This is a genomic window from Celeribacter sp., from assembly GCF_048259695.1.
Lineage (GTDB): Bacteria > Pseudomonadota > Alphaproteobacteria > Rhodobacterales > Rhodobacteraceae > Celeribacter.
Genome location: NZ_JBLXHL010000006.1, coordinates 57356 through 172132 on the forward strand (window position 1 = coordinate 57356; position 114777 = coordinate 172132).

General features: G+C 60.0%; 104 protein-coding genes (2 of these 104 only partly in view). 64 read left to right on the forward strand and 40 right to left on the reverse strand.

Going from position 1 to position 114777, the window contains the following annotated elements; translation table 11 throughout:
* Positions 1–172: the start of a glycosyltransferase family 61 protein gene (locus ACN0Q0_RS12240; protein WP_417243682.1), read on the reverse strand. It extends 842 nt beyond the left edge of the window; 172 of the gene's 1014 nt are visible here — the first part of the coding sequence; its start codon is at positions 170–172; its stop codon lies off the left edge, out of view.
* A 278-nt stretch (positions 173–450) separates the two neighbouring features.
* On the opposite strand from ACN0Q0_RS12240, the gene ACN0Q0_RS12245 reads away from it, so the two are divergent.
* From ACN0Q0_RS12245 to ACN0Q0_RS12260, 4 genes are all read left to right on the forward strand, one after another.
* A complete protein-coding gene (locus tag ACN0Q0_RS12245; protein ID WP_417243683.1) occupies positions 451–1974 on the forward strand; it encodes an aldehyde dehydrogenase (NADP(+)) in 1524 nt (507 codons plus the stop codon).
* 321 nt (positions 1975–2295) lie between these two features.
* A complete protein-coding gene (locus ACN0Q0_RS12250; protein ID WP_417243684.1) occupies positions 2296–5424 on the forward strand; it encodes a methyl-accepting chemotaxis protein in 3129 nt (1042 codons plus the stop codon).
* A 21-nt stretch (positions 5425–5445) separates the two neighbouring features.
* The gene (gene cheB / locus ACN0Q0_RS12255) at positions 5446–6531 is read left to right on the forward strand and encodes a chemotaxis-specific protein-glutamate methyltransferase CheB (protein WP_417243685.1); all 1086 of its coding nucleotides are present in this window, start codon (positions 5446–5448) and stop codon (positions 6529–6531) included.
* Positions 6532–6683: 152 nt separating this feature from the next.
* The gene (locus ACN0Q0_RS12260) at positions 6684–7061 is read left to right on the forward strand and encodes a chemotaxis protein CheD (protein ID WP_417243686.1); all 378 of its coding nucleotides are present in this window, start codon (positions 6684–6686) and stop codon (positions 7059–7061) included.
* 331 nt (positions 7062–7392) lie between these two features.
* On the opposite strand, the gene ACN0Q0_RS12265 is transcribed toward ACN0Q0_RS12260, so the two are convergent.
* The 10 genes from ACN0Q0_RS12265 to ACN0Q0_RS12310 form a co-directional block, all read right to left on the reverse strand.
* Positions 7393–7788 carry a hypothetical protein gene (locus tag ACN0Q0_RS12265; RefSeq protein ID WP_417243687.1) on the reverse strand — a complete coding sequence of 132 codons (396 nt, stop codon included), beginning with the start codon at positions 7786–7788 and terminating at the stop codon, positions 7393–7395.
* Positions 7788–8174 (reverse strand): response regulator, encoded by a 387-nt coding sequence (locus tag ACN0Q0_RS12270; protein ID WP_417243688.1) that lies wholly within the window; start codon positions 8172–8174, stop codon positions 7788–7790. The genes ACN0Q0_RS12265 and ACN0Q0_RS12270 overlap by 1 nt, the downstream gene beginning before the upstream one ends.
* Before the next feature lie 34 nt (positions 8175–8208).
* Complete coding sequence (locus ACN0Q0_RS12275; RefSeq protein WP_417243689.1) at positions 8209–9081, reverse strand: CheR family methyltransferase; 873 nt, start codon at positions 9079–9081, stop codon at positions 8209–8211.
* Positions 9078–9545 carry a chemotaxis protein CheW gene (locus tag ACN0Q0_RS12280; protein WP_417243690.1) on the reverse strand — a complete coding sequence of 156 codons (468 nt, stop codon included), beginning with the start codon at positions 9543–9545 and terminating at the stop codon, positions 9078–9080. Before ACN0Q0_RS12280 ends, ACN0Q0_RS12275 begins: the two co-directional genes overlap by 4 nt.
* A gap of 4 nt (positions 9546–9549) precedes the next feature.
* Positions 9550–11958 carry a chemotaxis protein CheA gene (locus ACN0Q0_RS12285; RefSeq protein ID WP_417243691.1) on the reverse strand — a complete coding sequence of 803 codons (2409 nt, stop codon included), beginning with the start codon at positions 11956–11958 and terminating at the stop codon, positions 9550–9552.
* 11 nt (positions 11959–11969) lie between these two features.
* Complete coding sequence (locus ACN0Q0_RS12290) at positions 11970–12335, reverse strand: response regulator (protein ID WP_417243692.1); 366 nt, start codon at positions 12333–12335, stop codon at positions 11970–11972.
* Positions 12332–12613, reverse strand: coding sequence for an STAS domain-containing protein (locus ACN0Q0_RS12295; RefSeq protein WP_417243693.1), 282 nt, complete (start codon positions 12611–12613; stop codon positions 12332–12334). The genes ACN0Q0_RS12290 and ACN0Q0_RS12295 overlap by 4 nt, the downstream gene beginning before the upstream one ends.
* Before the next feature lie 180 nt (positions 12614–12793).
* Positions 12794–13771: a glucokinase gene (locus ACN0Q0_RS12300; RefSeq protein WP_417243694.1), complete on the reverse strand. Its 978-nt coding sequence runs from the start codon at positions 13769–13771 to the stop codon at positions 12794–12796.
* Between the two features lie 5 nt (positions 13772–13776).
* On the reverse strand, positions 13777–15123 hold the full coding sequence (locus ACN0Q0_RS12305) for a GH1 family beta-glucosidase (RefSeq protein ID WP_417243695.1): 1347 nt from the start codon (positions 15121–15123) through the stop codon (positions 13777–13779).
* Between the two features lie 171 nt (positions 15124–15294).
* Entirely contained in the window at positions 15295–16326 is a 1032-nt protein-coding gene (locus ACN0Q0_RS12310; protein ID WP_417243696.1) for a substrate-binding domain-containing protein, read from the reverse strand.
* A gap of 325 nt (positions 16327–16651) precedes the next feature.
* Here ACN0Q0_RS12310 and ACN0Q0_RS12315 point away from each other — a divergent pair, with 325 nt between their 5' ends.
* From ACN0Q0_RS12315 to ACN0Q0_RS12380, 14 genes are all read left to right on the forward strand, one after another.
* Complete coding sequence (locus ACN0Q0_RS12315) at positions 16652–17935, forward strand: ABC transporter substrate-binding protein (protein ID WP_417243697.1); 1284 nt, start codon at positions 16652–16654, stop codon at positions 17933–17935.
* A 203-nt stretch (positions 17936–18138) separates the two neighbouring features.
* Complete coding sequence (locus tag ACN0Q0_RS12320) at positions 18139–19140, forward strand: carbohydrate ABC transporter permease (RefSeq protein WP_417243698.1); 1002 nt, start codon at positions 18139–18141, stop codon at positions 19138–19140.
* A gap of 18 nt (positions 19141–19158) precedes the next feature.
* The gene (locus ACN0Q0_RS12325; protein ID WP_417243699.1) at positions 19159–20301 is read left to right on the forward strand and encodes a carbohydrate ABC transporter permease; all 1143 of its coding nucleotides are present in this window, start codon (positions 19159–19161) and stop codon (positions 20299–20301) included.
* Positions 20302–20316: 15 nt separating this feature from the next.
* Positions 20317–21981, forward strand: coding sequence for an alpha-amylase family glycosyl hydrolase (locus ACN0Q0_RS12330; RefSeq protein WP_417243700.1), 1665 nt, complete (start codon positions 20317–20319; stop codon positions 21979–21981).
* Between the two features lie 18 nt (positions 21982–21999).
* On the forward strand, positions 22000–23097 hold the full coding sequence (locus ACN0Q0_RS12335) for an ABC transporter ATP-binding protein (protein WP_417243701.1): 1098 nt from the start codon (positions 22000–22002) through the stop codon (positions 23095–23097).
* Positions 23098–23260: 163 nt separating this feature from the next.
* Entirely contained in the window at positions 23261–24274 is a 1014-nt protein-coding gene (locus tag ACN0Q0_RS12340; RefSeq protein WP_417243702.1) for a tellurium resistance protein, read from the forward strand.
* A 163-nt stretch (positions 24275–24437) separates the two neighbouring features.
* Positions 24438–25889: an IMP dehydrogenase gene (guaB, locus tag ACN0Q0_RS12345; RefSeq protein WP_417243703.1), complete on the forward strand. Its 1452-nt coding sequence runs from the start codon at positions 24438–24440 to the stop codon at positions 25887–25889.
* A gap of 95 nt (positions 25890–25984) precedes the next feature.
* Positions 25985–27163, forward strand: a complete 1179-nt coding sequence (locus ACN0Q0_RS12350) for an RsmB/NOP family class I SAM-dependent RNA methyltransferase (protein WP_417243704.1) — start codon at positions 25985–25987, stop codon at positions 27161–27163.
* A gap of 220 nt (positions 27164–27383) precedes the next feature.
* A complete protein-coding gene (locus ACN0Q0_RS12355; protein ID WP_417243705.1) occupies positions 27384–29696 on the forward strand; it encodes an ATP-binding protein in 2313 nt (770 codons plus the stop codon).
* A 323-nt stretch (positions 29697–30019) separates the two neighbouring features.
* Positions 30020–31114 carry a recombinase RecA gene (gene recA / locus ACN0Q0_RS12360; RefSeq protein ID WP_417243706.1) on the forward strand — a complete coding sequence of 365 codons (1095 nt, stop codon included), beginning with the start codon at positions 30020–30022 and terminating at the stop codon, positions 31112–31114.
* Positions 31115–31263: 149 nt separating this feature from the next.
* A complete protein-coding gene (gene alaS, locus ACN0Q0_RS12365; protein ID WP_417243707.1) occupies positions 31264–33918 on the forward strand; it encodes an alanine--tRNA ligase in 2655 nt (884 codons plus the stop codon).
* A gap of 7 nt (positions 33919–33925) precedes the next feature.
* A complete protein-coding gene (locus tag ACN0Q0_RS12370; RefSeq protein WP_417243708.1) occupies positions 33926–34237 on the forward strand; it encodes a DUF1330 domain-containing protein in 312 nt (103 codons plus the stop codon).
* 71 nt (positions 34238–34308) lie between these two features.
* Complete coding sequence (locus tag ACN0Q0_RS12375; protein WP_417243709.1) at positions 34309–34596, forward strand: DUF1330 domain-containing protein; 288 nt, start codon at positions 34309–34311, stop codon at positions 34594–34596.
* A 64-nt stretch (positions 34597–34660) separates the two neighbouring features.
* Positions 34661–35752, forward strand: coding sequence for a mandelate racemase/muconate lactonizing enzyme family protein (locus ACN0Q0_RS12380; RefSeq protein WP_417243710.1), 1092 nt, complete (start codon positions 34661–34663; stop codon positions 35750–35752).
* 94 nt (positions 35753–35846) lie between these two features.
* On the opposite strand, the gene typA is transcribed toward ACN0Q0_RS12380, so the two are convergent.
* The 6 genes from typA to ACN0Q0_RS12410 form a co-directional block, all read right to left on the reverse strand.
* Positions 35847–37664, reverse strand: coding sequence for a translational GTPase TypA (gene typA, locus ACN0Q0_RS12385; protein WP_417243711.1), 1818 nt, complete (start codon positions 37662–37664; stop codon positions 35847–35849).
* A gap of 194 nt (positions 37665–37858) precedes the next feature.
* Positions 37859–38473 (reverse strand): YitT family protein, encoded by a 615-nt coding sequence (locus ACN0Q0_RS12390; protein ID WP_417243712.1) that lies wholly within the window; start codon positions 38471–38473, stop codon positions 37859–37861.
* Between the two features lie 71 nt (positions 38474–38544).
* Positions 38545–39168, reverse strand: coding sequence for a YitT family protein (locus ACN0Q0_RS12395; protein WP_417243713.1), 624 nt, complete (start codon positions 39166–39168; stop codon positions 38545–38547).
* A 101-nt stretch (positions 39169–39269) separates the two neighbouring features.
* Positions 39270–39845: a HupE/UreJ family protein gene (locus ACN0Q0_RS12400; protein WP_417243714.1), complete on the reverse strand. Its 576-nt coding sequence runs from the start codon at positions 39843–39845 to the stop codon at positions 39270–39272.
* Between the two features lie 176 nt (positions 39846–40021).
* The gene (locus ACN0Q0_RS12405; RefSeq protein ID WP_417243715.1) at positions 40022–41236 is read right to left on the reverse strand and encodes an NADP-dependent isocitrate dehydrogenase; all 1215 of its coding nucleotides are present in this window, start codon (positions 41234–41236) and stop codon (positions 40022–40024) included.
* 126 nt (positions 41237–41362) lie between these two features.
* Positions 41363–42049: a VIT1/CCC1 transporter family protein gene (locus tag ACN0Q0_RS12410; protein WP_417243716.1), complete on the reverse strand. Its 687-nt coding sequence runs from the start codon at positions 42047–42049 to the stop codon at positions 41363–41365.
* Between the two features lie 227 nt (positions 42050–42276).
* Between ACN0Q0_RS12410 and rplM the strand changes: the two genes are divergently transcribed.
* The 11 genes from rplM to ACN0Q0_RS12465 all read left to right on the forward strand — a co-directional run bounded on the left by rplM (position 42277) and on the right by ACN0Q0_RS12465 (position 53536).
* Positions 42277–42741 carry a 50S ribosomal protein L13 gene (rplM, locus tag ACN0Q0_RS12415; protein ID WP_417243717.1) on the forward strand — a complete coding sequence of 155 codons (465 nt, stop codon included), beginning with the start codon at positions 42277–42279 and terminating at the stop codon, positions 42739–42741.
* A 2-nt stretch (positions 42742–42743) separates the two neighbouring features.
* On the forward strand, positions 42744–43229 hold the full coding sequence (gene rpsI / locus ACN0Q0_RS12420) for a 30S ribosomal protein S9 (protein WP_417243718.1): 486 nt from the start codon (positions 42744–42746) through the stop codon (positions 43227–43229).
* A 214-nt stretch (positions 43230–43443) separates the two neighbouring features.
* A complete protein-coding gene (locus ACN0Q0_RS12425; RefSeq protein ID WP_417243719.1) occupies positions 43444–43620 on the forward strand; it encodes a hypothetical protein in 177 nt (58 codons plus the stop codon).
* A 176-nt stretch (positions 43621–43796) separates the two neighbouring features.
* Entirely contained in the window at positions 43797–44549 is a 753-nt protein-coding gene (locus ACN0Q0_RS12430; RefSeq protein WP_417243720.1) for a FadR/GntR family transcriptional regulator, read from the forward strand.
* Positions 44546–45697, forward strand: a complete 1152-nt coding sequence (locus ACN0Q0_RS12435) for an aminotransferase class I/II-fold pyridoxal phosphate-dependent enzyme (protein WP_417243721.1) — start codon at positions 44546–44548, stop codon at positions 45695–45697. The genes ACN0Q0_RS12430 and ACN0Q0_RS12435 overlap by 4 nt, the downstream gene beginning before the upstream one ends.
* A gap of 46 nt (positions 45698–45743) precedes the next feature.
* Positions 45744–47003: an ABC transporter substrate-binding protein gene (locus tag ACN0Q0_RS12440; protein ID WP_417243722.1), complete on the forward strand. Its 1260-nt coding sequence runs from the start codon at positions 45744–45746 to the stop codon at positions 47001–47003.
* The gene (locus ACN0Q0_RS12445) at positions 46985–47935 is read left to right on the forward strand and encodes a carbohydrate ABC transporter permease (protein WP_417243723.1); all 951 of its coding nucleotides are present in this window, start codon (positions 46985–46987) and stop codon (positions 47933–47935) included. The genes ACN0Q0_RS12440 and ACN0Q0_RS12445 overlap by 19 nt, the downstream gene beginning before the upstream one ends.
* 9 nt (positions 47936–47944) lie before the next feature.
* Complete coding sequence (locus ACN0Q0_RS12450) at positions 47945–48784, forward strand: carbohydrate ABC transporter permease (protein WP_417243724.1); 840 nt, start codon at positions 47945–47947, stop codon at positions 48782–48784.
* 9 nt (positions 48785–48793) lie between these two features.
* The gene (locus ACN0Q0_RS12455; RefSeq protein WP_417243725.1) at positions 48794–49873 is read left to right on the forward strand and encodes an ABC transporter ATP-binding protein; all 1080 of its coding nucleotides are present in this window, start codon (positions 48794–48796) and stop codon (positions 49871–49873) included.
* 1 nt (position 49874) lies between these two features.
* The gene (locus tag ACN0Q0_RS12460; RefSeq protein ID WP_417243726.1) at positions 49875–52262 is read left to right on the forward strand and encodes a transketolase-like TK C-terminal-containing protein; all 2388 of its coding nucleotides are present in this window, start codon (positions 49875–49877) and stop codon (positions 52260–52262) included.
* 17 nt (positions 52263–52279) lie between these two features.
* Positions 52280–53536, forward strand: coding sequence for an AGE family epimerase/isomerase (locus tag ACN0Q0_RS12465; protein WP_417243727.1), 1257 nt, complete (start codon positions 52280–52282; stop codon positions 53534–53536).
* Positions 53537–53596: 60 nt separating this feature from the next.
* Here the strand turns inward: ACN0Q0_RS12465 and ACN0Q0_RS12470 are convergent, their stop codons facing one another.
* The 11 genes from ACN0Q0_RS12470 to ACN0Q0_RS12520 form a co-directional block, all read right to left on the reverse strand.
* Positions 53597–54217, reverse strand: coding sequence for a TetR/AcrR family transcriptional regulator (locus ACN0Q0_RS12470; protein WP_417243728.1), 621 nt, complete (start codon positions 54215–54217; stop codon positions 53597–53599).
* An 8-nt stretch (positions 54218–54225) separates the two neighbouring features.
* Positions 54226–55128, reverse strand: coding sequence for a polyphosphate kinase 2 (gene ppk2 / locus ACN0Q0_RS12475; protein WP_417243729.1), 903 nt, complete (start codon positions 55126–55128; stop codon positions 54226–54228).
* An 86-nt stretch (positions 55129–55214) separates the two neighbouring features.
* Positions 55215–56144: an alpha/beta fold hydrolase gene (locus tag ACN0Q0_RS12480; protein WP_417243730.1), complete on the reverse strand. Its 930-nt coding sequence runs from the start codon at positions 56142–56144 to the stop codon at positions 55215–55217.
* Positions 56134–57057 (reverse strand): homoserine O-succinyltransferase, encoded by a 924-nt coding sequence (locus ACN0Q0_RS12485; protein WP_417243731.1) that lies wholly within the window; start codon positions 57055–57057, stop codon positions 56134–56136. The genes ACN0Q0_RS12480 and ACN0Q0_RS12485 overlap by 11 nt, the downstream gene beginning before the upstream one ends.
* 31 nt (positions 57058–57088) lie before the next feature.
* Positions 57089–57961, reverse strand: a complete 873-nt coding sequence (locus ACN0Q0_RS12490) for an ATPase (RefSeq protein ID WP_417243732.1) — start codon at positions 57959–57961, stop codon at positions 57089–57091.
* Between the two features lie 61 nt (positions 57962–58022).
* Positions 58023–58952 carry a DMT family transporter gene (locus tag ACN0Q0_RS12495; RefSeq protein ID WP_417243733.1) on the reverse strand — a complete coding sequence of 310 codons (930 nt, stop codon included), beginning with the start codon at positions 58950–58952 and terminating at the stop codon, positions 58023–58025.
* Positions 58953–59107: 155 nt separating this feature from the next.
* Positions 59108–60181 carry an OmpP1/FadL family transporter gene (locus tag ACN0Q0_RS12500; RefSeq protein WP_417243734.1) on the reverse strand — a complete coding sequence of 358 codons (1074 nt, stop codon included), beginning with the start codon at positions 60179–60181 and terminating at the stop codon, positions 59108–59110.
* 193 nt (positions 60182–60374) lie between these two features.
* Complete coding sequence (locus tag ACN0Q0_RS12505; protein ID WP_417243735.1) at positions 60375–61274, reverse strand: DMT family transporter; 900 nt, start codon at positions 61272–61274, stop codon at positions 60375–60377.
* Positions 61271–61549, reverse strand: a complete 279-nt coding sequence (locus tag ACN0Q0_RS12510; RefSeq protein ID WP_417243736.1) for a putative quinol monooxygenase — start codon at positions 61547–61549, stop codon at positions 61271–61273. The genes ACN0Q0_RS12505 and ACN0Q0_RS12510 overlap by 4 nt, the downstream gene beginning before the upstream one ends.
* A gap of 120 nt (positions 61550–61669) precedes the next feature.
* Positions 61670–63241, reverse strand: a complete 1572-nt coding sequence (guaA, locus tag ACN0Q0_RS12515; RefSeq protein ID WP_417243737.1) for a glutamine-hydrolyzing GMP synthase — start codon at positions 63239–63241, stop codon at positions 61670–61672.
* Positions 63242–63595: 354 nt separating this feature from the next.
* Positions 63596–63889: a DUF6477 family protein gene (locus tag ACN0Q0_RS12520; protein ID WP_417243738.1), complete on the reverse strand. Its 294-nt coding sequence runs from the start codon at positions 63887–63889 to the stop codon at positions 63596–63598.
* Between the two features lie 301 nt (positions 63890–64190).
* Here ACN0Q0_RS12520 and ACN0Q0_RS12525 point away from each other — a divergent pair, with 301 nt between their 5' ends.
* Positions 64191–65375: a DUF6456 domain-containing protein gene (locus ACN0Q0_RS12525; protein WP_417243739.1), complete on the forward strand. Its 1185-nt coding sequence runs from the start codon at positions 64191–64193 to the stop codon at positions 65373–65375.
* Positions 65376–65624: 249 nt separating this feature from the next.
* On the opposite strand, the gene ACN0Q0_RS12530 is transcribed toward ACN0Q0_RS12525, so the two are convergent.
* A complete protein-coding gene (locus ACN0Q0_RS12530; protein ID WP_417243740.1) occupies positions 65625–67079 on the reverse strand; it encodes a catalase in 1455 nt (484 codons plus the stop codon).
* 96 nt (positions 67080–67175) lie between these two features.
* On the opposite strand from ACN0Q0_RS12530, the gene ACN0Q0_RS12535 reads away from it, so the two are divergent.
* Positions 67176–68105 (forward strand): LysR substrate-binding domain-containing protein, encoded by a 930-nt coding sequence (locus ACN0Q0_RS12535; protein ID WP_417243741.1) that lies wholly within the window; start codon positions 67176–67178, stop codon positions 68103–68105.
* Positions 68106–68188: 83 nt separating this feature from the next.
* Here the strand turns inward: ACN0Q0_RS12535 and ACN0Q0_RS12540 are convergent, their stop codons facing one another.
* Positions 68189–68740: a peroxiredoxin gene (locus ACN0Q0_RS12540; protein WP_417243742.1), complete on the reverse strand. Its 552-nt coding sequence runs from the start codon at positions 68738–68740 to the stop codon at positions 68189–68191.
* 359 nt (positions 68741–69099) lie between these two features.
* Here ACN0Q0_RS12540 and lipA point away from each other — a divergent pair, with 359 nt between their 5' ends.
* The 3 genes from lipA to ACN0Q0_RS12555 all read left to right on the forward strand — a co-directional run bounded on the left by lipA (position 69100) and on the right by ACN0Q0_RS12555 (position 72179).
* A complete protein-coding gene (gene lipA / locus ACN0Q0_RS12545) occupies positions 69100–70059 on the forward strand; it encodes a lipoyl synthase (protein WP_417243743.1) in 960 nt (319 codons plus the stop codon).
* Positions 70060–70063: 4 nt separating this feature from the next.
* Positions 70064–71185: a THUMP domain-containing class I SAM-dependent RNA methyltransferase gene (locus tag ACN0Q0_RS12550; RefSeq protein ID WP_417243744.1), complete on the forward strand. Its 1122-nt coding sequence runs from the start codon at positions 70064–70066 to the stop codon at positions 71183–71185.
* 112 nt (positions 71186–71297) lie between these two features.
* A complete protein-coding gene (locus ACN0Q0_RS12555; protein ID WP_417243745.1) occupies positions 71298–72179 on the forward strand; it encodes a LysR family transcriptional regulator in 882 nt (293 codons plus the stop codon).
* 19 nt (positions 72180–72198) lie between these two features.
* Here ACN0Q0_RS12555 and ACN0Q0_RS12560 read toward each other — a convergent pair whose 3' ends face one another.
* Positions 72199–72384, reverse strand: a complete 186-nt coding sequence (locus ACN0Q0_RS12560) for a hypothetical protein (protein ID WP_417243746.1) — start codon at positions 72382–72384, stop codon at positions 72199–72201.
* Entirely contained in the window at positions 72381–72941 is a 561-nt protein-coding gene (hpt, locus tag ACN0Q0_RS12565; protein WP_417243747.1) for a hypoxanthine phosphoribosyltransferase, read from the reverse strand. Before hpt ends, ACN0Q0_RS12560 begins: the two co-directional genes overlap by 4 nt.
* 118 nt (positions 72942–73059) lie before the next feature.
* Here hpt and ACN0Q0_RS12570 point away from each other — a divergent pair, with 118 nt between their 5' ends.
* Positions 73060–73515: a type II toxin-antitoxin system RatA family toxin gene (locus tag ACN0Q0_RS12570; protein WP_417243748.1), complete on the forward strand. Its 456-nt coding sequence runs from the start codon at positions 73060–73062 to the stop codon at positions 73513–73515.
* Positions 73516–73624: 109 nt separating this feature from the next.
* Here ACN0Q0_RS12570 and ACN0Q0_RS12575 read toward each other — a convergent pair whose 3' ends face one another.
* The 4 genes from ACN0Q0_RS12575 to ACN0Q0_RS12590 form a co-directional block, all read right to left on the reverse strand.
* On the reverse strand, positions 73625–74803 hold the full coding sequence (locus ACN0Q0_RS12575) for an ammonium transporter (protein WP_417243749.1): 1179 nt from the start codon (positions 74801–74803) through the stop codon (positions 73625–73627).
* A gap of 233 nt (positions 74804–75036) precedes the next feature.
* Positions 75037–75570 carry a CinA family protein gene (locus ACN0Q0_RS12580; protein WP_417243824.1) on the reverse strand — a complete coding sequence of 178 codons (534 nt, stop codon included), beginning with the start codon at positions 75568–75570 and terminating at the stop codon, positions 75037–75039.
* Positions 75570–76067 (reverse strand): phosphatidylglycerophosphatase A, encoded by a 498-nt coding sequence (locus ACN0Q0_RS12585; RefSeq protein WP_417243750.1) that lies wholly within the window; start codon positions 76065–76067, stop codon positions 75570–75572. Before ACN0Q0_RS12585 ends, ACN0Q0_RS12580 begins: the two co-directional genes overlap by 1 nt.
* Positions 76068–76091: 24 nt before the next feature.
* Positions 76092–77249, reverse strand: coding sequence for a bifunctional 2-C-methyl-D-erythritol 4-phosphate cytidylyltransferase/2-C-methyl-D-erythritol 2,4-cyclodiphosphate synthase (locus ACN0Q0_RS12590; RefSeq protein ID WP_417243751.1), 1158 nt, complete (start codon positions 77247–77249; stop codon positions 76092–76094).
* 224 nt (positions 77250–77473) lie between these two features.
* On the opposite strand from ACN0Q0_RS12590, the gene dusB reads away from it, so the two are divergent.
* From dusB to ACN0Q0_RS12640, 10 genes are all read left to right on the forward strand, one after another.
* Positions 77474–78400, forward strand: coding sequence for a tRNA dihydrouridine synthase DusB (dusB, locus tag ACN0Q0_RS12595; RefSeq protein WP_417243825.1), 927 nt, complete (start codon positions 77474–77476; stop codon positions 78398–78400).
* Positions 78397–79467 (forward strand): two-component system sensor histidine kinase NtrB, encoded by a 1071-nt coding sequence (locus ACN0Q0_RS12600; RefSeq protein WP_417243752.1) that lies wholly within the window; start codon positions 78397–78399, stop codon positions 79465–79467. The genes dusB and ACN0Q0_RS12600 overlap by 4 nt, the downstream gene beginning before the upstream one ends.
* Before the next feature lie 66 nt (positions 79468–79533).
* A complete protein-coding gene (locus ACN0Q0_RS12605; RefSeq protein WP_417243753.1) occupies positions 79534–80910 on the forward strand; it encodes a response regulator in 1377 nt (458 codons plus the stop codon).
* Between the two features lie 118 nt (positions 80911–81028).
* Positions 81029–83341 (forward strand): ATP-binding protein, encoded by a 2313-nt coding sequence (locus ACN0Q0_RS12610; protein WP_417243826.1) that lies wholly within the window; start codon positions 81029–81031, stop codon positions 83339–83341.
* 21 nt (positions 83342–83362) lie between these two features.
* Positions 83363–84766 (forward strand): sigma-54-dependent transcriptional regulator, encoded by a 1404-nt coding sequence (locus ACN0Q0_RS12615; protein WP_417243754.1) that lies wholly within the window; start codon positions 83363–83365, stop codon positions 84764–84766.
* 92 nt (positions 84767–84858) lie between these two features.
* Complete coding sequence (gene trkA, locus ACN0Q0_RS12620; RefSeq protein WP_417243755.1) at positions 84859–86235, forward strand: Trk system potassium transporter TrkA; 1377 nt, start codon at positions 84859–84861, stop codon at positions 86233–86235.
* Positions 86235–87782: a TrkH family potassium uptake protein gene (locus tag ACN0Q0_RS12625; RefSeq protein ID WP_417243756.1), complete on the forward strand. Its 1548-nt coding sequence runs from the start codon at positions 86235–86237 to the stop codon at positions 87780–87782. Before trkA ends, ACN0Q0_RS12625 begins: the two co-directional genes overlap by 1 nt.
* Positions 87783–87948: 166 nt before the next feature.
* Positions 87949–88188, forward strand: a complete 240-nt coding sequence (gene hfq, locus ACN0Q0_RS12630) for an RNA chaperone Hfq (protein WP_062215548.1) — start codon at positions 87949–87951, stop codon at positions 88186–88188.
* A gap of 153 nt (positions 88189–88341) precedes the next feature.
* Entirely contained in the window at positions 88342–89637 is a 1296-nt protein-coding gene (gene hflX, locus ACN0Q0_RS12635; RefSeq protein ID WP_417243757.1) for a GTPase HflX, read from the forward strand.
* Positions 89638–89640: 3 nt separating this feature from the next.
* A complete protein-coding gene (locus tag ACN0Q0_RS12640) occupies positions 89641–90006 on the forward strand; it encodes a hypothetical protein (protein ID WP_417243758.1) in 366 nt (121 codons plus the stop codon).
* A gap of 41 nt (positions 90007–90047) precedes the next feature.
* On the opposite strand, the gene ACN0Q0_RS12645 is transcribed toward ACN0Q0_RS12640, so the two are convergent.
* Genes ACN0Q0_RS12645 through ACN0Q0_RS12655 form a run of 3 tightly spaced genes read right to left on the reverse strand, consistent with a single transcriptional unit; the run spans position 90048 to position 93300 of the window.
* Entirely contained in the window at positions 90048–90476 is a 429-nt protein-coding gene (locus ACN0Q0_RS12645; protein WP_417243759.1) for an RbsD/FucU family protein, read from the reverse strand.
* Between the two features lie 38 nt (positions 90477–90514).
* Positions 90515–90808 (reverse strand): hypothetical protein, encoded by a 294-nt coding sequence (locus ACN0Q0_RS12650; protein ID WP_417243760.1) that lies wholly within the window; start codon positions 90806–90808, stop codon positions 90515–90517.
* A gap of 29 nt (positions 90809–90837) precedes the next feature.
* The gene (locus ACN0Q0_RS12655; RefSeq protein WP_417243761.1) at positions 90838–93300 is read right to left on the reverse strand and encodes a penicillin acylase family protein; all 2463 of its coding nucleotides are present in this window, start codon (positions 93298–93300) and stop codon (positions 90838–90840) included.
* A gap of 124 nt (positions 93301–93424) precedes the next feature.
* Here ACN0Q0_RS12655 and ACN0Q0_RS12660 point away from each other — a divergent pair, with 124 nt between their 5' ends.
* The 5 genes from ACN0Q0_RS12660 to ACN0Q0_RS12680 all read left to right on the forward strand — a co-directional run bounded on the left by ACN0Q0_RS12660 (position 93425) and on the right by ACN0Q0_RS12680 (position 98000).
* Positions 93425–94297, forward strand: coding sequence for an NAD(P)-dependent oxidoreductase (locus tag ACN0Q0_RS12660; RefSeq protein WP_417243762.1), 873 nt, complete (start codon positions 93425–93427; stop codon positions 94295–94297).
* 109 nt (positions 94298–94406) lie between these two features.
* Positions 94407–95192: an RlmE family RNA methyltransferase gene (locus ACN0Q0_RS12665; RefSeq protein ID WP_417243763.1), complete on the forward strand. Its 786-nt coding sequence runs from the start codon at positions 94407–94409 to the stop codon at positions 95190–95192.
* Positions 95189–96256, forward strand: coding sequence for a hypothetical protein (locus tag ACN0Q0_RS12670; RefSeq protein WP_417243764.1), 1068 nt, complete (start codon positions 95189–95191; stop codon positions 96254–96256). Before ACN0Q0_RS12665 ends, ACN0Q0_RS12670 begins: the two co-directional genes overlap by 4 nt.
* A 107-nt stretch (positions 96257–96363) precedes the next feature.
* Positions 96364–96852, forward strand: coding sequence for an RrF2 family transcriptional regulator (locus ACN0Q0_RS12675; protein WP_417243827.1), 489 nt, complete (start codon positions 96364–96366; stop codon positions 96850–96852).
* A gap of 158 nt (positions 96853–97010) precedes the next feature.
* The gene (locus tag ACN0Q0_RS12680) at positions 97011–98000 is read left to right on the forward strand and encodes a phosphatase PAP2 family protein (protein WP_417243765.1); all 990 of its coding nucleotides are present in this window, start codon (positions 97011–97013) and stop codon (positions 97998–98000) included.
* Positions 98001–98217: 217 nt separating this feature from the next.
* Here ACN0Q0_RS12680 and ACN0Q0_RS12685 read toward each other — a convergent pair whose 3' ends face one another.
* Positions 98218–98616 carry a hypothetical protein gene (locus ACN0Q0_RS12685; protein WP_417243766.1) on the reverse strand — a complete coding sequence of 133 codons (399 nt, stop codon included), beginning with the start codon at positions 98614–98616 and terminating at the stop codon, positions 98218–98220.
* A 165-nt stretch (positions 98617–98781) separates the two neighbouring features.
* On the opposite strand from ACN0Q0_RS12685, the gene ACN0Q0_RS12690 reads away from it, so the two are divergent.
* From ACN0Q0_RS12690 to nirD, 14 genes are all read left to right on the forward strand, one after another.
* The gene (locus tag ACN0Q0_RS12690) at positions 98782–100011 is read left to right on the forward strand and encodes a glutathionylspermidine synthase family protein (protein WP_417243767.1); all 1230 of its coding nucleotides are present in this window, start codon (positions 98782–98784) and stop codon (positions 100009–100011) included.
* Between the two features lie 36 nt (positions 100012–100047).
* On the forward strand, positions 100048–100626 hold the full coding sequence (locus ACN0Q0_RS12695) for a DUF1190 domain-containing protein (protein WP_417243768.1): 579 nt from the start codon (positions 100048–100050) through the stop codon (positions 100624–100626).
* Positions 100627–100849: 223 nt separating this feature from the next.
* On the forward strand, positions 100850–101752 hold the full coding sequence (locus ACN0Q0_RS12700; protein ID WP_417243769.1) for a LysR family transcriptional regulator: 903 nt from the start codon (positions 100850–100852) through the stop codon (positions 101750–101752).
* A 104-nt stretch (positions 101753–101856) separates the two neighbouring features.
* Positions 101857–102759, forward strand: a complete 903-nt coding sequence (locus ACN0Q0_RS12705) for an NAD(P)-dependent oxidoreductase (RefSeq protein WP_417243770.1) — start codon at positions 101857–101859, stop codon at positions 102757–102759.
* 1 nt (position 102760) lies between these two features.
* A complete protein-coding gene (locus ACN0Q0_RS12710) occupies positions 102761–104269 on the forward strand; it encodes an aldehyde dehydrogenase family protein (protein WP_417243771.1) in 1509 nt (502 codons plus the stop codon).
* Between the two features lie 10 nt (positions 104270–104279).
* Positions 104280–105011: a serine O-acetyltransferase gene (locus ACN0Q0_RS12715; RefSeq protein ID WP_417243772.1), complete on the forward strand. Its 732-nt coding sequence runs from the start codon at positions 104280–104282 to the stop codon at positions 105009–105011.
* Positions 105008–105913 carry a VOC family protein gene (locus ACN0Q0_RS12720; RefSeq protein WP_417243773.1) on the forward strand — a complete coding sequence of 302 codons (906 nt, stop codon included), beginning with the start codon at positions 105008–105010 and terminating at the stop codon, positions 105911–105913. Before ACN0Q0_RS12715 ends, ACN0Q0_RS12720 begins: the two co-directional genes overlap by 4 nt.
* Positions 105914–106049: 136 nt before the next feature.
* The gene (locus ACN0Q0_RS12725) at positions 106050–106634 is read left to right on the forward strand and encodes an ANTAR domain-containing response regulator (protein ID WP_417243774.1); all 585 of its coding nucleotides are present in this window, start codon (positions 106050–106052) and stop codon (positions 106632–106634) included.
* On the forward strand, positions 106631–107818 hold the full coding sequence (locus tag ACN0Q0_RS12730; RefSeq protein WP_417243775.1) for a CmpA/NrtA family ABC transporter substrate-binding protein: 1188 nt from the start codon (positions 106631–106633) through the stop codon (positions 107816–107818). The genes ACN0Q0_RS12725 and ACN0Q0_RS12730 overlap by 4 nt, the downstream gene beginning before the upstream one ends.
* Positions 107819–108037: 219 nt before the next feature.
* Entirely contained in the window at positions 108038–109405 is a 1368-nt protein-coding gene (locus tag ACN0Q0_RS12735) for a CmpA/NrtA family ABC transporter substrate-binding protein (RefSeq protein WP_417243776.1), read from the forward strand.
* A gap of 88 nt (positions 109406–109493) precedes the next feature.
* Positions 109494–110567 (forward strand): ABC transporter permease, encoded by a 1074-nt coding sequence (locus tag ACN0Q0_RS12740; RefSeq protein WP_417243777.1) that lies wholly within the window; start codon positions 109494–109496, stop codon positions 110565–110567.
* A gap of 6 nt (positions 110568–110573) precedes the next feature.
* Complete coding sequence (locus ACN0Q0_RS12745) at positions 110574–112250, forward strand: ABC transporter ATP-binding protein (RefSeq protein ID WP_417243778.1); 1677 nt, start codon at positions 110574–110576, stop codon at positions 112248–112250.
* 3 nt (positions 112251–112253) lie between these two features.
* On the forward strand, positions 112254–114680 hold the full coding sequence (nirB, locus tag ACN0Q0_RS12750) for a nitrite reductase large subunit NirB (protein WP_417243779.1): 2427 nt from the start codon (positions 112254–112256) through the stop codon (positions 114678–114680).
* Positions 114677–114777, forward strand: the start of a protein-coding gene (gene nirD / locus ACN0Q0_RS12755) for a nitrite reductase small subunit NirD (RefSeq protein WP_417243780.1). It continues 235 nt past the right edge of the window; 101 of the gene's 336 nt are visible here — the first part of the coding sequence; it begins with the start codon at positions 114677–114679; its stop codon lies beyond the right edge, outside the window. The genes nirB and nirD overlap by 4 nt, the downstream gene beginning before the upstream one ends.

The window sequence follows — 114777 nt, forward strand, 5'->3', positions numbered from 1 at the left end:
GGGCGGGCGCGGGCAGGGGGCCGCGGGTGATCGTCAGCGTCCCGCCCTGTATCTGTTTGGCGGGCAGGCGGATATGTTCGCACTCCGGCACAAACCGATCCACGAAATGCGACGCGGGCGTGATGAGCCAGTGTTCGGGGACCGTAAACGGGGCAATCGTGAGGGCGGGCATCCGGTGTTCTTTCTGTCTGACGCCCCGCACCGGTTATGGGCGCATCGGGCGGGGTGTGGCGTGAGACCGTGGCGGGGCCATGATGGGGCTATGACGGGGACTATGCCCGCTGTTCCATTTTCCGCAAGGGGGGTGCGCTATATCAGATGTTATCGCGGGGCGAATTGGGATAACAATTCGGCCATAACCCCATACAGCCTTCGCGCGTTGACGGGGCGCGGCAAACATGTCTTTTCTTGCGCCAAGCTGACTTAGCGTAAAAATACTGGAGATTTCAGATGAGCAACGACACCTTCACCCCCCACGGCAAGCATTTGGTCGCAGGCCAATGGATCGGCACCGAGGCGACGTTTATGTCTGAGCCTGCAAGCGGATCGGCGCATCCGTTTTCCGTTGGCACGCCTGCGCTTGTCGATCAGGCGGCACAGGCCGCCGAAGAGGCGTTTTGGTCCTATGGCTATTCCACCCGCGAAGAGCGCGCCGCATTCCTGAATGCGATTGCCGACGAGATCGAGGCCCGCGCGGACGCCATCACCCAGATCGGCAGTCAGGAAACCGGCCTGCCCGAAGCGCGGCTTCAGGGCGAGCGCGGTCGCACCACGGGCCAGTTGCGCCTGTTCGCGAGCCATATCCTTGCGGGTGAGTACCTTGACCGTCGCTATGACGCCGCGCTGCCCGACCGTGCGCCGCTCCCGCGTCCCGACATTCGCATGATGCAGCGCCCCATCGGTCCCGTGGCCGTGTTCGGCGCATCGAATTTTCCACTCGCGTTTTCCACCGCAGGCGGCGACACAGCGGCGGCTCTGGCGGCGGGCTGTCCGGTGGTGGTCAAAGGCCACTCCGCGCACCCCGGTACGGGCGAAATCATCGCCGAAGCCATTGATGCCGCAATCAAATCCTGTGGCATTCATGCCGGTGTCTTCTCCCTGATCCAAGGCGGCAAACGCGATGTCGGTACCGCACTTGTACAGCATCCTCTGATCAAGGCGGTCGGGTTCACCGGCTCTTTGGCGGGCGGTCGTGCGCTGTTTGATCTGTGCGCACAGCGCCCTGAGCCGATCCCGTTCTTTGGCGAACTCGGTTCGGTCAACCCGATGTTCTTCCTGCCCGAGGCGCTCAAAAACCGCGGCACAGAAATCGCGGCCGGTTGGGCCGGATCGCTCACCATGGGCGCGGGCCAGTTCTGCACCAATCCCGGGATTTCGGTGGTGATCGACGGCCCCGATGCCGATGCCTTTACCGCCGCCGCAACCGAGGCCCTCGCGCCGATGGGCGCACAGGTCATGTTGACCGACGGGATTGCCGAGGCCTACCGCTCGGGGCGTGACAAGATCGCCGGCACGGCGGGGGTTCAGGAGCTGCTGACCTCGACCTGTGACCTGCGCAACGCGACACCGTATCTGTTCGCGACAACGGGCAAAGAGTGGCTTGAGAACGAGATCTTGGGCGAGGAGGTCTTTGGTCCGCTCGGTCTGATCGTACGTGTGAGCGACATGGATGAAATGCGTCAACTCGCCAAGGCGTTACAGGGTCAGCTGACCTGTACGATCCACCTTGACGATGGCGATGCAGACGCCGCCAGAACGCTCTTGCCGATCCTGGAACGCAAAGCGGGCCGCATCCTTGCCAACGGCTTCCCGACGGGCGTCGAGGTCTGTGACACGATGGTACATGGCGGGCCGTATCCGGCGTCCACCAACTTTGGCGCGACATCCGTGGGGACCCTGGCCATTCGCCGGTTCCTGCGCCCTGTGAGCTACCAGAATATCCCCGCAACGGTGTTGCCAACCGACCTCGCATAAACCGGTCATTGGCGCCGCGTGTCGCGCGTCACATCCTCACGAAGCCGCCCTCGCACAGGACCGTGTCGGGGCGGCTTTTTGCTGTCTGAATGGGATGGCACAGCATGATATTGGTTAATCAATCCTTTATATTTCCATGTCTTTTCACTTTTTTGGGCTGTTTTTCCAAAAGCGGCGGCGTGACGGGGCCCACTTAAACGAATCTTCACTCCTTGCCGTCATGTCTCGGATCAGTTGGGCTGTATCAGCTCATTCGCCGATTGCTTTAGGTGCCACTCCACGCCGATTTGTTCGCTCTGGAGTGCCGCGAGGAGACGAGACATGAAATTTATCAATAATATCAAGCTGGCCGTAAAGCTGCCGGTGGTCATGATCACCCTTGCGGTGTTGACCATCGTTCTTGCAACTTACGTGTCTTACAAACGCGCCTCTGCGTCGCTGTTGGTCGAGGCCCAAGAGATGCTTCAAACCGTGTCCGAGGCGCGATCCCTGGAAATGGAAAGCTGGCTCGACGGGATCGATATCGATCTGCGCTCACAGGCGTCCAACCCCACCGTTCTGTCGGCCATTCGTGGATTTGACGAGGCATGGCGGTCGATCGAGGGGGATGCGACAGAGCATCTGCAAAAATGGTATATTGATGAAAACCCGAATGCGTTGGGTGAAAAACACGCGCTTGATCTGGCGGAGGACGGCAGTTCCTACAGTCAGGTGCATAAACTCTACCATCCGTTTTTCCGCAAGCTTGTGGAGGAAAAGGGATATTATGATGTCTTCGTGTTCGACACCACTGGGGACATGATTTACTCGGTCTTCAAAGAACGCGATTTCGCCACCAACTTTGCCGAGGGGCCGTATGCCGGTAGCGGGCTTGGCCAAGTGGTCTCTCAGGCTCTCAAGGCCGAAACGCCCGATGTTTTCTTCGCCGATTTCCAAACCTATGCGCCCTCCGGTGACGCACCGGCCTCCTTTATCTCCGCGCCCGTTATGGACCGTCGCGGCGAAGTGCGCGGTGTCATCGCGTTTCAAATGCCCGTGGACCGGATCAACAGTGTGATGCAGCGCTCGACCGGCCTTGGTGAAACGGGGGATGCCTATATCGTCGGCGAGGACCTGTTCTTGCGGTCTGATCCGCGCCTTGGCGATGGTGGTGACGTTCTGGTCAGCTCCATGGACAACATGTCCGCCGAAAATGCGGTGGCGGGTCAAACCGGTTTGCTGCGTGAAAGCGAAGTCAACGAGGCCACAGGTCACGTGCATGAGCACCTCGCCGCCTACATGCCTGTTGAATTTCATGGCGTAAAATGGGGTCTTGTGGTCGAGCAATCCATCGAGGAGATTTTGACCCCCGCCCAAGAACTTGGCCGGACCATGCTCATTCAGGGTGCGATTATGATCGCCGTCGTCGGGGGCATCTCGCTGTTGATTTCGCGGGCCGTGTCCCGCCCGTTGACCAACGTCGAAAGCGCCATGCGCAGCGTGTCCGACGGCAACTATGGTGTCGATGTTCCGGGGACGGATCGTGGCGACGAAATCGGTGGCATTGCCTCGGCTCTTGATGATTTCCGCAATGCACTGGGGCGGGCCGAACAGGCCACCCGAGACGGGTTGTTCAAAGGATCGGCCTTTGAGGGATCGTCGGCCGCGTTGATGATGATCGATCAGGATTTCAACATCACCTATATGAACGCAGCCGTTCACAAGCTGATGGCCGAGCATTCCGACACCTTCAAAGCGCGGTTCAAAGACTTTGATGCCGATGTATTGGTTGGTAAAAGCATCGACATTTTCCATGAAAAGCCGGAGCACATTCGCAAAATTCTCTCCGACCCGAGCAAAATGCCGTTCTCCACAGATATGAAAGTGGGCGAAGTGTATTTCGCACTGGATGTGAATTCCGTGATCGACATGGACGGCACGCAAATCGGTTGTGTTATGGAGTGGAAAGATGTCACCGATATTCGCACCAGCGAAGCGGTCATAAAAGCGCTCAACGAAACACAGGCCAAGGCCGAGTTCGCGCTCGATGGCCGGATCCGGTCCACGAACGAAATCTTCGCGACCATGTTGGGCCACACGCAACAGGAACTCGTCGGGTGCAACCAGAGTGAATTCTTCACTTGGGATCCAAAACTCGCCGAGGAACGCGGTCCCGTTTGGCAGCGCCTGATTGACGGTCAAAGCATCTTCGGGCGCTTCAAACTCGAAAGCCCTGATGGCCGTATGTCCATCCTCGAGGGGACGTTTAGCCCCGTCAAAGACGGGTCCGGGAATGTGTTCCGCGTGATCCTGCTCGGCTCCGACATCACCGAAAGCCAACTGTTGCTGACAGAGGCCGAGGCCCGTCAGACAGAGATGAAAAAGGCACAGGATCAGGTTGTCGACGGTCTGCGGATCGGTTTGAAAAAACTTGCCGAGGGCGATCTGACGTCCCGTCTGGATGTCGCGTTTGGCGAAGAGTACGAAACCCTGCGTGCCGACTATAACACGGCTGTGGACAATCTGCTCGAAGCAATGGTCAGTGTCGTTGAAAATGCGGGTATGATCCGTGGAGAAGCGGCCGAAATTTCCAATGCTGCGGATGATCTGTCGCGCCGGACCGAAAAACAGGCGGCAACGCTTGAGGAAACCGCAACAGCACTCGATCAATTGACCTCCTCGGTGCGCTCCGCGTCCGAAGGGGCAAATCAGGCCAGCGAAATGGTTGAAACGGCCAAATCCAACGCCGAAGCTTCGGGTGTCGTGGTGCAGGAAGCCGTGGATGCGATGAGCGAAATCGAAAGCTCCTCCAACCAGATCTCGAAAATCATCTCCGTGATCGACGATATCGCGTTCCAGACCAATCTTCTCGCTCTGAACGCCGGTGTCGAAGCCGCACGGGCAGGCGAAGCAGGACGCGGGTTCGCGGTTGTGGCCTCCGAAGTGCGTGCTTTGGCACAGCGGTCCTCGGAAGCGGCCCGCGAGATCAACGATCTGATTTCGAAATCCGGCGCCCATGTGAAACGGGGTGTGAGTCTGGTCGGCGACACAGGCGAGGCTCTGCGCGGTATCGTGTTGTCGGTTACGGAAATCGCACACAACGTGAGCGAGATCGCCGTGTCGTCCCGTGAGCAATCCTCGGGCCTGGCCGAGATCAACGCGGCCGTGAACCAACTCGATCAGGTGACACAACAAAACGCCGCCATGTTCGAAGAAACCACAGCTGCATCGCACTCGTTGACCCGCGAGGCGGAAAATCTCAACGCAACCACATCGCGGTTCTCGATCGGAACGGCAGGTCAGAACCGGACGGCGGCGACCATCGTCAATATGCCCGCCGCCGCTGCGGCGCCTGTGAAAGCACCCGCACCCCGTGTGGCCCCTCCGCAAGAGGAGAAGATTGCAGTCAATCAATCGGCTCCCGCACCTGCGCCAACGGCGTCTTCAAGTGACGGTTGGGAAGATTTTTAAGAGTTGAAAGGTAAAGTGCCTGTGAGTTCTTTTCATACCACATACGATACGCCGGGGCAGGCAAAGGCAGCCGCCCCGGTCCGGACCCTGATCGTGGATGACTCGCGCACCATGCGCGGATTGATCCGGTCGGTTCTGGAACGCGATCCACGCATTGTGATCGTGGCCGAGGCCGGAAATGCAAGCGAGGCCCGGGATGCGGTCAATGCACATCAGCCCGATGTGATGACGTTGGATATCGAAATGCCATCGATGTCGGGTCTTGAATTTCTTGACCGGTTGATGCGTCACCGCCCGATGCCGGTGGTTATGGTCTCGACCTTGACCAAAGCAGGCAGTGTGACCGCGATTGATGCCCTGTCGAAAGGGGCTGTGGAATGCGTTCAAAAACCCACTATCGGTCAAGGCGGGTCGCCCTTTGCGGGGCTTGCCGACATCCTTGTGGCGGCGGCAAGTGCGCGAATTAAAGTGCCGACATCGGCCAGTCCGGCGCGACCGGCCAGCACAAGCGGGCGGAAATTTCACCGCATCTGTCTGTTGGGGGGATCGACGGGGGCCGTTGATGCCATTGAACAGATTTTGCTGCGCTTTCCGGCTGATTGCCCGCCGACGTTAATCACACAGCACATGCCTGAACCGTTTCTGGCCAGTTTCGCGGCACGTCTCAACCCGTTGGTTGCCCCGACAGTCCGGTTGGCACGAGATGGGGACGAGTTGCGCAACGGCGAGGTTCTGATTGCCCCGGGTGGTGATTTCCATTTGAATTTACTTCCCGGCCTGTCGCGCCGCGTGTCCCTTTTTGCCGGTCCCAATGTGTCGGGGCATCGCCCGTCGGTGGACTCGATGTTCCATTCTGCATCCCATTTGAGCGATCAGATCGTCGCGGGGATTTTGACCGGTATGGGGCGCGATGGTGCCGAAGGACTCGCAAATTTAAGGGCCAAAGGCGCCATCACGCTCGCTCAATCGCGCGAAAGTTGTGTCGTGTTCGGCATGCCACGTGTTGCTGGCGAAATGGACGGCGTCGATAATTGGGTCCATCTGGATACCCTTGGCGATGCGCTATTGAAGGCCGCAGAAACACCAGTTGGAGCAAAGCCGAGATGACGAATACAGCGAGTGCAGCAAAACGTCCCAAAAGCACGTATATTACACAGGGTGAATACGCCGTGTCGTCTGAACAGGATGCGGTGATTGCCACCATTTTGGGGTCTTGTGTTGCAACCTGTCTTTGGGATCCGGGATCCCGTGTTGGGGGCATGAACCATTTTCTCCTACCCGAGGGGGCGGGCGGCCATGGCGGTACGGACTCCTTTGGGGCCAACGCGATGGAGCTGCTTATCAACGGGTTGATCCAAAAGGGCGCGCGGCGTGACCACCTTAAAGCCAAAGTGTTTGGTGGCGCGGCCTTGCGTCAGGGGTTAACTTCTGTGGGGCGCGATAACGGCCAGTTTGTTCTGGATTACCTTTCGAAGGAGGGCATTCCGTGTGTCGGTCAAAGTTTGGGCGGGAGCAGTGCGCGCCGCATTGAATTCGAGCCGGTCACGGGAAACGCGCGACAAAAGATGGTCACCGACCAGAACCTGCACGAGGTGGCACCCCCACCACCGCCGGCCAGTGATCTCGAATTGTTTTAAGTCGGATACCGACCCCGCTCTGTTCGCGAGCGGGGTCTTTTGTATGTGCCGGTTGGTCTCGGGATCTGGTGCAAGGGTGGGGCAGGTTGCCCGCGTTGCATCGTAACCGCTGTGGAGTGTCGCGCTGCCGGACCGTGAGGGTTTGTGGCCATCACACAGGGCGGGGCGGGGTCATGGTTGACCAGAGTATTTCAAGCGGTGATGTGGGGGCCGGTTCACACGTAGGAACGTCAAAATGCCTGCGCGATCAGAAGACCGGCAGGCATGTTCTCTTGTGTTGCCCGCCCGTGTGTGGCGTGACACACGGGCGGGCGGTGGTGGACCGTCAGGTTTAGAACCAGGCAACCGTTCCGGAATCTTCTTCGCACAATGTGAACGGCGCATCGATGTCATCAAACAGTTTATGGGCAAGATGGCGTAAGCGAATGCTGTCCTTGAGCGGAGAAATGTCGATCGTTGATCCGGTGTTCTGTTTGGCGAGCTGCGCCATGACACCCTGAAGATCTTCAAGTGTTTGTTGAAGCCGGTCAACGGCTTGCATGCTGCGCTGCACGGACGGCGATAGATTTTGTACGTTTTTCAAAGTGGCCCCGAGTGCGATCTGAACTTCAGCGGCCAACATCGTCAACGCCAACATCTCGTCTTGGAGACGCGCATGTAGCGTCGACAATGCCATGGCGGTATCGTTTTGTCCGGTGCGGTTCATATCCGTTGCCTGAAAAGTCATTACAGCTTCCCTACGATCGCTTCGATTGCGTTCTTGAGTGTCAGGGGGTCAAACGGTTTTTTGACGAAGTTATTCATCCCGAGCTTTTTCCCCATCTCAATGATTTCCCGGTCCGCACGGCCTGTGATGAGCAAAAAGCCGATCCCTTTTGTGCGCGGGTTGGTGCGCAAGGCGTGTAGCATTTGTAGCCCGTCCATACCCGGCATGTTGTAGTCGGACACCACCAGATGCACCGGCGATACCTGCATTTTGGCAAGAGCCGATGGCCCATCCGAGGCGCTTGCAACATTGCGAATTCCGAACCCGTCGAGGGCATTCGTAATGAGGCCGCGACTGGTCGACATGTCATCCACGACCATGACGCGGAGTTGGTCCCTAAGTGCCATCTTTTAAACCTTTTATTCTTGGCGCGATGCGACGTTAGTGTTTTTGTGCGCGCTTGTATGTTGTGACGCCGACACTGGAAAGCAGTGGGGTTGTGTCATCGGGAAGGCGCTCGGAATGGCCGATCATCAGCCACCCCTCTTGATCGAGTTTGTCGGAAAACCGCGACAGCAGACGTGATTGGGTCGGCTCGTCGAAATAAATCATTACGTTTCTGCAAATGATCAGGTCGAATGCCCCTTGCATCGGCCATGTTTCATTCAGGTTAAGTTGACGGAACCGGACCATTGATTTTACGTCGTCGTTGACGCAATAGGACAGCCCGTCCGCCTTTTGTGATACGGTGAACGCCTTTTTGAGAAAGGCGTCCGGAATGCCACCAATCAATGAATCCCCGTAGACCCCAGCACTGGCTGTGGCCAAAACCAACGGATCGATGTCGGTTGCGAGGATCAAAAAGTCCTTTGATCCGATTGTGGGGTCACAGTCCAGAAATGTCATCGCAATGGAATAGGGTTCTTGACCGTTTGAACAACCCGCCGACCAGATCCGGACCTTTTCGCCGCGTGCAAGTTTTGCTTTGATGTGCGGGTAGATGGTGGATTTCATGTAGTCGAAGTGGTGGTTCTCACGAAAGAACTGCGTCACATTTGTGGTCAGTGCCGAGATGAATGCACTCATTTCCTCGGGGTTGTCAGCCCCCTCCAGAAAATCGAGATAGCTGTCAAATGTTGCAATGCCCAAAGTGCGCAGTCGCCGCGTCAGGCGGGATTTGACCATTGGCACCTTGGACGGTGACAAGACAATTCCAGCCTGTGATTTCGAAAGGGCCACAATCCGCGCGTATGCCGCATCAGAGATGTCACTTTCGATCGCAACTTTGCGTGGTGCCGGCGCGAGTTGATTCATGCGGCTTCCTCATCGGGTGGTGGCATCACAGCGTCCAGATCGAGAACGCGGATCATGCGGTTGTCGACCACGGTCAGGGCGGAGACAAAGTTGCGCGAGTCATCAATCGACACCTCGGGCGGTGTTTGCAGCTCTTCGTTGGGGATCGCGAGAATGTCGGAGACGGCATCCACCATCAGGCCTGCCGTGCGGCCACCAAGGTCGACGACGATGATGACGTTGCGGTCATTGTCGCCCTCGTTTACCAAACCCAGACGGGCGGCGAGATCGACGATGGGCAAGACCGTTCCGCGCAGGTTGATGACGCCTTTTACAAAGGCGGGTGCATGCGGCAACGAGGTGGCTTTGGCGGAGCCGCGGATTTCGCGCACGGACATAATATCTACCGAATAGTCCTGACCGCCGACGCGGAAGGAGAGCAGCTCGATAGACGCAGAGGCGGATTGTTTGATGTCTTCAGTCATGAGCTTAACCTACGAGAGCTGGGGTTGGGGTTGACGTTTTGGTGCGGCCTGTGGCCTGTGCCACCAGATCGCCAGGGTCGAGAATGAGGGCGATTTGTCCGTCGCCCAGAATGGTTGCGGCGGCGATGCCGGGGATGCGGCCATAGCTACCTTCCAGGCCTTTGATAACGACCTGACGCTGATCTTCGATGGCGTCGACGGCGAGGGCGGCACGGTTGCCATCCTCCTGTCCGATCAACAACACGACACGACCAACGTAGCTGGGTTCGGGGGCGCGGTATCCCAATTCGGCGCCCAGATCGAGCAGCGGGACAAAGCCGCCTCGAATTTGGACGACATGGCTTTGCGGCCCGAGGGATTCCAGATCGCCATCGGTCAGGGTCAGCGTTTCCAAAATCGCGTTGAGAGGCACGACGATGGTTTCGTTTTCCACCCGCACGACCATACCGTCCAGAACCGCGAGGGTCAGCGGTAGCGAGATCGAGAAGGTGGTGCCTTTGCCCTCTACGGAGGCGATGGAAATCCGCCCACCGAGACCCTGAATCGCGCTTTTGACAACATCCATGCCGACGCCGCGACCGGAGAGGTTTGAAATCTCGCTTGCGGTTGAAAATCCGGGCATAAAGAGCAGGTTGTCAATGTCGCTGTCGCTCAGTTGGGCATCCGGCAGGATCAACCCGTTTTCGATCGCTTTCTCTTTGACCCGTTCGCGGTTTATCCCTGCGCCGTCATCGGAAATTTCGATCACGATACGGCCGGAGCGGTGTTGCGCAGACAGGGTGACGTGACCAATGGCCGATTTGCCTTTTGCGGTGCGATCTTCGGGCTTTTCCAACCCGTGATCGACAGCGTTCCGGATCATGTGGGTGAGCGGATCGGCGAGGCGTTCGATGACGGTTTTGTCGACTTCGGTATTTTCGCCAACGGTGGTCAGGCGCACGTCCTTCCCGACGGAGGCGGATGACTCGCGGACGATCCGGCCCATGCGTTGGAACAGGGATTTGATCGGCTGTGCGCGGATCATCATCACCGATTCCTGAATGTCACGGGTGAGTTGCAAGAACTCCTCGAGGCCGGAACTCACGGGCGAGTTTGGCGGAATATTGGCTTCGGCCACCGACTGGCTGAGCATGGCCTGGTTGATCACCAACTCGCCAACGAGGTTGACCAGACGGTCGATCCGTTCCAGATCCACGCGCACTGTGGCCCGTGGTTGGGTCGGTGCGGAGAGTGTTTTGCGGTCCCCGTCGATTTCGTCGGCCTGAGGTTGGGCGGTGGTGTCGGCATCTGTGGCCGCTGACGGGGTGAGATCTGTCGTTGGCATGGTCATCTCCACAGTCATCTCCGGTGTCGTTTCCGGTTCTGGCGCCGGCATGGGGGGCGGCGCGGACGGTGTTACGGACACCGCAGGTTCCGGTGTCGCGAGCGGCACGTCGATCTCAGGCATCGAGGCCGGAACAGCGGTGTTCCCAACGCTATTTTCGGGTGCGAAGGCGGCATCAAGGGCGGGTGTTTCCACCTGCGGGGGGGCGATGCGGGTGCCATCTTCGCCGATTTGTGACAGCGGCGTGATGCTCAACTGGCACAGGCCGTCCACAAATTCGAACACCTCGACAACGGATGTTTCGGGTTCATCGGTATGAACGTCGATGGTCCATGACAGGTAGCCGACTTCGGGGTCGATGATGTCCAGAGCAGGAAGGTCTGCGGTGTGGCAATGAATTGAAATATCGCCCAAATCGCGCAGCGCACGGAACAGATAGAGCGGCTCGTTGCCTGATGCGTAGAGTGCATCCTCGGGTTTGAGGAAAACGCGAAATCCCTTGGCCGCGGGCGGGGCGGTGTCGGTTGCGACAGGTGTCGCGTCGTCGTCAAGAGCGTCAAGCGGAGGCAGATCGGAGAGATCCGGCAGGCCGCCCATTCCGTCCCCCAGATCCCCGCCCAGATCCATGTCGCCACCAAGGTCGAGATCGAACGAAAGGGTCGCGGGGGTGAAATCCACCTCCTCCTCTTCGTCGTCTTCCGAAATGCCGACCAGTTTGGAGAGGGTTTCAAGTGCGGGACCGGTGATGTCGCCGGAAATCTCTTCGCCATCACGGGCGGCGCGCACGAGATCCCCGAGGATGTCGGTACAGGCGTAAAACAGGCGGATGGCGTCGGGGCCGGGGGTAAACCGGCCCGCGCGCACTTCGTCCATTGCCGTTTCAAACTGATGGGCAAAACGGACGAGATCGTCGAGGCCGAATGCTCCGGCCCCGCCTTTGATCGAGTGAACGGCGCGGAACACGACGTTGATTGTCTCTGAGTCCGTCGCGCCGTCGTCCATTCTCTGAAGGCCGTCATTGAGGCTTTCTAGAAGTTCTTCGCATTCGACAAAGAAGGACGCGCGGATTTCTGCCATCGGGTCGGACATGGGGATTCCTCTCAGCCAGCGACCATTTGAAGTGCTTTAACGAGCTTGGCGGGGTCAAAGGGTTTGACGATCCACCCGGTCGCACCGGCGGCGCGTGCTTTCGCTTTCAGCTCATCGGCACTTTCCGTGGTCAGTACGAGGATCGGGATGCGGCGCCATTTCTCTTCGGAGCGGACGGCATCAATGAAACCGAACCCGTCGAGACGCGGCATGTTGATATCGGTGATAATGACATCGGGTTCGATGTCTTCGAGCACTTCAAGCCCGTGAACGCCGTCTTCGGCAAGGTGTGCGGTGAAACCCGCTGATGATAGTGCAAGATTGAGCATATCACGCATGGTTCTGCTGTCATCGACAGCGAGGACTTCAAGGCTCATGTCCATGCCTCCGGTTGGGAAAGTGTTTCAGGTGTAAAGCCAAACAGGCTCAGCATATCGACGCAGGCGTCGTTGGCATTGACGACACTTGTCGTTTTGCCCGTTTCGGCCCGTGTTTTGATCGCGGACAAAATGGTTTGTAGTGGCAAGGTCCCCAAATGGCGCAACTCTTGTGCATCGAGAACAAGGCTGTCGTCGGCCACCGATTTCAGTTCATCAAGCAAAGCGGGCAAGGATTGATAATCGAGGCGTTGGGGCAAAGCGAGTGTCGAGCTCATGCCTGACCTTCCCTTTCTGGATGCGCAGTAACCATGTCAAAAACTCCATAAAAGTCCGTCTTGATCCTTGGTGTACGGTGAAGGGAGTTAAGACGAAGTTACGTCAGGCTGAATTGACACAAAAAAACCGCGCCAGGGGATATCCCGGCGCGGTCTGCTGTCTGTAAATACTGTGTCGTGTTAGCGCATGATGTGGACCAGATGCGAGGCACATCCTGTGAGGGCGGCATAGTCGTCCTCGATCACCGAGACCGAGAAATTCTTCATGAATCCTGCAAAACGGCCCTTGTCGCGGAAGGCATCGGCAAACCCGAAACGGTCGAGATAGGGCGTGATGGCGCGGGCGACGCCACCCACCAGATAGACCCCGCCAAAGGGCAGTTGGATCAGCGACAGGTTGCCTGCCACAGTGCCGAGGATTTTCACGAAAAGCTGTGCGGTGGCGTCGGCGCGCGGGTCATCTCCCGCCTCGACGGCGGCCATAATGTCGGCGGCGGATTTTTCGCGCGGGTCACCCTCTTGTTGGCCCAGAAACAGGTAGACCCGTTCCAGCCCCCGACCCGACAGCACATCCTCGACGGCGGGAAACCCGTGCGCGGTCTCCACGAATTGACACAGCGCCAATTCGTCCTCGGTGCGGATTGGCAGGTTGGCGTGACCGCATTCGGAGGGGGCCACGAACCGCCCCATTCCGGTTTCGAACACAGGGGCGGCGTTAAAGCCGGTGCCAACCCCGATCACCATGCGCACGGCATTGGGCGAGGGCTCGGGCGCATCGTCGATCACGGTGCGGATGTTTTCGGGGGCGACGAAGCCAAGCGCATGGCCCTGTGCCTGTAGGTCGTTGAGAATGGCGACGTGTTCGGCGTGGGCGGCGCGGCGTAGCGTGTCTTTGTCGATGGCCCAGTCAAGGTTGGTCATGGTGCCAACCCCGTCGCGCACGGGACCGGCCAGAGCGACACAGGCGCCCTTGCAATCCACGTTGTCCTCTTCGGCGATATACTGTTTGAGAATGCTCTCGAGACCCGGAAACTTGCGGTTGGAATAGCGCCGCACGGTTTCGGGCAACAGCGATGTGCCATCGGCGAGAGCCACGCGGGTATTGGTGCCACCGATGTCGGCCACAAGCGATAGGGTGTTGGCGGGGTGCTTACTCATCTGGGTCAGCCTTTGGTCAGAATATCTTTGAGCATGTGATAGGAGGCTTTTGGCGTGCGCTGCAAGGTGTCGAAATCAACATGCACGATGCCAAAGCGTTTTTCATAGCCTTCGGCCCATTCGTAGTTGTCCATCAGCGACCAGTAAAAGAAGCCCTTGAGGTTGGCGCCGTCGGCGATGGATTGCTTCATCGCGGCCAGATGGCCCTGAATGAAATCACAGCGTTCGGGATCGTTGATCGCGCCGTTGATCTTGCGGTCGTCCCACGCCATGCCGTTCTCGGTGACGTAGATCGGCAGATCGCCCACGTAGTCCTTGGCCATGCGGGTGATGAAGTGGCGCAGCCCCTCCGGGAAAATTTCCCAACCCATTTGCGTGGTCGCAAGGTGGCCCTTGACGCCTTTGGCATAGGGCCATGCGGTCGCTGCGGGATCGTGGGCGTGATGGTTGCGGGTGTAATAGTTGACGCCAAGCCAGTCGAGCGGCTGATGGATGCGGGTTTTGAGGTCGTCCTCCCACCCGTGGGGCATATGCGCCCCGAAGCCCTCAAGCGCCTCGGCGGGGTAGGTGCCTTTGGTGATCGCCTCGATGAACCAACGGTTGAACACCGCATCGGCGGTGGCGGCGGCGCGGGCGTCCTCGTCGCTCTCGGTGGCCGGCACGGCGTAGTCGAAGTTGAGCACGATACCCAAGTTGTCGCGGCCTTTGGCGCGCAGGCGGGTCATCGCCTCGCCGTGGGCCTTCAGGATGTGGTGCATTGCCCGCGACGCGGCGCGGATATCGCGGGTGCCGGGGGCGTGAATGCCGAGGAAATGCGACAGGTAGGCCACGCACCATGGCTCGTTGATGGTGGCAATCGCCGCCATGCGGTCGCCAATGCGGTTGTCGATGATCTCGACGTAATCGCCAAACCAGTTGTGGACATCGGGGTTGGTCCATCCGCCCAGATCGGACAGGGCGGCGGGCATTTCCCAGTGGTAAAGCGTTTGATAGGGTTTCAGACCACGCTCAAGAAGCGCATCGGTGAGGCGGTCGTAGTAATCCAAGCCCTCCTGATTCACCTGTCCGCGGCCCTCGGGCAATACCCGCGCCCATGACGTCGAAAAGCGGTAGGCATCGAAATTGCCGTCTTTCAACAGGTCGAAATCCTCGGCGTAGCGGTGATAGTGGTCACAGGCGCGTGCGCCATCCTCGGCGCGGATCACGTTGCCGGGGGTGGCCGCAAAGGTGTCCCAATGGGTCGGACCCGCGCCGCCAAAGCCGTGGCCCTCGATCTGATAGGCGGCGGTGGCCGCGCCAAAGGTGAAACCGTCGGGAAAATCCGCGCGGGTCAATTTGGGGGATTGGGTCATGGCTGTGCTCCCTTCGGGCCTCGGATCGCGCTTTGGGGCGGCGGACCGGTGGCGGTGTGATCTTTGGCTAAAAATTGCCGTTAGCGCTATCTATAACGATTACATATGTGAATTGACAATATCAAAGCGCTTTGACGTTTTGCGTGCGCCCCTGTGCGCCTCGCCTTGGTGTTAGCGTGCCGGAGCGGGGCCGTGGGTGTGGCCGATAATGAGTTCGGCGTCGAGCAACCGGTGCTCGGGCGGCGCATCCGGGTTGGCGATCTTGGTCATCAGCATTTCGGCGCAAATCCGGCCCGCAAGGCGCACAGAGGACCGCGTGGCGGTGTAAATCGGCTCGCTCGTGCCGTTGCGCAAATAGGACAGATCATCGTCGTGGATCACCAATGAAACATCGCGCCCGAGTTTCAGGTTGGCCTCTTCACAGGCGCGGCGCACACCGATGCCGATGATGATCGACGAAGCCAGAAAGGCCGTGGGGGGATTGTCCGCATTCAACAGGGCGCGCGCCGAATTGAACCCGAACTCTTCTGTCATTTCAGAGGAGTAGCACAGGGCAGGGTCCTCGGCTATGCCGCGTGCGGTGAGGGCCGCCTTGTACCCGTGGCGGCGCCGCGAGGCAAAATCCATGGTCTCCAAACCGTTGAGCAACCCGATCCGGCGGTGGCCGAGGTCCAACAGGAATTCGGTGGCGCGTTCAAAGGCACGGGCGTTGTTCATATCGACCCACGAGTAGTCATCCTCGCCTTTGCCGCCAGAACGCCCGTGGACCACAAACGGCATGCCGATGCCGCGCAGCAACTCGATCCGTTTGTCGTTGTCCTTTGGTCCGTGGACGATCACCGCGTCCACCGACCCCTTGAGGGCGATGTCGCGATAGGTTTGTTCCTCAAGCGCATCAGGCACGATTTTGAGGTGCATATCGTAGTTTTCGCGCGAATAGATTTCCGAGGCGCCTGCGATAAAGTCGGTGAAGACGGGGTTGACCACCTCGTGTTCGGTCGAGACGGGAATCACGTGACCAACGGCGTGTGTGCGCCCTGTGGCCAGTGATCTTGCGCGGTTGTTTGGGGCGTAATTGTATTTTTCGGCGGCTTTGCGCACGCGGTCACGGGTGGCTTCCGACACTTCGGGATAGCCATTGAGGGCGCGGCTCACGGTCGTCTGGGATAAGCCAACAATGTCTGAGAGTTTCTTGAGATTCATGGGGGATGACAACCCTGGGTAAGCATAAAATATGCAACAAGCGTAGAACGGTTCTTGTTTGATGGCAAAGGTTTAGTCGGATGTTTACGCGAGGAACACCCGCAAGAGGCACGCCGCGGTGCGGCATAATCGATTACGGTGCTCCGGGTGTTTTGCCTGTGCGTTTGTGTCCACGCTAACATCATTGACAGAGCGGCGTGTTTGAACCACCCTAAGGCATCCAAAGCGCTTTGAGTGGCGTTCTGATTCCGGCGTGTGTTCGGGTCGGGGCGTGACCGGAGCGCAAGGACGATACCATTGTCTAGGTCGAAACTGGGAGGTTTACATGAAGACATATCTTTTGACGGGTGCCGCTGTGGCCGCACTCACCATCGGGGCCGCATCCGCACAGGACTTGTCCGGCCAAGTGATTACGGTTGCGGGTCCATGGCTCAGCCCTGAATCCGAAACCATCGCAAAAATCTTTGATATCTTCGAAGAGAAGACCGGCGCAGAAGTCAAATACGTTGGTTCCGACAGCTTCGAGCAGCAAATCGTGATCGACGCCGAAGCCGGCTCCGCGCCAAACGTCGCTGTGTTCCCGCAGCCCGGTCTGGCCGCTGACATGGCATCGCGCGGCTTTTTGACGCCGCTCAAGCCCGAAGTGGGCGCGTGGATCAAAGAGAACTACGCCGCAGGTCAGTCGTGGGTTGATCTGGCGACCTTCGCCGACAAAGAGGGCGCAAGCCACCACTACGGCATGTTCTTTCGTGCCGACCTGAAATCGCTCGTTTGGTACTCGCCTGAGACCTTCGAGGATGGTGGCTACGAAGTTCCAACAACGATGGAAGAGCTCAAAGCCCTGACCGAAGAAATTGCTGCAAACGGCGAGACACCATGGTGTATCGGTCTGGGTTCCGGTGCCGCAACAGGTTGGCCTGCAACCGACTGGGTCGAAGATCTGATGCTGCGCACGCAATCCCCTGCGGATTACGACGCATGGGTTGCCAACGATCTGAAGTTTAACGATCCTAAAGTTGTCGCAGCCATCGAAGATTTCGGTTGGTTCGCACGTAACGACGCTTATGTCGCAGGCGGCGCAGGCGCGGTTGCAACCACCGACTTCCGTGACAGCCCCAAAGGCCTGTTTGACAGCCCGCCCCAGTGCTACATGCACCGTCAGGCGTCCTTTATCCCTGCGTTCTTCCCTGAAGGCACGGAAATGGGTGTGGATGCGGACTTCTTCTACTTCCCTGCTTACGCGGACAAAGATCTCGGCAAACCTGTTCTCGGTGCTGGTACGCTCTTTGCGATCACCAACGAATCCGAGGGCGCACATGCTCTGATCGAGTTCCTCGAAGATCCAGCAGCACACGAGCTTTGGATGGCCGAAGGTGGCTTCCTCACCCCACACAAAGGTGTGGATACGTCGAAGTTCTCCTCCGACACAGCACGCGCAATGAACGACATCTTGCTCAATGCGACGACCTTCCGCTTTGACGGCTCCGACCTGATGCCCGGTGGCGTTGGCGCGGGATCGTTCTGGACCGGCATGGTTGACTACACAGGCGGCAAAGATGCCCAGGCTGTCGCCGACGAGATCCAGTCCTCTTGGGACGCTCTGAAATAAGAGCCTCTCGACCTTTCGGGCAATCCGGACGCGTTCCGGGTTGCCCTTTTTTGCACCACGCCGCCATACTCACATCAGGTTGCTATCCGCAGAGAGCGGTTGACCGGCTCTCTTCGCGTAACTGCCAAAACAATAAACGCGCCGCTTTCAGACCAATCAACGCGGCGCGATGACCAAGCGATCCTTTCGGGAGGGGAATGGACATGCATCCAGCACTTCAAGGACTGATGACCATCGTGGTCGGGGTCGGGGCCTGCGTAAGCTACTTTTACGCCTCCAACCTGTTGATAGATAAGGTCCTGTTCCCGCCGCGCGGGCCGAACGCGGGGCGCAATATCAACCGCGCCAATCTCATCCGTCCGTGGCTGTTCCTGTTTCCCGCGATGTTCGTGCTGTCGGTCTACCTCGCGTATCCCGTGTTCGAGACGCTGCGCCTGTCGCTGACCGACCGGGCACAGGACGGGGCGTTTGTGGGGCTTGATAACTACCGCCAACTGGTGTCCGAGGCCAAGTTTTGGGAGGCCATCCGCAACAACATGCTCTGGCTCATCGTTGTGCCGGCCATGTCGACGATTTTCGGCCTGATCGTGGCGCAACTGACCGACCGGATCAAATGGGGCAATATCGCCAAGTCGATCATCTTTATGCCGATGGCGATTTCCTTTGTCGGCGCTTCGGTGATCTGGAAACTGGTCTATGATGCCCGTCCGCCCGAAACCGAGCAAATCGGGGTGCTCAACGCGGTCTATATGTATGTGACGGGCAATGACCCGCAGCAATGGCTGACCATTCCGCTGTGGAACAACTTCTTTTTGATGGCCGTTCTGATCTGGATCCAGACGGGTTTTGCCATGGTGATCCTGTCGGCGGCACTGCGTGGTATTCCTGAGGAAACCATCGAGGCCGCGATCATCGACGGGGCAGGGCCGTTCCAGATCTTTTTCAAGATCAAGATCCCGCAGATGATGGGGACGATCATGGTCGTGTGGACCACCATCACCATTACCGTGCTCAAGGTGTTCGACATCGTCTACGCCATGACCAATGGCCAATGGGAGACACAGGTTCTGGCCAACTACATGTACGACAAGCTGTTTCGCGCCAGTGACTGGGGCGTCGGGTCGGCGGCCGCAATGGTCATTATGCTGCTCGTGACACCCATTCTGGTGTGGAATGTCGTCAACGCACGTCGGGAAATGCGCTGATCGCGCGGGGGAGAGATTATGGATAATATTGCAGGATCTAAGTCGTCGCTCACCTGGGCTGTTCACATCTCGGTCGCGGTTTTGGTGCTATTGTGGGTTTTCCCCACGCTTGGCCTGTTGGTCTCGTCGTTCCGCACCGCAGACCAGATTTATTCGTCGGGGTGGTGGGCGTCGCTGTTTACCCAGGAAAGCCAGAACCCCGCGATCCGTCTCGAGGGCGAGGCGGTTCTGGACGGTCCGTTCTATGTGATCGAGGGCGACCTGTTCCCGAGCACCGATGCGACCATTTCCGCGTGGGGGACATCCTCGCGCGCGCCGGAGGCCTTTGCGCCCGGGGATGTGGCCGAGTTGAAAGACGGGTGGACCGTCACCGTGGATGTCGCGGGCGATTTTCGCCTGACATCGCCCACGAGTTTGGAGGGCGAGCGCTTGCCGCGCGTGTTCACCACCGCCGAGACCCCGCCCGAGTTTACCCTGGACAATTACGACGAGATGCTGTTCTCGCCGTCCACCTCGCAAAACATGGCAAAGGCGTTTTTCAACACGCTGACCGTGACCATTCCCGCGACGATTATCCCGATCCTGATCGCGGCCTTTGCGGCCTATGCGCTTGCGTGGATGGACTTTCCGGGGCGGGCGCTGCTTGTCGCCTTTGTGGTCGCCTTGCTTGTGGTGCCGCTGCAACTGGCGCTGATCCCGTTGCTCAAACTGCACCTCGGTCTTGGCATCGGCAAAGGCTATCTGGGGGTATGGTTGGCGCATACGGGGTTCGGGATGCCGCTCGCCATCTATTTGCTGCGCAATTACATGGTCGGGCTGCCCCGTGACATCATCGAAAACGCCCGCGTCGACGGGGCGACAGAGTTCCAGATTTTCACCAAAATCATCCTGCCGCTGTCCTTTCCCGCCCTCGCGAGTTTCGCCATTTTCCAGTTCCTGTGGACGTGGAACGACCTTTTGGTCGGTCTGGTGTTCCTCATCGACAGCACGGGTGACACCACCATCATGACGCGCCAGATCATCGAGCTTTTGGGGACGCGGGGCGGCAATTGGGAAATCCTTGCCACCGCCGCCTTTGTCTCCATCGCCGTGCCTTTGGGCGTCTTCTTTGCCATGCAAAAATACCTTGTTCGCGGCTTGCTCGCGGGCTCCGTCAAATAAGAGAACATATCCGAAATGAACGTACAGACTGCACAGGATCCCATGTCCAAAACCTTTACCCGAGACCCCGACTGGTGGCGTGGCGCCGTGATCTACCAGATCTATCCGCGCTCGTATCAAGACAGCAATGGCGATGGCATTGGCGACCTTTTGGGGATCGTTCAACGTCTGCCCTACATCGCGTCTTTGGGCGTCGATGCGATCTGGATTTCGCCGTTCTTTACCTCGCCGATGAAGGATTTCGGCTATGACGTGTCGGATTACTGCGATGTCGACCCGATGTTCGGCTCGCTGGCCGATTTCGACGCGGTGATCGAGACGGCGCATCAATACGGCGTCAAGGTGATGATCGATCTGGTGCTGTCGCACACCTCGGACCAACATCCGTGGTTCAAGGAAAGCCGGGCCTCCCATGACAACGCCAAATCCAACTGGTACGTCTGGGCCGATGCCAAACCCGATGGCACGCCACCCAACAACTGGCTGTCGATCTTTGGCGGATCGGCGTGGCAATGGGATGCGGGGCGGATGCAGTATTTCCTGCATAACTTCCTGACCTCTCAGCCCGACCTGAACTTTCACGAACCACAGGTTCAGGAGGCGCTTCTGGACGTCAGCCGTTTCTGGCTGGAGCGGGGGGTGGACGGGTTCCGCCTTGATACCATCAACTTTTACACCCATGACGCCGAATTGCGCGACAACCCCGGATTGCCCGCCGAAGCGCGGTCGTCCAAAACCGCGCCGGCCGTCAATCCCTACAACTGGCAAGAGCACCTCTATGACAAATCGCGCCCCGAGAACCTCGGGTTCCTGCGCAAATTGCGTGCGGTGATGGAGCCGTATAATGCGGCGGCTGTGGGCGAGGTGGGCGACGAGCAACTGGGGTTGGAGATCATGGGGCAATACACCGCCGGTGATGACCTCATGCACATGTGCTACGCGTTCGAGTTGCTGTCGGGCGAGACCCCCGATGCGGCGTATATCAAGGACGTGATGGACAAGGTCGCCGCGGTGGCCGCAGACGGATGGGCCTGTTGGGCCTATTCCAACCACGATGTGCAACGCCATATCTCGCGGTGGGATCTCGGACCTGCGGCGGCGCGGGCCTTTACCACGTTGATGATGTGTCTGCGCGGATCGGCCTGTATCTATCAGGGGGAGGAGTTGGGCCTGCCCGAGGCGGATATCGCCTTTGACGACCTGCAAGACCCTTACGGTATCGAATTCTGGCCCGAGTTCAAAGGCCGCGATGGCTGTCGCACGCCGATGGTATGGGAAAAATCCAACCACAATGGCGGGTTTTCCGAGGCGACAAAAACGTGGCTGCCTGTGCCGTCCGAGCATGTGAACCTGTCGGTCAACGCGGCCGAGGATGATCCGGCGTCGCTCGTGCATCACTACCGCCGTGCCATTGCGTTCCGCCATTCCCATAGCGCGCTCAAGGTCGGCGCTCAGGTGGATATGCGGGTCGAGGACGGGTGTCTGGTCTTTACGCGTCTGGATGGCGATGAGGAGCTGTTTTGCGCCTTTAACCTGACCGAGACGCCCGCAACGCTCGAAACGCCCGCCGGCAAATGGCACGCGGTCGGTGGCGAACTGAACTCCGCTTCTCCAATGGAAGACGGTAAAATTCATCTTGGGCCCTGGCAGCCCTGCATCATGCTGCGTGAGCATGGGTGATCTGGGAGGACAACACCAATGGCTGAGCTGAAACTGACAGATGTTGCAAAGACCTACGGCGGCAAGGTCGAGGTGCTCAAGGACATCAATCTCGACATCAAGACGGGCGAGTTGATCGTCTTTGTCGGCCCGTCGGGCTGTGGCAAATCCACGCTGTTGCGGATGATTGCGGGTCTGGAAAAGATCACAAGCGGGACGCTCGAGATCGACGGGCTGCGCGTCAACGACGTGCCCCCCGCACAGCGCGGCATTGCGATGGTGTTCCAGTCCTACGCGCTTTACCCGCATATGACAGTGCGCGAGAACATGTCCTTTGCGCTCAAGATTGCCAAGAAACCCAAGGCCGAAATCGACGCGGCGGTGGCCAAGGCCGCCAAGATCCTTCAGCTCGAGGACTACCTTGACCGTCTGCCAAAGGCCCTGTCGGGCGGGCAGCGCCAACGTGTGGCCATTGGCCGTTCGATTGTGCGCGACCCAAAGGTCTATTTGTTCGACGAGCCGCTCTCCAACCTCGATGCCGCCCTGCGTGTGGCCACCCGTCTTGAGATCGCGCAGCTCAAGGAAAGCATGCCCGACAGCACGATGGTCTATGTGACCCACGATCAGGTCGAGGCCATGACCCTGGCCGACAAGATCGTGGTTCTGGCCAACAAGGGCATCGCGCAAGTGGGCAGCCCGCTCGAGCTTTACGAAACCCCTGACAATGAATTCGTGGCGCAGTTTATCGGCTCTCCGGCGATGAACCTGTTGTCGGGCGAGATCATCGGGACCGGCGCACAGACCAAGGTGAAACTGGACGGCGAGGGGATCGCGATCTCCGACATTGCCACCACGGCTGCCGATATGGGACGTCGGGTGAAGGTCGGCGTGCGCCCCGAGGATCTGACCTTGGTCGAGGCGGGCGGTTTGGGCATCATCAACGGTGAGGTCAATATGACCGAAGCCCTTGGCGAAGTGACCTTGCTCTACTTCGTGCCGGAGCGCGACAATGACCCGTTGATTGCCAAATTGCCCGGCATTCACAAAGGGTTGCGCGGGACAACGGTCAATCTGACGGCGGCCCCCGCCAAGGTGCATTTGTTCGCCGACGGGGTGTCGATGCGCGCCAAGGCGTAACGCGCCATACATTGCATAGAAATGAGAGGGGGGCTTTGGCCCCCTTTTTTCGTGGCGCCGCGCCCGACCGCGACACCGCGTCACAACGCGGGGTGCGTTGCGGGGTGTTCGCGGCGCCCGTGCGGTGGTATTCAAGGCAGGCAATATGACAAAGGCCGATCTCATGTCTGACACACCCGCACCGAAGAAACCGTATTTCCCACCGCCTCCGCCGCTGCATACCGCGCCAAAGGGCCTGTGGCGGGCCACGCCGCCGGCGATTTTTCCGCCGATGTTGGGCTTGCTCGGCATGGGATTGGCATGGCGTCAGGCGGGGGTGGCACTCAATGCGCCCTCGTGGATTGGCGAAATGATCCTCGGTGCGGTGTGTTTGCTCTATGTCTTTGGGGTCATCGCCTACAAGGCCAAGGTGGTGCGGCGGCTGTCTGTGGTGGCGGATGATGTGCGTATCCTGCCCGGTCGGGCGGGTCTTTCGGCGGGCACGGGCGCGGGGATGCTGTTTGCCGCGGCCCTTGTGCCGTTCTCGGTGCCCTTGGCCAAACTGGTGCTTGTGGCCTCGCTCGTCGGCCATGCGATTGTGGCGCTGTTGATCATCCGTTCGTTTGTGATCGGCCCGCCCGAGCAACGCCGCGTGACGCCGGTGTGGCATCTGAGTTTCGTGGGCTTCATCATTGGCGGTATCGCCGCCCCCGCAGTGGGGTGGGCGCCGCTTGCCCATGTGCTGTTGGTCACAACACTGCCGGTTGCCGCCGCCATCTGGCTGATCTCGGCGCTGCAGTTTGCCAGGGCCGATGTGCCGCCGCCCCTGCGCCCGCTGTTGGCCATTCACCTTGCGCCTGTCGCCCTGTTCGGCAGTGTCGCGGCGGGGCTTGGTTACGGCGGGATGGCCGTGGGGTTCGGGTATCTGGGGATCACGGTATTCGCCGTGATGCTGCTTGGCGCGCGCTATTTTACCAAGGGGGATTTTACCGCGCTGTGGGGGGCGTTCACCTTTCCGATGGCGGCCTTTGCCAATCTGATGTTCGCGGCGGCACGGTTTCAGGAGACACCCTTTGCCCTGATCGGCGGGCTTGAACTGGTGGCGGCCACCCTCGCGATATCCGTTATCGCCTTTAAAATCATGCAAATCTGGGCGCGGGGCAAACTGTCCAAGGCCACCAACGCCGCGACGGTCTAAGCCGTCAAACGACCGATTTGTACACCCCCGAGCGCCGTGGCCCCGACAGGCGGCGGCGCTAAACCTTGGGGGCGGGGCGCAAAAGACACAAAACACCCTTCCCAAACCGGGCGATCCATGAAATAGGGACGTGCCAAACCGTATCACCCCAAGGAGAAGTTGGATGGAGATTCGCGAGGCTCTCACCTTTGACGACGTATTGCTTGTTCCGGCCGCATCATCTGTGCTGCCGTCCACCGCTGACACGTCGACATTCGTCACCAAAACGATCAAGCTCAACATCCCGTTGCTGTCCTCGGCGATGGACACCGTGACCGAGGCGCGTATGGCGATTGCCATGGCGCAGATGGGCGGCATGGGCGTGATCCACAAAAACCTCAATGCGGTTGACCAGTCCAACGAAGTGCGCCGCGTCAAGCGGTTCGAGAGCGGGATTGTCTATAACCCGATCACCCTCACCGCGGATCAAACCATTGCCGATGCACGGGCCTTGGCGATGCAATACAACTTCACCGGCTTTCCCGTCATCGACGGTGCGGGGCGCGTTGTGGGCATTGTCACCAACCGCGACATGCGGTTCGCGACCTCCGAAGACACGCCGGTGTCACAGGTGATGACGTCGAATAACCTCGCGGTTCTGAACGAACCTGCGGACCGTGACGAAGCGATTTCGCTGATGAAAGCGCGTCGGATCGAAAAGCTGTTGATCACAGATGGCGCGGGTAAACTGACGGGGCTTTTGACCCTCAAAGACACCGAAACGGCTGTTCTGAACCCCTCCGCGTGCAAAGACGACCTTGGCCGTTTGCGTGTGGCGGCGGCGACCTCCGTGGGCGATAGCGGCTTTGAACGCTCGGCCGCTTTGGTCGATGCAGGCGTGGATGTGATCGTGATCGACACGGCGCACGGCCATTCCAGCGGCGTGATCGATGCCGTTGCGCGGGCGAAAAAGGCCTTTGGCGATAAAGTCCAGATCATCGCGGGCAACGTCGCCACGGGGGAGGCCACGCGCGCATTGATCGACGCGGGCGCCGATGCGGTCAAGGTCGGGATCGGACCCGGTTCGATCTGTACCACGCGCATGGTCGCGGGCGTTGGCGTGCCGCAACTGACCGCCATTATGGATTGTGCGGCGGCGGCGGGCGATGTGCCTGTGATTGCCGATGGCGGGATCAAGTTCTCGGGCGATTTTGCCAAAGCCATCGCGGCGGGCGCCTCCGTGGCCATGGTCGGCTCGATGATTGCCGGCACGGACGAAAGCCCCGGCGAGGTCATCCTCTATCAGGGCCGTTCGTTCAAATCCTACCGTGGCATGGGCTCGCTTGGCGCGATGGCGCGCGGTTCTGCGGATCGCTATTTCCAGAAAGACGCGGCCTCGGACAAGCTTGTCCCCGAGGGCATCGAAGGCCAGGTTCCGTATAAAGGCACCGTTGGCACCGTGTTGCACCAGATGGTCGGCGGGCTACGCGCCGCTATGGGCTATACCGGTAACGCGACTGTGGCGGAGATGCGCAAGGGCTGCACCTTTACCAAGATCACGGGTGCGGGCCTCAAAGAGAGCCACGTGCATGACGTGCAGATCACCCGCGAAAGCCCGAACTACCGCGTCGGCTAATTCGACGCGACACTGTGAACACGGGAACGGGGGCCTCACGCCCCCGTTGCTATTTGGCTCCCCACTTTTGTCCTCCCATAAGGGTACTGTCTCCAATGACACCAACCGCACGCCTGTCCGCCGCCATCGAATTGCTCGATACCGTCCTGTCGGGGGTCAACGCCGAACGGGCCTTGACCAATTGGGCGCGGGGCAACCGCTATGCGGGGTCCAAGGACCGCCGTGCGATCCGTGACTACGTATTCGACGCGCTGCGGTGTTTGCGGTCCTATGCGTGGCTTGGCGGGGCGGGCGAGGCCACCCCGACCGGTCGTCAGGTGATGATCGGGGCGCTGAGGGCCGCCGGTGTCGATCTCGATACGCTGTTTTCGGGCGAGCGGTTCTCGCCCGCGCCGCTGACCGATGCCGAGCGCGATGTGCCGTCTTTGGAGGGCGCCCCGCGCGGGGTGCGCATGGACACGCCGGATTGGCTCTTGCCCAAGTTCGATGCGGCATTGGGGGCGGATGCCGATGCGGTTCTGGCCCTGTGTCGCGACCGCAGTGCGGTGTTTTTGCGCGTCAACCGTCGCAAGGCCACGGTAGAGCAAGCCATTGATATGTTGGCCGGAGACGAGATCACCGCCACGCCCCACGCCCTGAGCGAGGACGCGTTGATCGTGACCCGCGGTGCCCGCGCTGTGGTGCGCTCACTGGCCTACCTCGACGGTGTGGTCGAGGTTCAGGATGCAGGGTCACAGGCCGTGATCGGGGCGCTTCCGGTTGCGGACGGGCAAACCGTGCTCGATTACTGCGCGGGGGGGGGCGGCAAATCCCTGGCCCTGGCGTGCAAGGCGGATGTGGACGTGACCGCCCACGATATCGACCCCGCGCGGATGCACGATATTGATCCGCGTGCAGAGCGGGCCGGGGTGATGATCCGGACCTTGGCGGCGTCACGTTTGGCCGACACCTATGATCTGGTCGTGGCCGATGTGCCGTGTTCGGGGTCGGGGTCATGGTCGCGCGCCCCGCAGGCCAAATGGGCGCTGACGCCCGAGCGGCTGACGGAACTCACTGAAATACAAGCGCAAATCATGGATGACGTGGCCCCGCGTGTGGCCCGTGGCGGTGTGCTCGGCTATATCACCTGTTCACTGTTCGAGGTGGAAAATGCCAACCAGATCACGGGGTTCCTTGCCCGCCACCCCGAGTTCAGTGTCGAAATGACGCGGGTCATTACGCCGCTTGAGGGGGCGGACGGATTTTTCGTCTGTGTCTTGCGTAAAGCGGCCTGAGTACGGACCTTGCCACGGATTTGACCCCGCGTCCGGCGTTTCGTATGTTTGCGGGTGTCGGTTTCGTGCGATTGTGGCCTGATTTTTTCCGAAACAACTTTACCGTTCGGGGCCTATTTATTACAAAGACTTAGGGGTTTTAAGGACGCATTAACCTATTCTCTTGCACAGTCCTCCCCCTGTGAACCGTGCGCCGCCTATTGGGCGAGAAGGGGCATTCGTGAACTCAGCCGTGATGAGCGTCGGACCCTTGGGTCGCCTCGGTCAACGACTTTCGCCCTTTACAAAGGGGTTTTTCGTGTTGGGCGTGGCCCTGTGCGGGGTGGCCCTGTTCGTGCCGGATGCCCAATGGGGGCTGTTGTCCTTCGTGTGTGGTGCGGTGCTGTTGTGGGTGGTTTTGATCCTGCGGTTGCTCAATGCCCGTGAACGGCGCAAACGCCGCATTTTCCACAACACCATCGCCACCTTTGTGGCCCATGATGCCGCCCCCTCGTTCACCACAGATGCGGACGGCAAAATCGATTACGAGAACGCCTCGGCGGTGAGCCGGTTCGGGTCATGCGCGGGCAAATCGATGCTCACCACGGTCGAGGGGCTGTTTGCGGCCCCTGCGGCCACGCTTTCGCGGCTTCAGAACCATGCCCATACCAAAGGGGCCGCATCCGAGGATGTGGCGACCCGCACGGGGCATATGCGCCTGTCTGTGCATCTGGTGGGGGCGGACAGTGAGCGCTATTTGTGGCGGTTGGAAGATCTCACGGAACGCGGTGAACATGGTGTGGGCGGCGAGGCGGTATCCTTGCCCATGCTCGTGCTGTCAGCCAAGGGCAAGTTGTTGTTTACAAACGCGGCTTTGCACCGCTTGATCGGGCATCGTCCAAAGTCGCTCGACCGGATCGTGACGGATTTGCCGCTGCGCAATGGCGATTTGCATTTGCTGTCGGGAAAATCCGCACCGATTTCGGCGCGGGTGGCCCAATACGAGACGCCAACGGGGCGCCATGAGGTCTATTTCCTGCCGGAATTGACGCCGCAGGTGGGGGCGTGGACGGATTTCGACGCCTTGCCCGTTGCCCTGCTCAAAGTGAGCGCGGGCGGGGTGATCCTTGAAAGCAACCGCTCGGCCCGTGAATTGCTCGCCATGCCCGCCGATCCGCGTGCGCTCAACTTGGGCGATGTGATCGAGGGGTTGGGGCGTTCCGTCGATGAATGGGCGGGAGATGTGGCGCAAGGCCGGATGCACAAGCCCGAGTTTGTACGCGCCTCACGGCCCGAAAAAGATACCTTTTTGCAAATTTCCCTGACGCGGGTGGAAAACGAGGACGGCAATGTCGAGTTGGTGTCCGTTCTGACCGATGCCACGCAGCTCAAGGCCCTCGAAGCCCAATTCGTCCAGAGCCAGAAAATGCAGGCCATCGGTCAACTTGCCGGTGGTGTCGCCCACGATTTCAACAACTTGCTGACCGCGATTTCGGGGCATTGCGACCTGTTGCTGCTGCGCCATGACAGTTCCGATCCCGAATATGGCGATTTGGTTCAAATCCACCAGAACGCCAACCGTGCGGCGGCGCTCGTTGGTCAGTTACTCGCCTTTTCGCGCAAACAGACGCTCAAACCCGAGGTCATCAACCTGCGCGATACGCTGTCGGATCTCACGCACTTGCTCAACCGTCTGGTGGGCGAAAAGATCAGCCTCGCGGTGTCCCATGATGACGATCTGCGCCCCATTCGGGTTGATAAGCGACAGTTGGAACAGGTCATTATGAACCTTGTGGTGAACGCCCGTGATGCCATGCCCGGAGGCGGGGAGATCGCCATCTCGTCGCGCAACGCCGTGTTGAATGAGTCCCTGATGAAAGGCCGCGCCACCGTCCCTGCGGGCGATTATGTTCTGATCTCCGTGTCCGATCAGGGTACCGGCATCCCCAAAGAGCAGTTGCAACAGATTTTCGAGCCGTTCTACACCACCAAGCGCACCGGCGAGGGGACGGGGTTGGGCCTGTCCACGGCCTATGGCATCATCAAACAGACCGGTGGCTTTATCTTTGTCGACAGTGCGGTGGGTGTTGGCACGAAGTTCTCCATCTACCTGCCGACCCATGCCGTCAGCAGCGAAGAGGTCGCCAAAGCGGCCGTGACCACACCCAAGCGCGTTGTGGAGCGCGGCGACGGTGTTGTGCTTCTGGTCGAGGATGAGGCCCCTGTGCGTGCCTTTGCCGCCCGTGCGCTCAAACTGCGCGGCTACACCGTGTTGGAGGCCGAATGCGCCGAGGATGCCTTGGAGCTGTTGGAGGACGAGAGCCTGCAGGTTGACCTGTTCCTGTCCGATGTGATCATGCCCGGCATGGACGGCCCCACATGGGTGACACAGGCCCGCGAGGCCCGCCCGGACGTCAAGGTGGTCTTTGTTTCGGGCTATGCGGAGGATCATTTCTCCGACCAACAGGCGCGGATTCCCAATTCGGTGTTCCTGCAAAAGCCGTTTTCGCTCTCTGAACTCACCGAAGTTGTGCAGGCACAGTTCGAGGATTGAGATTTATTTCGCGGGGCTTGCGGCGGTGGTGGGGGCATTGGTCCGAAATGATCCGTTGACCATCTCTTTATGAATTCAATGCCTTATAGGCGTTTCTTTGGGTTCTGGTACAGCGTTTGCGCGCCTGATTGGCCCCGTAAATTAAGCATTAACCAATCTCTGCCACTGCTTATGGCATCAGTTTTTTGTTGTAGTGTTCTCTTTTTGATCTCATAAGGAATATAGAGAACAAGACAGGAACATAACCTGTCCTCGCGGAGCGTGACGGGCCATAGGGTTTCCGTTGCCGCCCCGGGGCGGGTGTGAGATAAGGGTAAAGACCAATGGCTAAAGCGGCGGCAGCAGAGATGAGCAAGAACGACAGCAACAAGCAAAAGGCCCTCGACAGCGCTTTGGCGCAGATCGAGCGCCAGTTCGGCAAAGGGTCGATCATGAAACTGGGCGCGGACAACCCCGCCCATGAGATCGAATCCACGTCCACGGGCTCGCTTGGCCTTGATATCGCGCTTGGAATTGGCGGGATCCCGAACGGGCGCATCATTGAAATCTACGGCCCTGAATCGTCGGGTAAAACCACCCTGACGCTGCACTGCGTGGCCGAAGAGCAGAAAAAAGGCGGTGTGTGCGCCTTTGTCGATGCAGAACACGCGCTTGACCCGATCTATGCCCGCAAACTGGGCGTGGACCTCGACGAGTTGCTGATTTCACAGCCCGACACCGGTGAACAAGCCCTTGAAATCGTGGATACTTTGGTGCGTTCCGGCGCTGTGTCGCTCGTGGTTGTCGACTCCGTGGCCGCCCTGACGCCCAAATCCGAACTTGAGGGCGATATGGGGGACAGCTCCGTCGGTGTTCAGGCCCGTTTGATGTCCCAGGCCATGCGCAAGCTGACAGGATCGATCAACCGGTCCAAATGTACCGTGATTTTTATCAACCAGATCCGCATGAAAATCGGCGTTATGTTCGGTTCGCCCGAAACAACCACCGGCGGCAATGCGTTGAAATTCTATTCCTCCGTGCGCCTCGATATTCGCCGCATCGGCCAGATCAAGGATCGCGACGAGGTTGTCGGCTCCGAAACCCGCGTGAAGGTCGTCAAAAACAAAGTGGCCCCACCGTTCAAACAGGTCGAATTCGACATCATGTATGGCGAGGGAATTTCGAAAACCGGTGAACTTTTGGACCTCGGCGTGAAAGCGGGCGTGGTCGACAAATCGGGCTCGTGGTTCTCCTACGGGGACGAACGTATCGGGCAGGGACGCGAAAACGCCAAGCGGTTCCTCAAGGAAAACACCCGCTTTGCCCTTGAGATCGAGGATAAGATCCGCGCGTCACACGGGCTTGAGTTCGATCTGGCCGATGAATTTGCCGCCATCGAAGAGGTCACAGACGTGGTTGACGGCGACGACGCGGAATAAGCACCGCCACGGCGTGGAAAAATCAAACGAAAAAGGGTCGGAACCGTCGGGTTTCGGCCCTTTTGCATGGTGCGGGCAATGGACAGGCTGTCAAAGGGGCGATAAACCCGAAGGACTGCAATTTCCTGCCCAAAAACAAGAGCCCTGACATGCCAAGCGTCAACGACATCCGCTCCACATTCCTGAATTATTTTGACCGCAACGGCCATACGGTCGTGGACAGCTCCTCGCTTGTCCCGCGCAATGATCCGACGTTGATGTTTACCAACTCGGGCATGGTTCAGTTCAAAAACTGCTTCACAGGTCTGGAAAAGCGCGATTACGTGCGTGCCACCTCGGCACAAAAATGCGTTCGTGCAGGGGGCAAGCACAACGACCTCGACAATGTCGGCTACACCGCGCGTCACCACACATTCTTTGAAATGCTCGGCAACTTTTCCTTTGGCGATTATTTCAAGGACGAGGCCATCCCGTTTGCATGGGAATTGATCACGGGCGTTTTCGGGATCCCCAAAGAGCGGTTGTATGTCACCGTCTATCACACCGATGACGAGGCGTTCGGGATCTGGAAAAAGGTTGGTGTTCCCGAGGACCGGATCATCCGTATCGCCACCTCCGACAACTTCTGGCAGATGGGCGATACTGGCCCTTGTGGTCCGTGTACCGAGATTTTTTATGACCACGGCGATCACATCTGGGGCGGCCCTCCCGGCTCGCCCGATGAGGATGGCGACCGTTTTATCGAGATCTGGAACGTGGTGTTCATGCAGAACGAACGCTTTGCCGACGGGTCGATGACCGATCTGGCGATGCAATCCATCGATACGGGCATGGGTCTGGAACGCATCGCGGCGCTGTTGCAGGGCAGCCATGACAACTACGATACCGACATGATGAAGGCGCTGATCGAAGCTTCGGCCCACGCCACCTCGGTCGATCCGTTTGGCGATAAAAACGTGCATCACCGTGTGATTGCCGATCACCTGCGCTCGACCTCGTTTCTGATTGCCGATGGCGTGATGCCATCGAACGAGGGCCGCGGATATGTGCTGCGCCGCATCATGCGCCGTGCGATGCGTCACGCGCATTTGCTTGGGGCGAAAGATCCGATCATGCACAGCCTTGTCCCTGAACTGGTGCGCCAGATGGGCGATGCCTATCCGGAGTTGCGCCAAGGTCAGGCAATGATCGAGGAGACGTTGCGCCTTGAGGAAACGCGGTTCAAACAGACGCTTGATCGCGGCCTGAAACTTCTTGACGACGAATTGGACGGTTTGGGCGCGGGTGAAAAACTCGCGGGGGCGGCGGCGTTCAAACTCTACGATACCTTCGGGTTCCCGCTTGACCTGACGCAGGATGCCCTGCGCGAAAAGGGCCGCGAAGTTGACACCGACGGCTTTAACGCCGCGATGGCCGAGCAAAAGGCCAAGGCCCGCGCGGCATGGGCCGGCTCGGGTGAAACGGCGGATGCGACCGTGTGGTATGACATCGCCGAGGACAAAGGCACCACCGAATTTCTGGGGTACGAGACCGAAAAGGCCGAGGGCGAGATTGTCGCCTTGGTCAAAGACGGCGCACGCGTGACATCTGCGACGGCGGGCGACACGGTGCAAATTATCGTCAACCAGACACCGTTTTATGGTGAAAGCGGTGGTCAGGTGGGCGACACCGGTGTGATCCGTGTCGACAGCAATATCGCATCGGTGACCGACACGAAAAAGGTCGCGGGCGTGTTCATTCACATCGCCGAGGTTCGCAAAGGGACGATCAATGTCGGCGAGCCCGCGGTGTTGGAGGTCGATCATGCGCGGCGCGCCACGATCCGTGCCAACCATTCGGCCACGCACCTGTTGCACGAGGCGTTGCGCATCACGCTTGGCGATCATGTCGCACAGCGCGGCTCGCTCAATGCGCCGGACCGTTTGCGGTTCGATTTCTCCCATGGCAAGGCGCTGAGTGCGGCGGAACTGGCCACGGTCGAGGCCGATGTGAATGCGTTCATCCGTCAAAACACGCCCGTTGAAACCCGTATTATGACGCCCGACGACGCCCGTGCCATTGGCGCACAGGCGCTGTTTGGCGAAAAGTACGGCGACGAGGTGCGCGTTGTGTCGATGGGCCAGGCGGACACGGGCAAGGGCGTTGCGGGCAAGACCTATTCGCTTGAGCTGTGCGGCGGGACCCATGTGGCGCGCACGGGTGACATCGGGGTGTGCGTGATCACGGGCGATAGCGCCTCCTCCGCAGGGGTGCGCCGGATCGAAGCCCTCACGGGCCAAGCCGCCATTGCCCATTTGGCGCAGGCGGCGGGGCGTGCCGATGCGGTTGCCGCGATGTTGAAGGCCCCCGTGGGCGAGGTCGTGGACCGCGTTAAAGCGTTGAGTGACGAGCGCAAGAAGCTTGAACAAGAGGTCGCAAACCTGCGCCAACAGATCGCTATGGGCGGCGGGGCCACCGGTGGCGCCGTTGAGGCCCGCGATGTGGGCGGCGTGCCGTTTCTGGCACAAGCGTTACAGGGGGTATCGGGCAAGGACCTGCGCGGGTTGATCGATGCGCATAAAACCAACCTTGGGTCCGGTGTGATTTTGTTGATCGCGGATGACGACGGCAAGGTGGCCGTGGCCTGTGGTGTGACGGATGATCTGGTGGGCAAAGTGTCCGCCGTGGAGGTGCTCAAGGCGGCGGTGGTCGAAGTGGGCGGTCAGGGCGGCGGTGGCCGTGCTGATATGGCTCAGGGCGGTGGAAAAGATTTCGCGGGAGCCGAGGCGGCGATTGCGGCCGCGGAGGCCGTTTTAAAAGGGTAAGTGTCCAATGGCCTACTATATTGTCGCCCATGCGGATGTGCGTGATATCGAGACCTATCGCCGCTATGCCGAACGCGCCGAAGAGCTAATGGTTCAGCACGGCGCCCGCGTTCTGGTGGGCGGCGTGCGGGGCCGCTATGTCGAAGGCAACGGTCCCAAGCGCCATTCCATCGTGGTCTTTCCCGACGAGGCCAGTGCCGATGCCTGTTACATGTCCGATGCGTATCAGGAGATACTGCCACTTGCGATGCGGTCCGCGACGCGCAATGTCGTGGTGGTGAACGGGCCGGATGTGCCTGAATTGTTCAAGACCGAGTAACGCGTCCCTGCGGCGTGTTTGTCTGTGGGGATGTGATCCCCACCCCATTCATCGATGAAAGGAAGCCTCTCATGGCGGCACTCTGGATCACCCACGTAACGGTGACAAACGACGAAGAATACGGCAAATACGCCAAGCTTGCCGGTCCGGCGATTGCGTTGCATGGCGGCGAGTTTATTGCCCGTGGCGGTGCCTATGTGCAGCTTGAGGGCCGTGACCGTCCCCGCAATGTCGTGATCCGGTTTGCCAGTGTTGCGGCCGCGCAGGCGTGCTATGCCTCGCCGGAATACCAAGAGGCTCTGGCCTTTGCAAAGGACAGCTCCGAGCGCGATTTGGTGATTGTCGAAACGACGGACTAACCGGTCGAACGTGTCCGGAACGTTACGGTTTTTGATGATTTGACTGCGGACGGGAGGATCAAACATGTCCATTATTACGCGCGTTGAGCCACGGCTGTTTCGCATTCCGTTGGACGAGGTGTTGGTGGATGCCAAACACGGCGACCATACGCATTTCGAGCTGATCACGGTCACGATTTTCACCGGGGATGGCCTGTCGGGGACGGGGTACACCTATACGGGTGGCAAGGGCGGTCAGGCGGTTCTGGCCATGTTGACCCATGATTTTGCCGGTTGGCTGACGGGACAGGACGCGGGGGCGGTCGAGGCGCTCAACGAGGCAATGCAGTGGCACGTCCATTACGTGGCCCGTGGCGGCATTGCGTCCTTTGCCATTTCCGCGCTTGATATTGCGCTGTGGGACCTGCGTGGCAAACGCGAGGACAGGCCGCTGTGGCAAATGGCGGGCGGGGCGGATCGCACCTGTCGGGCCTATTGCGGCGGCATCGATCTGGGGTATAGCGAGGCCAGATTGGTCGAGAGCGTCAAGGGGTATGTGGCGCGGGGATTTGACGGGGTAAAGATCAAACTCGGTCGCTCCCATGACGAGGATATCGCCCGGATCAAGGCGGTGCGTGACGCCATCGGTCCCGATGTGACATTCATGGTCGATGCCAATTATTCGCTCTCGACGGCGGCGGCGATTGCCCTGTCCAGAGCGATGGAACCCTTTGATATTACGTGGTTCGAGGAACCGATCGACCCCGATGATTTCGCGGGCTATGGGGAGATTGCGCAGGCCACATCGGTGCCCCTGGCCATGGGGGAAAACCTCCACACCATCCACGAGTTCCACCGTGCATTCGACCAGTCGCAACTCGGCTACATCCAACCCGATGCCTCCAATTGCGGTGGCATTACGGGGTGGTTGGCCGTGGCGCGGGCGGCGGCGGAGCGCGGCATTCCGGTCTGTTCGCACGGGATGCAGGAGTTGCATGTGGGTCTTGTCAGTGCGCAACCCAACGCGGGGTGGATCGAGGTGCATTCTTTCCCGATTGATCGTTACACCACACGGCCTTTGGTGGTCGAAAACCATCGTGCGGTGGCGGCGGATACGGCGGGGACGGGGGTTGTGTTCGATTGGGCGCTGTTGGAGCGGGCCCACGATCCCGTGTGACCGTAAACGGCAAAGCGCCACTTGAAGAAAATACGATACAAAAAAGGCGGCCCCGATATGGGAGCCGCCTTTTCTATCTGTGGTGTTGTGCCGCTTACTGTGCGGAGCGGGCCTGACGTTTGCGCTCGTGCGGGTCGAGGTAGCGTTTGCGCAAACGGATCGCGTTTGGCGTCACTTCGACCAACTCGTCGTCGTCGATATAGGCAATCGCCTGTTCAAGGGTCAGCGTCACGGGTGTGGTCAGACGCACGGCGTCATCGGTGCCGGAGGCGCGCACGTTGGTGAGCTGCTTGCCTTTGAGCGGGTTCACTTCGAGATCGTTTTCACGGGTGTGTTCGCCGATCACCATGCCTTGGTAGACATCTTCCTGCGCCCCGATAAAGAAGTGGCCGCGATCCTCGAGTTTCCAAAGCGCGTAGGACACGGCCTTGCCCGCATCCATGGAGATCAGAACGCCCTGACGACGGCCGGGGATGTGCCCTTTGTGCGGTGCCCATTCGTGGAACACGCGGTTGAGAACGCCGGTGCCGCGCGTATCGGTGAGGAATTCACCGTGGTAGCCGATGAGGCCACGCGAGGGGACGTGTGCAATGATGCGCGTCTTGCCGTTTTGCTGGCGCATCTCGGCCAGATCCCCCTTACGGGTGCCGGTAATTTTTTCGATCACGGCGCCGGAGTATTCGTCATCCACGTCAATGGTGACTTCCTCGATCGGCTCCATTTTCACGCCGTCGATTTCGCGGATCAGAACCTGTGGGCGGGAGATCGACAATTCGAACCCTTCGCGGCGCATGTTCTCGATCAACACACCCATCTGAAGCTCGCCACGACCGGCAACCTCGAAGGCTTCGCCACCGGGGGTGTCGGTGACTTTGATCGCCACGTTGACTTCGGCTTCTTTCATCAGGCGGTCACGGATAACGCGCGACTGTACCTTTTTGCCGTCACGACCGGCAAGCGGGCTGTCGTTGATGCCAAAGGTCACGGTGATGGTTGGCGGGTCAATCGGCTGCGCCTCGAGCGGCGTTTCGATTTCAAGCGCACACAGCGTGTCGGACACGGTGGCTTTGGACATGCCCGCAACGGACACGATGTCGCCCGCGATGGCCTCGTTGATGTCTTGCATCGCCAGACCACGGAAGGCCTGAATCTTCTTGACCTGAAACTGCTCGATCTTTTGGCCGTTGCGGGTCAGCGCCTGAATGGTCGCACCTGTTTTCAACGTGCCGGTTTCAACGCGGCCCGTGAGCAAGCGCCCCAGAAACGGGTCGGCACCGAGTGTGGTGGCGAGCATGGTGAACGGCTCGTTCTGTTTCTTGAGCTGCTTGGGGGCGGGGACGTGGTTCACGATGAGGTTGAACAGCGCGTCGAGGTTCTTGCGCGGGCCGTTCAGCTCGGTATCACACCACCCGTTACGGCCGGAGGCGTACAGGTGTGGGAAGTCGAGTTGATCGTCGTCGGCGTCGAGCGAGGCGAAGAGGTCGAAACACTCGTCAAGCGCACGGTCGGGTTCGGCGTCGGGTTTGTCGACTTTGTTGAGCACAACGATCGGGCGCAGGCCAAGGGCGAGCGCTTTCGAGGTCACGAATTTGGTTTGGGGCATCGGACCTTCGGCGGCGTCGACCAACAGGACAACACCGTCAACCATCGACAGGATGCGTTCAACTTCGCCACCGAAATCGGCGTGACCGGGCGTGTCCACGATGTTGATGCGGTGGCCTTTGTATTCCACAGAGGTGGCTTTGGCGAGGATGGTAATCCCGCGCTCACGCTCCAGATCGTTGCTGTCCATAGCCCGCTCGGTGGTGGCCTGGTTGGCACGGTAGGTGCCGGATTGTTTGAGAAGCTCGTCCACAAGCGTCGTCTTGCCGTGGTCAACGTGAGCGATGATAGCAATATTGCGAAGATCCATTGGGTTTATATCCGTGCGTAACTCGTTTGCGCAGCCCGTAACCCGTGCCGCGCCAAAAGGCCAGAAGAAAAGGTACAGACGCGGCGATGCGCGGGTGTACCGGTGGAATTGTGCGGTTCGGACCCGTGATACGATAGATTATGGCGCAAGACGTTAAAAGCGCGCGGGCGTATCGCGGTGGCGGCGGCGGTGTTTTACATGGCGATATAGCGGTCGCGGCGGTGGTTGATGGCGATCACAAGGTTGAGGATCACAGCGCCCAAAAGCGAGTATCCGACCTGTGACAGCGGCAAGAGAAGCGCCGCGACACTGAACAGCACGGCGTCAAAACCGAGTTGCACATAGCCCGCTTTGAGTTTGGTCGCGTCCTGCAGGTAGAGCGCCAGAATGCCGATCCCGCCGAGCGATCCGCCGTGGCGGAAAATGGCCATAAGCCCTGCGCCTTGCAAAAAGCCGATCATCACCGCGCCGAACACCGGATCGACCTGCTCGAACGAGACCAGATGCGGGAACAGTTCGGAAAAGGCGGAGATCAGCGCCACGCAGACAAAGGTCTTGAGGACGAATTTCATCCCCATGCGTTTGTAGCCAAACCAGTAGAACGGCAGGTTGACAGCAAAGAACACCCACCCGAACGGCGCCTCGAGTACATAAGAGACGAGCAGGGCGAGGCCGGCGGTCTGACCGGTGATAAACCCCATGTCGCGCAGCATCACCACGGCAAAGGCGCACATGGCAGTGCCAAAGATGAACCCTTGGGCATCTTCGAACAGGGTGTGGTTTTCGGCTTTTTGATCTTTTGTTTGCATGAGGGTCTTGGATACCGAAACGCGGCAAAAGGCAAGGGGGGGGGTGAGGGGGCGTTGGCGATATGGGGGGATCAGTTGGCGATATAGCGGTCGCGGCGGTGGTTGAACGCGATCACCCCGTTGAGGATCAGCGCGCCGAGAAGCGAATAGAGCACACGCTCTGGGGCAAAGAGGAAAAAGGCGACACCAAACAAGAGCGCGTCAAAACCGAGTTGGACAATCCCTGCGCGGATGCCGAACCGGTCCTGGGCATAAAGTGCCACCACACCCAGGCCCCCGAGCGAGCCTTTGTGGCGAAAGGTGCCAAGGAGGCCGTAGCCTGTGAGCACGCCAAAGGCCACGATGCCAAACAGCGGATTGAGGTGTGAAAACTGCATCCAGTTTGGAACGATCTCCATCAAAAGCGAGAGGATCGTGACGCAAGCAATTGATTTCAATGTAAACTCACGCCCCATTTGGAACCAGGCAAGGGCATAGAACGGGATGTTGATGAGCCAGAATACCCACGAAAACGACCATTCGGTGAGGTAGGAAATCACAAGGGCCAGACCTGCGGTTTGCCCCGTGATGAACCCCAGTTGCGTGATAAAGCTCAGGCCGATGGCGGTTGTCACAAGGCTGATCGAGAACCCTTGCAGGTCCTCGAGTGCGGTGTGTTTGGGTGGATCTACGGGGAGGGGGATGGGTGAGGGCATGGCGCTATCTTAGGGCAGCATTGCTGACCTGTCTAGCGGTCCCTGCGTCCGTGACGTGAGGTTTTCGTATCAGGGACGCAGGGGGCGTGGATGTCAGGCGTTTATGACAGCACGAGCGACAGGCCAAGGGCGGCGCTGATCGCACCGAGAAAACGCGGGGCAAGCGGATGGGCGCGGGCCATGAATTGCGCCATGACAATGCCGAGGGCGTGCAGGGCGGCGGTGACGGTGATAAAGCCGATCCCGAAGGTCAGCGCCTGCGCATCCCCGAGCTCGGCCCCGTGGGCGTGGCCGTGGAAGAGTCCGAAAAACGCCGCGACAGCGATGCCGCTCCCCACGGCGGGGCGCAGCGCGAGTAGCACCACAATCCCGAACACGATGGAGGAGGCAAGGATCATCGGCTCGACCAGAGGCAGCGGGGCGCCCAGACCCGCGCCGATGTAGCCAAGGGTCATGGCGCCGACAAACCCCGCAGGCACCGCCCAAATGCCGCGCCCGCCGATTTGCAGCGCCCAGACCCCGACCGCCAACATGGCGATGACGTGGTCCAACCCGAACAGCGGATGGGACGCCCCCGCAAGCAAGGAGCCGTGCTCGCCCGCCGGCAAATGCGCCACAGCGGGAGAGGTTGTGAGGGTAAGTGCAGTTAAATAAACGATAAAGCGCGTGTATGTCATGTCTTTGGTGTTCCTGTGTGTGGGTCAACGGACGCTCCGGATTGGATCGCGTCGGGCCGTGTATAGCGGGCTTGGCCGCGCAGGTTCAAACGAAAAGGCCACCCGCATCGGGGTGGCCTTTGGTCTGTTCTTGTGTGGCTCTGCTCTTGTGCCGGTCCGGTCGTGAAACCGCGGCGTTACCCCACGAGCGCCTTGTTGAGGTTCTCGTCGAGCTTTTCGAGAAAGCCCATCGTGGTGAGCCAGCTTTGATCGGGGCCGACGAGCAGGGCGAGGTCTTTGGTCATGTGGCCGCTCTCGACCGTGTCGACGATCACCTTTTCCAATGTGGTGGCAAAGCGCATCAACTGTTCGTTGCTGTCCAGTTTGGCGCGGTGTTTGAGGCCACCGGTCCATGCGTAGATCGAGGCGATGGAGTTGGTCGATGTGGCTTCGCCCGCCTGGTGTTGGCGGTAGTGGCGCGTCACGGTGCCGTGGGCCGCTTCGGCCTCGACGATCTTTCCGTCCGGCGTCAACAATTGCGAGGTCATCATGCCAAGCGAGCCAAAACCCTGTGCCACGGTGTCGGATTGCACATCGCCGTCATAGTTTTTACAGGCCCAGACAAATCCGCCCGACCATTTGAGCGCACAGGCGACCATATCGTCGATCAGACGGTGTTCGTACCAGATGCCCGCCTCTTTGTATTTCTGGGCAAACTCGGCCTCATAGATCTCTTCAAAGATATCTTTGAACCGGCCGTCATAGGCCTTGAGGATGGTGTTTTTGGTCGACAGGTAAACGGGCCACCCGAGGTTGAGACCATACATCAGCGACGAGCGGGCAAAGTCGCGGATGCTGTCGTCGAGGTTATACATCGCCTGATACACACCGGCGGAGGGGGCGTCGAACACCTCGCGCTCAATGATGGTGCCATCCGCGCCCTCGAATTTCATCGTCAATTTGCCCGCAGAGGGGAATGTGAAATCGGAGGCTTTGTATTGGTCGCCGTAGGCATGACGCCCCACCACGATCGGTTTGGTCCATCCGGGCACAAGGCGCGGCACGTTTTTACAGATGATCGGTTGGCGGAAAATCGTCCCGCCGATGATGTTGCGGATCGTCCCGTTGGGGCTGCGCCACATCTTTTTGAGGTTGAATTCCTCGACGCGGGCCTCGTCGGGGGTGATGGTCGCACATTTGACGGCCACGCCGACCTCTTTGGTCTTTTCGGCGGCATCAATGGTGATCTGGTCATTGGTTTCGTCGCGCGATTCAATCCCCAGATCGTAATAGAGCAGGTCGAGGTCGAGGTACGGCAGGATCAGTTTCTCTTTGATGAACGCCCACATGATGCGGGTCATCTCGTCGCCATCCATTTCGACGATGGGGTTGTCTACCTTGATCTTTGTCATCGGGTCGCGCTCCTATAGGTCTGGGCGATGCGTATCTCTTGGGGGTGTATATAGCGTAAAGACGGGGCGGGGGGAAGTCCTGTATACATTGGTATACCAGAAAGGTGGCCGCGCCCCGTAGCGCCCTTAACCCGCCACAATGAGGCCGACCCCGTAGGCGACAAACGCGCATAATCCGCCAAGCGTTACCGTCTCGCCGACACAGCGCACAAGGCCCGCCCGTGTGGCCGTATGGCGCAACAGCCCCAACAGGATCAGCGCGCTGAAGGTGGCAAATACGGCGGCGCGGGTCTGTGTCTCTACGGGAATCCCGATCAGGTAGGGCAGGAGCGGAATGGCCCCGAACACCACAAACGCCACAAAGGTCACAAGGGCGCGGGGCCATAGCGGCCCTTGCCCCGGATCCTCGATGCCGTCGACCTGACTCAGGGTCAGTTCCGCCATCAGGTCGGGGGACCTGGCCGTCAGGGACGCCATCGTGGTCGCGTCAAGGGAAGACAGCCCGCGCGATTTGAGGTGTGCGGCGAGCGCATCGACCTGCGCCGACGGATCGCGGGCCAGTGTGGCGCGGCGGCGCTTGATCATGTCGCGGGCGGCACGGGCCGACAGGAATTCACCAAGCCCCATCGAGGTGGCATCGGCAAACAGGTTGGCCAGACCAAACAGCAACACGGCCAAGGCGCCGATCTGCGCTGTGCCTTGGGATTCGGCGCCCGCAAACCCCGCGACGATGGCAAAGGTGGTGACAATACCGTCATTGCCGCCATAAACGATCTGTTTGAGGTGGTCGGTGAACCGTGTGCGTAGGGTCATGGGCGGCTCCGTCGGGGATATGTGGCGTGAGTGTAGCCGATTTTGCGCCGGAGTGCTTGATAGAGCGCAATGCGGTGCAAAAAGGGGGGTGTGATTTGGGGTATAATGATACCTATTTCACAACGCTTTGTTTTTGCTGTGTTATTATGGCTTTGCCGCGCTTGACTGTGCGTGTGAAACCTATAGAACACCCCAATCTGAATTATCGACCCCAAAGGGCAACTGACATGAAGACTTTTACCGCTACCCCGGCGGACGTGGACAAGAAATGGATCATCATCGACGCTGAAGGCGTTGTTCTTGGTCGTCTTGCGTCTATCGTCGCCATGCGTTTGCGCGGCAAGCACAAAGCCACGTTCACACCGTCTGTCGACATGGGCGACAACGTGATCATCATCAACGCTGACAAAGTGCAGATGACGGGCAAAAAACGCACCGACAAAATCCACTACTGGCACACCGGCTATCCGGGCGGCATCAAACAGCGCACAGCCGGTCAGATCCTCGAGGGGAAACACCCCGAGCGTCTCGTGACCAAGGCCGTTCAGCGTATGCTTCCGGGCAACAAGCTGTCGCGCCAGGTGATGACTAACCTGCGCGTCTATGCAGGCACCGAGCATCCTCATGAGGCCCAAAAGCCCGAAGTACTGGACGTTAAGTCCATGAACAAGAAAAACACTCGGAGCGCATAATCATGGTTGATGAAATCAAATCCCTCGACGAGCTGAACGCCGTCGCCGGTGGCGAGGCAACAATCGAAGTTGCAGCCCCCCGTGAACCCGTACGTGACGAACTGGGCCGCTCCTATGCGACCGGTAAACGTAAAGATGCGGTTGCCCGCGTTTGGATCAAGCCGGGCTCCGGCAAGGTCACCGTCAACGGCAAAGAGATGAGCGTGTATTTCGCCCGTCCCGTGCTCCAGCTGATCGTCAAGCAGCCTTCGCAGGTTGCCGGCGTTGAAGGCGAGTTTGACGTTGTTGCAACTGTCAAAGGTGGTGGCCTCTCCGGTCAGGCCGGCGCGGTCAAGCACGGCATCTCCAAAGCGCTTCAGCTTTACAACCCCGAACTGCGTGGCGCTTTGAAAGCCGCAGGCTTCATCACACGCGACAGCCGCGTTGTCGAGCGTAAGAAATTCGGTCGTCGCAAAGCACGTCGTTCCTTCCAGTTCTCCAAGCGTTAATCGCTTCGGGTCCGACTGGATCGCAGAATTGGAAAAGGCCACCCGCGCGGGTGGCCTTTTTCGTTTGGGCCAAGGTCGGTCCTGTGGGGCGCGGCCGTCTTGGGCTGTGACACCGTCCTCACTCCGCGTGTTGCCGCAAACGCCGTTGCGACCTTTTCGTGGCGGCGCATTCCGCCAAAGCGGTGGGTCGTACGGGTCCAGTCCGGCAAGCCAAATGCCCCGTCCGCGGTTGGCCGGATCAGCAATCAATCCGTGGGCCAATGTGATTGCGGGGCTGTGGTCGCACGGTTTCGAACAGGGGCGGGCGCGTCCCGCCGGATCGGGCGGTGCGACGGATATCCGGTCCGGCCCCGTCTGTCCGGGTGCTCCGCTTGGGGCGTGTGGCGGGTAGAATCAAAAGTCCGGTCTTGGCACTGATCCCGTTATTCCCATCTCGACATGGTCCGGTTTTACGGGGCGGTTTTCTCAGGGGCTTGTTTTCACTCCGAATTTTATGTCCTACATTATGTTGATTATGTCAGACATTAATCGTAGCGTTTAGGAAATCACCATTTGGAAAGATCACGCGTGCAAAAAGTCCCCGCTTTAAAAATCAAACCTGTGGATTTCGAAAACTCCGAAATTCTCGAACACCTTGTCGCGTTGGAAAACGGTCGGGATGTGCTTGAGGCGCTGACACTCATGATCGAGCGGGCGGGCCTTGGCATTGGTGACCGGCTTCCGCCGGAGATCGAGATTGCGAAAAAACTGAACGTTGGACGGTCGAAAGTCCGCGAGGCGCTTATCGCATGGCAAAATATGGGCATTGTGACGCGCAACAAGAAAGCTGGAACGCGTCTTGCCGCAGAGGTCTCGTCCAATGATCTCCACATGCCTTTGACGCTGAAACTGGAGGCCGAGAGCCTGTTGCGGACCCACGCCGTGCGCCGCCCCCTTGAAATTGAAGTTGTCAGGGTCGCGTGCCGGAACGTGACCGCACAACAGGGCCGTATCATTCTGGCGCGCGCAGCAGAGCTTATGGCGTCCTATGAGGCCGGCGAAGACTGGCGCAGGGCGGACCACCGTTTTCACATCGCAATTTATGAGGCGTCCGGAAACCCGCTGTTCGAGCAATTGATCCGGCAAATTCAGGAAGGGTTCAATGCCATCTACGAAGCGCCCTTTGGGCGGGCGCATCTGGGGCAGGCGACGATCCCGTTACACCTGCCGCTTGCCAAGGCAATCGTTGCTGGCGAGGTCAAAATCGCAATCGCGTATATGGAGCAAATTATGGACATGGTCGAAACCGAGGTGCGCGAAGTAATGAAAGAGCAATCATGACTGAAGACCAACAGATTTCCACATTAATGGCCGCTGTTTTCTCCGATGCAAACGGGGCGATCACGCCGCCAATCGTACAAACATCGCTCTTCTCGTTTGACAGCTACAAAGATTTCGAAGATCGCATGGCCGGGCGCTCCAACCGGGCCATCTACACACGGATTCAAAACCCGACCGTCGCCGCATTTGAGGGGCTCATGGCAAAGGCGGAGCACGGCGAAGCCGCCGTGGGATTTGCATCAGGAATTGCCGCGATTTCATCAACCCTGCTCGCATTCCTCAAACCGGGCGATCGCATTGCCTGTATCGAACATGTGTATCCCGATAGCTACCGGTTGATGGAACGTCTTTTGCGGCCTTTCGGCGTCGAGATCAGCTACCACTCGGCTGCAGAATTCGAGACCAATGAGGACCTTTTGGCGGGCGTGACAATTGCCTTTCTGGAAAGCCCGAGTTCGGTCGTTTTTACCCCGCTAAACCTGATCAAGGTTGCGCAATTTGCCAAACGGCACGGCACGCTCACGATGATCGACAACTCCTGGGCAAGCCCCGTCTTTCAGCGTCCGCTAACGCTCGGCATCGATATCGTGATCCACTCGGCCTCGAAATATATTTCGGGCCATTCGGATACGGTTGCGGGCGTCGTGGTCTCCTCCCAGGCCCATATCGCCCGCATCCGTGATCTGACCCTGTCGCTTTTGGGGGCAAAACTTGCACCGTTTGAAGCCTTCCTTCTGACCCGTGGTCTGCGCACGCTAAGTGCCCGCATGATGCAACATCAGGCAACCGCCAACCTGTTTGTCGACCGCTTGGCCACACTGGCGCAGGTCACAAAAATCAACAGCCCGGGCGCAAACGACGTGCCTGGCCTGACGGGGCGCAGCGGGCTTATGTCCATCGAGTTTGACGACAGTGTCGACATCCCGAAATTCTGCGATGCAGTTCAACATTTCCGACTGGGCGTGAGCTGGGGCGGTTTTGAAAGTCTGATCCTACCCGCTCGCGTCGGGCTCGCTCAGGCCGGTGAGAAAAACTCGATGCAAGCATTTGGCGTCTCGCCCAATCTGGTTCGTTTGAGCCTCGGGTTGGAAGATGCAGAAGACCTTTGGGCGGATTTCATGTCCGCCTTGAGCCAAAGCGCGACCTGAAAAGGGAAAAGACGCTTCAGTTTAATTTCAACGGAGGAAGACGAAAATGAAGAAACTTTTAACAGGCTTGAGTGCCGCGGCCATGATGATGGCAAGCGCGTCTTATGCCGATACAACGCTTAAGCTGGTCGAAGTGATCACCAGCCCCGAGCGCACGGTCGTTTTGCAAGGTCTTGTGGATCAATACGAGGCCGATAACCCCGGCGTGACCGTCGAGATTGTAAGCCTACCTTGGGGTCAGGCGTTTGAAAAACTGGCGACGATGGTTGCCGGTGGCGATGTGCCGGACGTGGTGGAAATGCCCGACACATGGCAGGCGCTTTATGCGGGGTCCGGTCAACTGGCGAGCCTCACGGATCACGTTGCACAGTGGGAGCATGGCGATACGCTGACCGACAAAACGATCGCAATGGGCAGTCAGGCCGGCGACCTTTATATGATCCCGTACGGGTTCTATTTGCGCGCGATGTTCTACAATAAAAAGCTCCTCGCGCAAGCCGGTATCGACACCCCGCCTGCGACAATGGAAGAGTTCAAGGCGGCTGCGGCAGCTGTGTCCAAACTTGACGGGAAATCGGGGTATTGCCTGCGCGGTGGCCCGGGCGGCACAAACGGATGGATCATGTTCGGTGCGGCGATGAACGGCACCAACGCGTTCTTCACCGAAGACGGGGTCAGCCGCATGAACGAGCCGGGGTCTGTTGAGGGCATTCAGTTCATGATCGACCTCTATCAGGACGGCAGTGCGCCGCGCGACAGTGTCAACTGGGGCTTTAACGAAATTGTTGCCGGTTTCTACTCGGGCAACTGCGCATTCCTCGATCAGGATCCGGACGCGCTGATTGCGATTGCCGAACGCATGCCCGCCGAAGACTTTGCGGTCATCCCGATGCCTGTTGGCCCGTCGGGCAAGGCGTTCCCAACGATCGGGTTCTCCGGATGGTCCATATTCAAATCAACCGAGCATGAAGCCGAATCTTTCGACCTGATTGCTGCATTGTCGTCACCTGAATCGAACTCCATCTGGGCACAACGCGTTGGTGTCATTCCCATTCATGAGGGCGCAGACCGGGATCCCTTCTTCCAGACCGAGCAGTTCAAAGGTTGGTTCGATACGTTGAATGGCGCGCAATATGTTCCGACAACAATGCCGACATATCTTGAGCAGTGGGGGTATTTTGCCAGCACGACCTTGCTTGAAACAAGTCAGGAAGCCTTGCTCGGACAGCGCTCCGCACAAGATATCGCCGACGAATGGGCTGAATTTCTGACCGGCGAATACGCAAAATGGCAGGCAAAACAGTGATCGCCCGCACTCCCAAAACCGTTATGCCCGGGGCAACCCGGGCACGACGCTCGCTCTATTGGCAGTATTTGGTCGAGCCTTACCTCTATCTGTCACCGGCCATTTTCCTGATCGGCACGGTCCTGATGATCCCGCTGATTATCGGCATTTCGTATTCATTTCAGTCCATTGAGCTACTCAAGCCGTTCGACACCGGTTGGGTTGGTTTCGAAAACTATCAAGACCTCTGGTCTGATCGTAAATTCTGGCTCGCTCTCGAAAACACGTTTTGGTGGACCTTCTGGTCAATCAGCTTCCAGTTTCTACTGGGTTTGGGACTTGCAATGCTCCTGACCACACGTTTTTACGGCAAGAAACTGTTTCAGGCACTGGTTTTTCTGCCCTGGGCTGTCCCGACATTCTTGTCCGCACTGACGTGGGCGTGGCTTTTCAATCCCGTGATCGGACCGCTCCCGCATTGGATGGCAAGCCTCGGGATATTGTCAGAACCCTACAACATCATGGGCGACCCCGACCTTGCGATGTGGGGGCCGATTGTTGCCAATATCTGGTTTGGCGTCCCGTTCTTTGCCATCACGCTATTGGCCGCATTACAGTCCATTCCGAGCGATATGTACGAAGCGGCTGAAATCGACGGCGCGTCCGCATGGCAGGTTTTCACCAAAATCACACTGCCATTTCTCGCCCCGATGATTGCCATTACCGTGATGCTACGCACGATCTGGATCGCGAACTTTGCGGACCTCATTTATGTGATGACAGGTGGCGGACCTGCGAATTCAACCCAGATCGTCAGCTCTTACATATTCACCACGGCCTTTCGCAAACTGGATTTTGGCTATGCGTCGGCGATTGCTGTCGCCTTGTTGGGTATCTTGTTGATTTACGCCGTTGTTTTGCTGTGGATCCGCAAAAAGCTGGTCAAGATTTAGGGTATCATTATGACACGAACACGCGCCCACCCGTACAGGACCGTTGGAAAATACGCGGCCTTGCTTGGCTATCTGACCTTTGCATTGTTCCCGCTGTATTGGTTGCTGAAAATTGCAATCACGCCGGATCAATTGATTTTTTCCGAAGGCACCAACCTATGGCCATCTGCGTTGACGCTCGACAATTTCCGCACAGTCCTGTTCCACACGGACTTTCTGTCTTACTTCGGAAACTCTCTTTATGTTTCTTTGGGAACTGCAGCGGTGACAACCTTGATCGCTGCGGGGGCAGGGTATGCATTCTCGCGGTTTGCATTTCGTGGCAAGAAAATCATCGTGGCAATCATGCTGATCACCCAGATGTTTCCGCTGCTGATGATTATCGCACCGATTTACAAAATCGTCTCGTCGATGGGGATGCTCAATTCGTTGACGTCACTGATCGTCGTCTACACCGCGTTCAATATCCCCTTTGCCACGTTCCTGATGCAGTCATTTTTTGACGGTATCCCCAAGGATCTGGAAGAGGCGGCAATGATGGACGGCTGCTCGCGGTTTCAGGCGCTGCGCAAGGTGATCTTCCCGCTTACCTTGCCCGGGCTCGGGGCCACGCTCGGGTTTGTGTTCACGGCAGCGTGGTCGGAATTGCTCTTTGCGCTCATGCTTATTTCCAAAAACGAGGCCATGACATTCCCGGTGGGCCTGTTGACCTTTGTGTCAAAGTTTTCGGTCGACTGGGGGCAAATGATGGCGGCAGGTGTGTTGGCGCTCATTCCGAGCTGTCTCTTTTTCATCTTCATTCAACGTTATCTGGTGCAAGGGCTGACGTCCGGCGCAGTTAAAGGATAGGGGGCCAAAATGGCTGGTATCGAACTCAAAGACGTTGTGAAGCGCTATGGCTCTGTCGAGGTGCTGCGCGATATCAACCTCGACATTAAAGACGGTGAATTCATCGTGCTTGTCGGGCCGTCCGGATGCGGCAAATCAACACTGTTGCGGATGATTGCAGGGTTGGAACCCATTTCCCAAGGCGACTTCTTGATCGGCGGGGAGCGCATGAACGATGTGCGGCCGCGTGACCGTGATATCGCGATGGTTTTTCAATCCTACGCCCTTTATCCGCACATGGATGTGGCACGAAACATGGGATTTTCGATGGAAATCCGCAAGGCGCCGCCCCGTGAACGGATGTCCCTTGTCAAACAGGCTGCCGACACACTTGGCCTGACCGCACTGACCGAACGCCTGCCAAAGGCACTGTCGGGCGGACAACGCCAACGTGTTGCAATGGGCCGTGCGATTATCCGCGATCCGCAGGCCTTTCTGTTTGACGAACCCCTGTCCAATCTGGATGCGTCGTTGCGTGTCGAGATGCGCCTCGAAATTGCGCGGCTTCACCAAAAACTGGGTGCGACGATGATCTATGTCACCCACGATCAGGTCGAGGCCTTGACGCTTGCCGACCGGATTGTTGTGCTCAACGGTGGTGACATCCAACAGATTGGCAGCCCGCTCGAATTATACGAAAGGCCCGCCAACAAATTTGTGGCCCAGTTTATCGGATCGCCAACCATGAACGTCGTGCCGGTTACGGGGGGCGTCAATGCGGTCACGACCGCTGATGGCGTCACTATCGCGCTGCCGCATGTTGGTGACACGGAACGTGCCGTAGAGATGGGCATTCGCCCCGAGCATATCGATGTCGTGGATATAAATGCCGGCCATTTAACCGGCACTGCGGATGTGGTCGAACATCTGGGATCCGATACCAATATCTACGTCAAAGTTGACGGTCTTGGCCCGCTTCTGGTGCGCAAACACGGCAACATTCCCGCGAAAGCCGGCGATCGGTTGGGGTTGCGTATTCAGGCCGAGAATGCCCATGTCTTTTCATCCGACGGCGTCGCATTGCGCCAAACCACGACAATCGGGGTCTGATATGACACGCAACTGTGAAATCCGCCGCGCCCTTGAGGCAAAGACCCTTTGGTTGTCCTCGTGGATGATCCACAATGCGAATAACATCCGCGAGAAGGGGCGTATCAAAGTGGGCGGTCATCAGGCATCGTCTGCCTCGATGAATGCAATTCTGAACGCGCTCTATTTTGATGTGCTGCGACCGGAAGACCGCGTGGCCGTCAAACCGCACGCTAGTCCTGTGTTCCATGCCATCCAATACCTGTTGGGCAACCAGTCGCTTCAGCAACTGCAGGATTTCCGCGGATTTGGCGGGGCGCAGCCCTACCCGTCGCGCACAAAGGATCACGATGACGTAGATTTCTCGACGGGGTCGGTTGGCATGGGCGTGGCGATGACCGCCTTTGCAAGCATGACACAAGATTACCTTTCCGCTCATGGTTGGTTGGAACCCCCCAAGGGGCGGATGATCGCCCTTGTCGGGGACGCGGAACTGGACGAAGGCAATATCTACGAGGCGCTTCTTGAGGGGGCCAAGCATGATTTGCGCAATTGTTGGTGGGTGATCGACTATAACCGCCAGTCACTTGACGGGGTTGTGACCCAAGGTCTGAACGCACGGTTCCGCGACATTTTCGTGGCCTGTGGTTGGGATGTCGTTGAACTTAAATATGGCTCGCTGATGCAGGCCGCGTTTGAAAAACCGGGCGGTGTGCAATTGCGCGCCTGGATCGATGGCTGTGACAACGGGCTGTATTCCGCACTGACGTTCAAGGGCGGAGCCGCATGGCGCGCCAGACTGGAAGCAGATTTTGCAGGCGACAACGAGGCATTGGCGCTTGTTGCCGACCATGACGATGCTTCACTTGCCCAACTGATGAGTAATCTGGCGGGGCATGACGCGGCTTTGATGGCGCAAACCATGAATGCTATCCGTCACGACCGCCCTGTGTGTTTCATTTGCTATACGGTTAAGGGGCACGGGCTGCCGCTTGCAGGTCACAAGGACAACCATGCCGGTATTATGACTGCCCCCCAAATCGAAGGGCTGCGTAGGGACATGGGCATTCGGGACGGCGAGGAATGGGCGCCCTTTGCGGGCATCACGATCCCCGACTCCGAGATGCGCGATTTTCTTGACGCCAACCGGTTTAATGCGCGTGGTCGGCGGCGGTTGAATGCACCGACTGTTTCCGTGTCCGAACCGTTCACGCCGCGCATTAAACCCAATGCGTCGACACAAGAGGCCTTCGGACAGATATTGGCGGCGATTGCGGCAGAGGCTCCGGAGTTGGCGGAACGGATTGTGACAACATCACCTGATGTGTCGGTTTCCACAAACCTTGGCCCGTGGATCAACAAAACGGGTCTGTTCGCGAAAACGGACCAACCCGATGTGTTTCGGGACGAGGCAATCCCCTCGACCCAAAAATGGCAGCGCCACACAGCGGGGCGGCATGTCGAATTGGGCATCGCCGAGAATAATCTGTTCACATTTCTGGGCGCGCTTGGCCTGTCACATTCTCTTTTCGGACAACGCCTTTTGCCGGTTGGAACGGTCTATGACCCGTTCATATGTCGGGGCCTCGATGCCTTGAACTACGCGTGTTATCAAGACGCGCGGTTCATGCTCGCGGCCACGCCATCCGGTGTTACGCTGAGCCATGAGGGCGGTGCGCACCAGTCCATATCGACGCCGCTCATCGGTATGGCACAAGACGGGTTGGCCACATTCGAACCCGCCTTTGCGGATGAACTGGATGTGATCATGCGTTGGGGGTTTGGCTATATGCAGCGTGACGGCGCATCGCAGCAGACCGAAAAAAACTGGTTGCGCGATGAAAAAGGCGGATCGCTCTATTTGCGATTGTCGACGTTGCCGCACGACCAACCCGAACGCCAAATGACGGAGCCCTTGGCGAAAGATATCATTGCGGGCGGGTATTGGCTTCGTCCCCCCACCGCCGCCACAAGCGTCATCATCGCCTATACGGGTGTCGTCGCCCCCGAAGCCATTTCGGCGGCGGGACTATTGGCCGAGGATATGCGTGACATTGCCGTTCTTGCGGTCACGTCATCGGACCGACTTAATGCGGGGTGGCAAGCGGCAGAGCGCGCACGGCAACGGGGCGATACGACGGCGCAGTCACATGTCGAGGCTCTGCTCGCGCTGACGTCACGCGACGCAGGTCTGGTTACAATTACCGATGGTCATCCCGCAGGGCTAAGTTGGTTGGGCGGCGTCACGGGACACCGCACAAAATCGCTCGGCGTCGAGCACTTCGGTCAGGCGGGGACGGTCGAAGACATTTACCACCTGCACGGATTGGACGCGAATGCGATCATGCATGCCGCGCGTGCGTTACTTCCCGGGCGTGGCGCCCGCTATCTCTCGCCGCTTGCCGAATAAGTGTGACAGGACATAAAATGACGACACGATCCTATCCCGGTCCGCTGAACTATTCAGGCTTTTGGCTCGATCATGCACAGCATCGCACCTGGCTTGCACAGCAGGCGGATAAGCAATTTGAATGTTTCGCACATAGCCTGCACGCCGGTGCCGGATTCAAAACGCTTGACCATCTAGGCATCCCGCGCGTCAGCAATACGCAGGAATTACATACAACAACGCGGTTGGTTCATTCGTATGCACTTGCCAAAATCATGGGATACCCTGACGCGGACCGGATGATTGAACAGGGCATGGCCTATTTGTCGGACCATCACCACGACCCGGTTTTTGGCGGCTATATTTGGGCGCTTGACGCGGGTGACATCGTCGACGACCGCAAGCTTGCTTATGGGCATGTGTTTGTTCTTTTGGCTGCGGCAAGCGCAAAGCAGGCCGGCCATCCCGACGCCGATGCCCTGCTCGACACTATAAGCAGGGTTCTGGACCGGCAGTTCTGGGAAGAGGACAGGGGGCTGTTTTGTGACGAGCGCAATCGCGACTGGACGCCGTTTTCGACATATCGGGGCATGAACGCAAACATGCACGCAACTGAAGCTCTTATGGCGGCTTATGAAGCAACAGGAGACGATGTATACCTGGATCGTGCGGGCCGTATCTTTGAGTTTTTCATAGACAAAATCGCGCCGCAGAACGATTGGCGTTTGCCCGAACACTATACTGAAAACTGGGACATTGATCGGGAATATGCGGGGGATCCGATGTTCCGCCCCTCGGGCACGACACCCGGGCATTCATTTGAACTGGGCCGGTTGTTGTTACAGTATTGGGATTTAAAAGGCCGTCCGCCAACCGATGCGCCACGCAAGGCACGGCGCCTGATCGAGCGCGCTTTGCACGATGCGTGGCTGCCGGATGGCGGTTTGGCATACACGCTTAAATCTGGCGGTGAGGTTGACGTCTGCGCACGCTTTTGGTGGCCTGTAACCGAAGCCATTGGCGCAATCGCGGCCCTTATTAAACTCGAACGCCGTGAAGAGGATGAAATCTGGTATCGCAAATTATGGGTCTTTGCGCATGACAACTTTATCGACCACACCCACGGCGGATGGTTTCCCGAAATTGACAGCGCAGGAACCGTGACAAGTACTATTTTTGCGGGCAAACCAGATATATACCACGCGCTACAGGCGTGCCTGTTTCCGTTGGCACAGGGCCTGTCGCGGCACGTGGACGCGTTGAAACATTTGCGCCCCCCCTCAAACAGACAGTGAAAACGATCTTGCCTCATATCGGCCCGCTCACGGGGGGGGCGAGGTGCGCGGGCGCAAACCTTAGCCGTCTTTTTCCAACAATCCCAAACCGCGCAGGTAAATGCCTATGCCGGTTTCCAACAGATCCTCGGGGGGAAAGGGGCTTTTGGTGCCGGGGCTGTTGCGGGCAAAGAGTTCGACCACGCCGTGGCTCATCGCCCAGATATGGGCGGCAAACATCTGTGGCGGCGGACGGTTTTCGGCGGGGATGTGTTTTGACAGCTCTTCGGCGGCACGTTCCAGAACCCCGTTGGCGCGGGTCGCGACCTGATACAATTCGGGGGTGCGCTGGATCGAAATCGAGCTTTCGAACATGGCCACATAATGCCCGGGGTATTTGCGGGCAAAGGCCAGATAGGCGCGTCCCACGGCCTCGAAACTGGCCAAAGCCGAGGGCTGTCCGGTGGAGTAGGCGTAGTCCAACAGGTCGCCGAACACCGCGTAGCCCTGTTGTGCGATCTCCGCGATGAGGTCCTCGCGGCCCTCAAAATGGCGATAAACAGCGGCGGGGGTAACGCCCGCCGTTTTGGCCGCCTCCGATAGGGTAAACCCCGTCGGACCCTTGGCCTCGATCAGGTCAAGGGCGGCATCAACGAGCGCCTGACGGAGATTTCCGTGGTGATAACCGCGTTTTTTGACCATATCCGCGCTTATTCCGCCTCTGGACCCGTGAGGATCATTTCGGGGCCGCCACAGACCGCTGTGTCGATCTCGCCGAGTTGCATGGCGTCTTTGCCGGCGTAGTCAATCTGCGACAGGACGGCGCGAATGGCGTTGAGGCGGGCGCGGTATTTGTCATCCGCACGCACAACGGTCCACGGCGCGGTTTCGGTGTGGCTTTGGTGTAATGTCTGCGTGATGGCGTCCGAATAGGTGTCCCAAAGGGGCAGACCCTTGACGTCGATACCCGACAGTTTCCACTGTTTGAGCGGATCGCCCTCGCGGGCGAGAAACCGGCGCAGTTGCTCGGCGCGGCCAACATTGAGCCAGATCTTGAACAGCTGAATGCCCTCGCTGACCAACATGTCCTCGAACTCGGGCAGTTGGTGGAAAAACCGTGCGCGTTGAGCGTCGGTGCAAAAGCCGAAGACCTGTTCGACGACGCCGCGGTTATACCATGACCGGTCGAATAAAACCACTTCACCTTCGGTGGGTAAGTGCTTGGCGTAGCGTTGAAAATACCATTCTCCCGCCTCGCGCTCGGTCGGTTTGGACAGGGCCACGACACGGGCTGCGCGGGGGCTGAGGTTCTCGCGAAAGCGCTTGATCGTGCCGCCTTTGCCCGCCGCATCCCGGCCCTCGAACACCACGACGATGCGTTTGCCCGTGGCCTTTACATCGCCGAGCATCTTGACCAATTCGCGTTGAAGCGCATCCATCTGGTCTTCGTAGTCGTCTTTGTCCATCCACTGCGCATAGGGGTAGGTGGGCGACAGGATGTCTTTTTTCTTACCGTTCTCAATCGCTGTGCGAATGTGATCGGGGGCTGCGTGGTCAAAGAATTTGGAAATCGCGCCATCAAAGGGAAGGTCGGACATCGGGCTATCGCTCATCGGTGGGGCCTTTTGATCTGGGGCGCGGCGTTGCAGTGTTTGGTCGATAAACAATATGGGGGTTTTCCCCCGCCAAAGCAATGAAATCACATTAATTTGGCGCGTTTCGCCGCCCGCATCACCGCTTGGGCCACTGCGCCTGTTGCAACGTGGTGCGGCATGTGGCCGATGCCCGCGAGAGGCGTGAGGTGGTTGGTCGGGGCTTCGGCCTCAAGGGGCTGTGCATGGATCGCCATCGGCACGGTTTTGTCCGCGGTGCCATGCAGGCTTTCGATTGGCATCGGCAGCGCGGGGTAGGCCTCGACCATGCTGTCGAGTTGGGATTTGAGCGCCACGCGTTGACGGGCGTTGAGCATATGTGTGGCGGGACGCAGCGACATTTCGGGTTGGAAATAGGCGCCATAGCCCTTGGGCGCGTGCTGTGGGGCAAACACGTCGTCGATTTCGGAGGCGACATAGGACGGGGGAACCCATGCGGCGATCAGCCACGCGGTCACACCGCCGATCACGGGCGTGGACAACACGCGGTAAAGCCATGCGGGACGGCCCTTCCACGGGTGCGAGGGCGCCGAAACAAGCACGAGGGCGGCAAGGCTGTCGGGCGCGTCCACCCCCCACGCAAGGGCGACGGCTCCGCCGTAGGATTGGCCCAACATGATGGGGGGGCGCGGGTCGATTTGGGCAATGGCGGCGCGGATGGCGGTGGCCTGCGCGGTCAGGCCCCGGCGCGAAATGGGGGCGGAGTGGCCAAAACCCGGACGGTCGACGACATAGACGCGGAAATCCTGCGCCAGTTTTGGCGCGAGGGCAAAGGTCATATCGTAGGTTGATCCGGATGCGCCGTGGATCAACACCACCGGCGGGGCGCCCTCGGGGCCGTAGCTTTCCACATGCAGACCGTTGACCATGCGGCCGCGGGCATCGGCGATCCGTTCGACATTATGGCCGCGCCATGTGGCGGAAATGACCGTGGCCACAGCAAGAATGATGACGAATAACAGCAGCTTACGCCCCAATTTCACTGAGCCGGAATGGTGTGGTTTGATAAATCTCGTTGATCCAGTTGCCGTACAAAAGATGCGCGTGGGACCGCCAACGGTTCACGGGGCGCTCTTGCGGGTTGTCATTGGGGTAGTAGTGCTGCGGGATCTGGATCGGCTGTCCTGCCGCCTTGTCGCGCATCAATTCCTCGTGCAGCGTGCCGGTGTCATACTCGAAGTGGTTGAAAATATAGAGCGCACGGTGGCTTGGGTCCTCGACCAGACAGGGGCCGGTTTCATCCGAGCCCAACAGCGGGATGAGGGCCGGCACGGCGTCAATCTCGGACTGTTTCATCTCGGTCCAACGGCTCACGGGAATGTAGCATTCATCCGAGAACCCGCGCAGATAGGGGGAGGCAGGGGCCAGATTGTTCTGGCGGAACAGGCCAAAGGTTTTGGCCTCCAACAGGTGCTTTTGCACGCCGTGGAAATAGTTGATCATCGCCATGCCGCCCCAACACACGCCAAAGGTGGAATGGACATGGGTCTGGGTCCACTCGAACACCTCTTCGAGTTCGTCCCAATAGGTGACGTCAGCGAAATCCATGTGTTCGATCGGCGCGCCGGTGATGATCAGCCCGTCGAATTTTTCACCGCTTGCTTTGATCTCGTCAAAGGGGCGGTAGAACTGTTCCATGTGTTCGGCGGCGGTGTTGCGGGTCTGGTGTTCGCTCATACGGATGAGGTGAAAATCGATCTGCAACGGTGTCGCGCCAATGAGGCGGGCGAACTGGTTTTCCGTCTGGATTTTCTTGGGCATCAGATTGAGCAGGGCGATGCGGATGGGGCGGATTTCCTGAGACGCCGCGCGGCCTTCGCCCATGACCATAACGCCCTCAGCGGAGAGAACATCAAAGGCGGGGAGCGTTTCGGGCAACGTAATGGGCATGGGTCAGGACTTTCGGTGGGTGAGGGGTCAGTTAGGGCGCGGGGGCGCGGGTATCAAGGGCGGCGCCGATGAGATCGCAAAAGGCGTCGGGGGTAGGGGCATTGGCGACATCCTCGGCGCGGATGGTCACGCCCCAGTTGTCCGCCATCGCTTTGTAGCGGGGTTGGCGGTGGGCGAGGGCGCGGGCATAGGTGTAGCGGATAAAATCGTCGGGGTTCACATCCGTTTCGGCCACGCCGCGCTCTGACAGGTATTCGTCCCAGATCGCGGCGAGAAATTCGGGCTGGTAGGCCATCGGTTTGGGCGCCCGGTCAAAACGGCGCACCAATTGCGCGGTATGGGCATCCGAGCCTTTGATCCAGACCAAAAGCGCGTCGCGCGACAGCGCGGTGAGGATCGGGTCGGCTTTGTCCCCGGGATCGACCCATTCACAGATTGATCCGCCCGTGTCGCCCACGAAATGCGGGTAGGCGTAGAGGTCCGCCGCGCGGGAAATAAAATGGGCGGTGTCCAGAAGCGCGGCCTCTTCGGCGGCGCGGAATTGGGATTGGCGGCGTTTGAACTCGGCAATCGGAATGCCGCCCTGCGCCGGATTTCCGGGTTTGCCAAGGTAATGCGAGACCGGCGCGAGGTTGTTAAAGCTCACGTTCGATTTGATAAAGATGCTGTCAGAGAGCAGTTGAGCGCGCAAAAAATCCGACTTCATCGCCTCGGCTTTGAGGTTGTCGTCGATCGCCTCGCCGAGATACCGCGTGGCGATACGGTAATCGACCGAGTAGTGGTACCATTGTTTTGTGTCGCGCAACATGTTGGAAACATGTGTTTTTCCAAGACCCGACATGCCAAACAGGATCACCCGTTTCGCTGTGCAGTCGCGCCACTCATCGCCGCTCTTATACGTCATTGCTCGCCTCATTTGCCTTGCGCTCTTGGGTGCCACGATGGCGGGCAAAAGCCAAGAGGGTTTAGGCGGTTTTGCGGCGTCCCAAGTGGCGCATGCGGCGCAAAAGCCGTCCGTCGATCACCAAAAGGCCAAGGGCCAGAAACCCGAAGCCGATATAGGTGGTATGGGCGAGCGTTTCGCCCAGAACCACGGCCCCCAGGATCACCGAGACAGGCACAATCCCGAGTGTGACGAGCGTGGCATTGCCCGAGCCGGCCGATTTGATGACGCGAAACAGGAGCAAATAGGCCAGACCGGTCGAGATCAGTGACACATAGGCCCATGCGCCGAGCGTGGTGTGGGAAAACGTGGCGAACTGGGGCCAACCGTGATTGATAAGCGCGGTCGGCACCATGAAAACGGCGGCCCCCGTGATCATCCCTGCGGCGGACACTTCGAGCGGCATCTCGGTGAGGTGCATCCGTGCCAATGCGGCCCCGAAGGCATAGCACAGCGAGGCGGCGATCAGCGCCATCTGACCCGCCGAGGTCAGGTCAAAGGCGCGGATGGCGTCGAGCCCGATGATGGTCGCCACTCCGAAAAAGCCAAGGATCACCCCCGCCAGTTTGCGCGCCCCGAGGCGCTCGTCGGCAAACAGGAGCGCGGCCACAAGCGGGCCGAAAATGGCGGTGGTGGCGTTGAGAATGCCCGCGAGGCTTGAGGTGATATATTGTTGCCCCCACGAGATGAAGGAGAAGGGCGCGGCGACATTAATGCCGCCAATGATGAGAAAGGCGAACCAGATTTTGGGTGATCGGGGCAATTCCAGACGGGCCAGAAAGACATAGGTCCAAAGGGCGATGGCGCCGCCGGAGACGCGAAGCGCCACAAGTGTTTCGAACGGCATGTCGCGCAGCATCAATTCGATGGCCAGAAACGATCCGCCCCAAAACAGACCCATCAGGCCAAGCCCGATCCATGCGGCGGTGGTGATGGTCTTTTGCGGAGCCATGGGCGCGTCCTTCGCGAAATTTGATCAGATGGTCATATAGACGCGCAATGCCGCCGCACACAAACCGGAAATTGTGCAAAGGGGGATCACAGGTTTTGATATGAAAAAGCCCCGCACATTGGCGGGGCTTTCAATCATGTTAAACGATGTCGCGTTTAGAAGGTGTGCGAGATCTTGAAGCCGATACCGATGGCTTTGTTGTCGGAGAAGTCACCGCCAATTGTGGAGGTTGTCGCATCACCGACCCACACGTAGCGCAGGCCGCCGGAGATCGCGGTTTCTTCGGTCACTTGGTACTTCATGCCGAGGCCAATGGATGTGTAACCATCGGTTGGGCCGAGGTTGCCCACCGGAGTGCCAATGGTTCTCTCATAGCCAATCGTTGCGGAGCCGGACAGTTTTTCGGAAAAACGGCGGCCGATGCCAATCGAATATGAATAAGTGTCGTTTTCATAGTCCACCAGTGACCCACCGGATGTCGCCAACGCGAAGCCATTTGGCGAAATGTCTGTGGCTGACCATTCAGCCCAACGCACGGACGCCATCAAAAGTGTGTCGGCGGCGATGCCTGTTTGGAAATCGAGGTTAACAGTTTGCGGCATGGTCACAACCATATTGCCAGACGCAGAGCCGTTTTCGGTTGTGTCGAACGTGATGTCCGTCTCCGAATGATAGGTCAGCGCCGCACGCAATGCGATGTCGGGGATCTCGTAGGAGGCACCTATCAGATAGCTGGCGTCGGTCTCGGTAGAGGTCGACATCGTGTAGGAGTAAAACGGGATGGCGACTTCACCGCTTGATTGCAGGATACGCACACCACCGTGAACCGCGAATCTGTCGCTCAATTTATAGCGCAAAATACCTGTGACTGCGTTGGTATCTACGGTCGCCGTCGAGCCTACGAACGGATATGAGCCGCTCGCCGCACCATAGTCGACGTCTGCGCCGTATGGTTGATCAAAAATGACGGCCATAGACAGCTTGTCATTCAGATCGCGCTTATATGCGGCCCCAAGCTGCAAATAGCTTTTTGCCATATCATTCGAGGGCACGGTTCCTGCGCCGATTGTCCCCGACACGGTCGGGCTGACACTGCCGAAGCTCAGCTCGACATAGGATCCGTCTTCAAAAATGGGAGCAATGGATTGGCCCGAACGGTCCATTCCGCCTGCGTATGCGCCGGTGGCGCCAACCGCGAGAGCCGCGGCCAGTGTGAGGTGTGTTTTCATGATCTCCATCCCTTATCGAGCACTGGGCTCTGAGAAATTTTTTGTTGTCGCCTGACGTGTCTCCTCACGTCTGGTCTAATTAAAGCCTAAGCGAGGAGTTGCCGATCACGCAATTCTGACGCGGCGTCATATTTTGCGGGCGTGCTCTATGCGCAACGCATCCGTGTTGTCCGTGCAACGGTCGGGCGTGGGTCTAGGCGGTTTTTAGCGCACGGGATTTGCGGGATTCCGACAGGATATTGATGTAGTTGGCGGTGAAAATGATTGCGGCCCCCACATAGGTGGCCCATGTCGTCTGTTCGCCGTACAACAGGTAGGCAATCAGCGCGATCAGCGGCAGGCGCAAGAAATCAATCGGTGTGACGACCGAGGCCGGAGCCAACGACAGTGCGGTGGTCAGACAGAAATGCGCCCCCAATCCCGCAAGCGAGAACAGGGCAAGCAGCGGCAATTGCGCGGGCGTGAACAGAGCCATCTGGCCGTCGACCATCGCACAGCCCACGCCGAGCCCGAGTTGCATCAGGGACAGCCAGAACAGGATGTTGGTCACGGTGCCATCGGGTGTGCGTGTCAGGCGTTTGGTAAACAGCGCCGATCCGGCAAAGCCAAAGGCACAGGCCATTGCGGCCAGAAGGCCAATGGACAGCCCGCCCGCACCAAAGGGTTGTGCCACGATCAGGATGCCGGCAAACCCGAGCAGGGCCGTAGCGCCACGCAGCGGGGTCAGGCGTTCGCCCAGAAACAGGCTCGCGCCAAGCGCCACAAGGATCGGATAGGCGAACTCAAGTGCGAACAGCTGCGCGAGCGGGATCAGGGTCAGCGCGAACAGCCACAGGTTCTGGCCGGTGAAATGCGCGATATTGCGCCCCAGATGCAAGGGGAGCGCACGGGCGCGGATTTGCCCGCGTGTGCCTGCCATTGTTGACACGACCAGCACAATAAACACACCGATGAGGGAGCGATATGCCATGATTTCAAAGGTATCGAGGTCAAGTGTCAGCCGCCGCCCGACCACGGCCATGGATGAAAATCCGAACACCGCGCCCGACATCCACAGTGCCGCCTTGAGCGGGTGGGTGGTCGGGGCGCTCATGCGGTGGCCTTTTTGAAATTGCGCGTCATGTCACGGGTGATGCGTCCCCAATCGGAGCCTTGGGTGCGGTCCTGATGCGTGGCGAATGCCGCCTCGCTCAGGAAGACCTCGGAGACGTGAAAGTCGGTTGGCGTCAGTTCATCCTGCCACAGCTCGAACTGCAGACACCCCGCCTCGGCGCGGCTTTTGCGGATGTGGTCGGCCATAACGCTCAACACGTCGTCAACCTCGTCTGGGGTGCAGGTCAGGGTGCCTGTCAAAAGAACTTTGCTCATTGGATCAGGTAGCCGTGTGCAGTGGCGTCGGGCAAGCAAAAAGCAAAAGGCGCCCCCCATAGCCATGAGAAGCGCCTTTGCATTTTTGATCAGATCGCCTGTTCAGCAACGCTGTGCGGCTCACTCCATCTCGATTGTACCCGGCGGTTTCGATGTTACGTCGTAGAACACGCGGTTCACGCCTTTGACTTCGTTGATGATGCGGGTCATCGTTTCGGACAGGAAATCGTGGCTGAACGGGTAGGTGTCGGCGGTCATGCCGTCCACCGATGTCACCGCACGCAGGGCCACGGCAAAATCATAGGTGCGCCCGTCGCCCATCACGCCCACGGTTTTCATCGGCAAAATCGCGGCAAAGGCCTGCCAGATCTCATCGTAAAGCCCGTGTTTGCGGATCTGGTCGATGTAAACGGCATCGGCCTTTTGCAAGATCGCCAGTTTTTCGCGGGTGATTTCACCGGGGCAGCGGATCGCCAGACCCGGACCGGGGAAGGGGTGGCGGCCGATAAAGGACGCGGGCAGGCCCAGTTCGTGGCCAAGTGCGCGCACCTCGTCCTTGAACAGCTCGCGCAGCGGTTCGACCAGTTTGAGACCCATCTTTTCGGGCAGACCGCCGACGTTGTGGTGCGATTTGATCGTCACGGACGGACCGCCGCTAAAGGAGACGCTCTCGATCACATCGGGATAGAGCGTGCCTTGGGCGAGGAACTGTGCGCCCTCGATCTGGTCGGCGTATTTCTGGAACACGTCGATGAACAGCTTGCCGATGGTTTTGCGTTTGACCTCGGGGTCCGACACGCCCTCAAGCGCGTCAAGGAACAGGTCTTTCTCGTCGGCGGCGATGAGTTTGAGGTTGTAGCTGTCGCGGAACATTTTCACGACTTCTTCGGCCTCGTTGAGACGGAGCAAGCCGTGGTCCACAAACACACAGGTCAGTTGGTCGCCAATCGCCTCGTGCAGCAAAATCGCCGTGACCGAACTGTCGACGCCGCCGGACAGGCCACAGATCACCTGTTTGTCACCGACTTGGGCGCGGATTTTCTCGATCATCTCTTCGCGGTAGGCGCCCATGGTCCAGTCGCCGGTGAAGCCCGCCAGTTTGACGAAGTTCTCGTAAAGCGTGGCGCCATTGGGGGTGTGATGCACCTCGGGGTGGAACTGTACGGCGTAGAAATTGCGCGCCACATCAGCGGTGATGGCAAAGGGCGCGCCCGGCGAGGTGCCGTAGACCTCGAAACCCGGTGCGATCTCGGCCACGTGGTCGCCGTGGCTCATCCAGACCTGTTCTTTGCCCGTGCCATCCATGAACCATCCGGTGAGGAAATCCGCGCGGTCGTTTTGCGGGGTCACATAGGCGCGACCGAATTCGGCCGTGGCATGTTCGCCCGCTTCAACGCGGCCGCCCAGATCGTGCATCATCACCTGTTGGCCGTAGCAAATGCCAAGGATCGGCACGCCCAGATCATAGGCCGCTTTCGGCGGACGGGGGCTGCCCTCGCGCATCACGCTATCGGGGCCGCCCGAAAAGATGATCGCCTTGGGGGCGAACTCTTTGACGAAGGCGTCCGTGGCGTTCTGATAGGGGTGGATTTCGCAATAGACGTTCAGTTCGCGCAGGCGCCGCGCAATCAGCTGCGTTACCTGGGAACCAAAGTCGATGATGAGGAGGCGGTCATGGGAAATCTGTGTCATGCCTCCGCGTTTACCCGCACGCGCGTATGTGAGGCAAGATGGATTCGCTCCCCCCGGGGCATGTGGTGCGAAAAAAGCGGGCCTTGTTTTCGTGCGGCGGCCCGTGGCGTGGTGGCCCCTGTGGCCGGTGGCGGGCGTTCCCGCCTGTGATCACGCCTGTAATCATGCCTGTGATGACGGATCGCCCGCCCGTGGTGTCGACCGGCGGGGGCGCGTGCCATCACGCAAAACCGGTTAACAAAACGCCCTGTTCCGCGGGAAAATGGCGGGACAGGGCGGGGTGCAAACCTTAAGGCTTTATGAACGTCTCAAACGGTCACAAACCTTACCGGACCGGTAAGAAGTGTTAAGGGATCAGGCCGCATTTGCGGTCGGGGCGAGCAATCTTGCCTCGCCCATCAGCGCAATCAACACCTCGACGTGGCGCACCACGCTATAGCCGGCATCATCGCTCTGACGGGTCGCCTCCAGTTCCGCTTCGCGTTCCATCAGCATCGGAACTGTGGCGCTCGGGGAGGGCAGGGTGGCGCTGTGCAACACACGCTTGAGGTCGCGGCGACGGTTGTAATCCATAACCCCGCAACGGGCGGCACGGATCAAAAGGCGCGGACGGCGCAGGTGAGCGAGAGCGTTTGCTGTGGTGGTCATGGTGATCTCCTGTGTGTGCCTCAAATCGGCAGGTGTGGGATGGAGATTACACAACCTAAGCGCGTGTTGCGTTTTGGCAGTTCGCTGCGAACGGTTATTTTTACGATCCTTTAACTATTTGGGCGAGCATGGGTTTCGTAAGGAATTGGTTAACCTTTGTGAAAGGAATACAACTTTAGGTTGACATAGACTCACGGGGTTTTTGGGTTGTAAGTGACAGTTTTAACGAACAAAAACGCCTCTGGCACGAAATTGTCGCAGCTTTGGAAACAATGCGCTGCGTTAACACTTTGGGGAACACATGCACGACCACGGGAACACTTCACTCGGGCGCCGTATAGGCAAGGTCACACTGCCGACATGGGTGCCGAAAGACGCACAACGATATCTCGCCCATACCGAGGGCGGGCATAGTATTCGCGAACTGGCGCGCAACGGGGGCTGCGCACCATCCACGGTGATGAGACAGGTCAGACGGATCGAGCAAAAACGCGACGATCCTCTGGTGGACGAGGCTTTGGACCGGCTGCGCAATACCCGCGCGGTTTCGGGCGATGCCGTTCAACCCGACATCACCTCTCCCACCTACTCATCTGCCACAAAAGAGGATGCGCACATCATGAGTAAACCTCCAAAAGACCCCATAATGCACGCCGCAAGCGCGCCCGACGACATCACATTGGAACGCGAAGGCAAACGCATTTTGCGCCGCCTGTCCGAACCCGGAGCCTGTTTGGCCGTGGCCAAGGACATGGAAAAAGCCGTTGTCGTGCGTGATTTGCCCGACGGGCGCACCACGCGCACCGCCGTTCTGGACCGGCCCGTGGCGCAGATGCTCGCCCTCAAAGGGTGGATCGAGGCGCAGGTAAAGGGCAAAATCACCCGTTACACGATCACATCGGCGGGGCGCACGGCGTTTCGCGAATTCATCGCCGCCGACGAGAGTGCGCGTGCGGGCTTTGCCGAGGCGCCCGCCGTGTTCGGCGATAGCACCGGGGCGTGGCAGGGCGAGGTGGTCGGCGGCAAGGACAAGCCAAAGAGCAAGCGCATCCGCTACAACGCGGTCGAAAGCCCTGTGATGGTCTTGGCGCGGCGTCGTGACAAGGACGGTACGGTGTTTTTGCCGCCCGAACTGGTCGCGGTGGCCGAACGTCTGCGCGAGGATTTCGAACTGGCGCAGATGGGTGACCGCGCGGCGCAAAACTGGGATGCCTTTTTGGCCGGTGGCGAGCGCGGGTTGTGCGAGGGCAATGTTCAGGGCTTCGGTGTCGATGCGGCGCAGGCCCGCGTGGCGGCGGCCTTGGACGAGCTTGGGCCGGGTTTGGGCGATGTCGCGCTGCGGTGCTGTTGCCGCCTTGAGGGCATGGAGCAGGCCGAAAAGCTGATGGGGTGGTCTGCACGCTCGGGCAAAATCGTTCTGCGCATCGCGCTTGAGCGCCTCAAACGCCACTACGACCGCGCCGGTTATTCGAATCTTATTGGGTGAGCGGCGGTTCGGCCAAAGGCCGATGAAAGGTCCGGTGGACCTTTCAAGCCGCGAACGGGCGGAGCCCCGGCCGGTTCGGTTCCGGATCGTGGGGGCCGATGAAAGGTCCGGTTGGCCGTGCTGTTGGATCACGGGCGGCGCAATGTGCGACAGGGCTTTAGGTTTGATCCATAAGTATCTGTAAATATATAAAAACCGCCCGAGGTTGTCCCTCGGGCGGTTTGCGTTTATCTGCCTGAACCGGACGGGTTAACCCGCGTCGATCCGGGTCAGGGCGGCGCGCACGCCCGCCTCGTAATCGGCATGAACACGGCCGAGGACGGCAAACCACCGCTCGCGCACGCTGTCCGAGCACGGCGCCATTGCACCCGCCATATTGGCGTGCAAACGGTCGCGTTCCGCGTCCCCGATCACCTGCGCGTAGAGCGCACGCGGCTGCACATAATCGGCGTCGGTCATCTCTTGGACGTATTTATCCGCATCGCCCGAGATTTTCAGCGGCGGTTCGGCCACGGACGGATCAGGCTTGGCGCTGGCCTCATACTGGTTCGGTTCGTAATAGGCGTCGATGTGGCCTGTGGTCGGGCCGTTAAAGTTCATCGTGCCGTCTTTATGGTAGTGGTGCATCGGCGATTTCGGCGCGTTTGCGGGCAGGGCCTCGTAATGCGTGCCAAGGCGGTACCGGTGCGCATCGGCGTAGGAGAACACCCGCGCCTGCAACATCTTGTCGGGGCTAAACCCGATGCCCGGGACTTTGTTCGATGGCGAATAGGCGGCGTTTTCAACCATTTGGAAATAGTTGTCGGGGTTTTTATTGAACTCCAACATGCCCACGGGAATGAGCGGGAACTCGGCGTGGGGCCAGACTTTGGTCAAATCGAACGGGTTGAAATCGACCTCTTCGGCCTGTGCTTCGGGCATGACCTGAATGTTCAGCTCCCACTTGGGATAGTTGCCCGCCTCGATCGCGCCGAACAGATCCTCCTGATAGCTTTCGCGGGTTTTGCCCACGAGTGTCTCGGCCTCTTCGGAGGTGTAGTTTTTGATGCCCTGTTGGTTGCGGAAATGGAATTTCACCCAAACCCGTTCACCCGCCTTGTTCCACATCGAATAGGTGTGCGACCCATAGCCGTGCATGTGCATCGGATTGACGGGAATGCCGCGGTCCGACATCAAAATTGTCACCTGATGGATACTTTCGGGGTGAGCGGCCCAGAAATCGAACATGGCTTCGGGAGAGCGCAGGTTGGTTTTCGGGTGGCGTTTCTGGGTGCGGATGAAGTCGGGGAATTTGAACCCGTCGCGGATAAAGAACACGGGGGTGTTGTTGCCCACCACGTCCCAGTTGCCCTCGCCGGTGTAGAATTTTACCGAGAACCCGCGCACATCGCGCTCGGCGTCGGCGGCACCCAACTCGCCCGCCACGGTGGACCAGCGGCTGAGGATGTCACAGGTGTTACCGACCTTCGAGAAAATATCGGCACAGGTGTATTGGCTGATGTCATGGGTGACGGTGAATGTGCCCTGTGCGCCCCATCCCTTGGCGTGGACCACGCGCTCGGGGATGCGTTCGCGGTTCTGGTGGGCGAGTTTTTCGATCAACTGGTAATCGTCGAGCATCGCCGGACCACGGGCGCCCGCGGTTTTGGTGGTGTCGTTGTGGCTGACGGGGGCGCCGGCCGATGTTGTCAAACGTTTGGACATGTGGGGTCTCCCTTTTCTACGGTGTCGGGGAGAGTATGGGGCATGTTTTCAATAATTAGAAATTGTAAGTTTTTCTACATGCTATAAGTTAGACTTATGATAACACTCAAGCAAATGATGGCCTTTGTTGCCCTTGTCGACACCGGTAGCTTTTCGGGGGCCGCCGCGCGTATTCACGTCACCCAACCCGCGTTGAGCCAACAAATCAAAGAGATGGAGCGGCTGCTCGGCGTCACGCTTGTCGAACGCCTGCCGCGCGACATTCGTCTGACGCGGGCGGGGCAGGTGGCGATCGAGCGGGTGCGGGCGATTCTGGCCATGACCAACGATCTGGCCTCCGAGGTGCGGTTGCAGCAGGGGCTGACGGGGCGTTTGACCCTTGGTGTGATTCCGACCATCGCGCCCTATCTGTTGCCGCGCGCCCTCACGCGGATCAAGGCCGCCGCCCTCGACATCGACATGCGCGTGCGCGAGGCGCAAACGGCGGACCTGCTCGACGATGTGGCGCGCGGGCGGTTGGATGCGGCGGTGATCGCGCTGCCGTATGATTTACACGGGCTTGTGGCCGAGCCGCTGTTTACGGACCGCTTTTTGCTTGCGGGGTCGCGGGCGCGGATTGCGGCCCTCAGTGCCACGGATGCGCCGCCACGCCCCACGGATGTGTCGCCCGATGCGCTGTTGCTGTTGGACGAGGGGCATTGTTTGGCCGATCAGGCTTTGGACGTGTGCGGGTTGAGCCGTGCGCGGCAACGGGTCGACCTCGGGGCGTCGTCGCTCTCGACGTTGTGCGGGCTTGTGGCGCAGGGGTTCGGGCTGACATTTGTGCCCGAGATCGCTCTGGCCACCGAGCAAGCCGCCAGTCCCGAGATGGCCGTGCTGCGTTTTCCGACCCCTGAACCCGAGCGGGTGATTGCGCTTGTGCGGCGCAGCTCCACACAGGCGACGGCGTGGTTCACCGATCTGGCGGCGCTCTTGGCCGAGGCGGGCAGTGAGCTGCTTTATGATGCACGGATGCGCGGGATGTGAGCGCAATGTGCAAATTGTGCATAGACGGCAAAAGGCCCGACAGTGTCCCGTCGGGCCTTTCACATGTTCCATAGGTGCGCCGGTTATTCGGCGGCGACGTCTTTTTTGGCGTCTGTCAGATAGGCCATGACGGTTTCGGGGGAGGAGACGCCGTAAGGGTCTTCGCCGTGGTTGTCGCACAGGCCGGGTTCCTCGAACCAGGCTTCGATGACGCCGTTGTTGACCACGGCGGCATAGCGCCACGAGCGCAGGCCGAAGCCGAGGTTGTCCTTGCGCACGAGCATCCCCATGCGGCGGGTGAACTCACCGGAGCCATCGGGAATGACCGCAACGTTTTCGAGGTTTTGCGACTGCGCCCATTTGTTCATCACAAAGCTGTCGTTGACCGACATGCAATAGATCGCGTCGATGCCTTTGGCCGCAAAATCGGCAAAGCCGTTTTCAAAACCGGGCAACTGGTAGGTGGAACAGGTCGGTGTGAACGCCCCGGGCAGGGAAAACAGCACAACGCGCTTGCCGGCAAAGTAGTCCGCAGTGGTTTTGTCTTCCCATTTGAACGGGTTGTCACCGCCGATGCTCTCGTCGCGCACGCGGGTGTGAAAAGTTACGTCTGGAAGTTTGTATCCGGCTTTCATGGGGGATCGTCCTTTATGAGAGGTCTGGAATATGAGATCGGGTGCTGTTTAGAACGATTCCGAACACGGGTGCAATGCAGGTGCGGCAATAAGCCGTGCGGGTGCGGAAAATTGCTCATCTGTTGCGGTATCAAATTGAAAATAGGGTTAAAACCTGCACAAGCGGGAGCATTCCGTTCCGCCATGCAATCCCCATCTTTGCGCGTGGTGCATGGCGCGGTCACGTGTCATGCATGGCACAGGTGCGGAACGGGTTGGACAGGGCCTGATCGATTCCCTATATCGGTGGAAATGTCTGGAGCCCGTCCGCCTCGCATCGCCCTTTGGTGCTGTGACAACGCGGCTCAAAGGAGGACCGCATGGCGCCACGTGATCTTAAAATTCCCGAGCAACGTCACCCTGAAAAGGCGCGTCGCCCCGACAATGCCCAACCCAAGAAACCGTCCTGGATCAGGGTCAAGGCGCCGACTTCGGCGGGGTATCAGGAAACGCACAAGATCATGCGCGAGAACAAACTCGTCACGGTTTGCGAAGAGGCGGGATGCCCCAACACGGGCGAATGTTGGTCGCAAGGCCACGCCACAATGATGATCATGGGCGAAGTTTGCACGCGGGCCTGTTCGTTTTGCAACATCGCGACAGGCAAGCCGACCGAGGATCTCGACGCGTTCGAGCCGGGTCGTGTGGCCGATGCGGTGGCCAAGCTGGGTCTCAAGCACGTGGTTGTCACCTCGGTGGACCGCGACGATATCGAGGACGGCGGGGCCGAGCATTTTGCGCAAACCATTCGCGCCATCCGTCACCGCTCGCCCGGGACCACCATCGAAATTCTGACCCCCGATTTCATTCGCTGCGACGACAGCGTGTTGGAGGTCGTGGTGGCGGCGAAACCCGATGTGTTCAACCACAATCTGGAAACCGTTCCGGGCCTGTACCCGCAGGTGCGCCCCGGTGCGCGGTATTTCCATTCGCTGCGCCTGTTGCAGCGGGTCAAGGAAATCGACCCGACGATGTTCACCAAATCGGGCATCATGGTCGGTCTGGGCGAGGACAAACAGGCCGTCACACAGGTGATGGAGGATATGCGGGCCGCCGACATCGATTTCCTCACCATAGGTCAGTACCTGCAACCGACCCCCAAACACCATGCGGTGGATCGGTTCGTGACGCCGGAAGAGTTCAAGAGCTATGAGAAAACCGCCTATAACAAGGGATTTCTCATGGTGTCTGCCACGCCGCTGACCCGTTCGAGCTACCATGCGGGCGACGATTTCGCGCGTCTGCGTGCCGCACGGATCCAGAAATTCGGTCAGGCCTGAGCGCGTGACGTCACAGACATTCGAGATTTTTCTCGCCACCCCGCCCGGGCTTGAAGAGATGTTGCTGGCCGAAGTCGTCGAGGCGGGGTTCACCAACCCGCGTGCCACGGGGGGCGGTGTGACGATTGACGGCACATGGGGCGATGTGTGGCGGGCCAATATGACCCTTCGCGGCACCTCGAAAGTGCTTGCGCGGATCGGCGAATTCCGTGCCTTTCACCTCGCGCAGCTTGATAAGCGGGCGCGCAAATTTTCCTGGGGCGATATCCTGACCACAGGCCATTCGGTCAAGGTCGAGGTGAGCACCAACAAGAAATCCAAGATTTACCACGCGGGTGCCGCGGTCGAGCGCATTGAGCGGGCCATCGCCGAGGAATTCGGCGCGACGATTGCCGAGGGGTTGGACGATGCCGATCTGGTGGTCAAGGCGCGGTTTGACGACAACAACGTGTTGCTCTCGGTCGATACCTCGGGTGAGGGGCTGCACAAACGGGGCCATAAACAGGCCATGGGCAAGGCGCCGATGCGCGAAACCATGGCGGCGCTGTTCTTGCGGGCCTGCGGCTATGACGGTCACGAGCCGGTTCTGGACCCGATGTGCGGCTCCGGCACCTTTTTGATCGAGGCGGCTGAAATCGCCCGTCACATGATGGCGGGACGCGCACGCGGGTTCGCGTTCGAACGTCTGGCCACCTATGACGCGGGCGCGGTTCAGGCGATCCGCGATGCGTGGAAGGACCGCCCAAGTGATCAAAAATTCTACGGCTCGGACCGCAACGTCAATGTGATCGGGTCGGCGGGCGAAAACGCCGCGCGGGCAGGGGTCGCGGATATGTGTACCTTTGCGCCGACCCCCGTGTCCGGCATTTCACGCCCCGATGGTCCGGCGGGTCTGGTGATCGTCAACCCGCCCTACGGCGCGCGTGTTGGCAAAAAGAAAGACCTCTTTGCCCTCTATGGGGCGTTCGGTGACAAAATGCGGGCCGAATTCAAAGGGTGGCGCGTGGGGATGATCACCACCGACACGCAACTGGCCGAAAGCTGTAAACTGCCGTGGCGGCCCACAGGGGCGCCGGTTGCCCATGGCGGCCTCAAGGTCAAATTGTTCCGCACCGACCCGCTATAACACGCCGCGTTCGCTCCGGTTTATGTGCGTGCGATCCTGATCTCCCTCAAAGCCACACCCCGCGTGTGCGTGCTACGATCCTCCCGACATATGGAACGGAGGTCGTGAGATTATGCACAAGACAAATTGGGATGATTTTCGTTTTGTTCTGGCGGTGGCGCGGATGGGGTCGGTTTCTGCGGCGGCACGCGCGCTTGGGGTGAACCATGCCACGGTGCTGCGGCGGGTCGCAGGGATCGAACAGCGCCTCGGCGTTGAATTGTTCGAAAAATCCGTGCGCGGCTACGATATCGCGCCCGAGAAACTGCGCTTGATCGAGGCCGCCCGCGAGGTCGAGGCCGCCGTCAATGCGGTGGAGCGGATGGCTCAGGCGGGCGAGGCGCCGCTTGCGGGGGTGATCCGTTTGACCTCCACCGATGCGTTTTGCCACGAAATCCTGCCGCCGATTGTGGCGCGGATGTCAATGAAAACCCCCGATTTGTCGTTTGAGCTGCTCTGCACCAACGCGCATACGGACCTGTCGCGGCTGCATGCCGATGTGACGGTGCGCCCGACCTTTAAACTGCCCGAGGACCTTTATGGCGAGGTTGCGGGGCAAATGGCGTTCGGGTTTTACGCCGCCGAGGGCGTGCGCGAGGATCATTGGTTGAGCCTATCGGGGACAATCGCGCGTCTGCATTTCGCGCAAAAAATGCGTGAGCGGCTGGAGCGTGACGGGGCGGTGTTTCGCGCCTCTGCCGATAGCTTTTTAACCCTGCGGGCGATGGCCGAGGCCGGATTGGGGCGCGCGATGTTGCCGTGCATTATTGGCGATCAAAGCCCCACGTTGCATCGTGTCTATGCGCCCGTCGACATGCCGCCCGTGCCGGTTTTCGTGGCCTCACACGCCGATCTGGCCGATGCGCCGCGTCTGCGTCAGGCCCGCGCACGGATTGCGGCGGCGTTGGAGGCCGAGGAGGAGCGCTTGCTCGGGATTGCGCCCGCGGCGGCGTGAAAAGGCCGGTAAAACGGCGTTAAAACCGAAAACCGCGGCGTCCTGTGGTGCCGTCGAGGTGCATCCAGTCGGGCAATAGCCCCGCGCGTTCGATCAGGTAGAGGGCCACGCAGGCGGCGACCACGCCAAAGACAAGACCCACGCGTTTGGCCGAGGGCGGGTTTTGTACCCACCGTTTGGCGCGGATCAGCCAGAACAGGGTCATGTGGCCGCCGTATCGGCCTCGTCGTCAAAGACCACCGCACCGATATAGGGCAGGTTGCGGTTGGTTTGGGCGAAATCGATGCCGTAGCCGACCACAAAGGCGTCGGGAATTTCAAAACCGGTCCATGTCGCTTTGAGATCGACCTCGCGGCGGGCGGGTTTGTTGAGCAGGGCGATGGTTTCCAGTTTGCGCGGCTTGCGCGAGGCCAAGAGGTCCAACACCGCGTGCAACGTGTGGCCGGTGTCGACGATATCCTCGACGACCAAGACATCGCGGCCCTCAATTGCGCCGCGCAAGTCCTTGAGAATGCGGACTTCTCGTGAGCTTTCGGTGCCATCTCCGTAGGATGAGGCCTCCAGAAAATCGACCTCGACATTCATGTCCAACTCGCGCACGAGATCGGCAATAAACACAAAGGACCCGCGCAAAAGGCCGACGACCACGAGTTTGTCGGTGCCGTTATATTCGCGGCGGATTTCGCGGGCGAGATCTTCGATCCGTGCGGCGATTGCCTTGGCCGAGATCAAAACGTCGATGTGATATGGCCGGTGCGTCATGGTATTCCCTTGCAATTTCGTCGCGGGTTTAAGAGATAACAGGTGATACAGAAATTGCCAGAGCCCGAACGCGACCCCTGAGCACACGCCCCGAACACGAACCCAGACATCCGAGATCATGCCAACACACCAAGAGACCAAACACCTGCCGTATAGTGCGCAACAAATGTACGACCTTGTTGCCGATGTCGAGAGCTACCCGCAGTTTTTGCCGTGGAATGCCGCCGCGCGGATCCGGTCGCGTGAGGATTGTGGCGATCACGTGCTGTTGCTCGCCGATCTGGTGATTTCGTTCAAGGTGTTTCGCGAAAAGTTCGGCTCGCGGGTCAAATTGTTCGACGGCGAGCGGCGCATTGATACCGAGTACCTCGACGGGCCGTTCAAATACATGAAAAGCTGGTGGGTGTTTCGCGAGGCGGGGGATGGTGGCTGTGAGGTCGAGTTCTTTGTCGATTTCGAGTTCAAGAACGCGATCCTGCAAAAGGTCATCGGGGTGGTGTTCAACGAGGCGATGCACCGGATTGTGCGGGCGTTCGAGAAACGCGCGGAGGTCTTGTACGGGGCAGGGGCATAAGGAGGGGCATAAGGCCGCCCGCCCGCGCGACCTTTGCGCACATGAAAACGGCGCCCCATCGGAGCGCCGTTTGTCGTTTCATATCCGACCCGTTTCGGGTCTGTGCCTCTCACGAATTATGATCGTAGGCCGTCTCGCCGTGCTGTGCCAGATCGAGACCTGTGTGCTCGGTTTCGGCGTCGACCCGCAGCGGCACGATGGCCTTGACGATATACACCAGTGCCACGGTGACAACGGTGGTGAACACGCCGACAATGACCAGAGCGCCGACCTGTGCAATCCATGTCCCTTCGCCAAAGACCGCGATCATCAGCGTGCCGAAAATCCCGCCCACGCCGTGGACCGCAAAGACGTCGAGCGTGTCGTCGATTTTGGCTTTGTTGCGGACAAAGTTGACCAGTTCCTGACACATGATCCCCGCGATACCGCCGATCACGAGGGCCTCGACGGGACCGACAAAGCCCGCCGCAGGGGTGATGGAGGCCAGACCCGCGATGGTGCCTGTGACCATGCCGACCATGGAGGCCTTGCCGTATTTGATCTTTTCCCACAGCGCCCAGGAAAGCGAGGCGGCCGCCGCCGACAGGTGGGTGACGGTGATGGCCATTGCGGCCCCGCCATCCGCGGCCAGTTGCGATCCGCCGTTAAAGCCGAACCACCCGACCCAGAGCATCGACGCGCCGATCATCACGTAGCCGGGGTTATGGGGGGGCTTGTTGTTCACTTTGCGGCTGCCGAGCATCACCGCGATGATGAGGGCGGCCAGACCTGCGGTTTCGTGGACGACGATGCCGCCGGCAAAATCGCGTGTGCCGGTCTCGCCAAAGATCCCGCCATCCGCGAGGAACCCGCCGCCCCAGATCCAGTGGGTAACAGGCGCGTAGCACACCAACATCCACAGCGCCGAGAACAGCAAGACAAAGCCGAAGTTGATCCGCTCCACATAGGCGCCCACAATGAGCGCGGGTGTGATGATGGCAAACGTCATCTGGAAGGCAAAGAACAGCACTTCGGGGATGGTGCCGGACACGGTATCGGCGTCGATCCCGTTGAGAAACGCTTTGCCCAGACCGCCCCAGATCGCATTGCCGTCCCCGAACGCGATAGAATAGCCGACCGCGAGCCACAGCACCGACATCAGCGCCGCGATGGCGTAGACATGCATAAAGACCGACAGCACGTTGCGCGCGCGCACAAGCCCGCCGTAAAACAGTGCCAATCCCGGCAATGACATAAACAGGACCAACGCCGTTGCGACGATGATCCATGCGGTATCTGCTCCAACCATAGGTTTTCCCCTCCAAAGGCCACATAATTAGTCGTTGCAGCGCGTAAACCGACTTTGAAGCGGTAAGGAAAGCGGCAAGGGGGGCGGCAAAGGGCTGAAAAATGCAGCATTGCGCAAAATGTGCAAATTAGGGGCGCTTATGGCGGGCTGTGCGTAAATAATAGACGGAACTGAAACGCCCGGGGCAGGGGCGGGACGCGGGGACGGATCACCGGCGTCTGTGGTGGCGAGGCCTAATCCGTGAGCGCCATGAGCGCCAATCCAAGCGCATGGGCGACAGTGGCGCGGCGCACCTGTGTGCGGCCCAATGCGCCGAACTCGACCGTTTCCACCACGGTCCCGCGTCCGGCATAGGCCAGACCAAAGCACACGCGGCCCTCGGGTTTGTGATCCGATCCGCCCGGACCCGCGATGCCTGTGACGGCCAGAGCAAGCCTGTCGGCGGGCAGCGGGGCGGCGGACAGCGGGGCGGAGGACTGTGCGCACGCGCCCTCGGCCATCTCGCGGGCCACCTGTTCACTGACCGCCCCATAGGCGTCGAGCGTGGCGGGCCGGACCCCGAGCATCTCGGTCTTGGCGGCGTTGGAATAGGTGATGAAGCCGCGGTCGACCACATCCGACGAGCCTGCGATCTCGGTGAGTGCGCCGATGATCAGCCCGCCGGTACAGCTTTCCGCCGTGGCGATAATAACGCCGCGTGCGCGGGCGGCGGCAAGCACATCGGTGGCGAGCCGTGTCAGGTCGGGGGCCTCGGACCCGGGCGGCATCACATCAACAGCCCGTGCGACAGGCCGGCGAGGATCACGACGCAAATGGCGGCAAAGACCCCCGCAATCACGTCATCAAGCATCACGCCAAGCGCATCACCGCGCCGGTCCGCCGTGCCGACCCAGAGCGGTTTCCAGATGTCGAACAGGCGAAACAGCACAAAGCCGGCAAGCCATCCGGGCCAGAGGGCGGTGGCCTCAACCCCCATCATGCCCGCGCCGTACAGCACGGGAAACAGCGCGATCCATTGGCCCACGACCTCGTCGATGACGATCTCGGACGGATCGTGATCCTTGCTGCCCGCTGTCATGACCTTGGTCGCCCACCATCCGGCGGCAAAGACGAGGAGGGTGGCGATGACCACAGCCGCAAATCCCGCGCGTTCATAAATGACCCATGCAAGTGGCACGGCGGCGGCGGAGCCCCATGTGCCGGGTGCGGGTTTGATATAGCCGACGCGGGCGAGGGTGGCGATGGTTTCGGCGAGTTGGTTCATGGGCGGTGTTCCTGTGTTCCGGGCTTACAGTTTTGCAAGGGCGGCGGTGGCGATGGAGGCAATGCCCTCTTCGCGGCCCGTAAAGCCCAGTTTTTCCGATGTGGTTGCCTTGACCGATACGCGGTCCGGATCCACGGCCAGAATACCGGCCAAGGCGCTGCGCATTGCATCGGCGTGCGGGCCGATTTTGGGGCGCTCACAGATCAGCGTCACATCGCAATTCATCAAGGCATAGCCCTTTGACCGTGCCAGTTCGATCGCGTGGCGCAGGAAAATATGGCTTTCGGCGCCTTTCCATTGCATGTCCGTGGGCGGAAAATGCCGTCCGATGTCTCCCTCGGCCAGTGCGCCGTAAATGGCATCGGTCAGCGCGTGCATGCCGACATCGGCATCCGAATGCCCCTGAAGGCAGCGATCATGCGCGACCTTGACGCCACACAGCCAGACGTGGTCGCCCACGCCAAAGCGGTGAACGTCATAGCCATTGCCCAACCGGATATCCATCATGCTGTGTCCTTTTCGGTCTGTCTGATTCATGCGGGTCGCAAGAAGCGCCTCGGCGCGGGCGAAATCTCCGGCATGGGTGATTTTGAAATTGTCTTCGTGGCCTTGGGTGATCGTTACGGCCAGTCCCGCCGCGCGGGCGACCTCGACATCATCAAGGGGGGCGCCTGTATAGCTGTCATGGGCGGCTTTGATCGCGTCAAAGGCAAAGCCTTGCGGGGTTTGGGCGCGGTAAAGCCCGTCGCGGGGCTGTGTGCCGGTAACCGTATTGTCCGCGCCGTGCCAAAGTGCATCCGTAACGGCCAGTGCGGGGGCGGCGGCGGCGGCGTGATCCAGGGCGGCAATCACATCGGTGATGACCGCGCGGGGTGTCAGCGCACGGGCGGCGTCATGGATGAGCACTTTGGATATGTCCAGATCCGCAAGGGCGGCAAGCCCCGCCATCACGGATGCGCCCCGCGTGTCCCCGCCCACCACAAGGCGCACATCGGCAATGGTGCGTGCGCGGGCCGTGTCATCGGCGTGATGCACCACCACAATCACATCGGCCAGATCGCGAAAGGCGGCCACGGCGTGATCGATCACGCGGTCCGCCCCCAAGGGGCGCCACTGTTTGGGGGTGTCGCCTCCGGCGCGGATGCCGCGGCCTGCGGCAACTATGAGAGCTGCAATTGTCATGTCGAAAGGAGATAGACTTTGGTCGCGACGGTGGCAATGGGCGCGTTTTTCAGGGGCTGAATGATTAAAAAATAGGCAGATGGTGTTTTTGGCATCTTTTCGGGCCTAAAGCCTTTGCGACTCCGTGTGGGGCGCGATACCACAGAGAAAACCGCACAAGGATTAATCGCTTGCCCGTTCGTTTGGCAGATATCACGCTTGCCCCCCCTGTTTTTCTGGCCCCCATGGCCGGCATTACCGATTTGCCCTTTCGTAACGTGGTGGCCTCCTTCGGGGCGGGGCTTGTGGTGTCTGAAATGGTCGCCTCGCACGATATGCTCAATGCACGTCCCGGTAGTCGCGAAAAAGCCGAGTTGGGTTTCGGGGTCGAGAAAACGGCGGTGCAACTGGCGGGGCGCGAGGCCGGACCAATGGCGCTTGCCGCAAAAATGGCCGCCGACAACGGGGCCAAGATCATTGATATCAACATGGGCTGTCCCGCCAAAAAGGTGGTGTCGGGCTATTCCGGTTCGGCATTGATGCGCGATCTGGATCACGCGCTGACGCTGATTGATGCGGTTGTGGGCGCGGTCGATGTGCCTGTGACGCTCAAAACCCGCCTCGGGTGGGATGACGCCCTGATGAACGCTGCCGATCTGGCCAGACGGGCCGAGGATGCGGGCATTCAGATGATCACCATTCATGGCCGCACGCGGTGCCAGTTTTACAAAGGGTCCGCCGATTGGGCCGCGATCCGCGCTGTCAAAGATGCCGTGTCGATCCCCGTGGTGGCCAATGGCGATATCACCTCGACCGGGGCCGCCCGCACCGCATTGGCGCAATCGGGCGCAGATGGCGTGATGATCGGGCGCGGGGCGCAGGGGCGTCCGTGGCTTTTGGCACAGGTCGCCGCCAATCTGATGGGGGCGCCCGCGCCGCAGATCCCGACGGGGGCGGCCTTTGCCGATATGGTCGGGGCGCATTACGCGGCGGGGCTGTCGTTTTACGGGGCCGAGCTTGGTGCGCGGGTGCTGCGCAAGCATTTGGGGTGGTACATGGATCATGCCGGCACCCCCGCCGGTCTGCGCCGTGCCGTTTTGACCCAAAAGGGCGAAGATGAGGTGCAGCGGCTCTTGGCCGAGGCGCTCGCATATGAGGGAGATGCCGCATGAGCCTGCCCGATGTCGAGACCCTGTGGCACTCGCTACCCGTGCCATCCCTGATCGTTGGCGCAGGGGATTTGATCGTCGAGATCAACCCCGCCGCCGAGGCGTTTCTCAATGCCTCCGCCAAATCGCTGCGCGGTGTGCCTGTGCTCGACAAACTGGCCATTGATGCGCCGCTTGAGGAGGCCTTCGAACGGGTGCGCCGCGACACGTCGCCGATGTTTATCAACAATGTCGATGTGTCGGGCGGCAATGCCGCACCGGTGTTGTGCAACATTCAAATCGCCCCGATGCAGGGAAACCGCGACGCGATTTTGGTGATGATGGAACCGCGCCAGATCGCCGATCGTTTGGGGCGGTCACATCAGGTCAAGAAATCCGCCCGCTCGGCCATCGGCATGGCGGAAATGCTCGCCCACGAGATTAAAAACCCGCTCGCGGGGATCACGGGTGCGGCACAGCTGTTGTCGATGAACCTCGTATCCGAGGATTTGGAGCTGACCGATCTGATCGTGGCCGAAAGCCGCCGGATCGTGGCGCTGTTGGAACAGGTCGAGCAATTCGGCAACCTGCGCCCGCCGGCCAGAACCGCGGTCAACATCCACGACCTGATCGACCGCGCCCGCAAATCGGCACAGGTGTCCTATGGCGCGGCGATGACCTTTATCGAGGATTTCGACCCCTCGCTGCCCGCCACGTATGTGGACGGGGACCAGATGTTACAGATCTTTTTGAACCTGTTCAAAAACGCTTCCGAGGCGGCGGGCAAAGGCGGCGGGACGATCCGCATCCACACCTTTTACGACATCTCGTTGCGGTTGCGCCGTGCCGACGGGACGGGGGCGGCCTTGCCCTTGCAGGTGGAGATCATTGATGACGGTCCGGGGCTTCCCGCGGAGATTTCGGCAGATATTTTCGAACCTTTCGTCTCGGGGCGCGAGAACGGAACCGGGCTTGGCCTCGCATTGGTGTCCAAGATTATTTCCGATCACGAGGGATGGATTTCGGTCGACTCGGTCCCGGGCAAGACGGTGTTCCGGCTTTCGCTTCCCGTGGCCCCCCGCGCGGTGTGATGCCGCGGACTGACACAGAAAGGCGCGGCATACACACATGGTGTTGCGTAAAAAGGAGAAGACACGATGGACGGCACAATTCTCGTCGCAGATGACGACCGCACGATCCGCACGGTTTTGACGCAGGCCTTGACGCGGGCAGGGTGCAAGGTACACGCCACCTCGTCTCTGGTTACCCTGATGCGGTGGGTCGAGGAGGGCAAAGGTGATCTGGTGATTTCCGATGTGATGATGCCGGATGGCAACGGGCTTGAGGCGCTGCCCAAAATCGCCGAACTGCGCCCCGGGTTGCCGGTGATTGTGATCTCCGCCCAGAATACCATTATGACCGCCATTCAGGCCGCCGAGGCCGAGGCGTTCGATTATCTGCCCAAGCCGTTTGATTTGCCGGACCTGATGAAACGTTCGGCCAAGGCGCTCGAGATCAAGCGCCGCGCCAATCCCGCGCCGTCCAATGCCAAAGCGCCCTCGGACACTGCGCAAGACGACCTGCCGCTTGTCGGGCGCACCCCCGCGATGCAAACGCTCTACCGTCTTGTGGCCCGCGTCATGAACACCGATCTGCCGGTGTTGGTGACGGGGGAAAGCGGGACGGGAAAAAGCCTGATCGCGCGTGCAATCCATGACCTGTCCGACCGTCGGAACCTGCCGTTTGTGGTGGTCTCGGCTGCGGATCTGGCGGTGATGGAGGGGCCGGCCGCCGTGATTTCAAAGGCCCGCAACGGTTCGATCCTGTTTGACGAGGTCGGGGATCTGGATGAGGATGCACAGGCCCGCGTGGTGCGGATGCTCGACAGTTTTACCGACAATGCACCGCGGGTCATGGCCGCCTCTCAGGCCAATCTCAGCCTGAAAATGGAAAACGGGGCCTTTCGTCAGGATCTGTTCTACCGGTTGGGCGGCGTGACCGTGACCGTGCCGTCCCTGCGTGAGCGGGTGGAGGATATTCCGCTGTTGGCCGACCACTTTTTCGCCAAGGCCGCGCGCGACGGGTTGAATGCGCGTCACTTCTCCGAGCCGGCGCTCGATCTGGTGCGCAATTACAGTTGGCCCGGCAATGTGCGCCAGTTGGAAAACACCATTCGCCGCCTTGTTGTGACCGCCGCCGAGGACGGGATTTCGCGCGCCGAGGTCGAAACCGTGCTTGGCAACCAACCCGCGATGGAGCCGCTTCAGGGCGGGGGGGATGGCGAAAAGCTGTCCGCCTCGGTCACCAAACACCTGCGCCGCTATTTCGATTTGCACGGCGGGGTTTTGCCCTCGCCGGGGCTGTATCAGCGGATTTTACGCGAAGTCGAGATGCCGTTGATCGAAATCGCGTTGGATGCGGTCGGGGGAAATCAGGCTAAATGTGCTGATTTGCTTGGGATCAACCGCAATACCTTGCGCAAAAAGATCAACGACCTCGATATTCAGGTGACACGCCGCCGCAAACTGATGTAAAACCGCCACAGCCGTGGTTTTCAGGGCGCAGTGACAGAATCAACACATTCTGGGCTGTGTCGCTCGGGGATCAACGTGCGTTTCGTAGCGGCGCCGGACGGTGTGCCGTTTGACAAGAATGCAAGCAGCGGGGGCGGTCTTGCGCAGGTCCATCGGCAAAGACAGTTGGAACAGGCTTGTGCGCGTGCGGCGCGCACGGCGGTGGCAAAACGCGGGGACCGTTGCGGTCTTTGTGCTTGGCCCGCTTCTGGCTGTCGCGACCTTTCTTGTGCTTGGGCCGTTGGAGCAACCCAACGCCAGTGACACGCTGCGCTTTGTTTTGCTGTGTGACCTGATTTATGTGCTTGTTGTGGCGGGGCTTGTGGCGTCGCGGATTGCACGGATGGTGGCTGCGCGGCGCAATCATTCGGCGGGATCGCGGCTGCACCTGCGGCTGACGGGGGTGTTCGTGCTTCTGGCGCTGATCCCGACCGTGACGGTTGCGGTGTTTGCTGTGGTGACGGTGAATTTCGGCCTTGAGGGGTGGTTTTCGGAGCGGGTGCGCAATGTGGTCGGCTCGTCGCTGGCCGCCGCCGAGGCCTATGAAAGCGAACACCGCGAGGGCTTGGCCGAGGACACCCGCGCCCTTGCCAATTTCATCACCGATGCGCGACGTCAGGTGACGATCCTGCCCGATGGTGCGTTGCGTGTGGCGCTCAATCAGGGGCAGGGGCTTGTTCAGCGCGGGTTGGAGGAGGCTTACGTCATCGACCGTGCGGGTGTGCTGCAAGTGCGTGGCGAACGGTCGTATATGTTCGATTATGAACAACCTTCCGAGGCGGATCTGGCCCGCGCCGAGACCGGCGAACTGGTGTTGATCAACGATTGGGACCACAATGAAAGCCGCGCATTGCAACGCCTGTCGGGCTTTGCCGACCGCTATCTTTACGTGACGCGCGATGTGGATGGCGGTATTTTGAACCTGCTTGACGAGACGCAGGAAACCATTGCGCTTTACACCCAGTTGGAAAGCGAACGCGGGCGGTTGTTGTTCGAATTTGGCCTGTTGTATCTCGGGTTTGCGATTATCCTCATTCTGGCAGCCACTTGGGTGGGGCTGTGGTTTGCCGAACGTCTGGCGCGGCCGATCGGGCGGTTGGCACAAGCCGCGCAGAGGGTCGGTGAGGGCGATTTGGATGTGCGGGTGGTTGCGGCCGAGGGCGATGATGAAATTTCCATGTTGGGCCGTGTTTTCAACCAGATGACCGGACAACTTAAGGTACAGCGTGACACGCTTTTGGAGCGCAACGTCCAGATCGAGCGCCGCCGCCGCCTGTTCGACAGCGTGCTTGGGTCGGTGACGGCGGGGGTGATTGCGCTTGACCCCGACGGGCGCGTGACCTTGAGCAACACCTCGGCGGCGGCCCTATTGAACCTTGGCGAGCGTGACATTTCAGGCGAGGCTCTGGCGGTGGTTGCGCCCGAGTTCGGACCGTTGTTTGACGAGATGCGTGCACAGGGGCGCGATGTGGCTCAGGAGGAATTGCGCCTGATCCGGTCGGGCGCACAAGAGAGCCTGTTGGTGCGGATCGCCACGCGGCGCACCTCCGAGGGAGAACATGAGGGCTTTGTGGTCGTGTTCGATGACGTGACCGATCTGGTGAGTGCGCAACGGATGGCCGCGTGGGGGGATGTGGCACGGCGCATTGCCCATGAGATCAAGAACCCGCTGACCCCGATCCAATTGTCCGCCGAGCGCATTATGCGCAAGTTCGGCAAGGGCATGGACGAGGCGTCGCGGGCCGATCTGGAACAATACACCGGCGTAATCGTGCGCCAAACGGGGGATTTGCGGCGCATCGTCGACGAGTTTTCCAAATTCGCACGGATGCCAAGCCCCGAGCGGCGCGAGAATGATCTGGTCGAGTTGGTCAAAGGTGCGGTCCTGTTACAGCAAAACGCTCAGGTGGGTGTACAGATCACATCACAGATCAGCGTCCCGACCGCGATTGCCGAAGTGGACGGCACGATGATCGGACAGGCCCTGACCAACCTGATCAAGAACGCGGGCGAGGCGATCGAAAGCCTGTATGAGGTCGAGCGCCCCGCAGGGCATAAAGCGCGGGTGCGCGTGGCCTTGGACATCGAAGGCGACGATGTGGTGGTACGGATCACCGACAACGGGATCGGCCTGCCAGAGGACCGCTCGCGCCTGTTCGAACCTTACGTGACCACGCGCGAAAAGGGGACGGGGCTTGGCCTGCCGATTGTGAAAAAGATAATCGAGGAGCACGGCGGCTCTTTGACGCTCACCGATGGTGAGCCGCTTGACGACACAGGTCGGGTGGGCGCCTGCGCCACTATGCGCCTGTCGTTGCGCGGCGCCGACGCTCTTGGTGATGGTGTTCCTATGGGGCAAAAAGAAAAAATGAAACAAAGGCTTAAAGTGTGAAACTGATGTTGGGGGTAGATCATGTCTGATATTCTTATTGTCGATGACGAACGCGATATTCGCGAGTTGGTCGGGGATATTTTGCGCGATGAGGGGTTCGAGACCCGTCTTGCGGGGGGCTCGGATGCGTGCCTCAAAGAGATCAGCGAGGCGGTGCCGTCGCTGATGGTGCTCGATATCTGGCTCAAGGACAGCGAGATGGACGGGATTGATATCCTCAAGCACGTCAAGCGCGAACACCCCGAGGTGCCGATCATTATCATCTCGGGTCACGGCAATATCGAGATCGCGGTGGCGGCGATCAAACAGGGCGCCTACGATTTCATCGAGAAGCCGTTCAACATCGACCAGTTGATGGTGGTGGTGCGCCGCGCGATGGAAACCTCGCGGTTGCGTCGTGAAAACGCCACGCTCAAGCGGTCTGGCGGGAGCGAGGTCGAAATGTACGGCGTCTCGCCCGCGTTCAAGGTGCTCAAGGGCAATCTCGAAAAGGTCACCAAATCCAATGGCCGCGTGATGCTCACCGGCCCTGCGGGGGTCGGCAAGGAGGTTGCGGCGCGGTGGATCCACATCAATTCCGACCGCAAGGACGCGCCCTTTGTCACCGTGTCCTCGGCCACGATCGAACCCGACCGGATGGAAGAGGTGCTGTTCGGGCGTGAAAGTGCCGAGCGCGGCATTGAAAAGGGGCTGTTGGAAGAGGCCAATGGCGGTGTGATCTTTTTCGACGAGGTGGCGGATATGCCGTCCGGCACCCAGTCGAAAATCCTGCGGGTGTTGGTTGATCAACAGTTTGCCCGCGTTGGCGGCACGGCGCAGATCTCGGTCGATTTGCGGGTGATTTCATCGACAAGTCGCGATCTGTTGGCGGAGATCGCCGCCGGAACGTTCCGCGAGGAATTGTATCACCGTTTGAACGTGGTGCCGATCGAGGTCCCAAGTCTGGAAAAACGCCGTGAGGATATTCCGGCGCTGGCCGAAAAGTTCATCGCGGCGTTCAACCGGACACAGGGCTTGCCGCTGCGCAAGCTGACCGATGATGCGGCGGCCCTGCTGCAAACGATGCAATGGCCGGGCAACGTCCGTCAGCTCAAGAACGTGATCGAGCGCGTGCTGATTTTGGGTGAGGGGACGGGCGATATCGAGGCGGGCGAGCTGCCCGAGCAGGAGGCCGGTGGCGATGACGAGACCCGCGCCGTGCTGTCGCCCGCGATTGCGACCCTGCCGCTGCGCGAGGCCCGCGAGATGTTCGAGCGCGAATATCTTTTGACGCAAATCAACCGGTTTGGCGGTAATATTTCACGCACCGCGACCTTTGTCGGCATGGAACGCTCGGCGTTGCACCGCAAACTCAAATCGCTTGGGGTGGTGACAGGCAACAAGACGGGCGGGCGCGTGGCCTATGTGTCCGAGGATGCGGAATAGGGCGTGGGCCATGCCGAGTGCGATCCCGTGTGGCGCTTGCGAAGCGGGATGAATAATGCCATGCCAATGGCGAAACAGTCGAGGCGGATTGCATGAAAGTCATCATTTGCGGCGCGGGTCAGGTTGGCTGGCAGATTGCGCGTCAATTGTCGGGCGAAAAGAACGATGTGACGGTGGTCGACAACAACCCCGCCCTCGTGCGCCGCGCCACCGATACCCTTGATGTTCAGGGGATCGAGGGCCATGCGTCCTATCCCGACGTCCTTGACAAGGCGGGGGCGCGGGATGCGGATATGATTATCGCCGCGACCCATTCCGACGAGGTCAATATGGTGACCTGTCAGGTTGCGCACTCGGTCTTTAATGTCCCGCGCAAGATCGCGCGTCTGCGGGCGCAAAGCTATCTCACGGCCATTTATTCCGATCTCTATCGCCGCGACCACATGCCGATCGACGTGGTGATTTCACCCGAACGCGAGGTGGCCGAGGCCGCCATGCGCCGTCTGGCCGCGCCCGCCGCGTTTGACACACAGGTGTTTCTGGCGGGCAAGGTGCATCTGATGGGCATTTTGTTGGCCGAGGATTGCCCCGTTTTGAATACCGCGCTGCGCGAGTTGAGCGAGCTGTTCTCGACCCTGCGCGTGATCGTTGTCGGGGTGCGCCGCGAGGGGCGTCTGTTTGCCCCCGAACCCGATGATCAATTGTTTGCGGGCGACGAGGTCTATTGTTTTGTCCATGCCGGAGACATCAACCGCACGATGGAGGTGTTTGGCAAAACACAGGCGAAACAGGACCGCGTGGTGATCCTGGGCGGTGGCAATGTCGGGCTTGCGGTGGCACAGGCGTTGGAGGCCCGCACCGATCGGGTGCGCGTCAAGATGATCGAGAAAAACCGCACCACCGCGGAACGCGCCGCCGACAGTCTGGAGCGGACGATTGTGCTGCACGGGGATGCGCTTGACACCGAATTGCTTCAGGAGGCGGGGGTGTCGCGGGCCAATGCGGTGCTGTGTGTGACCGACGACGACAAGGTCAATATGCTCTCTGCGGTGCGCGCCAAACAGGCCGGCTGTGCGATGTCCATCTGTCTGGTGAACGACCCGTCTTTGGTGCCGATCCTCAACGCGCTCGATATCGATGCGCATATCAACCCGCGTGCCACGACCGTCTCGTCGATCCTGCGCCACATCCGTCACGGGCGGGTGCGCAATGTCTATTCGGTGGGCGATGGCGAGGCCGAGGTGATCGAGGCACAGGTGCTGTCCACATCGCCCATTTCGGGCCGCAAGATCCGCGATATCGAGTTCCCCGAAGGCGTGCTCGTCGGTGCTGTGATGAAGGGTCAGGCCTACACCAAACCCTCGGGCGACACCCGCATTGAAGAGGGCGATGTGATCACCATTTTCTCGCTGGCCGCTGATGTGCCAGAGGTGGAGCGGCTCCTTCAGGTGTCGATCGACTACTTCTAATGAACCGCTTTTCACGCATGCCCTTTTTTGTCCAACTGATGTTGGTGGCGGGTGCGGCGATGATGGTGCCCGCAATTTACGGGCTGGTCATTCGTCAACACGCGGATTCGCGTGCGTTTTTTTACTCAGGTATCTTGCTTTCAAGTCTCGCGGGGATGATCGCCATTGCGCGCGCCCGTCCCGAGGCCACAGCTGACCGCGACACCCGCCGTGACCGTGACCGCGAGGGCCGCAACCAGTTGATGACGCTGTTGCTTGCCTATGCGGTTTTGCCGCTGTTTCTGGCCGTGCCGTTTGTCGAGGCCACCCAAAACACCACGTTTTTCAATGCCTATTTCGAAATGGTGTCGTCGCTGACCACCACGGGGGCGACATTGTTCGACGATCCCGAGCGCCTGTCGCGCACGGTGCATCTGTGGCGGGCCTTGGTGGGGTGGCTTGGCGGTTTGTTCGCGTGGATTACCGCCATTGCGGTGCTTGCGCCGCTCAATCTGGGCGGCTTCGAGGTGCTGACCTCGCGTCAGGTCGGCCAAGGGGCGTCGGGGGCGACACAGATCATTCGCGTGGCGGCCGGACCCGAGCGGATTGCCCGCTATACCACGCGGCTGTTTCCGATCTATTTCGGCCTGACCATCGGATTGTGGCTTGCCTTGTCGATGGTGGGGGCCACGCCCTATGTCGCGTTGTGTCATGCGATGTCTGTTATGGCCACCTCCGGTATTTCCCCCGTTGGCGGGCTCACCGGATCGGGTGCGGGGTTTCTGGGCGAGATCCTTGTCTTCGCCTTTTTGTTCCTCGCCCTGTCGCGCAAGACCTTTGCCGCTGATGATATGCGCAAGGATGCGCCGCCGCTGTATCGCGATCCCGAAATGAAAATCGGCTTGGTGCTTTTGGTGATCCTGCCGATCCTGTTGTTTTTGCGGCACTGGGGCGGGGCGCTCGAGGTGGAGCGGATCTGGGATATCCCTGCGGCGCTGTCGTCGCTCTGGGGGGGCGTGTTTATGGTGCTGTCGTTCCTGACCACCTCCGGATTTGAAAGCGCGTCATGGGACGAGGCACGCCTGTGGTCGGGGCTTCAGGCGCCTGGTGTGTTGCTGTTGGGGCTTGCGATCTTTGGCGGTGGGGTGGCCACCACGGCAGGGGGGGTAAAGCTGTTGCGGCTCTATGCGCTTGTGCGTCACGGCGAGCGCGAGATCGAGAAAATGATTTCGCCCAATTCGGTGGGCGGCGCAGGCGCAATGGCGCGGCGCATCCGGCGACAGGGCGCCTATGTGGCATGGGTCTATTTCATGTTCTTTGCCTTCTCGATCGCCGCCGTGATGATGATCCTGTCGCTGTTCGGCATCCATTTCGAGAAGGCCGCCGTGTACACTATTGCCGCGCTGACCACGACGGGGCCATTGGTCCATGTGGCCGCCGAGGTGCCGTATTCCTTTGCCGATCTGGCTACGGGGCCAAAGGCGGTTCTGGCTGCAACGATGATCCTGGGGCGGTTGGAGTTGTTGGCCATGATCGCGCTTGTGAACCCCGATTTCTGGCGCCGCTAGGCCCCGTGTGACACGATTTTGCACCGATAGGGGATGAACTCCACGGCAAGGCCCTGAAAAAGCTTTGCAAATCTTGACATTCGTCAAGATTAATTGCGAGGATGTGTCTAAGTGCTGCCAACGCAAGGCAGCTCGCATTATAAGCGCAAGAAAAAAGGCAACTCCAATGGCCGGTGATAAACAGAACCTCCAAGACGCATTCCTGAACCATGTCCGCAAAACCAAAGTCCCTGTCACGATCTTTTTGATCAACGGTGTGAAGCTTCAGGGTGTTATTACGTGGTTTGACAACTTCTGTGTTTTGCTGCGCCGCGACGGACAGTCGCAATTGGTGTACAAGCATGCGATTTCGACGATCATGCCCGCACAGCCGATCAGCCTCTACGACGGCGAAGACGCACAATAACCCGTTTCGCGTGCGCGATGTGGCATCTGCCTGCTCGGGGATATTCCCGCGCGGGCCTCTTGTCTTGGCCCCCTGTGCGACCTAGGTGCCTTAGGGCAGGGGACGCGTTGCGGCGGGTGATTTGCGACCCACAAAACCAAAGGACCAATTGATTTGGGCGACTATTACGATCACGAGGTGGAGCCGACGCGTGCGTGGGTGATCCATCCCGATATTACCTCGGACCGTGGACGGCGCGATGCGCAGCCGCGCCTTGACGAGGCTGTCGCCCTTGCCGCCGCATTGCCCGATATCGAGGTGATGGGGTCCGAGATCGTGCGCCTGCCCAAAATCCACCCCGCCGCCTTGTTCGGCAAGGGCAAGATTGCGGAGCTGAAGGCACGCATTCAGGAGAGCGAGGTTGAACTGGTTCTCGTCGATGGTCCCGTGACGCCGGTGCAGCAACGCAATCTGGAAAAGGAATGGAAGGTCAAATTGCTGGACCGGACCGGCCTGATTTTGGAGATCTTTTCGGATCGTGCGCGCACCCGTGAGGGTGTGTTGCAGGTGGAAATGGCGGCGCTGTCGTATCAACGCACCCGTCTGGTGCGTGCGTGGACCCACCTCGAGCGTCAGCGTGGTGGATTGGGCTTTGTCGGCGGTCCGGGGGAGACCCAGATCGAGGCCGACCGCCGTGCGATTGACGACCATCTCAACCGTCTGCGCAAACAACTGGCCCGCGTGATCAAAACCCGCGAATTGCACCGTGCCTCACGGGCGAAAATCCCGTTCCCAATTGTCGCTTTGGTCGGCTATACCAACGCCGGAAAATCGACGTTTTTCAATACGGTAACGGGCGCGGACGTGTTTGTGAAAGACATGTTGTTCGCAACCCTCGACCCGACCATGCGCCAGTTGAAACTGGAAACCGCGCATGGCGGCGACCGCGACATTATCATGTCCGACACTGTGGGCTTTATCTCGAACCTGCCGACGCAACTGGTGGCGTCCTTTCGGGCGACATTGGAGGAGGTGCTCGACGCCGATCTGATCTTGCACGTGCGCGATATCTCGGCGGAGGAGACCGAGGATCAAAAAGCCGATGTGCTCAAAATCCTCTCCGATCTGGGCATCAAGGAAGACGCGCCGGTGATCGAAGTGTGGAACAAGATCGACAAGCTCGACGACGAGGCCCGCGCGGCCCGTATGGAGCGTGCGGCGGATCAAGACGATGTGTTCGCGATCTCGGCGGTGACGGGCGAGGGGGTGAAGGCCCTGCTTGATGCGGTCTCGGCCTATTTCGAAGAGGAAAAGATCGAACGCGACTTGATTGTGCCGTTCTCGGAGGGCAAAAAACGCGCATGGCTCTTTGCCGAGGGCGTTGTGCTCGGTGAGACGGCAAGCGAAGAGGGGTATGGGCTCAAAGTGCTCTGGACCCCGCGTCAGGAAAAACAATTTCGGGAGATGTGAGCCATGGAAAACCGCCTTTACCTGATGCTGATCGAGGCTGAAGCGGCATCCTCCACGCATTTGATCGTGGGGCGTCGCTATTTGATCAATTGTTTTGCTGTGGCCGAGAGCCCCGACGGGGCCAAAGCGCCCGTGGATTCGTTTTTCTCCAAATTCGGATGGCGCAATATCGACATCCAGAAGATCAAGGAAGTTCCCCTGCGGCTGTCGGCCATTCCGACCCCCGAACTCAAAGAGGCGGCGCGCAAAGCCGCGGAGAAGGGCGTGGGATATGTGGTCTATGACAAGCCCGTCAACGGCGGTCCTGCCAATGCCGCACGCGCCAAAACCAAGCCCGTAAATACCAAGCCTGCCAATACCACGCACTAAGGTGGCGGTCGCGCGCTATGTGCCGCGCGCGTGCTGCCTGTTCAGACGATGATGCCCTTGGTGAGGATGATATTGCCATAGGGGCGCGGCTCGCCGGTCTGGATCACCGCAAAAGCGGCGCGGGCGCGGTCGTAAAAGGCAAAGCGTTCCACCGACACGATGGGGGCAGGGTTGTCGCCCTTTGCGTCAATGATGGCCTGAAACTCGCCCACAGCAGGCGGGATTGTGTCGGGCTCGCCCACCACCTGCATCGTGACCGCACGGTCCTCGACAAAGGTGTCGAGCGGGAAAAGTGTCACCACGGCATCCAGAATTTCAGAGGCATTCGATCCCTCGCACCGGATCACCCGCTGCCCCATGCTTTGGGCGGGGAAATTGCTGTCGGCGATGACAAGCGTGTCGCCGTGGCCCATTTGCGCCATGTACAACAGGGCTTCGGGCGGCAGGATAGGGGGAATGTTATGCAGCATTGCGATGTCCTTTGGCGTGGGTGTTTGCGACAGTTGGTTCAGTATAGGGTGGTGCGCCACAAAAACACGAGGCAAAACACCCAAAGCGTGATCGACCCGCCCATCATGGCGTAGCCCGTGGCGGCATGGCCAAAGCCGTCGACGGCACCGTGGACCACGCTGACGATAGCGCGGATCGGTAAAAACCGGCTGGCCGCACCGATTTTGTCACCCGCATGGATCGTGTAGCTCCAATAGACGGCATAGGCCCAGACGGCGCTGACCGAGATCAGGGTCGCGGCCTTGAATCTGAGTTTGTCCCAAAATCCGTCAAATAGATCATTGTCTGTCATCGCGGTGTCCTCGTTGCCTTGTTGCGCGGCTATTGCGCGGCGGGGATGAGGTGGGTGATGCCGACCCCTGCGGCGCGGGCCAGTTCGGGGTCGAGCGACATCGGCACGTATTCACCGCGGCGCCACAGCTCGCCCAGATCGTCGTAGTGACGGCTGAGCGGGTGGCCCGACTGGCCCGTGGCGGTGATGAACACCGAGCTGTCGGGGTCGGCAAAATCATAGACGCCGCGATAGGCCGCGCCGTGGACGTTGGCAAAGGGCAGCGGCCCATCCCCCGCCGTGACGCCGCGCATCAGGGTGTTGTCGCCGCCCGATGTGGTCTGGCGGATATTCACGATCCATTTGAGGAATGGCACATCGCCAAGCACGGGATGTTTGTGGATCGCCATATGTGCGTCCCCCCATTGCAGGGATTCCAGAGCGGGACCATAGGTCTGTTCGATCCATACAATTGCGTCGTCAAGCGCAAGGCGGGCAATGTCATTGCAGCTTTCAACCGCGGCGGACTGGATCACATCGCACCAGTGCGACGCCCCGTCGATGTCGCGGAACACCCGCTCGATAAAGATCGGTTCAACGTGGGTATAGGCGCGTGACAGCGGGCCAAGGTCGTCGCGGATCAGGCGGTTTTGCAACTCGCGCATCCATGCATAGTATATCAGCGGCTCGGGCAGGTGTTCGTTCATCTCGCCGTTCCATGCGGCCAGAAGAGCGAGCGCCTTTTGGCGCTGTGCCTCGGGGGTGCCATCGGGGGCGGCCGCGCCGGCAAACCACAAATCCGCGCCGACCAATGGCAACAGCGAACGGGCGGAATAGGATACGATGTCGTTTTGCACCTCGATGAAGCTGTCGCGGGTATGCACCTCACGGTTTTGCATCAGGCGTTGCCAGCGTTGAATGCGCTGTGTGTCGCCCCAATGATAGGACAGGTGGTCGGGAAAGGCGGCCTCGACGGTCTTGTTGTTGGTATTGCCGACGATGCCCGTGCTGTCGGTTTCAAACAGCGGCAGGTCGGCAAAATCGCGCCACCCTTGCCATTTGTTCGTGGCGATCCATCCGGGGGAGGGAATGCGGCCCTGACTTTGGTGTTGCGGGTCGCGTTTTGGGGCGCGGCCGATGACCTTGAGGGCGGCGCGGTCCTTTTGCGTGAGAGTGAGGTTGAGGGCGGGGGCGACAAAGCTGCGCGCCGCGTCGAGGCCCTCGTCAATCGTTCCCGACCGCATCAGGGCGATCACCGCGCTCATCGAGGTGTCATCGGGGGCAAGGGCCGTCCACGACAGTGCCATCACGTGGTCGGGCGGGGTGACGGTGTTGACGTTATAGGCCCCCGCGGGCAGCACGGGGCCGTTGTCGGTCCATTTGAGTTCGAGCGTGACGGGCGTGGCGTCCTTGATGCGGACAATGGAGGGTTGGGTGCGCATGGCTTTGAACCCGTCGGGTGTTTCGACCTCATCGGGGTTGGCGGGGTTCAGGCGTTCGACATAGAGGTCGGCGTCATCCATGTAGGCCGAGGTAATCCCCCATCCGAAGGCGTCCTTGCGCCCCGCAACGATGGCCGGAATGCCCGCAATCGAGGCCCCGATGACATCGCCCGTCGACAGTTGCAGACGCGCCAGATACCACGCGCCCGGCGCGGAGAAATTCAGGTGTGGATCATTGGCCATCAACGCCGCCCCCGAGGCCGAGCGATCAGGGGCTGCGGCCCAGACGTTGGAAGCGCCGCCAAAGGGCGATACGGGGGGCTGCGCAAAGGCGAATTCGGTGGCGGTATCGTCGGTATAGGCCGGCACGGTGGGAAACAGGCTTGCATATTGCGCCAAAAGCGCCGTTCCCGTTCCCGGGGCATCGGGCAAAATATCGTGCAAGCGGTCGTTGCCAATCAACAGGGAGGTGCGCGCACGCAGCACTTCGGCGGAGGCTTGGTCCGAGAGTTGAAAGGCCACCAGTTTCATCAAGGCGATGCTATCGACGGGACGCCAATAGGCAATTTCGGCGGGGAACATGAAAAACTCGGGCGCCCCGCGTCCCATCGCGCCGGTGTTGACGGCGGTAATCCACGCATTGACGCCCCGTGCGTAGGCGTCCATCGCGGCCATGGCATCGGGGGTTTGCACCGCAACGGAGCTTTCGGCGGCGGCGTAAAGGCCCAGACGGCGCATCAGGCTGTCGGTGGGCAATGTCGCCTCGCCGAACACCTCGGACAGTTTGCCCTGTGCGGTGCGGCGCATCAGCATCATCTGGAACAGGCGGTCCTGAGCGTGGGCAAATCCCATGCCGTAAAACACATCCGCATCGGTGGCCCCGAAAATATGTGGTACATTGGCGGTATCCCGCGCAATCTCGACAGGGGCGGTGATCCCCGCCACCTCATGGGTGGCATTGTAATCGGGCAGGGACCGTGAGGCGAGCCAGTAGGCCAACCATCCGCCGACCAGCGCTAAAACGACAAAGCCCGTTACGAGCTTGAGGAGAAGAGAGAAAATACGCGCCATGGGTGAGTGTGCCGTTCATAGTCGTTATGCGGGTTTCATGAGTTGACGCGGCCGCGCCAATCCCTACCGTTCTGACCAAGTGTTAAAGCACACCTGTGCGCAATGGAAAAGGACATCGAGAGACATGGCAAAAGTAGCATTTTTGGGGTTGGGCGTCATGGGCTATCCGATGGCGGGCCATCTGGAAGCCGCAGGACATGAGGTTACGGTGTTCAACCGCACAGAGGCCAAAGCCAAAGGATGGGCCGCAGACCATAAAGGCGGGTCGGCCACCACGCCGCGCGAGGCCGCGGCGGGCTGTGATTTCGTCATGGCCTGTGTCGGCAACGATGACGATTTGCGGGCGGTGTGCCTTGGCGCAGATGGCGCCTTTGCGGGGATGAAAGCGGGCGCGATTTTTGTCGATCACACCACGGTGTCGGCCCTTGTCACCCGCGAACTGGCGGTTGTGGCGCAGGCGGCGGGGCTCGGCTATGTCGATGCGCCCGTGTCGGGGGGACAGGCGGGCGCCGAAAACGGTGTCTTGTCGGTGATGTGCGGCGGGGCGCAGGCCCATTACGCGGCGGCGGAACCGGTCATGGCGGCCTACGGCAAAACCGTAAAACGTCTGGGCGAGGTCGGCATGGGACAGACGGCCAAGATGTGCAACCAGATCTGCATCGCGGGCCTGATGCAAGGCCTGTCCGAGGCGCTGCATCTGGCGGAGAAATCCGGCCTGGATGGTGAGGCGTTGGTCGAGGTGATATCGGGCGGGGCCGCCGGATCATGGCAGATGGTCAACCGCCACAAGACGATGTTGGCGGACGAGTATGAGCACGGCTTTGCGGTCGACTGGATGCGCAAGGATCTGGCGATTTGCTTGCAAGCGGGCGATGATGTCGGCGCAAGCCTGCCGGTGACGGCGCTTGTCGACCAGTTTTACAAGGACGTCCAGAAAATGGGCGGCGGGCGTTGGGACACCTCGAGCCTGATGAAGCGGCTGAAAGCGTTTGGCTAGGGCGTTGGCCGTACCGTAAAACACCGCAAAGGGCTTGCCTGAGGTAAGCCCTTTCATCCTTTCGCGCGAGCCTGCTATAAGCGGGCCAAGGAAAAGGACCACGTTTATCATGCCACCCAAGAAATCATCCGGTCGCGGCGCACGCGATTTGCGCGTCAAAGTCAAAACCGCACGCGGGCGCAAATTGTCCTCCACCCTTTGGTTGGAGCGTCAGCTCAACGACCCGTACGTGAAACGCGCCAAGGCCGAAGGCTACCGCGGACGCGCCGCGTTCAAGATCCTTGAGCTGGACGACAAATTCCGCTTTCTCGTGCCCGGGGCGCGGGTTGTCGATCTGGGCTGTGCGCCGGGCGGGTGGTGTCAGGTCGCGGTGCGCCGCGTCAATGCCCTGGGCGACAAGTCCGGCAAAAAGATCGGCACCGTGCTTGGCGTCGATCTTCAGGATATCGAGCCGATTGCGGGGGCCGAGGTCCATACGCTCGATTTCATGGAGGATGGTGCGGACGATAAGGTCAAGGCATGGCTGGGTGGCGAGGCTGATGTGGTGATGTCGGACATGGCGGCCTCGGCCTCGGGGCACAAACAGACCGACCACAACCGCATTATGGCCCTGTGCGAAGCCGCGGCCTATCTGGCGTTTGACGTCCTGAGCCCGGGCGGCACATTCGTGGCCAAGGTGCTTGCGGGGGGCGCCGAGGGTGATTTGCAAAAGTTGCTCAAACAGAATTTCGAAAAGGTCCTGCATATCAAGCCACCTGCCTCGCGCTCGGACAGTTCCGAAAAGTTTGTTGTCGCAACGGGGTTTCGCGGACAGGCGTTGACCCGCGAGGATCAGGACGACGATCACGGCGGGGATCACGGCGGGGATCACGGCGGGGACGCATCATTCCGATGACCGATTGGGCGCGGATCACCGCGGGGGGCTGCGAGATTGCGCTTGACCCTGCGCTCGGCAATATCCGCCGCTTTTTGGTGGCGGGGCGCGAAATTCTGCACACGGCGCATTGGGTTGGCACCGATGCCGCGCCATTGGCGGGTGCGCCGGTTGATCAGCACCTTGCGGGGGATTTCTTTGCCGCGCCCTTTGGGGCCTCGGATGTGGTCGACGCGCCGAACCACGGGTGGACGGCCAATTCGCATTGGTCGGGTGTGACGCGCTCGCAAGACGACGATCACGCCGAAATCCGTTTGACGCTTGACCGCGATGTCATGGGCGCACGCGTGAGCAAGACGCTCGGGCTGCGCACGGGCGAGGCCGTTTTGTACCAGACCCACGAGATTTGCGGCGGGCAGGGCGATCTGACCTTTGCCCATCATCCGATGTTTCGCATGGAGGCGGGCGGGCATTTGGCGTTTTCGCCCAAACGCGTCGCGTTGACCACGGCCCCTGCGTTGGAACCTGCGCATCTGTTGGCCTATCCGGCCCGCACCACGGATCTGACCGCCTTTCCGGCGCAGGGCGGCGGCGTGTTTGACCTGACCCGCTATCCCGGCGCTACGGGCCATGAGGATTTCGTGACATTGGTCGAGGCCGGGGGGGCCGCACTGGGGTGGACGGCGCTGTCCCGTTCGGCGGAGGGCGACATTATCGTGGTGCTCAAAGACGCCCGCGTGGCGCCGGTCACAATGCTCTGGCTGTCCAACGGCGGACGTGATTACGCCCCGTGGGACGGACGCCACACGGGTGTGTTGGGCCTTGAGGACGGCTGTGCGGCGGGGGCGCTCGGCCATGCGGCGGCCTGTGGTGACAATGCCATCGCCGCCGAGGGCGCGGCCACGGCGCTCGCGTTAGGTGCGGATGTCACCCACACGATGCGCCACGCCATTGCGGTGTTTGATGCCCCCGACGGGTTCGGCCGCGTGCGTGATGTGGTGCTTGACGGAGATGAGTTGCGGGTCAAAGGGGCGGGCGACGCGGTGCTGTGCATGGCGTTTGATCCGGCATTTTTCGCGTCCTGACGCGGGTCTGAAATCCGCGCCCCGAAAGGTGTATCTGACATAAATCAAGGTCGCGCCGCGTGCAGATCGTTACGAGCGATGTAACCGGTCCAACGAAAGTCAGCTTTATGCGCGTTACCATTCGCACCAACCTTGCCATCCGTACTCTCATGGCCTGCGCCGTCAATTCGGATCATATGGTGCGCCGTGCCGAGATCGCGCGGGCGACCAATGCGTCCGAGAACCATCTGGCGCAAGTGGTGCATCTGTTGGCCGCCGAGGGGTTTATCAAAACCATACGGGGTCGGGCCGGCGGTCTGGAACTGGCCCGCCCTGCGTCCCTGATTTCCGTGGGTGAGGTGTTTCGCCATTTCGAGGCCGGCACCCCCTTTGCCGAATGTTTCGACGGGGCGGAAAATACCTGTCCGTTGAAATCGGCCTGCCGGTTGCGCGATGCGCTTTTGGCGGGGTTGGCGGCGTTCTATGCGGTTCTCGACGAGCTTACGGTGGAGGACCTCGTGCAGGACAACGCGGGTCTTGAGGCGCTTTTGGCTATGCCGGACCACAGTGGGGCGATGACGGCGGGGTGTGCTCCGGCGATGGCTCCCGCGCTTTAACCCCCTCCGTTTCGGCGCCTTTTGCGCAGGGTTGGCATGAAATACGCCGGTTTTGCGTGCTGTCGTGGATGCAACGCTTTGCGGCGCAATGATCTGTTCCTCTCGAAATGCTTTGGCGCAGGCCAAGGTGGTGGTAACGTTTTGACAAAAGACGACTGATGAAACAGTCGATTGGACAAAACATGAGACGGGCAGGGACACCTATGGGATTTTCAAACGTTACGGCGGGGCTGATGTTGGCGTGTGCTGCGGTGCTCGGGGGGCTGCCCGTCACGGATGCACAGGCACAAGACCGCACGGACCAGTTCGCCGTGGTCGACGGGATGTCGCAAACCCGTTGGCAGACATCGGGCTATGTGTTGCGCGAAGCGGGGCAAAGCATCGGACCGGAGATCACGGCCCTTGTGCGGATGCCCCTTGATTATAAACGCGAATTTATGTGGGGGGCGCTTGGCATCGGCGCATTGATCCTCGTTGATCGCCCAGTGACCGAGTTCTATCAGGACCACGTGGAAACCGCGCTTGACGGGTTTGCCCTGCCATCGCACCCGTTGACCGATAAACTGGATATTGCGGGTCTGGTGGACGAGGATTGGTGGCTGATCACGGGGGTTGCGGGGCTGTACGGTTACGGTCTTGTCGCGGATGACACCCGTGCGCAACGCGCCGCGATCCTGTCGGCCAAGGCGATGGCCTATTCGTTTGTGACAACGCAGGTTGTATTGAAAACCGCCTTCGGGCGCAAACGTCCCTATGCCGATCTGTCGGCTCGCGGCGATCAGGAGGGGGATGTGTTCACCACGGATCCGCTTGATTTCGGCAACCATAGTGGCGTGTCTTTGACCGCCGATGGCTATGGCTCCTCGATGCCGTCCTACCACTTTACCCAATATTTCTCCGTCGCCCATGTGGTGTCGCGCAGCTATGACAATTCGTGGGTGCCGTATGGTCTGGCCACGGTGCTTGCCGCGTCCAATATCCGCGGGCATCGCCACTGGGTGTCGGATATGGCGGCGGGTACGCTTTTGGGGCTTGGGATCGGCGAAGTGCTTTGGCAGACCAACCAGAACATGCAAGAGCGCCGGATGACCTTCGAGCCGCAGGTGTCGCGGGACAGGGTTGGCTTGACGATGACGATGGAGTTCTAGGGGGAGTTCTAGGGCGCGGAAGCTTTTGCCGCCGCCGTGTGTCGCACGAAAGCAGGGAACCACGGAATACTATGCGTACCTTAGGCTCATCACACGACAATCCGGCCATCCGATAAGCCGGCCATCCGATAAACCGGTCACGCGACACCAAACTCACGCCCCCTTTCGGGGCCGCGCGTTTGTGATCAGGTCACGGGTGTGGACCGCAACAGGTGGCTTAGCGTGATACGGTCGAATAATAATCCGTGACCGGTTGTCCATTGGCAGCAGAGTGTGTGCAACTGGCCACGCTTTGGCTTTCATGGCGCAAGGCCCCGCCAAGTGCGGCGCAGCTGCGCACGGCACGGGTCATCGCATCGACCAGATCCTCATCACCATAAGAGGGCGCGGACATGCCATAGGCGACCGGCCGGATGTTGGCCACAGGGGGCGCATAGCCTACGGGGGGCGCATAGCCTACGGCGGGATACCCCGCAGGGGCAACACCCCTCGCGACACTATGGGTCGCCTGATAGGGTTGCAGGATGGAAAAATCCTGTCCTGCGCCATTCGGCTCGGACGTCACACAGGCCGACAGGACCAGAAGCGCAGGTAATGCAAAACGGTAGAGCATCATAAAATCCCCCAGATTTTTGAAAATGCTGCACGAATTGTATTCCAATCCCGAAGGAGCGTCCAGTTCTATGGTGGCCCGGGGTGGCATTACGGCGCAGGCCATCGTGTGTCTGGCATCCGCGCGCTAAACCCCGTACATGTCAGGGAGACGATGAGGAGACCCGCGTTGCACAAAATCACTTTGCCCGAACGGCCCGATTGGCGTGAACACGCACAGGAGGTCGGCTTTACCTTTGCCGATATGCATGGCGCGCCCTATTGGGACGAAACATCGGCCTATGCGCTGTCTCTCGAACAGGTCGAAACCGACCTCGAAGATCCCGCCACCGCGCTACACGCGATGTGTCGCGAGGCCGTCGGGCATATTTTGAACAGCGAGGAATTGCTCGACCGTCTGGCCATTCCCGAGGCGCACCGCGATCTGGTGGCCGAAAGCTGGCGGCGGAATGATCCCGAAATTTACGGGCGGTTTGATTTTGCCTATGATGGCAAAAGCCCCGCGAAACTGTTGGAATACAACGCTGACACGCCGACCTCGCTCTACGAGAGCGCCGCGTTCCAGTGGCAGTGGTTCGAGGACCAGTTGGCCGCAGGCGTTCTGGCCGCGGGCAGCGACCAGTTCAACGGCATCCACGAGGCGCTTGTCGCGCGGTTCGCCGCCGTGTTCCCGCCCGAAACCCAATTGCATTTCACCGCCGTGAGCGGCAATCCCGAAGACTACGCCACGGTCGAGGCCATGGGGTGGGCCGCCCGCGAGGCGGGATTGGGCGCGCATTACTGTGACCTTGAACAGATCGCGTTGAGTGACGAGGGCCAGTTTCTGGACAACGAGGACCGCGTGATCGGCACCCTGTTCAAACTCTACCCGTGGGAAGATCTGTTACGCGACGATTACGCCGACCACATCGCCGCGTCACAGTGCCTGTTTGTGGAGCCCGCATGGAAGGCGCTGTTGTCCAACAAGGGGCTGTTGCCGGTGTTGTGGCAGATGTTCGAGGGCCATCCCAACCTGTTGCCCGCGTTCTTTGAGGAGGATGTCGCCGAGGCCGTCGCGGGACGGGGCGCGGCGGCGGATCATGTGGCACAGGCGTTCGCGCGGGCCGCAGAAACGTTGCACGCGGGCCATGTGACCAAACCGATTTTGTCACGCGAAGGCGCATCGGTGTCGATCCTCAAGGCGGGTAAAGTCATCGAACAGGCGCAAAACACCGATTACGCCGCGCACCCCCGCGTGCTTCAGGCCTACGCGCCCTTGCCGCAGTTTGACGGCTTTCGCCCGGTGATCGGCGCGTGGATCGTCGGCGAGGCCTGTGCGGGCATTGGCATCCGCGAGGACCAATCACGCATCACCCAAGACCTCTCGCGGTTCAAGCCGCATTATATTACACCCGAATAATCGCCCGAACCGACCCGAGCAAAAGGCAGAACAGTCATGACCAAACGTTCCAACCGCGTCGCCATCGCCATCCTTGGTGCCACCGCATTCACCCTCGCGGGCTGCCGCGAAGAGCAAGTGGATGCGCAGGCCTTTCCCGATCTGCAAACCTGTATCGCCGATGCCGCGCAGGGGGGCATGTTTTCGGCGCAGGATTGCGAAACGGCGGTGGCCGAGGCCGAGACGCTGCACCTTGAGGCCGCGCCGCGCTATGACAGCCTTGCGGTGTGCGAGGAACAACACGGTGAGGGCGAATGTGGCTCGGAGGCCAGTGCGTCACAGGGCGGGTCCGGCAGCATCTTTATGCCGCTTTTGTCGGGCTATCTGATCGGTAGCATGTTGAGCGGGCGCTCGGGGCTTTCGGCAAGTCAGCCGATGTATAAAACCAAGAGTGGCCAATACACCAATGCGGCCCGTACAAGCACGTTTTCGGGCAATTCCGGCGCGACCAAATTGAACGCGTCGCAGTTCAGCCGCCCCGCAGCAACCGCCGGCAAAGCGCCGATGACCCGCGCCACGGCCACCTCGCGCGGCGGGTTTGGCAAAGGCACCGCCGGACGCGGCTTCGGCGGCTAGGCGAGGGGCATTGCAGGGGGCGCGTCCGCCTTCTCGCGCAGGGTAAGAGCAAGAGCAAGAGCAAGAGGGGCGCGGCCTGCCTTGGTCTGCTTGCGCCTTTGGGTCTGATCCGTCCTTGACCCGCACCCGCCCGTCGTGGCACGGCGGGGCGGGTGCAAAAGGGCTTGCATTCGTTGCATTTGGCGCATTGTTATTGGGTCTGGTGTTGCGCAAGGGGCGGCGAATGCGAAATCTCGATCCACGGCAAACGGCGTGTTTTCTCGCGGCGGTTCAGCACGGAACGATCCGTGCCGCGGCCGAACAGCTTGCGTTGGAGCCCTCCACCATCAGTCGCAACATCACGGCGTTGGAGCGTGCGCTTGCGGCCTCCCTTGTCGAGCGTGGCCGTTCCGGCGTGCGGGCGACACAGGCCGGACAGTTGCTCGTTGCGTTTTTATCGCGTCAGGACGAGGCGTTGGACCTGCTTCGGTCCGAATTTGACGCCCTTGCGAATATGAAGCGGGGTAAGGTGGCCATTGCCGTGGGCGAGGGCTTTGTCGGGGATCTGTTTGACAATGCACTGGCCGCGTTTTGCGCCCTCTATCCCGATATCACCTATTCCCTCACGGTCGGGTCCACCGAGCATGTCATGCATCAGGTTGCCTCGGATCAGGCCCATTTGGGGTTGGCCTATAACAGCGCCAATGATCCGCAGATCAGGGTTGTGACATCGGCAACGCAGCCTCTGGTGGCCTTGGTCAAGCGCGGGGGCGCCTATGATATGCAGGCACCGCTTGATCTGGCGGCGCTTGCCACTATCGGCTGTGCCATCCCGCCCCAAAGCTTTGGTATCGGCGCAATGATCAGCGCCGCCGAGATCAAACACGGGGTCCGGCTTCGTGCGGTGGTCGAGACGGGATCGATTGCGGCGCTCAAGGCCTTTGTGCGCAATGATATGGGCTGTACGATCCTGCCGCGCTTTGTGGTGGAAAGCGAAGTGTCGGTGCAGACCTTTGTGGTGCGTCCGGTTTGCGGGGCTGTGTTTGCGGACGGCGTGTCCTCGCTCGTGCGCAAGGAGGGGCGAAAGCTGCCACAGGCCGCTCATCTGTTGATCCGGCACCTGAAATCCATGTCTGCGTTTGCCTGACTGCGTTTGCCTGATCCGGACGGTGTTGCGCCGGATGCAACAAAACCCTCCACAGTGACATATTTTGCGTTGGCCCGAGCTGCGGCATAGTCGGTTTGGCACATATGCAAAGGAGCGCACAGATGCAGCTTGGAATGATCGGATGCGGCAATATGGGGGGCGGTATGGCGGCGCAGCTTTTGGACAAGGGTCTGGCGCTGACCTGTTATGATCCCGATCCCGCGACCCTTGATCGTATGCGTGATCTCGGGGCGGTGTGTGTGAGCACACCCGCGCAGGTGGCGCAGGCATCCGACATCATTGTGCTGTCACTGCCAAAGGCCGCGGTCGTGGCGGCGGTGATGGCCGATATGATCCCTGATCTACGGGCGGGGGCGATCATTCTGGACACCTCGACGTCTGAACCCGCCACCTCGCAAACCCTGTCGGCGCAGGGGGGGACACAAGGGGCAACGGAGGGCGCGGATCGGGCGTTTTTCTTTGTGGATGGTCCGGTGAGCGGCGGCCCTGCGGCGGCCCATGCCGGAACCATGACCATGCTGTTGGGCGGCGATGCCGGTGCCATTGCGGCGTTGCGGCCGGTTCTGGATATTTTGACCGCAAAAACCGTGGTGGTTGGCGGTTCGGGTGCGGGTCACGCCGCCAAGATCGCAAATAATATGCTTTGTGCGGCAAACCTCGTGTTGGTGGGGGAGGCCGTGCGGTTGGGACAGGCGGTCGGGGTGCGCCCGTCCGATCTTCTCGACGGGATCAATGCGGGGTCGGGGCGCAGTGGCGTCAGCGAGGTCAATTTTCCCAAATGGGTGCTTAACGAGGCCTTTGATTCCGGTTTCACGATGGGGTTGATGCGCAAGGATGTCGGCCTCGCCCTCGCACTTGCGAAAGAGGCCGGTGTCGATTTGGACGGGTTCTCGCAGATTGCGCAGATCTGGCTGAACGGGTCGGCGGATATTCCCGACAGCGCAGATTTCAACGCCATTGTGGCCCGTAGCGGACAGGGAGACTAAAATGACGGACCGTACAGATATATTGCGCCGCGCGATGGCGTCGCTTGAGCTCGGGGGGCGGCCCCAAAGCCTGATCAACGGGGTGCTTGTCGATGGTGCAGGTGTTCCGATTGATCTGGTTGACCCGTTTACCGGGCGCGTTTTGATGTCCTACCCCGATGCGGACGCGCCTCTGGCCGATCTGGCCTGTGAGGTGGCGCAAACGGCGCAAACCGCATGGGCCACGGAGCTGACGGGCGCACAGCGCGGCCGGATTATGTGCGATGTGGCACGTGCCGTCATGGCCCATATCGATCCGCTTGCCACGATCGAGGCGATCGTCGCGGGCAAACCGGTCCGGGATTGCCGTGTCGAGATTGCCAAGGTTGCGGAGATGTTCACCTATTATGCGGGGTGGGCGGATAAATTGCATGGCGCGGTGATCCCCGTGCCATCGGGGCATTTGAACTATACGCTGCGCGAGCCGCTTGGCGTTGTGTTCCAGATCACCCCGTGGAATGCGCCTGTCTTTACGGCGGGGTGGCAAATCGCACCTGCCATCGCCACGGGCAACGGGGTTGTGATCAAACCGAGCGAGTTGACGCCGGTCACGACCGTGGCGCTTGTCAGGCTCGCCGAGCAGGCGGGATTGCCGCGTGGTCTGGTCAATGTGCTGTGCGGGCTTGGCCCGACGGCGGGGCAAGCGGCGATTGCGCATCGCGCCGTGCGCAAGGTGGTCTTTGTCGGCTCCCCCGAGACCGGACGCCGCGTGGCAATGGCGGCAGCGGCGGCGTTGAAACCGGTTGTTTTGGAACTCGGGGGTAAATCGGCCAATATCGTGTTTGAGGATGCCAACCTCGAACACGCCTGTCTCGGGGCGCAGGCCGCGATTTTTTCGGGTGCCGGACAAAGCTGTGTCGCAGGGTCGCGGTTACTGGTTCACAGGTCGATCCATGACGCATTTGTCGAGATGTTGTCGCGGGGGATGAACCGGATCAAACTGGGCGATCCCCTGGACGAGACAACCGAGGTCGGCCCGATCAGCAATGCGCGCCAGTTCACCCACGTCACCGACATGGTCAATGCGGCCAAGGCGGACGGCGCGGCGGTGCTAAGCCGTGAGACGTGCCCGCCGCAGGGTTATTTTGTGGTGCCCACGATCCTGCATGGCCTGTCAAACGATGCGCGCGCGGCGCAAACCGAAATCTTCGGCCCTGTGGTGAGTGTGATCGCGTTCTCGGACGAGGCGGAGGCGGTTGCGATGGCCAATGCCACCGAATTCGGGTTGGCGGGGGCGGTGTGGACGGCGGATGTGGGGCGCGCCCACCGGATGGCTGCGGCTGTGCGGGCGGGAACATTCTGGATCAACAGCTATAAGGCGATCCATGTGTCCTCGCCGTTCGGCGGGTCGTTGAGCTCGGGATACGGGCGTTCCAGCGGCACCGATGCGTTGATGGAATACACCGCAAGCAAAAGTGTCTGGCTTGACAGTGCGCCCGAACCCCGCATCGCTTTCGGTTATGTCTCGTAGGGAGGGTGCTATGACACTTGTCGATGATGTGCGTGCGGTGTTGCACGCCGAGCCATTGGCCGCGGCCATGCTCGATCTGGACCCGTTTGCGGATTTTGCGCAACTGGCGGGCGCTTTGTTTGCGCGGTTGTGCAACAGCGAGGCGATCGGGCGCACCGTCGCGGCGACCTATGCGGGGACGGCGGGGCTGACCGAGATGACGCGCTATGATATCTCGGAGACCGCACGGCGCAACTTTGAACCCGGGGGCGCGCCCGCGACGCTGTTGTTCTCGCGCGGGGTACAGGCGATTATGGCCCACCGTGTTGCACATCAGCTTTGGACTGCGGGGGATGTCACCTGCGCATTGGCGCTGAAATCCGTCTGCGGGCGGGTCTTTGCAACCGATATCCATCCCGCCGCACAGATCGGTGCGGGACTGTGGCTTGACCACGGGTTGGGGTTTGTTGCGGGCCAGACCGCCGTGATCGCGGAGGATGTGTCGATCTGGCACAATGTCACGCTTGGCAGCACCTTGACTGACAGTGGCCCGTGCCGCCATCCACAGGTTGGCACAGGGGCGGTGATCGGTGCGGGGGCCATATTGTTGGGCGCGATCACGGTCGGGGCCAACGCCAATATTGCCGCCGGATCGATTGTTGTCGAGGACGTCCCCGCGGGACGGGTCGTCGCCGGATCAAAAGCAACGCTGCGCGGGCCGGCCCGCGTGCGGTTTGCCCCTCACACAGGAGACACACAATGAACGCCTCGTTCGGGATCGACCATCCGCTGTTGGCCACGCACGATATCGAGGGGCTGCGCGGGCGGCTCGTGTCGCTCGGGTTCAACATGACCGCCATCGGCAAACATCCGTGGGGGACCAGTACGAGCCTTGCGATGTTTGACGGCTGCCTTTTGGAGATTATGGGCATTTATGATGACAGGTTACTGGATGAGGTGCCTGCGGGGGCGTTCCGGTTCGGGCGCCATGTGTTCGACCATCTTCAGGTCCGCGAAGGCGTCGCCCTTTGCGCCTTGCACAGCACCAATTCGGTGGCGGATGCCCGACACGCCGAAACCGTCGGGATGCATGTTGCGGGGCATTTGGAATTCGGACGCGATGTGACGCTTCCCGATGGCACGCAGGGGCGTACGAAAACCACGCTTGCCCTTTTGCCAGACGCGCAGTTTCCACGGTTGTCGTTCTTTTTATGCCAACAGCATCGCCCCGAATTGATCTATGTGCCGGACTGGTTGGAGCATCCCAACACCGTCTGTGGCATCCGCGGTGTGTCGATTGTTGCGCCTCTTGTCCATCATGCCACCCTGACCGAACGGTTTGGTGGTTTGTATAGCGGTTACAAGACGTTGGACGGCGGGTTCCAGTATGACACCGCCAATGGCGTGTTGCGCGTCCTGACGGCGGAGGCGTTCGAACACAGCATCGGCCCGCTGCCGGATTCGGTGCGTGACGAGCCGCTTGCGGGCATTGCGGGCATGGATTTTGTGGCGCGCGACATGAACGTGGTCGCGGCCTGTGCCAAGGCCTCCGGTCTGGCGTTTGAACGGGGTGATCAGGCCCTTGTGCTGACGACACCGTCGCTGACCGCCAATACGCTGTTGCGCATCTTTCCCGTTGCCACATCCGCCCCGAACCCTATGTGACGCCCGCATTCTACATCTGCGTGTTTTTTGGGCGTGGCCCCGCAAGGACGCGCAAATGACGGGCAGCGGGCGCGGGCGCGGCGGCAAAGATGCGTTCTTTTGGGGCAATCGGGGCGACAGCGGTTAATCGTCAGGCGTGAGTAGAAGCTTGAACATATTGGTCGTCGAACCCGATGCGACACGTGCCCGCGCCATCAGCGATGCGTTGCAGGCGCACGGGTGGTCGGATGTGACGGTGATTGCCTCCACGGCGCAACTTGCACCGATCCTGACGCAACAGGATCCCGACCTGATCCTGATTGATCTGGCCAATCCGGACCGCGATACATTGGAACATCTCGGCCTGATGTCGGGGGCCAAATCGCGCCCCGTGGCGATGTTCGTCGATCACACCGACACGGCCATGACACAAGCCGCCCTTGCGGCGGGGGTCAGCGCCTATGTCGTCAACGGGTTGGACCCCGCGCGTGTGAAACCCGTGTTGGAAACGGCGATTGCGCGGTTTCAGGTGATCCAGAAAATGCAGGCCGAACTGGACGCCGCCAAACGGGCGCTAAGTGACCGAAAGATGATTGAGCGCGCCAAAGGGCTGTTGATGCGGGCGCGTGGCCTTTCCGAGGACGAGGCCTATAACCTGCTGCGCAAAACCGCCATGAGCCAAGGGCGCAAGCTCGGCGATGTCGCCGCCGCCCTTGTCACTGCTGCGGACCTGCTCGCATGAAAAACGTTTCTGTTACATGCGGTTATCTCCCGCTCGTCGACAGTGCGCCACTGATCATCGCCAAGGAACTCACCTTTGCCTCCGAGGAGGGGGTGGATCTGACGTTGGTGCAACAGCCCTCGTGGTCCGCTCTGCGTGACCGTCTCGCCTTTGGCCAGATCGACTTTGCCCATATGCTGTCGCCCATGCCGGTTGCCGCAACGCTCGGGTTGGGCGGGGCGCCCATGCCGATTGATACGCTTATGGTTTTATCCGTCAACGGTACGGTGATTGGCGTCTCCGATGCCCTTGCGCAATTGATGGCTGCGGGCGGGTGGCGCAACCGCTTTGACAGCCCGGAATCCACCAGTGCCGCCGTTCTTTCGGCGCAACCGCGACCTGTGCGGATCGGGGTGCCGTTCGCGTTTTCCATGCACCGTTTGTTGGTTGAATACTGGTTGAGCCAGGATCCCGGGTTCACGCCGGACAAGATTGATTTGGTGACGGTGCCGCCGCCGCAAATGGGGGCCGCTCTCGATGAGGGGCGCATTGATATGTTCTGTGTCGGCGAGCCGTGGGGCTCTGTTGCGGTGCAACAGTGCGGGGCCACGCTTGTTCTTCCCGGTGCCGCGATCTGGTCCTTTGCACCTGAAAAGGTACTCGGGGCGCATCACGATTGGGTTTCACAGCACCCCGAGACCTGTTGCGCGATGGTGCGGGCCGTCTATAAAGCCGCGCAGTGGCTCGAACAGCCGCACAACATTCCCCTGGCGGTCGAGATACTGGCCCAAAGCGCCCATCTCGATTTGCCCGATCAGGCGATCGAGCCCGCCCTGACGGGGCGGATGACGCTGCGGGTCGGGCAGGGGCCCGTTCCCGTTGACCGCTTCATGGCGTTTCATGACGGGGCCGCGAATTTCCCGTGGCAAAGTCAGGCGCGCTGGATTGCGCAGCACCTCAGCGGGGCGGGCAATACCGGCGCCGCTGCTGCCGCTGTCGCCGCGCAGTGTTTTCGCCCCGATCTCTACCGTGCGGCCTTGGCCCCTATGGGGGTTGATCTGCCGGAGGTGTCATCCAAGGTCGAGGGGGCCATGCGCCACGCCACACCCGTCGCCTCGACCAGAGGCGCGTTGATTCTGGGGCCTGATACTTTCTTTGATGGTGCAGTCTTCGACTTCGACAGCAAAACAGCGCCTAAAAAGTAGGCAGTGCTGCAATGCGGCGCGGTTTGTTGCGGATGCAGCATCCACGGGATTGCCAGTGCCACGTTCACGGGCAACACTCAACACAGGGCAACGATGCCCGACACGGTCAACAAGGGCGTTGACCAGAGAATTCAAGAGCAAAGCCGCTCGATTGTACACGCATCTCCTCCCGCGTGCAGCAATCGTGCGGCTTTTTTCGTATCGACAGGGACAAAATTTATGAACACTTTCAAATGGCTAATCACGTCCACCGCCCTCATCGCGTCACCGGCACTGGCCGGGATGTTGGACCTTGAAAAAGACGAGCTGACGTTCGGGTTTATCAAGTTGACCGACATGGCCCCGCTCGCCGTAGCCTATGAACAGGGCTATTTCGAGGACGAAGGTCTCTACGTCACGATCGAGGCACAGGCCAACTGGAAGGTGCTTTTGGACGGTGTAATCGACGGTCAGTTGGACGGGGCGCATATGCTTGCGGGTCAACCGATTGCCGCCACCATCGGGTATGGCACGCAGGCGCATATCATCACGCCGTTCTCGATGGACCTGAACGGCAACGCCATCACCGTGTCCAACGACATCTGGGAACAGATGAAGCCGAACGTGCCGCTGATGGACGATGGCCGCCCGCAACACCCGATCAGCGCCGCCGCCCTCGCCCCCGTGGTTGAAAGCTACAAAGACCAAGGCATCGCGTTCAACATGGGCATGGTGTTTCCGGTTTCCACCCATAATTACGAATTGCGCTACTGGCTTGCCGCAGGCGGTCTGAAACCGGGCTACTATTCCCCCGAGGACGTCAGCGGCCAGATCGGCGCGGATGTTTACCTCTCCGTGACTCCGCCGCCCCAGATGCCCTCGACCATGGAGGCGGGGACAATCTTTGGCTACTGCGTCGGTGAGCCGTGGAACCAACAGGCCGTGTTCAAGGGCATCGGCGTGCCGGTGATCACCGATTACGAGCTGTGGAAAAACAACCCCGAAAAAGTGTTCGGGATCACCGCCGAATTTGCCGAAACCAATCCCAACACCACGCTCGCCCTGACCAAGGCCCTGATCCGTGCCGCCATGTGGCTTGATGAAAACGACAATGCCAACCGTGCCGAGGCCGTCGAAATTCTGTCGCGGTCCGAATATGTCGGCGCCGATGCCGACGTCATTGCCAACTCGATGACGGGCACGTTCGAGTATGAAAAGGGCGATGTGCGCGCCGTTCCCGACTTCAACACCTTCTTTCGCCACAACGCGACCTATCCCTACTATTCGGACGCCATTTGGTACCTGACCCAGATGCGCCGTTGGGGTCAGATCGCCGAGCCGAAGACCGACGAATGGTTCTTTGACACTGCCCGCGACATCTATCGCCCCGACATCTACCTGAGCGCCGCCCGCTTGCTCGTGGACGACGGTTTGGCCGCCGAGGCCGATTTCCCATGGGACAGTGACGGGTTCAAAGCGCCGACACCGGCCGAGGACATCATCGACGGCATCGCCTACGACGGCCGCACGCCAAATGCCTACCTCGAGAGCCTGCCCATCGGCCTCAAAGGCACGCAAACCATCGTCGGCAACGAGATCAGGGACTGACCCGATCCGGCATGTGCCGTGCCGTGTCGCGGCGCATGTCACCACGACGATGTGACTTCCCATTTCCTGACCACTTGAGGCCTATATCATGACCGCAATCGACCCTGACACACTCACCGCCGAGGCCCGCCGCGCCCGCCGCTTTACGCGGATCAACAAAGCCGATGCTTGGTTCAAAGTGTTCGGTCTGGCGTGGGTGACCCCGATCCTCAAGGCCGCCGCGGGCGACAACCCGCGTGCGCAAGTCTCTGAAATATGGAAGCTATTGGGCGTTCCTGTTCTGGCCATCGCGATCTTTCTCGGCGCGTGGTCTGTGCTCGCCCCCACGGTGCAAACCTCGCTCGGCGCCATCCCCGGCCCTGCGCAGGTCTGGGAGCAAGCCGTCAACCTCAACGCCGACGCCGTGCGCGAACGCGCCAAAGAGGCCGCGTTCTACGACCGTCAGGATACCCGCAACGCCGCCCTGATTGCGGATGGACGCGCCGAGGACGTAAAAGACCGCGCTTATACCGGCAAGCCCACCTATTACGCGCAAATCTGGACCTCGATCAAAACCGTGTTCTTCGGCTTTTTGATTGCCTCCCTGATTGCCATTCCGCTTGGTATCTTTGCGGGTCTGTCGGCCACGGCGAATGCCGCCATCAACCCGCTGATCCAGATTTTCAAACCCGTCAGCCCGCTCGCATGGCTGCCCATCGTGACGATGGTCGTCTCGGCAGTGTCCGCAAGCAATGACGGGATGTTTTCCAAATCCTTTCTGGTCTCCGCCATCACCGTGACCCTGTGTTCGCTCTGGCCGACCCTGATCAATACCGCCCTTGGGGTCTCGGCCATCGACAAGGATCTCGTGAGCGTCTCGAAGGTGCTCAAAATGTCGACCTACGCCAAAATCACCAAGTTGGTGCTGCCCTCCGCCTTGCCGTTGATCTTTACCGGTTTGCGCCTGTCGCTTGGTGTCGGATGGATGGTTCTGATCGCCGCCGAGATGCTCGCGCAAAACCCCGGATTGGGCAAATTCGTCTGGGACGAGTTCCAGAACGGCTCCTCGCAATCGCTCGCAAAAATCATGGTCGCTGTCTTTACCATCGGGATCATCGGCTTCCTGCTCGACCGTGTGATGTTTGCGCTGCAATCCATGTTCACCTTTTCAGAGAACCGGTAAATCAACATGAGCATTCTGAGTTTTCAAAACGTATCCAAGGGCTTCGGCACAGGCACACACCGTGCCGAGGTTCTCGACAACATTAACCTCGACGTCGCAGAGGGTGAATTCGTCGCCATCCTCGGGTTCTCCGGCACAGGCAAATCCACGTTGATGAACCTGATCGCGGGTCTGGAGATGCCCGACACAGGCACGGTGACATTCAAAGGCGCGCCGGTCAAAGGGCCGGGGCCGGAGCGGGGGCTTGTGTTTCAAAGCTATTCACTGATGCCGTGGCTCACGGTGGGCGGCAATGTCGGTCTGGCCGTCGATGCGGTGTTCCCAAACTTGAGCAAGGTCGAACGGACGGCCAAGATCGACCACTATGTCAGTATGGTCGGCCTGTCACACGCCACCGCGCGGCGTCCCTCGGAGTTGTCGGGCGGGATGCGCCAACGGGTGTCGGTCGCCCGCGCGTTGGCGATGAACCCCGAGATGCTGTTGCTCGACGAGCCGCTCAGTGCGCTCGACGCGCTGACCCGCGCCAATCTGGCCGACGAAATTCTGGACATTTGGGAGCAGGATAAAAAGACCTGTATCCTGATCACCAACGATGTGGACGAGGCGATTTTGCTCGCCGACCGTATCGTTGTGTTGAACCCCGACGGCACGCTTGGCGCGCCGGTTCCGGTGACGATCCCCCGCCCGCGTGATCGTGGGGCGATGAATGATGATGCAACGTTCAAGGCGCTGCGTGCCGAGGTCACAAAGTACCTCATGGACGTTGGTATCGCGGCCAAAACCGAGGATACACGGCTGTTGCCGCAGGTGACGCCGATCCATTCCGTGCCCGCCGTGGTGGCCAATGCCCAAGAGGGCGGACTTGAGGAAAAATACCTCAATTTCTCACAGCTGCACAAAATCTATCCAACCCCGAAAGGCCCGCTTACGGTCGTTGAAAACTTTGATCTCAAAGTGAACAAAGGCGAGTTTATCAGCCTGATCGGCCATTCCGGTTGCGGAAAATCAACGGTGCTGACCATGGCCGCGGGTCTCAACCCGATTTCCAGGGGCGCTATTCGTCTGGACGGGTGGAACGTTGACGGGGCCGACCCCGAACGTGCCGTGGTGTTCCAGTCGCCCAACCTGTTCCCGTGGTTGACGGCCAAGGAAAACGTGGCCATCGGCGTCGACAAGGTCTACCCGCGTGCCTCGCAAGCCGAGCGTCAGGACGTGATTGAATACTACCTCGAGCGCGTGGGTCTGGCCGACAGTATGGACAAGCAGGCGGCGTCGATGTCCAACGGCATGAAACAGCGTGTCGGGATTGCGCGTGCCTTTGCGCTCTCGCCCAAACTGCTCTTGCTCGACGAGCCGTTCGGGATGCTCGACAGCCTCACCCGTTGGGAATTGCAAGAGGTGTTGATGGAGGTGTGGTCGCGCACCAAAGTCACCGCCATTTGCGTCACCCATGATGTGGACGAGGCCATTTTGCTGGCCGATCGCGTGGTGATGATGACCAACGGCCCGCAGGCCACCATCGGGAAAATCACCGATGTGAACCTGCCGCGCCCGCGCACCCGCAAGGCGTTGCTAGAGCATCCGGATTACTACAACTACCGCGCCGAAGTGCTTAATTTTCTTGAGGAATACGAGCATGGCGCAACGCCGAAGCCAAAACCCCAGACTATAGCAGCGGAGTAAGTCATGACACAGAAACTGATTGTTATCGGGGCGGGTATGGCCTCTGGTCGCGTGCTTGAGCACCTGTTGGAGGCCCATGCGGATTACGACATTACGCTGTATAATGCCGAGGCACGCGGGAACTATAACCGTATCATGTTGTCGCCTGTTCTGTCGGGTGAAAAAACCTATGAGGACATCGTGACCCATGACACCGATTGGTATGCGGCCAACGGCGTGACCTGTCATTTCGGCACCCATGTCACCGCGATTGATACAGCGGCAAAGACGGTGACGAGTCAACATGGCTGTGCGCCTTACGACAAGTTGTTGATCGCGACAGGCTCGGCCCCGTTCATCATTCCGGTACAGGGTAAGGATCTGCCGGGGGTGGTTACCTACCGCGATCTGGATGACACCAATGCTATGATTGCGGCCTCGGACGCCGGAGGAAAGGCGGTTGTGATCGGTGGCGGCCTGCTCGGTCTTGAGGCCGCCGCGGGGTTGGCCGAACGCGGCATGGAGGTGACCGTCTTGCACCTGATGGGGCATTTGATGGAGCGGCAACTGGACGAGGCGGCGGGTTATCTGTTGCGCTGTGATCTGGAGAAACGCGGGATTGATGTGAAATGCCGCGCGTCGACCAAGGCGATCCTTGGCAAGGACAGGGTCGAAGGTGTGCTGCTTGAGGGTGGCGAGGTTCTCGAGGCTGATCTGGTGGTGATGGCCGTCGGCATCCGCCCCGAAACCCGTCTTGCCACGGACGCGCATCTGACTGTTGCGCGCGGCATCGAGGTCAACGCCCAGATGGAAACATCCGATCCCGATATTGTGGCCGTTGGCGAATGTGTCGAATTGGACGGTCAATTGTTCGGTTTGGTGGCGCCGCTCTACGATCAGGCGAAAGTGGTCGCCAACACCCTGATGGGGAAACCGGATGTGTTTGTCCCGAAAGAGCTGTCGACCAAGCTCAAAGTGACGGGGTGTGATCTGTTTAGCGCGGGAGATTTCGCGCAGGGCGAAGGGCGCGAGGATATCGTGTTTCGCGATCCTGCGCGGGGTGTGTACCGCCGGTTGGTCATCGAGGCGGGCCAGATCATCGGGGCCGTCATGTATGGCGACACGACCGATAGCAATTGGTTCTTTGGCCTGATCCGCGACAAAACCGACATCACCGAGATGCGTGACACCCTGATCTTCGGGCCGGCCTTTCAGGGGGGCGGTGCTGCGGACCCGCTCTTGGCCGTTGCAGCCTTACCGCGTGATGCGGAAATCTGTGGCTGTAACGGCGTTTGCAAAGGACAGATCGAGGACGCGATTGCGGCAGGGGCCACCGACCTTGGTGCCGTGCGGTCGGTGACAAAGGCCTCGGCGTCCTGCGGCACCTGTACCGGTCTGGTCGAACAGGTTCTGGCCGTCACCTTGGGCGATGATTTTGTCATGCCCGCCGCCGCGTCCGTCTGTGCATGTACCGATATGACCCACGAAGATGTGCGGCGCATGATCAAAAGTCAGGAATTGAAATCCATGCCCGCCGTTTGGCAGGCCTGCGGGTGGAAAACCTCGTGCGGCTGTCACGTCTGTCGCCCTGCGCTCAATTTCTACTTGTTGGCCGATTGGCCGCTTGAGTACCAAGACGACCCGCAATCGCGGTTTGTCAACGAGCGCAAGCACGCCAACATCCAAAAGGACGGTACATTTTCGGTGGTACCGCGCATGTGGGGCGGGATTACCACCCCGAACGAGTTGCGCGCCATTGCCGATGCCGCCGACAAATTCATGGTCCCCACGGTCAAGGTCACCGGCGGTCAACGCATCGATTTGCTCGGCGTCAAGGGCGAGGATCTGCCCGCGATCTGGGCCGATCTCAACGCGGCGGGCATGGTGTCGGGGCACGCCTATTCCAAGGGGCTGCGCACCGTCAAAACCTGTGTCGGCACCGAACATTGCCGCTTTGGAACCCAAGACAGCACGGGTCTGGGGATCAAGCTTGAAAAGACGCTGTGGGGCTCGTGGACGCCGCATAAATTGAAACTCGGCGTGTCGGGCTGTCCGCGCAATTGCGCCGAGGCAACGTGCAAGGACATCGGCATTATCTGTGTTGATAGCGGCTATCAGATCAGCATCGGCGGGGCTGCGGGGATGGACCTGAAGGAAACCGAAGCCCTGATTCAGGTCGCCACCGAGGACGAGGCCATTGACGTGATCAAGGCCGTGACACAATGCTACCGCGAGAATGCGAAGTACCTTGATCGCATCTACAAATGGGTCGCCAAAGTGGGGTTGGATTGGGTCGTGGGCCAGATCACCGACCTTGAAAACCGCGCCGCACTGGCCGCCCGTTTCGAGCTGTCGCAATCGGTCTACCGCCATGATCCGTGGTCCGAACATGTCGCGAAATCAGAGGCTTATGAACCCCTTGCAACCCTACAGATGGAGGCCGCAGAATGACTGACTGGCTTGATATTTCCGCCCTTGATGCCATCCCGCGCCGTGGCGCACGGTTGGTGAAAACCGCCCATGGCTGTGTTGCGATTTTTCGCACGGC

What these genes read in the sequence shown, in the direction of transcription:
- ACN0Q0_RS12525 (WP_417243739.1), top strand. Translation starts at nt 64,191, where the DNA reads ATGCACGACCACGGGAACACTTCACTCGGGCGCCGTATAGGCAAGGTC.
- ACN0Q0_RS12305 (WP_417243695.1), bottom strand. Translation starts at nt 15,123, where the DNA reads ATGACCCAATCCCCCAAATTGACCCGCGCGGATTTTCCCGACGGTTTC.
- trkA (WP_417243755.1), top strand. Translation starts at nt 84,859, where the DNA reads ATGAAAGTCATCATTTGCGGCGCGGGTCAGGTTGGCTGGCAGATTGCG.
- dusB (WP_417243825.1), top strand. Translation starts at nt 77,474, where the DNA reads ATGGCCGGCATTACCGATTTGCCCTTTCGTAACGTGGTGGCCTCCTTC.
- ACN0Q0_RS12530 (WP_417243740.1), bottom strand. Translation starts at nt 67,079, where the DNA reads ATGTCCAAACGTTTGACAACATCGGCCGGCGCCCCCGTCAGCCACAAC.
- ACN0Q0_RS12745 (WP_417243778.1), top strand. Translation starts at nt 110,574, where the DNA reads ATGAGCATTCTGAGTTTTCAAAACGTATCCAAGGGCTTCGGCACAGGC.
- ACN0Q0_RS12580 (WP_417243824.1), bottom strand. Translation starts at nt 75,570, where the DNA reads ATGCCGCCCGGGTCCGAGGCCCCCGACCTGACACGGCTCGCCACCGAT.
- ACN0Q0_RS12650 (WP_417243760.1), bottom strand. Translation starts at nt 90,808, where the DNA reads ATGACAGACAATGATCTATTTGACGGATTTTGGGACAAACTCAGATTC.
- ACN0Q0_RS12330 (WP_417243700.1), top strand. Translation starts at nt 20,317, where the DNA reads ATGAACGTACAGACTGCACAGGATCCCATGTCCAAAACCTTTACCCGA.
- ACN0Q0_RS12370 (WP_417243708.1), top strand. Translation starts at nt 33,926, where the DNA reads ATGGCCTACTATATTGTCGCCCATGCGGATGTGCGTGATATCGAGACC.
- ACN0Q0_RS12740 (WP_417243777.1), top strand. Translation starts at nt 109,494, where the DNA reads ATGACCGCAATCGACCCTGACACACTCACCGCCGAGGCCCGCCGCGCC.
- ACN0Q0_RS12325 (WP_417243699.1), top strand. Translation starts at nt 19,159, where the DNA reads ATGGATAATATTGCAGGATCTAAGTCGTCGCTCACCTGGGCTGTTCAC.
- ACN0Q0_RS12535 (WP_417243741.1), top strand. Translation starts at nt 67,176, where the DNA reads ATGATAACACTCAAGCAAATGATGGCCTTTGTTGCCCTTGTCGACACC.
- ACN0Q0_RS12605 (WP_417243753.1), top strand. Translation starts at nt 79,534, where the DNA reads ATGGACGGCACAATTCTCGTCGCAGATGACGACCGCACGATCCGCACG.
- ACN0Q0_RS12300 (WP_417243694.1), bottom strand. Translation starts at nt 13,771, where the DNA reads ATGAGTAAGCACCCCGCCAACACCCTATCGCTTGTGGCCGACATCGGT.
- ACN0Q0_RS12440 (WP_417243722.1), top strand. Translation starts at nt 45,744, where the DNA reads ATGAAGAAACTTTTAACAGGCTTGAGTGCCGCGGCCATGATGATGGCA.
- ACN0Q0_RS12585 (WP_417243750.1), bottom strand. Translation starts at nt 76,067, where the DNA reads ATGAACCAACTCGCCGAAACCATCGCCACCCTCGCCCGCGTCGGCTAT.
- ACN0Q0_RS12295 (WP_417243693.1), bottom strand. Translation starts at nt 12,613, where the DNA reads ATGAGCTCGACACTCGCTTTGCCCCAACGCCTCGATTATCAATCCTTG.
- ACN0Q0_RS12710 (WP_417243771.1), top strand. Translation starts at nt 102,761, where the DNA reads ATGACGGACCGTACAGATATATTGCGCCGCGCGATGGCGTCGCTTGAG.
- ACN0Q0_RS12335 (WP_417243701.1), top strand. Translation starts at nt 22,000, where the DNA reads ATGGCTGAGCTGAAACTGACAGATGTTGCAAAGACCTACGGCGGCAAG.
- ppk2 (WP_417243729.1), bottom strand. Translation starts at nt 55,128, where the DNA reads ATGAGCGATAGCCCGATGTCCGACCTTCCCTTTGATGGCGCGATTTCC.
- ACN0Q0_RS12460 (WP_417243726.1), top strand. Translation starts at nt 49,875, where the DNA reads ATGACACGCAACTGTGAAATCCGCCGCGCCCTTGAGGCAAAGACCCTT.
- ACN0Q0_RS12685 (WP_417243766.1), bottom strand. Translation starts at nt 98,616, where the DNA reads ATGATGCTCTACCGTTTTGCATTACCTGCGCTTCTGGTCCTGTCGGCC.
- typA (WP_417243711.1), bottom strand. Translation starts at nt 37,664, where the DNA reads ATGGATCTTCGCAATATTGCTATCATCGCTCACGTTGACCACGGCAAG.
- ACN0Q0_RS12735 (WP_417243776.1), top strand. Translation starts at nt 108,038, where the DNA reads ATGAACACTTTCAAATGGCTAATCACGTCCACCGCCCTCATCGCGTCA.
- ACN0Q0_RS12560 (WP_417243746.1), bottom strand. Translation starts at nt 72,384, where the DNA reads ATGACCCTGTTCTGGCTGATCCGCGCCAAACGGTGGGTACAAAACCCG.
- ACN0Q0_RS12670 (WP_417243764.1), top strand. Translation starts at nt 95,189, where the DNA reads ATGACCGATTGGGCGCGGATCACCGCGGGGGGCTGCGAGATTGCGCTT.
- ACN0Q0_RS12410 (WP_417243716.1), bottom strand. Translation starts at nt 42,049, where the DNA reads ATGACCCTACGCACACGGTTCACCGACCACCTCAAACAGATCGTTTAT.
- ACN0Q0_RS12285 (WP_417243691.1), bottom strand. Translation starts at nt 11,958, where the DNA reads ATGTCCGACCCGATGGCAGAAATCCGCGCGTCCTTCTTTGTCGAATGC.
- ACN0Q0_RS12400 (WP_417243714.1), bottom strand. Translation starts at nt 39,845, where the DNA reads ATGACATACACGCGCTTTATCGTTTATTTAACTGCACTTACCCTCACA.
- ACN0Q0_RS12700 (WP_417243769.1), top strand. Translation starts at nt 100,850, where the DNA reads ATGCGAAATCTCGATCCACGGCAAACGGCGTGTTTTCTCGCGGCGGTT.
- ACN0Q0_RS12625 (WP_417243756.1), top strand. Translation starts at nt 86,235, where the DNA reads ATGAACCGCTTTTCACGCATGCCCTTTTTTGTCCAACTGATGTTGGTG.
- guaB (WP_417243703.1), top strand. Translation starts at nt 24,438, where the DNA reads ATGGAGATTCGCGAGGCTCTCACCTTTGACGACGTATTGCTTGTTCCG.
- ACN0Q0_RS12540 (WP_417243742.1), bottom strand. Translation starts at nt 68,740, where the DNA reads ATGAAAGCCGGATACAAACTTCCAGACGTAACTTTTCACACCCGCGTG.
- ACN0Q0_RS12435 (WP_417243721.1), top strand. Translation starts at nt 44,546, where the DNA reads ATGACTGAAGACCAACAGATTTCCACATTAATGGCCGCTGTTTTCTCC.
- ACN0Q0_RS12615 (WP_417243754.1), top strand. Translation starts at nt 83,363, where the DNA reads ATGTCTGATATTCTTATTGTCGATGACGAACGCGATATTCGCGAGTTG.
- ACN0Q0_RS12260 (WP_417243686.1), top strand. Translation starts at nt 6,684, where the DNA reads ATGAACCATTTTCTCCTACCCGAGGGGGCGGGCGGCCATGGCGGTACG.
- ACN0Q0_RS12445 (WP_417243723.1), top strand. Translation starts at nt 46,985, where the DNA reads ATGGCAGGCAAAACAGTGATCGCCCGCACTCCCAAAACCGTTATGCCC.
- ACN0Q0_RS12245 (WP_417243683.1), top strand. Translation starts at nt 451, where the DNA reads ATGAGCAACGACACCTTCACCCCCCACGGCAAGCATTTGGTCGCAGGC.
- ACN0Q0_RS12590 (WP_417243751.1), bottom strand. Translation starts at nt 77,249, where the DNA reads ATGACAATTGCAGCTCTCATAGTTGCCGCAGGCCGCGGCATCCGCGCC.
- ACN0Q0_RS12495 (WP_417243733.1), bottom strand. Translation starts at nt 58,952, where the DNA reads ATGGCTCCGCAAAAGACCATCACCACCGCCGCATGGATCGGGCTTGGC.
- ACN0Q0_RS12340 (WP_417243702.1), top strand. Translation starts at nt 23,261, where the DNA reads ATGTCTGACACACCCGCACCGAAGAAACCGTATTTCCCACCGCCTCCG.
- ACN0Q0_RS12455 (WP_417243725.1), top strand. Translation starts at nt 48,794, where the DNA reads ATGGCTGGTATCGAACTCAAAGACGTTGTGAAGCGCTATGGCTCTGTC.
- ACN0Q0_RS12600 (WP_417243752.1), top strand. Translation starts at nt 78,397, where the DNA reads ATGAGCCTGCCCGATGTCGAGACCCTGTGGCACTCGCTACCCGTGCCA.
- ACN0Q0_RS12315 (WP_417243697.1), top strand. Translation starts at nt 16,652, where the DNA reads ATGAAGACATATCTTTTGACGGGTGCCGCTGTGGCCGCACTCACCATC.
- ACN0Q0_RS12485 (WP_417243731.1), bottom strand. Translation starts at nt 57,057, where the DNA reads ATGCCCATTACGTTGCCCGAAACGCTCCCCGCCTTTGATGTTCTCTCC.
- ACN0Q0_RS12465 (WP_417243727.1), top strand. Translation starts at nt 52,280, where the DNA reads ATGACGACACGATCCTATCCCGGTCCGCTGAACTATTCAGGCTTTTGG.
- ACN0Q0_RS12405 (WP_417243715.1), bottom strand. Translation starts at nt 41,236, where the DNA reads ATGACAAAGATCAAGGTAGACAACCCCATCGTCGAAATGGATGGCGAC.
- ACN0Q0_RS12250 (WP_417243684.1), top strand. Translation starts at nt 2,296, where the DNA reads ATGAAATTTATCAATAATATCAAGCTGGCCGTAAAGCTGCCGGTGGTC.
- ACN0Q0_RS12390 (WP_417243712.1), bottom strand. Translation starts at nt 38,473, where the DNA reads ATGCAAACAAAAGATCAAAAAGCCGAAAACCACACCCTGTTCGAAGAT.
- ACN0Q0_RS12720 (WP_417243773.1), top strand. Translation starts at nt 105,008, where the DNA reads ATGAACGCCTCGTTCGGGATCGACCATCCGCTGTTGGCCACGCACGAT.
- ACN0Q0_RS12310 (WP_417243696.1), bottom strand. Translation starts at nt 16,326, where the DNA reads ATGAATCTCAAGAAACTCTCAGACATTGTTGGCTTATCCCAGACGACC.
- ACN0Q0_RS12520 (WP_417243738.1), bottom strand. Translation starts at nt 63,889, where the DNA reads ATGACCACCACAGCAAACGCTCTCGCTCACCTGCGCCGTCCGCGCCTT.
- ACN0Q0_RS12290 (WP_417243692.1), bottom strand. Translation starts at nt 12,335, where the DNA reads ATGAGCCTTGAAGTCCTCGCTGTCGATGACAGCAGAACCATGCGTGAT.
- ACN0Q0_RS12655 (WP_417243761.1), bottom strand. Translation starts at nt 93,300, where the DNA reads ATGGCGCGTATTTTCTCTCTTCTCCTCAAGCTCGTAACGGGCTTTGTC.
- ACN0Q0_RS12730 (WP_417243775.1), top strand. Translation starts at nt 106,631, where the DNA reads ATGAAAAACGTTTCTGTTACATGCGGTTATCTCCCGCTCGTCGACAGT.
- ACN0Q0_RS12505 (WP_417243735.1), bottom strand. Translation starts at nt 61,274, where the DNA reads ATGAGCGCCCCGACCACCCACCCGCTCAAGGCGGCACTGTGGATGTCG.
- ACN0Q0_RS12680 (WP_417243765.1), top strand. Translation starts at nt 97,011, where the DNA reads ATGAAACAGTCGATTGGACAAAACATGAGACGGGCAGGGACACCTATG.
- ACN0Q0_RS12350 (WP_417243704.1), top strand. Translation starts at nt 25,985, where the DNA reads ATGACACCAACCGCACGCCTGTCCGCCGCCATCGAATTGCTCGATACC.
- ACN0Q0_RS12660 (WP_417243762.1), top strand. Translation starts at nt 93,425, where the DNA reads ATGGCAAAAGTAGCATTTTTGGGGTTGGGCGTCATGGGCTATCCGATG.
- hfq (WP_062215548.1), top strand. Translation starts at nt 87,949, where the DNA reads ATGGCCGGTGATAAACAGAACCTCCAAGACGCATTCCTGAACCATGTC.
- ACN0Q0_RS12395 (WP_417243713.1), bottom strand. Translation starts at nt 39,168, where the DNA reads ATGCCCTCACCCATCCCCCTCCCCGTAGATCCACCCAAACACACCGCA.
- ACN0Q0_RS12280 (WP_417243690.1), bottom strand. Translation starts at nt 9,545, where the DNA reads ATGACTGAAGACATCAAACAATCCGCCTCTGCGTCTATCGAGCTGCTC.
- rpsI (WP_417243718.1), top strand. Translation starts at nt 42,744, where the DNA reads ATGGTTGATGAAATCAAATCCCTCGACGAGCTGAACGCCGTCGCCGGT.
- ACN0Q0_RS12425 (WP_417243719.1), top strand. Translation starts at nt 43,444, where the DNA reads ATGCCCCGTCCGCGGTTGGCCGGATCAGCAATCAATCCGTGGGCCAAT.
- hpt (WP_417243747.1), bottom strand. Translation starts at nt 72,941, where the DNA reads ATGACGCACCGGCCATATCACATCGACGTTTTGATCTCGGCCAAGGCA.
- ACN0Q0_RS12270 (WP_417243688.1), bottom strand. Translation starts at nt 8,174, where the DNA reads ATGGCACTTAGGGACCAACTCCGCGTCATGGTCGTGGATGACATGTCG.
- recA (WP_417243706.1), top strand. Translation starts at nt 30,020, where the DNA reads ATGGCTAAAGCGGCGGCAGCAGAGATGAGCAAGAACGACAGCAACAAG.
- ACN0Q0_RS12470 (WP_417243728.1), bottom strand. Translation starts at nt 54,217, where the DNA reads ATGGTCAAAAAACGCGGTTATCACCACGGAAATCTCCGTCAGGCGCTC.
- ACN0Q0_RS12665 (WP_417243763.1), top strand. Translation starts at nt 94,407, where the DNA reads ATGCCACCCAAGAAATCATCCGGTCGCGGCGCACGCGATTTGCGCGTC.
- ACN0Q0_RS12320 (WP_417243698.1), top strand. Translation starts at nt 18,139, where the DNA reads ATGCATCCAGCACTTCAAGGACTGATGACCATCGTGGTCGGGGTCGGG.
- ACN0Q0_RS12640 (WP_417243758.1), top strand. Translation starts at nt 89,641, where the DNA reads ATGGAAAACCGCCTTTACCTGATGCTGATCGAGGCTGAAGCGGCATCC.
- ACN0Q0_RS12645 (WP_417243759.1), bottom strand. Translation starts at nt 90,476, where the DNA reads ATGCTGCATAACATTCCCCCTATCCTGCCGCCCGAAGCCCTGTTGTAC.
- ACN0Q0_RS12450 (WP_417243724.1), top strand. Translation starts at nt 47,945, where the DNA reads ATGACACGAACACGCGCCCACCCGTACAGGACCGTTGGAAAATACGCG.
- ACN0Q0_RS12380 (WP_417243710.1), top strand. Translation starts at nt 34,661, where the DNA reads ATGTCCATTATTACGCGCGTTGAGCCACGGCTGTTTCGCATTCCGTTG.
- ACN0Q0_RS12715 (WP_417243772.1), top strand. Translation starts at nt 104,280, where the DNA reads ATGACACTTGTCGATGATGTGCGTGCGGTGTTGCACGCCGAGCCATTG.
- ACN0Q0_RS12555 (WP_417243745.1), top strand. Translation starts at nt 71,298, where the DNA reads ATGCACAAGACAAATTGGGATGATTTTCGTTTTGTTCTGGCGGTGGCG.
- ACN0Q0_RS12500 (WP_417243734.1), bottom strand. Translation starts at nt 60,181, where the DNA reads ATGAAAACACACCTCACACTGGCCGCGGCTCTCGCGGTTGGCGCCACC.
- lipA (WP_417243743.1), top strand. Translation starts at nt 69,100, where the DNA reads ATGGCGCCACGTGATCTTAAAATTCCCGAGCAACGTCACCCTGAAAAG.
- nirB (WP_417243779.1), top strand. Translation starts at nt 112,254, where the DNA reads ATGACACAGAAACTGATTGTTATCGGGGCGGGTATGGCCTCTGGTCGC.
- ACN0Q0_RS12575 (WP_417243749.1), bottom strand. Translation starts at nt 74,803, where the DNA reads ATGGTTGGAGCAGATACCGCATGGATCATCGTCGCAACGGCGTTGGTC.
- ACN0Q0_RS12490 (WP_417243732.1), bottom strand. Translation starts at nt 57,961, where the DNA reads ATGACGTATAAGAGCGGCGATGAGTGGCGCGACTGCACAGCGAAACGG.
- ACN0Q0_RS12265 (WP_417243687.1), bottom strand. Translation starts at nt 7,788, where the DNA reads ATGACTTTTCAGGCAACGGATATGAACCGCACCGGACAAAACGATACC.
- ACN0Q0_RS12275 (WP_417243689.1), bottom strand. Translation starts at nt 9,081, where the DNA reads ATGAATCAACTCGCGCCGGCACCACGCAAAGTTGCGATCGAAAGTGAC.
- alaS (WP_417243707.1), top strand. Translation starts at nt 31,264, where the DNA reads ATGCCAAGCGTCAACGACATCCGCTCCACATTCCTGAATTATTTTGAC.
- ACN0Q0_RS12610 (WP_417243826.1), top strand. Translation starts at nt 81,029, where the DNA reads ATGCAAGCAGCGGGGGCGGTCTTGCGCAGGTCCATCGGCAAAGACAGT.
- ACN0Q0_RS12675 (WP_417243827.1), top strand. Translation starts at nt 96,364, where the DNA reads ATGCGCGTTACCATTCGCACCAACCTTGCCATCCGTACTCTCATGGCC.
- ACN0Q0_RS12375 (WP_417243709.1), top strand. Translation starts at nt 34,309, where the DNA reads ATGGCGGCACTCTGGATCACCCACGTAACGGTGACAAACGACGAAGAA.
- rplM (WP_417243717.1), top strand. Translation starts at nt 42,277, where the DNA reads ATGAAGACTTTTACCGCTACCCCGGCGGACGTGGACAAGAAATGGATC.
- ACN0Q0_RS12705 (WP_417243770.1), top strand. Translation starts at nt 101,857, where the DNA reads ATGCAAAGGAGCGCACAGATGCAGCTTGGAATGATCGGATGCGGCAAT.
- ACN0Q0_RS12570 (WP_417243748.1), top strand. Translation starts at nt 73,060, where the DNA reads ATGCCAACACACCAAGAGACCAAACACCTGCCGTATAGTGCGCAACAA.
- ACN0Q0_RS12695 (WP_417243768.1), top strand. Translation starts at nt 100,048, where the DNA reads ATGACCAAACGTTCCAACCGCGTCGCCATCGCCATCCTTGGTGCCACC.
- ACN0Q0_RS12510 (WP_417243736.1), bottom strand. Translation starts at nt 61,549, where the DNA reads ATGAGCAAAGTTCTTTTGACAGGCACCCTGACCTGCACCCCAGACGAG.
- guaA (WP_417243737.1), bottom strand. Translation starts at nt 63,241, where the DNA reads ATGACACAGATTTCCCATGACCGCCTCCTCATCATCGACTTTGGTTCC.